Source organism: Streptomyces sp. NPDC044044, from assembly GCF_056434405.1.
In genome coordinates this window covers 1-110,596 of record NZ_JBWKFG010000005.1, presented here as the reverse complement: position 1 = coordinate 110,596, position 110,596 = coordinate 1, and the positions used below count along the sequence as shown (strand labels likewise).

Here is a 110,596-nt window from a genome sequence, read left to right as displayed (position 1 = left end):
CTTCTTGTACGTCCCCTTCTGCACGGCCTTGCCGAACTCGGCGCCCCGAAGACCGTCCACCTTGTCGGCGATCTTCAGCAAGAAGGCGGGCGTGTAGGCGTCCTCGGTCTCGGTCTCCGGCTGGTTGGCGAAGACAGCGGCGTGGAACTGCGGGAACTTGCCCGCGTCCACCGACGCCCGCAGCGCGTTAGCCGCGTTCACCGAACCGCTGCCGCCGAGGTTCTTGTCGAGGAACGAGGCGAGCGTGTACTCGACCTTCACCTTGCCCTCGGCCACCGGCTTCACCAGGGCCTGCGCGCCGGACTCCTCGAACTTCTTGCAGATCGGGCAGCGCGCGTCCTCGTACAGCTTGACCGTGTGCCCGGCCTTCGGGTCGCCGACCGTGATCACGCCGCCCTTCACCGTGGCGGGCGTCTTCGCGAGCGCGTCGGTGCCGGCCGGCGGCGCCTTCGCCTCGGGACCACCCGCGGACGCGGACTCCGAGGCCGACGCCCCCTTGTCGCCGCCCCCGCCCGTGAGGTCCTCGGGACCGCAGGCGGCTGCGCCCCCGGCGACGAGTGCGGTGGCGGCCACCGCGGCGACGATGCGCCCGGACTTGCGTGCGGCCTTGCGTACGGCCATCTGAACAGTCCTCCATGATCTCGGCACGTGACGCTTCGACATCGCCACGCACCGGATCAACGTATCGGAATGCCCTCCCCTGTACCCCTCCCCAAAGCCCCCACCAGCGCAGTAACGTCCGGCTCATGAGCAGCACGATCAATGGCGGCATCTCGTACTGGTACGCGGACCACGGCACCCCGGCCCCCCGCGAACCCCTGCCGGGCGACGAGAGTGCCGACGTCTGCATAGTCGGCGGCGGCTACACGGGCCTGTGGACCGCGTACTACCTGAAGAAGGCCGCCCCCTTCCTCCGCATCACCGTCCTGGAGCAGAAGTTCTGCGGCTACGGAGCCTCCGGCCGCAACGGCGGCTGGCTCTACAACGGCATCGCGGGCCGCGACCGCTACGCCCGCCTGCACGGCAGGGACGCGGCGGTCCGCCTCCAGGAGGCGATGAACGACACGGTCGACGAGGTGATCCGCGCCGCCGCCGAGGAGCAGATCGAAGCGGACATCCACCACGGCGGCGTACTCGAAGTGGCCTACACCCCAGCGCAGTTGGCGCGCCTGAAAGAGTTCCACGCCACGGAACTGGCCTACGGCGAGAAGGACCGCACCCTGCACGGCGCCCGGGAGACCGCCGACCGGATCCGCGTCGCGGGCGCCGTCGGCTCCACCTGGACCCCGCACGGCGCGCGCCTGCACCCGGTGAAGCTGGTGAAGGGCCTGGCGGCGGCGGTCGAGGCACTCGGCGTCACGATCCACGAATCAACACCGGTCACGGAGATCAAGCCGAAGCACGCCATCACTCCCTACGGCACGGTCCGCGCGCCGTACATCCTGCGCTGCACGGAGGGCTTCACGGCGTCCCTCAAGGGCCAGCGCCGCACCTGGCTCCCCATGAACTCCTCAATGATCGCGACGGAACCTCTCACCGACGCCCAATGGGAGTCGATCGGCTGGGAGGGCCGCGAGACGCTCGGCGACATGGCGCACGCCTACATGTACGCCCAGCGCACGGCGGACGGCCGCATCGCGCTCGGAGGCCGCGGCGTCCCGTACCGCTACGGCTCGAAGACGGACAACGACGGCCGCACGCAACCGGCCACCATCGAGGCCCTCCACGAGATCCTGACCCGCTTCTTCCCCCAACTGGCCGGAGTGCGGGTGGCCCACGCCTGGTCCGGCGTGCTCGGCGTCCCCCGCGACTGGTGCGCCACGGTCACCCTGGACCGCGCGACGGGCCTGGGCTGGGCGGGCGGCTACGTCGGCTCGGGCGTGGCCACCGCCAACCTCGCGGCCCGCACCCTGCGCGACCTGGTCCAGCAGGACTCGGGCCAGGCAGGCACCACGGACCTCACCACGCTCCCCTGGGTCAACCACAAGGTCCGCAAGTGGGAGCCGGAGCCGTTCCGCTGGATCGGCGTCCAGGGCATGTACGCGACATACCGCAACGCGGACCGCCACGAACTGACCACCCCAACCACCAAGGCCCCCCGCCTGGCCCGCCTCGCGGACCGCTTGTCGGGGCGCCACTGACGTACGCACGAGAACGCACGAAGGCCCGGGACACCTTGTCGGCGTCCCGGGCCTTCGCCCGCTCTGAGCCCCCTGTCGGATTCGAACCGACGACCTACGCATTACAAGTGCGTTGCTCTGGCCATCTGAGCTAAGGAGGCATGCGCTGCACTGACGTGCCCGAGCAGTGTAACCAAACACCGCCCGTGCGCCTGTCGAAAATTTCCTCGAAGGTCGCCGGTGCAGGACTACTGACAGACCCGGCCCCCCCGGGGTACCGTCCGAGCAGTTCACTCAGGTGGACTACACCACTCCTCTCTTTACAACGGATCGTCCGGCACGTTCCTGCCGGTGAAGGGGGCCTTCACCATGGCCACTGTTTCGTTCGACAAGGCGACCCGCATCTACCCGGGTGGCGACAAGCCCGCCGTCGACCAGCTCGAGCTCGACGTAGCGGACGGCGAATTCCTCGTCCTCGTCGGTCCCTCCGGCTGCGGAAAGTCCACCTCGCTCCGCATGCTCGCGGGCCTGGAGGACGTGAACGCCGGCGCCATCCGCATCGGTGACCGCGACGTCACGCACCTGCCGCCCAAGGACCGGGACATCGCCATGGTGTTCCAGAACTACGCGCTCTACCCGCACATGACGGTCGCCGACAACATGGGCTTCGCCCTGAAGATCGCGGGCGTCAACAAGGCCGAGATCCGCCAGAAGGTCGAGGACGCGGCGAAGATCCTCGACCTCACGGACTACCTGGCCCGCAAGCCGAAGGCCCTCTCCGGCGGTCAGCGCCAGCGTGTCGCCATGGGCCGCGCCATCGTGCGTGAGCCCCAGGTGTTCCTCATGGACGAGCCGCTGTCGAACCTCGACGCCAAGCTGCGTGTCTCCACCCGTACGCAGATCGCCTCGCTGCAGCGCCGCCTCGGCATCACCACCGTGTACGTCACCCACGACCAGGTCGAGGCCATGACCATGGGCGACCGCGTGGCCGTCCTGAAGGACGGTCTGCTCCAGCAGGTCGACTCGCCGCGCAACATGTACGACCGCCCGGCCAACCTCTTCGTCGCGGGCTTCATCGGCTCCCCCGCCATGAACCTCGTCGAGGTCCCGATCACCGACGGCGGCGTGAAGTTCGGCAACTCCGTCGTGCCGGTGAACCGCGAGGCACTGTCCGCCGCGGCCGACAAGGGCGACCGCACGGTCACGGTCGGCGTCCGTCCGGAGCACTTCGACATCGTCGAGCAGGACGGCTCCACCGCCAAGTCCCTCTCCAAGGAGACCGAGGACGCCCCGGCGGGCCTCGCCGTCTCCGTGAACGTCGTCGAGGAGCTCGGCGCCGACGGCTACGTCTACGGCTCCGCCGAGGTCGGCGGCGAGCACAAGGACCTCGTGGTCCGCGTGAACGGCCGCAAGGTCCCGGAGAAGGGCACGCAGCTGCACGTCGTGCCGCGTCCGGGCGAGATCCACGTGTTCTCGACGTCGACGGGCGAGCGCCTCACCGACTGACGACCCCGCTCACCAGCCATGACAGGGCCCCGCACTTCGGTGCGGGGCCCTGTTCGTTCGCCCACCGTGTCGACAAATACCCCGGCAGACCGGTCATTTCGCCAGGCGCCCGTCAACACTGCTCCAGAGAAACCTCATTCTCCGTCGCTCGACCGAGTGACGTAATGTCGCCAAATCATCACCGACCGCTACGCTCACTCGCGTGACGCACTCCGCCAACTACACCCAGAAGCCGCGCCGAGCCCACCGAGGCCCCGCCCGACGCATCGGCCGCACGCTCGCCCTCGTCCTGCCCGTGATGCTGGTGCTCTCCGGGACCCTCGCGGTCACCAGCGTCAACTGGTCCGGGAACTCGTCGGATTCGATGCTCACCGCATCCGCCGACAACCTCTCCGTACCGGCCAAGTCCCGCGCGCCGCAGGACGTCCTGCGCGACCGGCTGCTCCTGGAGCTCCAGGACAAGAACCCGGGCGTCGCGCTCACCCACCTCCAGCAGGAGGTGAACCGCCACCCGTCCCTCGCCCGGCACTGCGTCTCCGTCGCCCGTGCCCTCGGCCGCGCCGCAGTCCAGAAGTACGGCCCGAGCCGTGCCCAGTCGTATGCGCGCCCGGTCTGCGACACGTCCTTCGCGTCGGGCGTCGCCGCCCACCAGAACGGCTGACGGGGTCGGCACGTAGGGTTTCCGGCATGACCGGCGACCCTCACGCTCACAGACCCACGCAGGCCGTCATCCTGGCCGGAGGCCAAGGTTCGCGCCTCCGCCCTTACACCGACGACCGGCCCAAGCCGATGGTCGAGATCCCTGGCACAGGGACCCCGATCATCGGCCATCAGCTTTCCTGGCTGGCCGCCGAAGGCGTGACGGACGCGGTCGTCTCGTGCGGCCATCTCGCCGAAGTGCTCCAGGAGTGGCTGGAGTCGGCGGACCTCCCCCTGAACGTCACCACGGTCGTCGAGACCGAACCCCTGGGCCGTGGCGGCGGCCTCAAGTACGCCGCCCGCCACCTCCCGCACGCGGACCGCCCCTGGTACGCGACGAACGGCGACATCTGGACCCGCTTCTCGCTGCGCGACATGGCGGCCTTCCACGCCGAGCGCGACGCCACCGCGACCCTCGCCCTGGCCCGCCCCCGCATCCCGTGGGGCGCCGTCGAGACGGACGCGTTCGGCCACATCACGGACTTCATCGAGTCCCCGCCGTCCCCGTACCTGATCAACGCGGGCGTGTACGTCTTCTCCGCCTCCTTCACCGGACTCCTGCCGGACCGCGGCGACCACGAGCGCACCACGTTCCCGCGCCTCGCCCGCGAGAAGAGCCTGGCGGGCTTCCCGCTGCCGCAGGGCGCCTACTGGCGGGCCATCGACACGGCCAAGGACCTGACGGAAGCGGCCAAGGAGCTCGCGGCACAGACCGGTTGAGGGTCACCTCACCCCTCACCCGCCTTCTCTCCACGTACGCCGATGGGGCCCCGCACAGTGTCTGTGCGGGGCCCCATCGGCGTACTGCCCGGGACTGCTCAGCCGCCGCCGAGCAGTCCTCCCACGAGCCGGTCGTTGCCGCCGCCGCCCGTGCTGCCGCCGCTCGCGCCGCCCTCGGGCGCTCCGCCGCCGCTGCCGCCGCTGGACGTGGGTCCGGCGGTGGCCGACGACGGAGGCTGCTGGGGGGACGACTGCTGGGGCGGGGCCTGCCCTGTGGTGCCCTGCGTCTGGCTCGGCTGCCCCTGGCCCGCGCCCGTGGTGGCGGACTCGCGTGCCGCGCCCGGAGTGGTCGCCGCGCCGCCCTGCGTGGGGCTCGCGGAACTGCCCTGCGTCGGCGAACCGGAGGCCGTCGGGCTCTGCGACTGGCCCTGGCGCTGCTGCTGCTGCTTCTTCTTCCCGGGCTCCCCCGGAAGCGGCGAGCCCGGCAGTTCGTTGCGCGGGGCCTCGCCGGGCCCCGGCACGGTCACGCGGTCGGCGTCGCGCACCGCGCCGCCGAGCATCGAACCGATGAGGAGCGTGAGCCCGACGACGATCGAGCCGATGAGCGCGCCGCGCCGCAGCACACGGCGCCGCAGCTCCCAGATGTCCACGCGCGGCCCGAGCGTCCGCCAGGCCTCGCCCGCGAGGCGTCCGTCGACGGAGTAGACGGGCGCGCCCGCGATGATCAGCGGCGACCATGCGGCCAGATAGATGATGTCCGGCGCGTCGTAGGCGGGGACGGTCTTCCAGCTGACGGTGACGATGAGCGCGGCGGACAGGAGCACGCCGATGCTGGCCGCGACCCGCTGCCAGAGCCCGAGCACCGTGAGCACGCCCACGATGATCTGCAGGAAGGCGATGCAGAGTCCCGCACCCACCGGGTGCGAGAGCGCGAAGTCCCGCAGCGGCTCGGCGAGCGCCCAGGGGTGCAGCGAGTTGAGCCACTTGACCATGGAGCCGCGGTCGCCGCCGTCGAAGTACACGGGGTCGCAGAGCTTGCCCATGCCGGCGTAGATGGAGATGAACCCGAGGAAGACGCGCAGCGGAAGCAGCACGACGCCGAGGTTCATGCGGCGACCGGGGTAATAGGCGTGCCGCACGGGATCGGCCCCGTGCCGCCTGACGACCTGGCGCGCGTCGTCGTCGCCGTCGTCGAACTCGTCGTCCTCGTAGGGGAGCCGCTCGTCGAGGTCGCTCTGGGACATCGGCATGCGCGGGATGAGCCGGGTCTCGGGATCGGGGTGCCGAGGCCCGATGACGGCAGGCGTGGCCTGCGTGCTCTCGAGTTCGTCCTCGTCGATGCGGGGGATGACCTGCGTGGCACCTCCGTCGTCGTAGGAGGAGCCGCCGGCTTCGGCCGAATGGCGCACGCCGGTGCCGCGCACCGCCTGCAGCAGTCCGGTGGCTCCGGGGTCACCCGGCTCGGACTTCCCGCTCCAGACGACGGGCGAGCGGCGCCGTGCGGCGGAGCCGACTGCGGGGATGCGCACGGTGTCGTCGGCAGTGCTCAAGTGCCGTGCGATACGCGGGGATTGGGTCCGCTGCGCGGTGGGGAGCTGCACGCGGAAGCTCGCGTGATTCACGATGACCTGCGCCGGGTCGCTCGGCACCTTCACCATGCTCAGCGCGGGAGCTTCGTCGAACCCTGACGAGCTTCCCCCCGTGGGATTGCGGGGCGTTCTGGTGTCCACACTCATCTAACCGAGTGATGTGTGTTTAGGACACTGCCTTGACCGCGCGGAAATGTCCGGACCGCGTCAAGATCTCCCACGAACGCCCGCCGGCCCGGGGAATCCGGGCCGACGGGCGTCGGGGGTGACGGGCGTCGGGGGTGCTGATTAGCTCCGGCGCCGGGACGCCTCGTAGAGCACGACTCCCGCCGCCACACCGGCGTTCAGGGACTCCGTGCCGCCCGGCATGGGGATGCGCACGCGGTAGTCGCAGGTCTCGCCGACGAGCCGCGAGAGGCCCTTGCCCTCGCTGCCGATGACGATGACGACGGGACCGGACAGCGCCTCCAGGTCGCCGACCTCGTGGTCGCCGTCCGCGGCGAGCCCGACGATCGCGAGCCCGGCCTTCTTGTAGGCCTCCAGGACGCGGGTCAGGTTCGTCGCGCGCGCCACGGGCGTACGCGCCGCGGCACCGGCGGCCGTCTTCCAGGCACCGGCGGTCATCCCGGCGGCACGCCGCTCGGGGACGACCACGCCGTGACCGCCGAAGGCGGAGGCGGAACGCACCACGGCGCCGAGGTTCCGCGGGTCCGTCACGCCGTCGAGGGCGACGATCAGCGGGTCCTCGCCCTGGTCGAACGCGGCGGCCGCGAGCTCCTCGGGGTGCGCGTACTCGTACGGCGGCACCTGGAGCACGAGACCCTGGTGGTTGAGGCCGTTCGTCATGCGGTCCAGCTCGGGGCGGGGGGCCTCCATGAGGTGGATGCCGCCGCGCTCACCGGCGAGCTGCAGCGCCTCGCGCACGCGCTCGTCGTTGTCGATGAACTGCTGGACGTAGAGCGTCGAGGCCGGCACGCCCTCGCGCAGCGCCTCGACGACGGAGTTGCGCCCCACGACCATCTCGGAGGTGCCCTTGCCGCGGCCCTTCACGGCACTGGGACGACGGCCGCCGCCGGGGCCGCCGGAGGCCTTCTTGGCGGCGGCGTTGGCGATGCGGTTCTTCTTGTGTCCCTTGCGCGCCTCGGCGGGCGGCGTCGGGCCCTTGCCCTCAAGGCCGCGGCGTCGATTTCCGCCGCTGCCGACCTGCGCGCCCTTCTTGCCGGACATGCGGCGGTTGTTAGCGGCCATGACCTACCTGTCTCTGTGATGCGTGTGGCTGCCCGCGAACTGCGCGGCGGCCCACTGCGTGACTGCGTACGTATATGAAGTGTGCCGCCCGGGTCGCCGGGCGGCACATCGCGAGGTCAGACGCTCAGCGCGGGCCGAGAGTCCACCGCGGTCCGTTCGGGCCGTCCTCGATGACGAGGCCGGACTGGTTGAGCTGATCGCGGATGGCGTCGGCGGTGGCCCAGTCCTTGCGGCCGCGCGCGGCCTCCCGCTGCTGGAGCACGAGGCGTACGAGGGTGTCGACGACCCCGTGGAGGTCCTCCCCGCGGTCGCCCTCACCGGCCCAGTGCGGGTCGAGCGGGTCGAGGCCGAGCACGCCCAGCATGGCCCGCACTTCGGCGAGCCGCTCCACCGCGGCTTCCTTGTCGTCGGCGGCCAGGGCGGAATTGCCCTGCCGGACCGTCGTGTGGACGATGGCCAGCGCCTGCGGGACGCCCAGGTCGTCGTCCATCGCGTCGGCGAAGGCGGGCGGCACCTGGGCCGCGGGCTCGACGGTGCCCCCGGCCTTCTCGACCACGCGCTGCACGAAGCCCTCGATCCGCGCGAACGCGGACTCGGCCTCGCGCAGGGCCTCCTCGCTGTACTCGATCATCGAGCGGTAGTGCGGGGTGCCCAGGTAGTAGCGCAGGACGATCGGGCGCCACTTCTTGACCATCTCGGACACGAGGACGGAGTTGCCGAGCGACTTGGACATCTTCTCGCCGCTCATGGTGACCCAGCCGTTGTGCACCCAGTACCGCGCGAACGCGTCGCCGAAGGCCTTGGCCTGCGCGATCTCGTTCTCGTGGTGCGGGAAGATCAGGTCGATGCCACCGCCGTGGATGTCGAACTCACGGCCGAGGTACTTGTGGGCCATCGCCGAGCACTCCAGGTGCCAGCCCGGACGGCCGCGGCCCCAGGGGGTCTCCCAGCTGGGCTCCCCCTCCTTGGCGGTCTTCCACATGGCGAAGTCACGCGGGTCGCGCTTGCCGGTCTCGCCCTCGCCGGACGGCTGCAGGAGGTTGTCCAGCTCCTGGTTGGACAGCTCCAGATAGCCGGGGAAGGACTTCACGTCGAAGTAGACGTTGCCGTCCGACTCGTAGGCGTGGCCGCGCTCGATCAAGCCGCGCATCATCTCGACCATCTCGGTGATGTGGCCGGTGGCGCGCGGTTCGTACGTGGGCGGCAGGCAGCCGAGGACGTCGTAGCCGTCGTTGAAGGCGCGCTCGTTCTCGTACCCGATCGACCACCACGGGCGGCCCTGGTCGGCCGACTTCCGGATGATCTTGTCGTCGATGTCCGTGACGTTGCGGATGAAGGTGACGTCGTAGCCGCGGTAGTCGAACCAGCGGCGCATGATGTCGAAGTTGAGACCCGACCGGATGTGCCCGATGTGCGGGGCCGCCTGCACCGTCGCGCCACACAGGTAGATCGAGACACAACCGTCGATGAGCGGGCTGAAGTCTCGGATCTGCCGGGCGCTGGTGTCGTACAGGCGAATCGTCACCACTCCAGGGTAGTGGTCGCAGGACAGTGCCCTGCGACCTCCTGGGTCAACAGGGCACGGAACTGTGACATGCGCGGGTGTGCGAAGGCCTCAGAGGCGGCCGACGACCTTGCGCGGAGTGACGCGGACGACGACGCGGGGGTCGTCGTTCACGGAGGACGGATTGAACTCCACGTACTTCAGGCCGGTGTACTTCAGGGCCAGCTCGTCGATGAGCTCCTGCCCGCCCTCGGTGGTCATCGTCACCTCGCCGCGGATCTCGGCGTACGTGTACGGCGAGTCGAAGGGCTGGAGCAGCACCGTCACGCGCGGGTCGCGGCGCAGGTTCTTCTCCTTGCGGCGGCCGAGGGTGGTGGAGAAGAGCAGGTCGTCCCCGTCGCGCTTCACCCAGACCGGTGAGACCTGAGGGCTGCCGTCGGGCTGGATGGTCGCGACGGAGATGAAGACGGGGGTGTCGAGAAGGGCCTTGAGCTTGTCGGACAGTTCGGCTGCCATGGGGGTGCCTCTCTCTCGTACGACGACGGATGCCGTGCGGCTGTGCGGGGCGTGCTTTCCCGATACTGCTCCAACACGCCCCGCCGCAGCGGCATTTCACCCTCGCAGGTACGTGCCCCGGCACGGGCCCCGGTCAGTCCGTCCGCACGACCAGTGCGGTCGCGATCGCGGCCAGGCCCTCGGCGCGGCCGGTGAGGCCGAGGCCGTCCGTCGTCGTGCCGGACACGGCGACCGGGGCGCCCGCGGCGGCGCTCAGCGTCTTCTGCGCCTCGTCGCGCCGCTTGCCGACCTTGGGCCGTACGCCGATGACCTGGACGGCGATGTTGCCGATCTCGAAGCCTTCGGCGCGCACGATCCTGGCCGCCTCGGCGAGCAGCGTCACACCGGATGCGCCGGACCACTCGGGCCTGCTGGTGCCGAAGTGCGCGCCGAGGTCGCCGATGCCGGCCGCGGAGAACAGGGCGTCGCAGGCGGCGTGCGCGGCGACGTCACCGTCCGAGTGCCCGGCGAGGCCCGCGCTCTCGCCCTCCCAGAGGAGCCCGGCACACCACAGCTCGCGCCCTTCCTCGAAGGCGTGCACGTCGGTGCCGATGCCCACCTGCGGCAGCGAGAGACGGGCCGGGGTCTCAGAAGCCATCGTTGGCCCTCCTGCGGGCGAGTACGGCCTCGGCCAGGACGAGGTCGAGGGGCCGCGTCACCTTGAAGGCCTCTTCGTGGCCGGGCACGACGACGACCTGGAGGCCCAGCTGCTCGACCATGCTGGCGTCGTCCGTGACGTTCTCGGTGACCGTCGCGTGGGCGCGCACGAGGGTGTCGCGGTCGAAGCCCTGCGGGGTCTGCACGGCGCGCAGACGGGCCCGCTCGGGCGTGGCCACCACGGGCTCGGGCGCGCCCGGCTGCTCGGGGTCCGCCGGCTCGACCTGCTTGACGGTGTCGGTGAGCGGCAGCGCGGGGACGACGGCCGGTGCGCCGTCGCGTACGGCCTCGATGACGCCGTCGACGGTGTCCACGGGCACGAGCGGGCGGGCCGCGTCGTGCACCAGGACGACGCCGATGCCCTCGGGCAGAGCGTCGAGGCCGAGCTTCACGGACTCCTGGCGGGTCTCGCCGCCGGGGACCACCACGAAGTCGGTGCGCTCGGGCAGTGCGTGGTCGGCCAGGAGTGACTTGACCTCGGCCGCGCCCTCCGGCGGGGCCACGACGACGACGAGCGACACGGCGCGGGATGCGGCCATGGCTCGTACGGCGTGGATGAGCATGGGCGTGCCGTTCAGCGCGCGGAGCGCCTTGGGGGCGCCCGGGCCGAGCCGTACGCCGCGTCCGGCGGCGGGGATCACGACCGCGGTGCGGGATTCCTCAGACATCGCTTCCGTTCAGGTTTGTGGGCTCGGGCGAGGTGGGTATGGCCTCAGCGAGCCGGGCGCGAACGCCTTGACCGGACCCTTCCGTGACATCTGGTCGAGTCAGCTGCCCGAGCCCGGCTCGCACACCGAGCAGAACCGAGTACGTGACGAGTACGTGACGTAGTGCTGGGTAGTACGAGGTAGGAATTCAAAGACAAAAAAACAAAGACTGTGCCTGGGCATGAAGTCCGGGTACGAACATGCCGCAGCGCCCGGCGACACCATTGAGGGTCAGCGGGCACCGCGGCATTCATGGCGCCAAGACGTATGCGTATGTCAGGACGCGATCAGGACGCGAGGACCTCGTCAAGCAGGGCCTCGGCCTTGTCCTCGTTCGTGTTCTCCGCGAGGGCGAGCTCGCTCACCAGGATCTGGCGAGCCTTGGCGAGCATGCGCTTCTCACCCGCGGACAGTCCGCGCTCACGCTCACGACGCCACAGGTCACGCACGACTTCCGCGACCTTGATGACATCGCCCGATGCGAGCTTCTCGAGATTTGCCTTGTAGCGACGGGACCAGTTCGTCGGCTCTTCGGCGTACGGCGCGCGCAGTACTTCGAAGACCCGGTCGAGCCCGTCCTGACCGACCACATCACGTACGCCGACGAACTCCGCATTGTCCGCAGGCACACGTACCGTCAGGTCGCCCTGGGCGACCTTCAGCACCAAGTAGGTCTTGTCCACGCCTTTGATCTGGCGAGTCTCAATGGCCTCGATCAGCGCGGCCCCGTGATGGGGATAGACCACGGTGTCGCCAACCTTGAACGTCATGTGACAGGTACCCCTTCCGTGGCTATCCATCCTAACACGAGAACCGCCTCTTCTGAATGGCGTTTTCGCAGGTCAGGGCATATCTCGGGGCTTGACAACAGCAACAGGAACGTGCTGCGAAGGGCTTCCGGAGCGAGGTATTCGCAGGTGGGAGCGGCTCTTCGGGGAAGCGGAAACGCGCCCGTCACACGCCCTCCGAGAGCGCTCCACGAGGCTGAACGTCCCGGTTTGCCGGGTTCCAAGCGGTGAACTTCCGCTACTCCGTTCGGCGACCGGAGACACGTGCCCGTCGGCGTTCGACGTGAATCCGGAATTGATCAAGAGCCCTCCGGTGATCAATTTCCGGGACTTCCCCGGACTTCCCCGGACCGCCATGCATTCCTTACCGGAAATCCGCAGGACGGGGCGCGGCGACTCTTGACGGCTCTTATGTGAATGGTGAACGAGAGGTCAATGGCGTCAGAGTGACGGAAGTGGCTTGTACGGCCGGAACGGAAGCGGCGAGTGCGGTGGGACCGGAGTGCCGCGAGAGAGGCTCACGGGCCGTAGGGGCGGGTCGGGTGCGGTGGCGCGGGAACGGCTCGGTAACCTAAGCCCGCTGACACACACTTAGGACGGCTTTACGGCCGCCCGCCCCTCCCGTACCGCCCTCGTTCAAGGAGTTGCCGCCGCCGTGAGCCGCAGCCTTCGACGTGGCGCCATCGCCGCCACCGCCATCGCGTTCTCGCTCGCGTCGCTCGCCGCGTGCGGCGCCGGTAACAACGCTCAGACGCACGAGATCAAGCCGGACAACGCCGCGACAGCCGTCGGCGACATCAAGATCCAGAACGCCATGGTGATCACCCAGCCCGACCTGAAGTCGACGGGACCCGCCGTGGTCGCCGCCACGATCTTCAACAACGGCAGCACCGATCAGACCCTGGACGAGATCAAGGTCAACGGCACCGGCAAGACGGCCAAGATCACGCCGGCCAAGGACGACAAGGCCTCCAAGCGCGGCGGTCCGCTGACCATCCCCGCCGGTGGCTCCGTCATCATCGGCGGCAAGGACAACGCTTCGGCCGTCCTGCCCAGCAGCCGCGAGGCCGTCAAGGACGGCAACGCGCAGGCGGTCACCTTCGCCTTCAGCAAGACCGGCGACGTGAAGATGAAGACCTTCGTCGTGCCGGCCGAGAGCTACTTCAAGAAGTGGGGCCCGACCGAGGTTCCCGAGGCCCCGGACGCGAAGCCGTCGACGAAGCCCTCGGGCTCCGCGAGCGGTGAGCCCGCCGAGGGCGCGTCCACGGGCGCGAGCGGCAACCCTTCGGGTCAGCCGTCCGGACAGCCGTCGGGCAGCGCGTCCGGTGCGGCGAACACGGACCCGTCCGGCGCCGCGTCGCACGACGCTGGTGCGGGTGCCGGTACCGAGCACTGATCGACGTACGTACGAGCGAGAGGGCGGGAACCCGGTGCCGGGTTCCCGCCCTCTCGTGTGTCCGCGTGCGCCCGTCTGCTGAGGGGCCGGCTACTGAGGGGCCGGCTACTGAGGGGCCGGCTACTGAGGGGCCGGCTACGGCTCGAACTTGTAGCCCAGGCCCCGCACCGTCACCAGGTAGCGCGGCGCGCCCGGGTCGGGCTCGATCTTGGCGCGCAGGCGCTTGACGTGGACGTCGAGGGTCTTGGTGTCCCCCACGTAGTCCGCGCCCCAGACGCGGTCGATGAGCTGCATGCGGGTCAGGACGCGGCCCGCGTTGCGCAGGAGCATCTCCAGGAGGTCGAACTCCTTGAGGGGCAGGTCGACCTTGGAGCCGGAGACCGTCACCACGTGGCGGTCCACGTCCATGCGGACCGGGCCCGCCTCCAGGGCCTGCGGCGCTACCTCCTCGGGCTCGCCGCGGCGGCGCAGGACCGCGCGGATGCGGGCCACGAGCTCGCGGGACGAGAAGGGCTTCGTGACGTAGTCGTCGGCTCCTATTTCAAGGCCGACCACCTTGTCGATCTCGCTGTCCTTGGCGGTGACCATGATCACCGGGACGTTGGAACGGCTGCGCAGCTGGCGGCAGACCTCCGTGCCGGGCAGGCCCGGCAGCATCAGGTCGAGCAGGACGAGGTCGGCGCCGTTGCGCTCGAACTCGTCGAGTCCGTCCGGGCCGGTGGCCGCGATGGCGACCTCGAAGCCCTCTTTGCGGAGCATGTAGGACAGGGCGTCGCTGAAGGATTCCTCGTCCTCGACGACGAGCACTCGGGTCACGGAAGGACCTCCGGGGCAGGAATGGGTTCGTACGCAGTGGTCTCGTCGGGCCGTGCGGTGTCGGCTTCGCTGCCGACCCCGCCGTGACCGGATCCGCGGTCGCGGTTCGCGGCTGCTTCGGGCAGCCGCAGGGTGAAGGTGGAGCCCTGTCCCTCGGAGCTCCACACGGTGACCTCCCCGCCGTGCGAGGCGGCCACATGCTTGACGATGGCGAGGCCTAGGCCGGTGCCGCCGGTGGCGCGGGAGCGCGCCGGGTCCACTCGGTAGAAGCGCTCGAAGATGCGCTCCTTGTCCTTGTCGGAGATGCCGATCCCCTGGTCGGTGACGGCCACCTCGATGAGATCTCCGCCCGGTGCGGTGACCCTGCGGGCTGCGACGCCCACGCGGGTGCGTGCGGGCGAGTAGTTCACGGCGTTCTCGACGAGGTTGCCGAGTGCCGCGGCGAGCTGGCCGCGGTTGCCCCATATCTGCAGGTCGGCGGTGCCGCCCGCGGCCATGGTGATCTGTTTGTGGGAGGCCTGGTGACGGCTGCGGTCGATCGCCTCCGCCACCAGTTCATCGACACGGACGGGTTCGGCGTCCTCCAAGGGGTCGTCGTTCTGGACCCGGGAGAGGTCGATGAGTTCCTGGACGAGGTTGGTCAGGCGCGTGGCCTCGATCTGCATGCGGCCCGCGAAGCGCTCGACGGCCTCGGGGTCGTCAGAGGCGTCCATGACGGCCTCGGAGAGGAGGGAGAGCGCCCCTACCGGGGTCTTGAGCTCATGGCTCACGTTCGCGACGAAGTCGCGTCGTACGGCCTCGATGCGGCGGGCCTCGGTGAGGTCCTCCACCAGGAGCAGGACCAGGCGGGAGCCGAGGGGGGCGACGCGCGCGGAGACGGCGAGGGCCTCGCCCCAGCCGGTGCCGCGGCGTGGCAGGTCGAGCTCGACCTGGCGTATCTCGCCGTCGCGGCGGGTGTCGCGCGCCATCTGGAGCATGGGTTCCACGGCGAGCTTGCCGCCGCGGACCAGGCCGAGGGCGTACGCGGCCGAGCTGGCCTTGACGACGCTGTCCGCCTCGTCGAGGACGACGGCGGACGAGCGGAGCACGGAGAGAACCGTGTCGACGCCCGGCGGCAGTACGGCGTCTGTGTGCAGGGAGGTCCGGGTGGGGCGTTTCAGGTCGCGCTCGCTCCAGCGGAACGCCAGCATGGCGATGACACCGGTGCACACCCCGGCGATCGCTGCCGCTGCGGCGACCGCCGCGTTCACGTCCATGCCTCCAGGTTATGCGCCCTTTACGCACGGACCACAGCCATACGGGTGCGCACTCGAACACTCGTCGCCCAGAGTTCACCGAGGGGACGGTGGTGGTTCACTTCCGCTGAACGGGTTACTCCGGTCCTCGTCGGCGCGGCTCCCGGGAGCGTGCCACGCGTCGCCCACAGTTCACCTCGGTGACAGGGGTGGTTCATTCGGGATGTCGGAAACGGACGCGTCCGACCCGCACCGTGGGAGCGTGGGGGTCACCCCCCGGGACGTACTAGAGAGGGACATCCACATGCGGGACGCGTACCACGAGGAACTTGACTCGATCGGCGAAGGCCTGGTCGAGATGGCCCGCCTTGTCGGGTCCGCGATCGGGCGCGCCACCACGGCCATGCTCGACGCCGATCTGAAGATGGCCGAGAGCGTGATCGCCGCTGACCAGAAGGTCGACGATCTGCAGCACGACCTGGAGGCGCGCGCGATAGCCCTGCTCGCGCGGCAGCAGCCGGTCGCCACCGACCTGCGCATCGTCGTCACCTCGCTGCGGATGAGCGCCGACCTGGAGCGCTCGGGCGACCTCGCCCAGCACGTCGCGAAGCTGACCCGCCTGCGCTTCCCGACGTCGGCCGTTCCGCAGGATCTGCACGCGACGATCCTGGAGATGGGGCAGCTGGCGCAGCGCCTCATGGCCAAGGCGGCGGAGGTCATCATCACGAAGGACGTCGACCTGGCGCTCCAGCTGGAGCAGGACGACGACGAGATGGACCTGCTGCACCGGACGCTCTTCCAGCACCTGATGGACGACCGCTGGAAGCACGGCATCGAGACGGCCGTGGACGTGACGCTCCTGGGCCGCTACTACGAGCGCTTCGCGGACCACGCGGTCTCGGTGGCGAAGAGGGTCGTCTACCTGGTCACCGGCGAGCACGCGGACGAGATCCAGACGACGGGGACGCCGGTGGAGGGCGCCTGAGCCCCGCGTCGCCCGGCAAGCTCGCCACGACGGGATGTGCCCCGCGCCATCGGTGCGGGGCACATCCCGTCGTACGCGATGCCTCAGCCGCAGCAGCCGCCGCACTGGCACGGTCCGCCCGACTGGCAGCCGCAACCGCAGCCCGCGCCGCAGCCGCAGGCGCCGAGGAGCACGAGGGCGGGCAGACCTGGAGTATCGGCCGGCTGCTCGGGGACGGGTTCGGTCATCGGGGACTCAGCCATGGGTCTCCTCCTCGAAGGCGTACTCGGCGTACTGCCTGATGCCCGTTCCATGCCCACTGGGGAGGGGCGCACCAACGGCGCACGCGCGCGTTCGGCGGGCCCGCAGCACCGGCCCGGCGCCGACCCGGCACCGACCCGGGACCCCACAACTCACTCGCGAAACTCTCTCCACAACCTTCACAGCTATGCCTTACTGTGATGGCGCTGTAACAGGGGGTCGAGGCCCAGGTCGGCTGACCTGGGTTCTTCATATGTGGGGGGTCACATACCGTGCGCACAAGCACTCGCACACGCACACGCACCATTTCGACCGCGACAGCGCTCGCGGTCCTCTTCAGTTCCGCTGCCCTGGTCGCCGTGACGGCAGGACCCGCGGCAGCCGACTCGGCGCATCTCCTGGGCGTGAAGTCCGCGGCCGACATCCTCGTGGACGGCGCCCACCAGCGCGTCTACGTCTCCGACCCGGTCGAGGGCAAGATCGTCGTCACGGACTACGCGGGCGCGGTCAAGGCGACCTTGGACGGGCTGCCGGACGTCGACGGCCTGGCCCTCTCGCCCGACTCCGGGCAGGTGTACGCGGCGGTGGCCGGGCTCAACCGCATCGTCGCCGTGGACACGTCCACGTACGCCCTGAGCGCGAGCCACAAGCTCGACGGTGCCGAGAAGCCGCGCACCCTGGCGATGGCGAGCGGCAAGCTGTGGTTCGGCTACGGGCCCGATGCCGAAGGCAACATCGGCTCGCTCGACCTGTCCGGCGGCGAGCCGGTCGTCGCGCTCGGCCAGGACGGCGACGCGAGCTTCTACGCCGCTCCCGAACTCGGCTCCGACCCCGACTCGGGGGTACTGGTCGCCGGTGAGAAGGAGACGAGCAGCGACTCCCTGACGGTGTACGACGTCTCGGGCCCGAAGCCGGAGCTGCGCGTCACCAAGTCGGTGGAGGGCGGCTTCTTCGACGACATCGCGGTCTCCCCGGACGGCACCCAGATCGTCACGGCGAGCGGCTCCCCGTACTACCACCCGGTGTACTCCACGGAGGACCTCTCTCCCCTGGGCCGCTACAACTCGGGGAGCTACGGCTCCGCCGTGGACATCGCCCCGGACGGCACCGTGGCGGCGGGCACCTTCTCCTGGTACGGGCCCGACGTGCACATCTACCAGCAGGGCAAGTGGTCCAAGGTCCGGGAGTACGAGTTCCCGAACACCGGCAGCAGCAGCGGCGGCGACACCCTGACCGAGGGCGGCCTCGCCTGGGCGCCGGACGGCAGCCGGCTCTTCGCGGTCTCCGAGAACAGCGCCGGGGTCTTCTCGCTGCGGGTCCTGACCGAGCCGGACAAGTCGCTGCCGGAGCTCACGGTCGCGGCCCCCGAGAAGGGGACGCGCGCCAAGTCCCTCACCGTCACCGGCAAGATCACCGACGCGGCGGCGCCGCTGCCCGCCGGGACCGAACTGACCGTCACGCGCTCGGACATCGAGACCCCGGACGGCAAGAAGCTGCCCGCGGTGAAGGCCAAGGCTGACGGCTCCTTCTCCTTCGACGACACCCCGCCCGCGGGCGGCAAGGTGACGTACAAGGTCGCGTACGCGGGTGACGCCACGCACGCAGCGGCCTCCGGGTCGGACGCGGTGGAGGTCTCGCGGAGCGCGACCAAGCTGACGCTGAACAAGAACGGCGACGTCTACTCCTACGGCGCCGACGTCTCCTTCACCGCGCACCTCGGCACCACGCACAAGAACCGCACGGTCGAGATCTGGGCCGACCCCTACGGCTCCGACAAGCCCAACAAGCTGATCAAGAAGGGCGTCGTGAACGCCCGCGGCGACCTGTCGGCGACCGTCGACATGAAGCGCGACACGAAGGTCACCGCGGTCTTCGCCGGTGACGCCCGTTACGCGTCCAAGAAGGCCACGTCCACGGCGTACGCCAAGGTCAAGGTCTCCGCGTCGGTCGCCGGGCACTACAAGACGGGGAAGATCGGCTCGACGACGTACCACTACTTCCACAAGAACTCCGACCCGGTCCTGAAGACGACGATGTCGTACTACAAGGGCCGCAAGCACCGCTTCGAGATGCAGGTGCGTGTGGACGGCCGGTGGCGCTCGGCGGGCGCGTCCGAGTACTTCAGGCTCGGCACCGACGGCACGTCCGCCGTCCGCGTCGAGGCTCCCGGCGAGTCGGGCATCCGCGCCCGGATGCGCGCTTCGTACATCAACGGGACGTCGGGCGACAACGTGAACTCGACGACGCACGGGTCCTGGAAGTACCTCAACTTCACCCGGTGACGCCGGTGTTCACCCGGTGACAGCCTTCACCCGGTGACGCCAGGTACGCGGTCGGCGACGCCGTCGGGTGCGGGGACGGTGGGCGTGGGCACCACGCCCACCGGCTCGCCCGCCGTCCCGCCCTCCGCGGGAAGCGCCCTCATCAGCGACCAGTAGCCGACGGCGGCGACCGTCCCGATGACCGCGCAGATGCCCCAGAGCCACTGGGCCCCGAAGCGGTCGATGACGAAGCCGGACATCAGCGGGGCGACGAGCGCGGCGACGGCCCAGGACAGGGTGTACATGCCCTGGTAGCGACCCCGGCCGTGGGTCGGCGAGAGCTGGACGACGAGGCCGGTCTGCGTGGGGGCGTTGATGATCTCGGCCAGGGTCCAGACGCACACGGTGAGGGCGAAGACGCCGATGGACCCGGCGAAGGCGGTGAGCCCGAAGCCGTAGCCGGCGAGCAGCGCGGAGATGACCAACAGGCGCTGCGGGTCGCGGTGCTCGATGAAGCGCGTGACCGGGATCTGGAGGGCGACGATCAGTACGCCGTTGACGGCGATGGCCATGCCGTAGTCGGCGGGCGTGAACCCCGCCTCTCCCATGGCGACGGGCAGTCCCACGGCGCCCTGCTGAAAGATCAGGGCGAGGAGGAAGGAGAGCCCGACCACACCCATGAATCGCCCGTCGCGCAGGACGGTCCCCAGGCCCACGTCAGGGTCCGACGCCTTCTCCAGGGCGGTGCGCACGGGCCGCGACTCCGGCAGCTTCGCGAAGACGACGATGGCGCAGACCATGGTCATCACGGCTTCGATGAGGAACCCGGCGAGGTAGCTGAACTCGGCGATGAATCCGGCTCCGGCGGACGAGACGGCGAAGCCGAGGTTGATGGCCCAGTAGTTGAGCGAGAAGGCCCGCACCCGGTCCTCGGGGCGGACGATGTCGGCCATCATCGCCTGGACCGCGGGCCGGGACGCGTTGCTCGCCATGCCGACGAGGAAGGCGACGGCCGCGATGGCCAGGGGGTCCTTCATGAAGCCGAGCAGGGCGACGGAGAGCGCGGTGGAGGACTGGGCGATGAGGAGGGTGGGCCGCCGCCCGAGCCGGTCCGTCATGACACCGGCGCCGAGCGAGGAGATGACGCCGCCGAGGCCGTGCAGGGCGGCGACGAGACCGGCGTACGTCGCGGAGTAGCCGCGGTCCAGGGTCAGATAGAGCGCCATGAAGGTGGCGACGAAGGCGCCGAGGCGGTTGACGAGGGTGCTGGTCCACAGCCACCAGAACTCGCGGGGAAGGCCGGAGACGGACTCCTTGGCGGCACGTCTCAGAGCGGCGAGTGGCATCGGGGTCCCCCACAGGATCAGGCAGATGTGTAAGCGTCACCAGCGATATGTAAGTGTCTCTAGCGATGAATGAACATTACGATCCCGAGCCCCGGAAGAGCCAGTGGATTAGCAGAAACCGTCAACTGTCGCCCTGCCCGCGGCCACTGTGTCCGGGGTCCGGGCGGACGCGCGGGGCACCCGGCGGTTCGATTACGCTCAGGGGCATGGCCGACGCACCGTACAAGCTGATCCTCCTCCGCCACGGCGAGAGCGAGTGGAACGAGAAGAACCTGTTCACCGGCTGGGTGGACGTCAACCTCACCGCGAAGGGCGAGAAGGAGGCGACGCGCGGCGGCGAGCTGCTCAAGGACGCCGGCCTGCTCCCCGACGTGGTCCACACGTCCCTCCAGAAGCGCGCGATCCGCACCGCGCAGCTCTCGCTGGAGTCCGCCGACCGCCTCTGGATCCCGGTCCACCGCAGCTGGCGCCTGAACGAGCGCCACTACGGCGCCCTGCAGGGCAAGGACAAGGCGCAGACGCTCGCCGAGTTCGGCGAGGAGCAGTTCATGCTCTGGCGCCGCTCGTACGACACCCCGCCGCCGGCGCTCGACCGCGACGCGGAGTACTCGCAGTTCTCCGACCCCCGCTACGCGATGCTCCCGCCCGAGCTGCGCCCCCAGACGGAGTGCCTCAAGGACGTCGTCGTGCGCATGCTCCCGTACTGGTTCGACGGCATCGTCCCGGACCTCCTGGCGGGCAAGACGGTCCTGGTCGCGGCCCACGGCAACTCGCTGCGCGCCCTGGTCAAGCACCTGGACGGCGTCTCGGACGAGGACATCGCGGGCCTGAACATCCCGACGGGCATCCCGCTGGCCTACGAGCTGGACGCGGACTTCAAGCCCGTGAAGGCCGGGGGCACGTACCTCGACCCGGACGCGGCGAAGGCGGCCATCGAGGCGGTCAAGAACCAGGGCAAGAAGAAGTAACCCACTCATGTGCTGGGTGCGCTGAGCCCCCTGCCCGCGGATTCTCCGCGGGCAGGGGGCTTTTTGCAGGGCGTGGCGGCGGTCGGGTGAGGGGGTGGCCTCAGCTGTCGCGCCTGCGGGCGACGTAGACCGTGTTCGTCGCCGTCCCGCCCTGGAGCGGGTTGTCGAAGTCGACCACGTGCGCGGCCGTCTCCGTGAAGACCTCTGCGAGCACCGCGCCGAACTCCTCGTCCGGCGGGTCGTTCGACCACAGGGCGAACACTCCCCCGGGGTGGAGCAGTTCGGCCAGGGCCGTCAGACCCGCCGGGCGGTACAGCGCCGCGTGGCCCGGGTGCAGCACGTGGCGTGGTGAGTGGTCGACGTCCAGCAGGATCGCGTGGAAGCGGCGGCCGGGGGTCTCCGGGTCCAGGCCGTGCGGGACCTCGCCGGAGCCGTCGGCCGCGGGGACCGGGCCGCCCGCAGCCGCGCCCCCCGCGGCCATCGCGAAGAAGTCCCCGCGGACGAGTCGGCAGCGGGGGTCCGACGCCAGACCAGCGCCCAGCGGCACGAGCCCGCGCCGGTGCCAGTCGATCACCTCGGCCAGGGCGTCGACCACGATCAGCGAGCGCACCCGCGGATCGTCGAGCGCGGCCCTGGCCGTGTACCCGAGGCCGAGTCCGCCCACGGCGACGTCGAGCGGGCCATCGGGCAGCACCGCGAGGCCGAGCCGGGTCAGCTCGATCTCTCCCGCGGTGAAGAGGCTGGACATCAGGTACTCGTCGCCCAGCTTCACCTCGTAGACGTCCTCCCCCGATGCCGGGTCCCGCCGGCGCCGAAGGCTGATCTCGCCCATGGGAGTCGCCCGCCAGTCGATCTCTTCGAAACGTGCGCTCATCCGGTGTTCTTCTCCGCGTCCTGTCGGCGTCCGCGGGCGGGTTCAGCTGCGCCGCAGAGAAGCACCGTACTGGGCGGGACCGGAGCTCATGGACTACCCGCGTCGGAGATCCCCTGCGCGACTTCGCCCACGGTGCCCAGGATCCAGTGCCCGAAGGCCGTCGGAGCGATCAGCACCCCGAAGACCAGGACCACGGCCATGGTCATTCCCGTGTCGAGGCGGCTCCGGGCCTGCACGCGTCTGCGCCACAGCAAGAAGACGATGACGGCCAGCAGAACCGCGAGATCGATCGTCAGCACCACTTGGCGAGCCCCCTCTTAAGGTCCCCCCGTCAGGCAAGAACGTCCCAGCTCCCCTGTGTAGCTCGAACTGCCTGCTGCAGACACCTAGTTGGACGGGTTTGGCGGCAAAGCACCCGTCCGGGGCTCAATCGGCGGACTTGCCAGGGCTGCAGCTCCTTCTCCTGCTCCTTCTCCTGCTCCTGCTACAGCTCCCTCTGCGCCTCGTACAGATTCCGCGGCCGCACCACACCCGTCGTCCCGTAGAGCTCGATGCGGGAGTGCAGGTCTCCGGAGAAGTCCGGTACGTCGGTCTGGTCGAACTCCCTGACCTCGTTGATACCGACCGTGGCGCTGTACGGCGCCAGGCCGTCGATCTTCATCAGGCCCGCCCGCTCGTTGGTGACGCGGATGTTCCAGTGCGTGAAGCGGGCGCCGAAGAGAGGGCCCGCGGACGCGTCTCCGCCGTGGCGGCCGTTGTTGTTCACCGTGATGTCCGTGCGGACGTTCGCGAAGGGCATGCCCCGGTGGCTGTCGAACGTGCCCATCTCCATCTCGCCCCGGGACCAGACGTTGTAGGAGGACAGGCCCTCTACGTTGATGCCGTGGAGTTGGGTGCCCGACGGGGCCGGGGTCGTGCGCTCGTCGATCCTGAAGTCCTCGACGAGGTTGTCGTGCGAGCCCTCCCGGCAGAAGTACGGGTGGTGCGCGCCCCTGCCCGTCACCCGCGTGCGCCGCAGGGTGCAGGCCGAGGCCGCCACCAGGCCGAAGCCGTTGTCCACGTGCCGGACCACGACGTCGTCCGCCCAGCAGTCGTACGCGCACTGGAACGTGACCCCGTTGTAGCCCTTGTCCAGGAGGTGGGGGGACTGTGGGGTCTCCACCGCTTCCAGGGTCAGTGCCTCGACTCCCGCGCCCGTCAGTGCCTTTGCGTGTGTCGTCAGGCGCGGGTCCCACTCCTCGCGTACGTCGAGAGGGAGCGGGCGTTCCAGGGTGACCGTGTTCTTCCTCAGCGACGTGATGCGCACCGGCCACTCGTACGGGACGTACGACGTGAGCTTCGTCTTGTCGTCCCATACGTACGCCTCCGGGCCCTCGCCCCCGCCCGCCATGTGCTCCAGAAGCGTGTGGTCCGCGTCGTCCGCCAGGCGCAGCAGCACCAGGTCGCCCTGGTGGAGGCGGGAGGTGTCCGTGACCCTCAGGGTGCGGTCGCCCCGTCTCGCGGGGGCAGTCGTGGTGAGGGTCCGCCACTCGTCCCTCTTGTTGCCCGTCCAGCCCTCGAAGGGCCAGGCCTTCGCCTTGATCGCCGCCGTCAGCGTCTCCCAACGGGACTGCGGGCAGAGCCAGATGAGGCCTCCCGCCCAGGACCAGCTCGACTTGTCCCCGCCGTAGCGGGAGCCGTACGGGCCGATCAGTTCCGTGAGGTTCTTCGTCGCGTGGAGCGTGGTGCGGCCGCTGCCCGCCCCGCGGAGCACCACGTTGTCGTGGGCGATGCGGATGACGTCGTCGATGCGGTACCTGCCGGGCGGGACGACGACCGTGCCGCCGCCCCTCGCCCCCGCTTCGGCCAGGGCCCGGTTGATCGCGGGGGCCGCGTCGGTCGTGCCGTCCGGCCGCGCTCCGTAGTCCCTTACGTTCGCGGCCACCTTGGGCCGGGGCAGGCGGCGGGCGCCGGAGCGGGCGCCTGCTCGGGCTACGTAGGGGATCTGGGGGTGCGTGTACGGGGTTGCCTTGAACTCCCGCCAGAGGGTGGGGGTTTCAGCCTGGGGTCCAGCCGCCCCCGCGAATGCCGTCCCCGCGTGTGCCGTCCCCGCGTGTGCCGTCCCGCCGGTCACGGCGACCGCCGCCACGGCTATCGCACCGCCGAGTACGCCCCGTCTACTGGGGTGCTCCATTCCCCTGCCCGTGCCCATGCCCGCCGCCACCTTCCATGGATGTGAACGCCATTCATGTCTGCGATGGGCGCGAGCATGCCACGAGGCCTGGCGTGTTGGAAGATGTCCTACCGGAGCTTGTTCGGAGCGGCTCGGGTCCGGACCGTCAGCCCTGCGGCCGAGTCAGGTGAGTGAACGCGTCCAGGTTGCGCGTGGACTCGCCGCGCGACACCCGCCACGCGTACTCCTTGCGGATCGCCGAAGCGAAACCCAGCTCCAGAAGCGTGTTGAAGGAGCCGTCCGCGTTCTCCAGGACCGAGCCCAGGAGCCGGTCGAGCTCGTCCGGGGTGACCGCCGAGAGCGGGAGCTTGGCGGTGAGGTAGATGTCGCCGAGGGAGTCGATCGCGTAACTCACGCCGTACAGCCGGAGGTTCCGCTCCAGGAGCCAGCGGTGGACCGCGGCATCGTTCTCGTCGGGGTGCCGGATCACGAACGCCATCAGCGTCAGGGCGTGCTTGCCGACCTTCAGGGAGAGCGTCGTCGACAGCTTGCGCGTGCCGGGCAGCGTCACCACGTACGAGCCCGGCTCCGGGTTCTCCCACTCCAGGTCCGCCTCCGTCAGCGTCCCCTCGATGATCTCCGCCGCGCGCGCCTCATCAGCCATGATGCGAGCGTACGCGACGCCTGTGCTCATGCACGGCCGCCGTGTACACGTCCGCCGTGGCGGACGCGGCCGTGTCCCAGCCGAAGGATTCCGCGTGCCGCGCGGCGGCCCCGCCCATGCGGTCCACGAGGTGGGGGTTCTCGGCGAAGTCGCGCAGCACGCGCGCGTAGTGGGCCGGTTCGTGGCCGTCGATCAGGAAGCCCGTCTCCCCGTCGCGTACGGCGACCGGCAGACCGCCCACCGACGCCGCGAGGACGGGAGTGCCCGCCGCCTGCGCCTCTATGGCCACCAGGCCGAAGGACTCGCTGTACGAGGGCATCACCAGGACCGAGGCCGCCCTGAACCAGTCCGCGAGCTGCTCCTGGCCCACCGGCGGCTGGAAGCGGACCACGTCCGCGATGCCCAGCCTGGCGGCCAGCTTCTGCAGGCCCTCGGGCTTCGCGAGGCCGCTGCCGCTCGGACCGCCCACCACGGGGACGACGATGTTCGAGCGGAGCTCGGGGCGCTGGTCCAGGAGGACCGCGACCGCGCGCAGCAGGACGTCCGGGGCCTTCAGGGGCTGGATGCGGCCCGCGAAGAGCGGGACGAGGGCGTCCTGCGGGAGGCCCAGACGGTGCCGGGCCGCCGCGCGGCCGTCGGCGGGGCGGAAGCGGTCGAGGTTCACGCCGGGGTGGACGACGGCGACCTTGCCCGCCTCCGCTTCGTAGTGCCGTACGAGCTCGTCGGCCTCTTCGGAGGTGTTGGCGATCAGGCGGTCGGCCGCGCGGACGATCTGCGTCTCGCCGATCACGCGCGCCGCGGGCTCCGGGGTGTCGCCGACCGCGAGCGCCGCGTTCTTGACCTTGGCCATCGTGTGCATGGCGTGCACCAGCGGCACGCCCCAGCGCTCGGCGGCCAGCCAGCCGACGTGGCCGCTGAGCCAGTAGTGCGAGTGGACCAGGTCGTAGTGGCCGGGGCGGTGGCCCGCCCACGCCTGCATCACGCCGTGCGTGAAGGCGCAGAGCTGGGCGGGCAGCTCCTCCTTCGCCAGGCCTTCGTACGGTCCCGCGTCCACATGACGTACGAGGACGCCCGGGGCCAGTTCGACGGCGGGCGGCAGCGCGCCCGTCGTCGAGCGCGTGAAGATCTCGACCTCGATGTTGATCGCGGCGAGGCGCTTGGCCAGCTCCACGATGTAGACGTTCATGCCGCCGGCGTCGCCCGTCCCCGGCTGGTGCAGCGGGGACGTGTGCACGCTGAGCATGGCCACCCGGCGTGGCCGCCGGTGCGTGCCGGGGAGCCGGAGCCTGCTGGGAGCCGCCGGTGAGCGGCGACCGAGCCTGGTCACGTACTGGCTCACGTGGCGGTCCTCCTTGTGCGCGCGCGGGCATGGCTTAAGGGAGGGCGTGCACGGTCCTCCAGAAGCGAGAACATCGGAAGGCGCGACTCCATTTCCTCTTTGCCAAATGATTACTGGATGCGGCTCAACCGATGACCGCGCGAAGATCGACGAGTACCCACGCGTCCGCGGCGCATACCCTTTCCCCCATGGCCTCCCGCACCCCTTCCCGCCCCGTGGGAACGGTGACGCGCGGGACCACCAACCCCAACCGTCTGCGCCGCATGGACCGCTGGATCGCCGCCGCGCACGGAGCCGAGCTGCGCCGCTCCCCCGACCCCGTCGCCGTCGACCTCGGCTACGGAGCCGCACCCTGGACCGCCGTCGAGCTGCTCGTCCGGCTCAGGACCGCCGCACCGCACGCGCGCGTGGTCGGCGTCGAGATCGATCCGGCGCGGGTCGCGGCCGCGAAGCCGTACGAAAGGGAAGGGCTCTCCTTCCGGCACGGCGGCTTCGAGGTCCCGCTGCCGGGCAGGCCCGCCCTGATCCGGGCCGCGAACGTGCTCAGGCAGTACGACGAGGAGCAGGTCGCCGCCGTGTGGGAGCGGCTGTGCGGGCGGCTCGCGCCCGGCGGTCTGCTCGTCGAGGGGACGTGCGACGAGATCGGGCGACGGCACGTCTGGGTCGCGCTCGGGCCCGAAGGGCCGCGCACGGTGACCTTCGCGACCCGGCTCGGATCGCTCGACCGCCCTTCCGACCTCGCCGAACGCCTGCCCAAGGCGCTGATCCACCGGAACGTGCCGGGCGAACCGGTGCACGCGTTCCTGCGCGACTTCGACCGCGCCTGGGCCGCCGCCGCGCCCTACGCCTCGTACGGCGCCCGGCAGCGGTGGATCAGGACGGTGCGGGACCTGGCCGCGGACTGGCCGGTGGCGGACCGTCCCGCGCGGTGGCGGCAGGGCGAAGTGACGGTGCGGTGGGAGGCATTGGCGCCGCGTCAGGCGGGCCAGGCGGGTCAGGCGGGTCAGACCCCTCAGCCCCCTCGGACCCCTCAGGGGTGAACGCGCGGGGTGCCTGCGGGTGAACTCACGAGGCGACGGCGGGTGAACTCCGCGTGCGGCGCCCCGCGGAGGGAACGATCTCCGCGTGCCGTTCGTCACATGGGGCGGTTGGGGTGGGGAGTTGCCCGCGCGCTCTGTCGAATTGCGCGCCGACGTGGCACCATCCCGGGATCAACCGGAAGTTACTGACGGTAAATCAGCTTTGGGGGAGGCGGACGTGACCGGCAAGCGGAGTTCGACAGTGGCTGGCCTGGCGCTGATCTGCGCGGCAGCGGTCCTTGGCGCACCGGGCGCGGCCCACGCGAGTCCGGCGAAGCCAACGCCCGGCAAGACCAAGTCGCTTGAGGACCTGCGCAAGGAGATCGAGAAGCTCTACCACGACGCGGGCGTCGCCACGGACGCGTACAACGCGGCGGAGGAGAAGAGCGAGAAGCAGTCCAAGCAGATCGTGAAGCTCGCCCGCTCCATCACCAAGGGCCAGCAGAAGCTGGAGAAGCTCAAGTCGCGCGCGGGCGCGGCGGCCCGCGAGCAGTACCGCAGCGGCGGGGTGTCGTCCGAGGCCCGGTTGATGCTGAGCGACGACCCCCAGGAGTTCCTGGACAGCGCCGGGCGCATGCGGCAGGGCCACAAGGCCACCAAGGGCATGCTGACCGACATGGAGCGGACGCAGGAAGACCTGCGGATCTACGCCAAGGACGCCACGGCCCAGTGGAAGAAGCTGGAGGCCAACCGCAAGGCGAAGGCCGAGTCGAAGAAGAAGATCAAGAAGAAGATCGCGGACGCCGAGGAGATGGAGTCCAAGCTCGAGAAGAAGGAGCTGGAGCGGCTCCGGAAGCTCGAGGAGGAGGCCCAGCTCAAGAAGCAGTCGGCGTGGGTGAGTTCGGGTGTCCTGAAGGACATCAAGGGCAAGGCGACCGGGCCGGGCAAGAAGGCCGTCGAGTTCGCCACCGCGCAGCTCGGCAAGCCGTACGTCTGGGGCGCCGAGGGCCCGTCCTCGTACGACTGCTCCGGCCTCACGTCCAAGGCCTGGGCCGCCGCGGGCAAGGGAATTCCGCGTACGTCACAGGAGCAGTGGAAGCAGCTCCCGCGCATCGACATCAAGAACATGCGCCCCGGCGACCTGATCATTTATCACGCGGACGCCAGCCATGTCGGGATGTACGTGGGTGACGGCGCGATCGTGCACGCACCGCGCCCCGGCCGCGATGTCACCGTCGCGGGCGCGGGGTCGATGAAGATTCTCGGCGTCGTGCGGCCCGACAAGTAGTCGTCGCCCTCGAGACGTAGCGTCGCCCTCGAGACGTAGTCCTCACCCTCGAACCACAGGCGCCGTGCCCGAAATGTGGGCACCACGCCCCGAAAACCTAGGGCGTCGCGCCCGGCGAGTGGCCGCATCGGGGGCGGTGTGTCAGGTGAACGGCCGGTCTGTGCCGTACGTCATGTGACCCACCGCACCCCGTTCTCGTCCTTCGGGCGCCTCTCAACCCTTCAGGCGTGATGTTCGTCATCCCGGTCAGGACCTGTCGTGCCCAATTGCGGTCCTTGATGCGGCATATGACGGTGGCTGTTTTCTGCGCGCCATTCCAATCGGGGCGCGGCTAACGCTATGGTCCCCGTCGGTGGAGCGTTCGACCGTCGACCCACCGTGCCCTCGGGGGGAGGGAAGGAAACCCAAGCGATGCCCGTACCCATACCGCGGCAGAGAGCGATCCCGGCCGTGGAAAGCGGTCAGGCTGACACTCTGCCGACGCCGGCCCCTGCGCCGGCGCCCACAGCCGGACCCGCAGCCGTGGGTCCCATGCCCACGTTCCCGCCCTCGTCCCCGTCCCCGTCCGTGGACATCGGCCAGCAGGCGAGCAGCACCGGCCTCAGCCTCCTGGTGATCGAGGACGACCCGGTGGGCTCCCTCACCGTTCCCCAGATGCTGGACTCCGCAGGCAAGCCCATCAGGGTCCGCACCGCCCGCAACCTCACCGAGGCCGAGCGGCTGCTCACCGACGACGTGCACTGCATCCTGCTCGACCTGGCCCTGGCGGGCCCCACCTCCCCGGAGGGCGACGAGGACGAGCTGGCCACGCTCAAGCACGTCCTGCGCCTGGCACCCCGGCACGCCGTCCTCGCGCTCACCGCGAGCGGCGACACCGAGGGCGGCGCGGAGGCCGTGCGGGTCGGCGCCCAGGACTATCTCTTCCGTGACGAGCTGGACGGGCGGCTGCTGAGCCGCGCCATCCGGTACGCCGTGGAGCGCAAGCGCGCCGACGCCGCCCAGCGCCAGCTGACGGAGTCGCGGCTTCGGGCCCAGGAGAACGCCCGTCTGGAGCGCGGTCTGCTGCCGACGCCGCTGCTCGACGGTTCACCGCTGCGGTTCGCCGCGCGCTACCGCCCGGGACGTTCGCGGGCGCTGCTCGGCGGCGACTTCTACGACACGGTGCGCACCCCCGACGGCTCCGTGCACGTCATGATCGGCGATGTCTGCGGCCACGGGCCCGACGAGGCCGCGCTCGGCGTCGAGCTGCGCATCGCCTGGCGGACGCTGACCTTCGCGGGCCTGTGCGGCGACGAGCTGCTCGGCACGCTGCAGAAGGTCCTGGAGCACGAGCGCGCCGACGACGAGATCTTCGCGACGCTCTGCACGGTCGACATCGCCCCGGACGGCCGCAGGGCCGGACTCTGCCTGGCGGGACACCCGTCCCCGCTGATCGCCCGCGACGGCCGCCTCGCCGAGCTGCTTCCGTACGAGAACAACGGCCCCGCGCTCGGACTCCTGCCGAACGCGCGCTGGCCGCGCCGCCAGGTGGAACTCGGCGGCAAGTGGAGCCTGATGCTCTACACGGACGGCCTGATCGAGGGCCGCATCGGCGAGGGCAACCAGCGCCTGGGGCAGGAGGGCATGGTCGAGATGGTGCGCCGCCAGATCGCCGCGGGCCTGCGGGGCGACGAGCTGCTTGAGGCCGCGGTGAACGAGGTGCGCGAGCTGAACGGCGGCGACCTGACCGATGACGTGGCCGTGCTGCTGCTCGACCGGGACCGGGACCGCTAGCCGAGGGGCGGGCGGCCGGGGCCCCGGGAGCCGGGCCGGGAGCCAGGAGCCGGGGCCGGGATCCGGAGCCGGGGAGCCAGGGGTCAGCGACCGCCGTTGTACGGCCCGTACGGACCGTCGCTGCTGGAACCGCCGCGGCGTCCGCCGCCCCCGCCGGTGATCTGCCGCAGCGCGGGCCGCACGTCGACCATGTAGACGATGGTCGCGATGAGCCCGATGATCGGCAGGAACGACAGGATGTTGAAGATCAGGTTCACGATGAAGGCGAGCCCGAGGATGATCAGCCAGAACGGCTTGGTCTTCTTGTCCGCGGCGCGATAGGCGTCCTCACGCCGGATGGCCGCGTCGACGAGCGCGAAGCCGCTGAAGACGATCAGCGCCAACGACAGCAGCCACATGAAGTTCGCGAACCCCTGCATCAGCACAACGTCCACCACCAGTCTCGGCTCTTGAGTACGCGGACACCGTACCCGCTACCCGGAGAACGGGCCGGGCACTTCTGGAGTGCCCGGCCCCTCCCCACGGGTTACTTGGCGGGCGGCGTGGTCTTCTTCGCCGCAGGCTTGCGGGCGGCCGGGGCCTTCTTGGCGGCGGGCTTCTTCGCCGGTGCGGCGGCCTTCGGCTCGGAGGACGCGGACGTCCCCGCACCGGCGGACGCCGGCTTCTCGTCGGCGTCCGGCTCGACGGCCACGGCAAGCTCGGTGATCTCCTCGGCGGCCTCGCCGCGCCAGGTCTTCACGGCCTGCTCGCCGTGCTCGGCGACCTCTTCGTACTTCTCGCGCGCCTTCACGGCGTACTCGGCGGCGACGCCGACCGAGCTGAGGGCGAGGCCCTGAGCGCTCTCGCCCAGCTTCTTCAGGTCCGTGTCGAGCGTGCCGAGCAGCTCGGTGACCCTGGCCTGAAGGGTCTCCTGCGCCTCCTTGGCGCGGGCGACGGCCTTGTCCTGGACGGCCTTGGTGTCGGTGTTGCGCACGGCGTCGATACGGGCGGGCGCCTCGGCGATCAGCTGCTCGATGGCGCCCGGCACCTTCTTCGCCTGCTGGAACGCCAGGTCGGCGGTGCCGACGACGAAGTAGGCGGGGGTGGTGTCGGTGAGGGTGTTGCGCAGGTCGTCCTTGATGGCCATGGCGATGGTCCTCCCGGATTCGCGTTCAGCTTGAGGGATGGTCCTTGGGGCTGGCATCACTGCCGTCGGCCGTGCGGGGGCCGTCAGCGGTGGCGTCCACGTCGTCCGCGTACGAAGCCTCGTCGGCGTACGACGCGTCATCCGCGTACCCAGAGACCTCGAAGCCGTTCTCTTTTCTGAACGACTCGTAGATCTGCAACAGGACCTGCTTCTGCCGCTCGTTGATGGAGGGGTCGGCGAGGATGACGGCGCGCGTCTCCAGCTCGTCCCGCTCCTTCTCGTCGAGGATCCCGGCCCTGACATACAGCGTCTCGGCGGAGATCCGCAGCGCCTTGGCCACCTGTTGCAGCACTTCGGCACTCGGCTTGCGCAGGCCGCGTTCGATCTGGCTCAGATACGGATTGGACACCCCGGCGGCGTCGGCGAGCTGCCTGAGCGAGAGCTGCGCGCTGCGCCGCTGCTCACGCAGATACTCACCGAGATTGCCGACGTTGAGTGATGCCATGCCTCGATACTGCACGCCCCTTGCTAACTATTGCAAGCACCTGCTTGCAAAAGTGCGCTACGCCACTGGACTGTGGAGCGCGGCCGTGCGATCGACGAGTCCGTTCCCCACCCCACCTGCAGCTAATCCAAGTGACGTCGAACGGGCTGCCGACCTAGCGTTCCGCCCATGACCACACAAGACGTCGGCACCGACGCTGAGGCCGGCGTGACCATTCGCTGCCAGGACAGCGCGTCCGTCGCGGTGACATTCCGCGACCGGTTCAGCTTCCACGCAGACTCCGTGCACTATGCCGTTGAGCTGCGGGCCCCCGGTCTGACCGCTCGCGTCGACGAGGTCGTCGCCGGGATCTGGGGCAGCGATCTCACCGCGTTCCTCGAAGAGCTTGCCGCCGACTACCGGGGATGGGACGGCGAACGGAGCTGGCAGACCAACGACCAAGACCTGACGGTGTCGGCGGTCTTCCGGTCCGGCGGCCACGTCGGGGTGACCTGGGCCTTGCGGCCGTGGCCGCAGGCCGCCGGCGGCTGGGGCGCCTCGGTGACCACCTGGCTGGAGGCCGGCGAGCAGATGACTTCCTTGGCGGCCGATGTCCGGGCCTTCCTCGCCGAGGAGCACCAGTGACGCCGAGGAGCACCAGTGACAAGGTCGAGCTCACCGCGTCCTCCATCACCAATGCGCCCGAGGAGTTCCCGGAAGGGCTGTTGACCGTCGAGGACGCGCTTGTCTCCCGCGGGTACCCCCACGACGCCGTCGCCGCGATTCTGGGCGGCAACTTCCGCCGCGTCGCCGCGCTGGTGTGGCAGTAGCCCGAGCGGCGTCCCCGTTCACCGGCGGTCGGTAACGTTGCCGGTGTGTCTGTGTCTCTCTCCGACCTCGTCCGGCTGCGCCAGGCCCGTGACCGCATGGACCGCGACTACGCGGAGCCCCTGGACGTCCCGGCCCTGGCACGGGCTGCCCTCATGTCGCCGGGGCACTTCTCGCGCAGCTTCCGCGCCGCCTACGACGAGACGCCGTACAGCTATCTCATGACCCGCCGGATCGAGCGGGCCAAGGCTCTGCTGCGGCGCGGCGACCTGTCGGTGACGGAGGTCTGCATGGCGGTGGGGTGTACCTCGCTGGGATCGTTCAGCTCGCGGTTCACCGAGCTGGTCGGCGAGAGCCCCAGCGCGTACCGGGCCCGCGACCACGGCGACAGCGCCGCCATCCCGGCCTGCATCGCCAAGATCCGCACCCGCCCGATCAGGAACGGAGAAGCGAAACCCCCGGCCACTCCGTAGCGTGAAACGCATGGAAATCAACCTCGCACAGTGTTTCATCGCCGTCGACGACCACGACAAGGCGCTCGCCTTCTACCGTGACGCGCTGGGCCTCGAAGTACGCAATGACGTCGGCTTCGAGGGGATGCGCTGGGTGACGCTCGGCTCGCCGTCGCAGCCGGACGTCGAGATCGTGATCGAGCCGCCGCTCGCGGACCCGAACGCCACCGACGCCGACCGGCAGGCCGTGGCCGAGCTGATGGCCAAGGGCCTGCTGCGCGGCGTCATCTTCCGGACCGACGACGTCGACGCCACGTTCGAGCAGGTCCGTGCCGCGGGCGGCGAGGTGCTTCAGGAGCCGATGGACCAGCCGTACGGCGTCCGCGACTGCGCCTTCCGCGACCCCGCGGGGAACATGCTGCGGATCAACCAGCCGAGCAAGAAGTAGAAGTAGAAGTAGCAAGTAGGGGCTCTCACAGGCTTCGGCCGGGCTACGCCACCCATTCCCCGTCACGCATGAGGACCCTGCCGGTCAGCTCGTGCTCGCCGCGCCAGGCGCGCACCGTTCTCGGCGTCACGCGCAGGTACAGGAAAGGGCCCTCCTCCTTGCGCGGGTCCCAGCCGAACTTGCCCGCGAACCCGTCCGCGGCGTCCCGCGGGACGTCACGGGCCGGGAAGCACTCCGCCTCGCCCTGTACGAGCACCACGTCGGCGGTGTCCGGCAGCGCGAGGCGTACGCGTGGCTCCTGGCGCGCGTTGCGGGCCGTCGCGGAGTTCGCGCCGGTGCACATCCACAGCGCCCTGCCGTCCCACCAGAACCACAGGGGCACCTGGTGCGGGCCGTGCTGCGGGTGAGACGTCGACAACCAGATGTCCCGTTCCCGGTCGAGGCGCTCCAGCGTCTCGCGCCTGCGCTCCGGGCCTTCGCGTCGAGCGAGCTTCGAGTTCTGCATGATCACCGACCCTAGTGAGCGTCCTCGCACCGCGCATGGGGCGCTGGTCCTACACCCGAGGACCGACACCACCGGCACCGACATCCCCGGCACCGACCCCCGCACCGAACGCCCGCCGGTAGTCCCCCGGTGACACCCCCACCTGCTTGAGGAAGTGGTGCCGGAGGTTGTTCGCCGTGCCGAGGCCGCTCAGTTCGGCGATCTTGTCGATCGGGGCGGCCGTCGATTCGAGGAGGCCCTGCGCGCGGGCCAGGCGCTGGTTGAGCAGCCACTGGAGCGGGGTCGTGCCGGTGGCGGCCTGGAGGCGGCGGTAGAGCGTGCGCGGGCTCATCGCCGCGCGGCGCGCCAGGTCCTCGACCGTCAGGGGGCGGTCGAGGCGGGCGCGCGCCCAGTCGAGTACGGGGCCAAGGCCCTCGTCGTCCGTCGGCGGGACGGAGAGGTCGATGAACTGGGCCTGGCCGCCGGGGCGGTGAGCGGGTACGACCATGCGGCGGGCCAGCTGGTTGGCGACGTGCGCGCCCAGGTCGCGGCGGACCAGATGCAGGCACAGGTCGAGGCCCGCGCTGACGCCCGCGCTGGTCAGGACGTCGCCGTCGTCCACGTAGAGCACGGAGTCGTCGACCTCCACCTTCGGGTAGCGGGCGGCGAGCTGGGCGGTGTGCATCCAGTGCGCGGTGGCCCTGCGGCCGTCGAGCAGCCCCGCCTCGGCAAGCGCGAAGGCGCCGGTGCACAGGGAGACCATGCGGGAGCCCGCGTCGTAAGCGCGCCGCAGCGTCGAGGCCAGGCCGTCCGGCAGCGGGCGGCCCTCCTCCACGCAGGCGTCCGGCACGGACGTGACGATGACCGTGTCCGCCCCGACGATGCCGTCCAGGCCGTACGGCGTGCGCACCGAGAGGCCGAAGTCGGATGCTCCCGAACCCGCGCCCTCGCCCGAGCCCGCTCCCGAGCCCTCCCCCTCGTACGCGCTGCAGAGCCGGAAGTCGTACCAGTGGTCCGACAGATCCGGCTGCGGCTTCCCGAACACCGTGCAGGGGATGCTCAGTTCGTACAGATCCCACGACGGGATCGCTATCTCCTCGGTCACGACCAGTGCGACGGAACCAGCGCTCATACGGCGAGACTAGGCCGCCTTCGGGGCACACGGGGCACGCCGGGCACGCCGTGACGTGGCAGGAATTTGGTGGGCGCCGTCATCCCTGTCACTGTCCGGCGGAGCGGCCCGCTGCGAGCGTGGTCCGCATGAGCACAGAACGCATGAGCACAGAGAACACCGTCACCGCGGGGAAGACCCCCGTCACCGTCATCGGCCTCGGCAACATGGGCTCCGCCCTCGCCGCCACCCTCCTGGAGAACGGCCACCCCACCACCGTCTGGAACCGTTCCGCGGCCAAGGCCAAGCCCCTTGTCGACCGGGGCGCACGCCTCGCCTCGACCCCCGAAGAGGCCGTCGCGGCAAGCCCGTTGATCCTCGCCTGCGTCCTCGACCACGACGCCCTGCACACCGTCCTGGACCCCGTCGCCGGATCCGTCACCGGATCCCTCGCCGGCAAGGCCCTGGTCAACGTCACCTCCGGCTCACCGGAGCAGGCCGACGAGGCGGCGGCGTGGGCGGAGCCGCTCGGGCTCGGCTATCTCGACGGAGCGATCATGACCACGCCGCCGGGCGTCGGGAACCCGGAGATGATGTTCCTCTACAGCGGCTCGGCCGAGGTCTTCGAAGAGCACCGCGCGGCGCTCGCCGTGCTCGGCGACCCGCTCTATCTGGGCCAGGAGCCGGGCCGGGCCTCCCTCTACGACGTGGCCCTGCTCGGCCTGATGTGGTCGACGTTCACCGGCTGGCTGCACGGAACGGCCCTCGTCGGCGCGGACGCGACCAAGGCCGCCGACTTCACGCCCGTCGCCATCCGCTGGATGACGCACGCCGTCGCCGGATTCCTCGCCACGTACGCCCCTCAGGTGGACGCGGGGCGCTATCCGGGCGACGACGCCACCGTCGACGTACAGATCGCGACGATCGGCCACCTCATCCACGCGGCGGCCGACCGCGGCATCGACAACGCGCTGCCGGAGCTCCTGAAGGCCACCATGGAGCGGGCGAGCGCCACCGGGCACGGCTCCGACAGCTACGCGAGCGTGATCGAGGTGCTTCGCGGACAACGGCAGGACGACGGCACTCGCGTGTGACCATTCGGCAACAACCCGGGTAAGACCCGTACATCCGTGTGCATGATGAAGCCTCATCCTGTCCTGGTGTCACGGGTCTTGGGGGGACCGTATGAACAGGCCGCTGCGCCACATAGCCGTCTTCTGCGGGGTGCTCACGCTCGCCTTGCTCCTGCGCGCGACCTGGGTGCAGTTCGCCGAGGGCGAGTCGCTGGCCAAGCACGACAAGAACCGGCGCGTGCAGATCGAGGCGTTCTCGCACCCCCGTGGCGACATCATCGTCGGCGGCAAGCCGATCACCGGCTCGAAGGAAGTCAGCGGCACCGACTTCAAGTACCAGCGGGTCTTCAAGAACGGCCCCATGTACGCGCCGGTCACCGGCTATTTCTCGCAGGCCCAGGGAGCGACCTTCCTGGAGGGCGTCGAGAACGACGTGCTCAGCGGCGACGACGACCGCCTCTTCATCCGCAACACCCTGGACATGCTGACCGGCGAGAAGCGCCAGGGCGGCGACGTCATCACCACCATCGACCCCAAGGCCCAACAGGCCGCCTACAAGGGTCTCGTGGACCTGAACGCCCGGGGCGCGGTCGTCGCGCTCGACCCGCGCTCCGGGAAGGTCCTCGCGATGGCGAGCACCCCCTCGTACGACCCCTCCGTCTTCGCCGGGATCTCGCAGAAGGAGGGCAAGGAGTTCACGCGGCTCAGCAAGAACAAGGACAAGCCGCTCTCCAACCGCGCGCTCCGCGAGATCTACCCGCCCGGATCCACCTTCAAGATCCTCACCGCGGCGGCCGCCCTGGAGCACGGCGTGATCGACGACATCGACGAGCCCACCGGCGCCAAGGCCCCCTACAAACTGCCGCTCAGCTCGACGACGATCGGCAACGACGTGGCCGGCGCCCCCTGCGACAAGGCCTCGCTGAAGGTCGGCATGCAGTGGTCCTGCAACAACGTCTTCCTCGACACCGCGCTCAAGGTCGGCGAGGACGACATGCGCGAGACGGCGGAGAAGTTCGGCTTCAACAAGCAGCAGTTCATCCCCGTCCGCTCGTCCGCGAGCAGTTACCCCGACGGCCTCGACAAGCCGCAGACCGCACTGACCGGCATGGGCCAGGGCAGCCTGACCAGCACGCCGCTGCAGATGGCGATGGTCGCAGCGGGACTCGCCAACGACGGCAAGCTGATGAAGCCGTACCTGGTCGAGGAGCTGCGCGGACCCGACCTCTCGACGATCGAGAAGGGCAGCCCGGAGGTCCTCGAACAGGCGGTCTCCGAGGACACCGCGGGCAAGGTGCAGGAAATGATGGAGCACACCGTCGAGGAGGGCACGGCGAACAAGGCGAAGATCGACGGCGTCACGGTCGGCGGCAAGACCGGCACCGCCCAGCACGGCTCGGACGTCAACGACGAGCGTCCGTACGCCTGGTTCGTCTCCTACGCCAAGAACGAGGACGACTCGTCGCCGGTCGCGGTCGCGGTGTTCGTCGACCCGAAGGACATGAACATCCCGCGCGAGGAGATCGCGGGCGGGAAGCTGGGGGCGCCGATCGCGAAGGCGGTGATGGAGGCGGTCCTGGACGACTAGTACCGGCACTCGGCATGGCCCGGTCAGCCCTCCAGGAGCCGCCCCGCGAGCCGCTCGATGCGGGCGTGCCAGGCGGCGAGCGCCTCGTCCGTGGCCGCCGCGCCGCCGAAGGGCCCGGTCTGCGTCAGGACGAGCCGGGTGCCGTAGCCCGTGCCCTCGCCGAGCTCCCAGCGCACCTCGCCCTTGGGATGCACGGCGTACGTGAGCGACACCGGGGCCCGCAGCGCGGTGACAGGCCCCGCGGACACGCCGTCCGCCAGGAACCCGTCGGGTGCCGTGTCACCCTCCAACGGCTCCTCGCCCGAGCAGAGTTCGGCCCACACCGCGTCCGCCGACCGCACCAGCTGACGCTCGAATCGGATGCCCTCGCCGGTCACCGCCCCGTGCCCCAGGTCGAACTGCTCCAGATACGCCTCGTGCAGCTCGCCCGCGTCCCGGCTCACCTCGGCCTGCCCGCCGTCCAGGAACTGGCCGAGCGCCGAGATGCACAGCTGCCAGCCCGCGGCGAAGCTCGGGGCGCCGAAGCGGTCGCCGAAGGTGTGGACGAGGGTCAGGAGCGAGCCCCGGCCGTCGGGGCCGTCCGGGGCGATCTCCCAGCGCAGGTGGTCGTCGCCCCAGCTGAAGGCGAAGAGGCGGGGCTCGTCGGCGTCGGTGACCTCGCCGGTCATGCCGGGGCCCTCGTCGCCGGGGAAGTGGAAGCCCATCGCGCCGCCGGGCCGCAGCTCAAGGGTCACCTCGGAGGGGAACCACTGGGCGAGGTGCGCGGGCTGCGTGATCGCGGCCCAGACCTTGGCGGGCGGGTGCGCGAGGCGGCGCTCCATCCGCAGGACGTTCCGGCCGCCGTCGTCGCCTGCGGGGGTGAGGGTGTCGGAGTGCGGGTTCATGAGGAGTCACCGTCCATGTTCATCGTTCATCAGGACTCACCGTCCATGACGTCGAGGTGTCGTTCGAGGGCGTCGAGCCGGTCCGACCAGAGGTGCCGGTAGTGCGCGAGCCACGCGTCGAGCTCGGCGAGGGGCTCGGGCCGCAGCTCGTACCACCGGCGCTGCGCGTCCTGCCGCACCCGCACGAGCCCCGCGTCGCGCAGGACCCGCAGATGCTTGGACGTGCCGGGCTGGCTCAGACCGAGCCGCTCGGTGATCTCACCGACCAGATGGGGACGCTCGAGGAGCAGATCGAGGATCTTCCGCCGGCTCGGCTCGGCAAGGACGTCGAACGGTATGGGCATACACCGAACATACCCTGACAGCTATATAACCGCAAAGGAATGTTCGCTCATGCCTCCCAGGGCAGCGGCCTGCTGTGCAGGACGTCGAGCCGGGACACCGCCCTGGTCAGGACCACGTAGAGGCGGTGGTGCCCGCGGCTCTCCGCCTCCGCGATGGCGGCGGGCTCGACGGCCACGACATGGTCGTACTCCAGGCCCTTCGCCACGGACGCGGGCAGCACCGTCACCCGCGCGCCCAGGTCGTCCGGGCCCGCGCTGTCGATGCCCGCCGTGGCGAGGGCCTCGCGCAGGCGGGCAGTGTCGGCGTCGGCGGCGATGACGCCGACCGAGCCCTCGCGGGAGAGCGCGGCCCGCACCGCGTCGACGGCGGCGACGCCCACGTCCCGCACCTCCCGGATCCTCAACTCACCGTCCGTACGCAGGGATCGAGCGGGCGGTACGTCGACGTCGAGCGAGGCGAGGACGCGGTTGGCGAGCCCCACGACCGCCTTCGGCACGCGGAAACCGATGGTGAGAGGGGTGACGGAGGCGTCGGGCTTCCCGAGGTGGGCGAGGAGTTCGGGCCAGTCGCGGGCGGCCCACGGGGTGGTGCCCTGGGCGAGGTCGCCGAGCACGGTGAGCGAGCCGAACCCGGCGCGGCGGGCGATCACCCGGGCCTCCATCGCGGAGAGGTCCTGCGCCTCGTCGACGACGATGTGGCCGTAGCCCTCGGGCCGTTCGAGCAGCCCGGCGATCTCGTCGAGCAGCACGAGATCGGCGGCGGACCACTTCGCCGACTTGTACGAACGCGGGGGCTTGGCCCAGCGGATCGCCCGCTGCTCCGCCGCGTCGAGAACACCGTCCGCCGCCGCGGCGAGTGCCTCCGGGTCGGCCAGCAGGGCGGCGAGCACCTCCTCCGGCTTGACCTTGGGCCAGGCCGCGTCGACGAAGGCCGAGACGGAGCGGGCGCGGGAGATCTTCTGCAGCCAGACGTTGTTCACGGTGCCGGCCCGGCGTTCGGCCTGCTCCCGGATGTGCCTGACGGCACGTGTGCGCACGCGCTCGCGCCCGACGGCGTACGGAGGTTCCTCGGCGCGCACGTCCGCGATGATCCGCTCCAGGTCGTCGAGCGCGACCCGCCAGGTGTACGAACCGTCCGGCACCGCGATGGGGTCGGTGGGCGCCGCGACGCGCGAGTAGAGCGCGCGGCGCAGGACGGCAGCCATCCGGGCGTCGTGCTTGACGCGCGCCGCGGCCTCGTCGTCCTGGGCCCGGACGGGGGCCGCGGCCCTGGCGATCTCGTCCGCGACGGTGGACTGGCGCACGCCGGTCTCGCCGAGCGAGGGGAGCACCTCGGCGATGTAGCGCAGGAAGGTGCGGTTGGGGCCGAGGATGAGGAGTCCGGCGCGCTGCACGCGCTGGGGGTGGGTGTAGAGCAGATACGCGGCGCGGTGCAGGCCGACGGCGGTCTTGCCGGTGCCGGGGGCGCCCTGCACGCAGACGGACGCGGTGAGTTCACCGCGGACGAGGTCGTCCTGCTCGGGCTGGATGGTGGCGGCGATGTCGCGCATGGGGCCGACGCGGGGGCGCTCGATCTCTCCGGCGAGGATGCGGCCGCCCTGGAGGGTGGGCGCGGCCGGGGCGCCGCTGACCAGCGGCTCGTCCTCCAGCCCTGTGAGGTCGGCGGAAGCACCCTTGCTGCCGGGCGCCCAGCCGAAGCGGCGGCGGACGGCGACGCCTTGGGGGTCGCGGGCTCCGGCCTGGTAGAAGGCGCGGGACACGGGGGCGCGCCAGTCGACGACGAGGGGCGGGGCGGAGGGATGTTCCGTGATGCGGAGACGGCCGACGTGGTAGCTCTGCCCGCGGTGATCACCGGCTCGGGCGGCTTCGGGACCGTCGGCGGCGAAGTCGAGACGGCCGAAGAAGAGCGGCGCCTCGGGGAGTTCGCGCATCGCTTTGGCGTGGCTGCGGAACTGGTAGCCGAGGACTTCGGCGTCGGCACCGGACGCGGAGACGTCCGCTCCCCTGACGACCTGCTCCTCCGCGCCGTCGACCATGCCGGTGAGAGCGGTGCGGCAGGTGTCGTGGTAGCGGCGTTCGGCGGCGAGGGCAGCTTCGATGGGGTCGCTTGGCGTCATGCCGCCAAGGGTAACGAAAAATGTAACCGAGTTAAATTTATTACCGAGAATCACAAATGCGATAGGCTCCCCCCATGGCCATGAAGGACGAACAGCCAGACACCCCCACCGACCCCGAAACCGCGACCGACCCCGGCGGCCCCGGCCTGCGCGAGCGCAAGAGGCAACGGATGTACCAGGCGGTCTCCGACGCGGCGATCGCGCTCTTCCTGGAGAAGGGGTTCGAGAAGGTGCCGGTCGCGGAGGTGGCGGCGGCCGCCGAGATCTCCAAGCCGACCCTGTTCCGGTACTTCCCGGCCAAGGAGGACCTCGTACTCCACCGGTTCGCCGACCACGTGGACGAGGCGGCACGCGTGGTCGCCGAGCGCCCCGCGAAACGCTCCCCCCTGGACGCCTTGCAGCGCCGCTTCCTCGACGGCCTGGAGCAACAGGACCCGGTGACCGGCCTGTGCGACAACGTCCACGTACTCGCCTTCCACCGACTCCTGTACGGAACGCCGTCGCTGGTGGCACGGCTGTACGGCTACCAGGAGCGGTCGGAGGCGGCGCTGGGCGAGGCGTTGAGCGACAGCAAGTCGGACAGGTCACCGGACACCGACGCACTGGCCGCACGGCTGGCCGCCGGCCAGATCATCGCCGTACAACGCATCCTCGCCCTGGAGAACTGGCGCCGGATCGACGCGGGCGAGAGCGCGGAAGCGGTGTGGCCACAGGCGGTGGTGGCGGCGAACCGGGCATTCGGGCAACTGCGTTCGGGACTGACGCCATACGCGTGACGAGGGCTCAGGCCTCGACAGCCCGGCCGGACCCACGCGCCCGCAGTCGGCGACGAGACGCGAGGGGACGTGCCGGTATGTCCGCACGGAGCACGGTACGAATCAACTCCCCCGCCGAAGCACCCATGCGCTCGGACCGAGATAGCGAGTACGGACATACCGGCACGGCCCCGCCGCCGCCCGCGAACCGACTCCGCACCCGCAACCCCCACCCGCCGCCGCTGCGCCGCAGGCCTCCCACCCACATCCCGCACCCCAACGACCCACGGCCGACGACCCACCACCCACGGCCTACGACCCACGGCCTACGACCCACGGCCAACGGCCAACGACCTACCGATCCCCCACCAACACAGCCACCCCATCCAGCACCCGCCCGATCCCGAACTCGAACTCCATGGGCTCGGCGTCCGCGACGTCGAGGACCCCCGCCGCGAGGGTCCGCCGCAACGCCGGAAACCGTTCGGGGTCGGTCGAGGTCAGCGCGTCGATCGTGCGCGCGTACTGCCGCATCACCTCGTCGGGCTCCTGGCCCCCCGCCCTCATGGCCCCGTCCAGATCGGCCATCAGCGTGACCTCGTTGCGCACGAACCCGCCCACCAGCATGAGCACGGACAGCTTCCAGCCCTCCTCGAGACCGCTGTCGTCGAGCGCCGCGAGCCCCTGCTCCATCCACTCCAGATAGTGGGGTGAAGCGGGCGGCGAGGTGATGGGGATGCGCACGAGCCACAGATTGCGCCGGAAGACCTCGCGCTGGGCCCGCGCCCACCACTCCAGGCGCGCACGCCACCCCGCGACCTCCGGGGGCATCTCGGGCGGAGCCCCGGTAGCGGCGTCCTGCATCAGGACGTACAGCTCGTCCCGGGAGGAGACGTACCGGTAGAGGGACATCGGCGAGGCGCCGAGCGCCTTGGCCACCCGCCCCATCGTGACCGCGCCGATCCCCTCCGATGCGGCGATGGCGATGCCCGCGTCGACGATGCGGTCAAGACTCAGGCCGGGCTTGGGCCCCTTGGACGGCCGCTCACGCAACCCCCATGCGGTCTCAAGGCTCACGGACAGCCCCGTGCCACCTTCACCCTGCGCACCTTCACTCCGCGCACCTTCGCCCTGCGCACCTTCACTCCGCGCACCTTCGCCCTGCGCACCTTCACTCCGCGCACCTTCACTCCGCGCGCCTTCGCCCCGCGCACCTTCGCCACCTACCGCCATAGCCCGCCGCCGCCTCCTCCTGAGCTGCCGTGCTTGACGCACATCGTAGTTCTGCGTAACCATTACTCAGTAATGCGTAGGTCATACGCAATAGACGATGACGCGGCGAGAGCGAGAGCGCCACACCCTCCAGGAGCACACATGCAACCCACCGCCATCGAGGCCAAAGCCCTCACCAAGACGTACGGCGACCCCGGCGACCGCAAGGCAGTCCCCGTCCTGCGCGGCATCGACCTCCACGTCCCGCCCGGCACCGTCTTCGCCCTCCTCGGCCCGAACGGCGCAGGCAAGACGACGGCCGTCCGCATCCTCACCACGCTCACCACCCCCGACGCGGGTACGGCGCGGGTGGCGGGCCACGACATCCGTACGGGGCGGCGCGAGGTCCGCCGCGCGATCAGCCTCACCGGCCAGTTCGCGGCGGTCGACGAGACACAGACCGGCGCGGAGAACCTCCGCATGATGGCGAGGCTCGCGGGCCTGCCCCGCCCGGCGGCCCGCGCCAGGGCAGCCGAACTCCTGGCCCGCTTCGGCCTCACGGAGGCGGGCGACCGCCTGGTCCGCACGTACTCGGGAGGCATGCGCCGCCGCGTGGACCTGGCGGCGGGCCTCGTGGGCGACCCGGAGGTCATCTTCCTGGACGAGCCGACGACGGGCCTGGACCCGCGCAGCCGCCAGGAGATGTGGGAGGTGGTGCGGGACCTCACGGCGCAGGGCACGACGGTCTTCCTGACCACCCAATACCTGGAGGAGGCGGACCAACTGGCGGACCACATAGCGGTGCTGCACGAGGGAGTGATCGCGGCGGAAGGCTCACCGTCGACGCTGAAATCCCTGGTGTCGGGCCACCGCCTGGACGCAACGGTCACCACCAAGGAGGCCTACCTGCGCCTCGCCCCCAGGGCGACACACCACTCCCCCGAGACGCTGACGCTCGGCTTCCCGACGGACGGCACAGCGAACGACGCACGAAAACTACTGACGGAACTCGACCCGCACCACACCGACTTGGCAACGTTCACCATCCGCACGGCAACGCTGGACGAGGTCTTCCTGTCCCTCACAACCCCGTCAACCCCACCGAACCCACCGAACCCACCGCTGCCGAAAGGGCTGACCCATGCCTGAGGCCCTGATCATGACCGGCCGGGCGATCCGCATCAGCCGCCGCAACGTGGACGCCCTGATCACATCCATGGCGCTCCCGGTGATGCTCCTGCTGATCTTCGTCTACTTCTTCGGCGGCGCCATCAAGACGGACACGCAGTCGTACGTCACGTACGTGGTCCCGGGAGTCCTCCTCCTCTGCGCCGGCTTCGGCTCCTCGAACACGGCGACAGCGGTGACGGAGGACCTGAAGGGCGGCATCATCGACCGCTTCCGCTCCCTGGACATCGGCGGCACACACATCCTGACGGGCCATGTCATCGCCTCGGTGGCCCGCAACCTCATCGCCACGACCCTGGTCCTGGCGCTGGCCTTCGCCATCGGCTTCCGCCCCTCGGCGACGCCGGCGGCCTGGCTCGCGGCGACAGCGATCCTCCTGGCCTTCATCCTGGCCCTGTCCTGGCTCTCGGCAACGGTGGGCCTCCTGGCCAAGTCCCCGGAGGCGGCGGGAGGCTTCACCTTCTTCGTGAGCTTCCTCCCCTACCCGAGCAGCGCCTTCGTGGAGACCTCGACCATGCCGGACTGGCTCCGCCCCTTCGCCGACAACCAACCGGTGACGCAGGTCATCGACTCCCTGCGGGGCCTGCTCCTCAACCAGCAGGTGGGTCATACACCTTGGGTGGCCCTGGCCTGGTGCGCGGGGATCCTCGCCGTCTCGGTGGGGGCTTCGGGGGTGTTGTTCAGGAGGCGGACGGCGTGAACCTGAAGCGGGAAACCCCGGCTCACTGGCGCCACGAAGGCGTGGCCGCCAGCTTCCACACCCCCTCGAAGTGACTGATCTGCGTCGCGACCGCCGTCTCGGCGGCAGCCGTCCCCTCCTTCCGGGAGCGGACGGCAAGATCCGTGTTGTATCCCTTGGGGTCGTAGACCTCGCAGTCGGGATCCTGCAGGGGCATGGTGGCGACCACGTCGTAGGGGCCGCAGAGCACCAACTCCTTGTTGAAGATGCAGACTTTGTCCCGCGGATCTCCGTTGTAGAGCCGGTACTCGCACTGGGCCGTCACCCTGCCGTCAGCGGTCAGCCGGTCAGCGAGCCGGGAAAGAATCTGGTCGTACTCCCTGCACTTGGCCTCCAACCGCGCCCGGAACTCCGGGTAGTCGACGGGCTTGCCGTCGGGGCCGACGCGCGAGGGAACCGCCATCTCACGCCCGAAGTCCGGTATCAGCATCCTGATCGACACCCGCTTTGTGGGCCCAGGGTCGTCCAGCAGGCTCTCGAGCCGGTGATACAGCTCGTTGTAAAGCGTCTCTCCCGTGTAGCCGAGGAAGCAGATCTCCACTTTCCTGGATTCGAATGCCTCGCCCACAAGACTGCCCAGGTCACGGGAGTTGACCAGCCCGCGGTCCGGAGGGCGAGAGGAGACAGCGAGCTCCTGGACCGCGTTGTACAGCACATATCCGACCAGGCTGAGCAGCGCTCCCCCCAGAAACGCCTGGCCCTCCAGAGCGTCACCGACCGGCTTCACGAACTGCGCGGTCAGCCCGGTGACAAAGATGCCGAGCAGCAGGACACGCGTAGCCGCCGACTCGTACCGAGCCCTGTATCTACGAAACCACGCGCCTAAGCCACTGCCCGCTGCCCCGTTCACCGTTCCTGCCACGCGAGCCCTCCCCCGAGCATGCCTCTACGGCATCGACCTCAACACTCCATGCTGACCGTGCGGAAGAGCACGGGCAAGGTAGGGATTGGCCGTTGGGCTGGCCCGGAGCCCCCGGAGCCCCAGGGACGCCTTCGCCGCGGCCAAGGTCATCGCGTACGAGTCGACGGCACGCTGCACATTGGGGGCGTCCAGATCGGCGCCGGTCACCAGTCTGTCGAGGTCCACGTAGGCCGACCGGACCCCCTCGATCCAGCGGTAGACCGGCCAGTCGTCCTTCCACCCCTCCGTGCACTCCGGCGGAAGGCAGCCGACCCAGCGGGCGAACATGCGCTGCCTGATCTCAGGACGGGTCGGGGTCAGATGCATGTGGCGGACCAGGTCGTAGAGCGGGTCACCGACCATCGCCATCTCCCAGTCGATGACGGTGAGTGGTCCGCTGGCACCGTCATGCCGTACGAGATTCCAGGGGTTGAGATCTCCGTGCAGCAGCGAGGGCCGGCGCGGCGTGAGCTGGTGACGGCTCAAGAGCTCCCACAGCCGGTAGCTGTCCGGCAGACCTAGCTCCCTGGCCAGCTTCTGCGACTCCTTGGGCAACTCACGTACCAGTCGCGCCAGTTCGTCGCAGAGCCACGGGTAGAAGTCCGTCCTGCCGACCGTGGGGTCCAGCTGTTCGGTCCCGATGCGGGCCAACGCGCCCAGCTGGTCGACCAGATGGTCGGCCTCGGCGGGGCGCAGACCGTCCACGGGGTGCTCCGGGGGCAGGTCTCCGGCACCCGGCCCTTCGTAGGAGTGGATCGCGAACTGATCGTGCAAATGACTGGCGCCCAGGGCCAGTACGCGGGGCGCCCGAACCGGCTCTCCCGATTCCTCGATGACCTTCAGCACCGCGTGCTCGCTGAGGATGCTGCGCTCACGGCGCTCCGCGGAGCTCAGTTTGCGCCGGACCACGACCGGAAAATCGATCGCGCGCACCCTGACCACCGTATTGAGGTGGGCCGTCCCCTTGAAGACCTGGGAGGCCGGGGCAGCGCCCTCCTCGATCAGCGCTTCGAGTACGGCGGACCGGGGGAACGCGCGGTGCTCCGGCACGCGTTCGTTCGGCTCCCAGCAGATCGGAGTCGCCTGCCGCACGCCATCGGCCCGTCCACCGAACCGGGCGGCCTGCCAGCGGAAAAGGACCCCCCGAATCTCTTCCTCGTCCGGCACGTTCGGCAGCTGAAGCGGAACAGCCGCGACTTCCAGCGCCTCGCGCACCGCACGGGTCGCCCCGTCGAGGCTCTTGCGGTCGGACGACCCACCCAGCGACTTGGCGGCGCGCATGACGTCCGGGTAGACGGACTGGCCGTGCTCGAAGGCGACGTAGTGATCCAGGTCCCGGGACAGTCCGTTGACCGCCCTTGGTCTGACCTCCTCCATCGCCGCTGCCCAGGCCTCGATCACTTCGCTCCACTGATCTTCCGGGTACCGCATACGGACGAGGTGCGTCGCCAGGTCGTGCAGCGGATCGCCGAAGGTGGCGAGCTCCCAGTCCACGCAGATCAGCGGTGGATCACCGCCGTAGGAGAAGATCACGTTGTCGCGGTGCAGGTCCGTGTGGAGGAGGCTGTAGGGGCGGCGGGCCATGCTGGGCACGCGCTCCGCCAGCCTGAGCAGCGCGTCGTCGGGAATGCCGAGCGCGGCGAAGAGGCCACCGAACTCAGCCCAGTTGGGCTGCCGGATCTGGCGCTCGGCGAGCTCGGCGAGTGTCCGCAGGAACGTCGGCCCGCCCTTGTCTATACGGGGCCAGTCCGCCGGCAGTGGAGGCAGCGCCTCCCTGCGCACCCGGGCCATCTGCGCGAGCAGTCCGGCCAGGGCCTTGATCAGCAGGGAGTCGACCGGTTTGCCGTTCTGGCAGATGCTGGAGAACGGCACGCCCTCCACATAGCTGTGCACCGCGGAGTCGCCTCGCTTGGCCAGGAACTCCGGCACGTGGGGCAGCACGCCCTTGATGGCCCGCAGGATCTCCGACTCGTCCTGCCAGGTCCGGATGACGACCGGCAGCGCGTCCCGCATCCGCATCCGCACGGTGACGGGCCGCCCGGGATAGCGGTCGACCAACCGGGCCATGGATTCCGTCAGGGGAAGCACATAGTTCAGGTTGTGGTGGCCACGGGTCATCGTCCCGTGCCGCAAGGCGTGCTCGACGAATCCGTCGTAAGGGTCGGGAGTTGCATGCTCCTCCGCGGATACCTGGGGCGGGGGACAGGGCACAGATGACACGCCCACGGGCCGCTCCTGGATAGTCACGCGATAGAGGCGAAAGTGATGCACACCCTAGTGGTGCATGAGGACACTCACGACGCGTGAGCGGTAAACGATGGGCTCAACGAGGTAAGCGCCACTCCTAGGGGGCGTGACGTTCGAAGAGCTTCCGCCGCGTGCCGTATCGCTTACGGCTTGGCCAGCAGTTCCCAGCAGGAATCGAACCAGCTCTGCATGCTGTCGACGAAGAGGGACCCCTGCGATTCCGGCCTCTCGTCCCGCACATAGTGGGTGAGGGCCGAGCCGAGTCCGAGCACGTCCAGGGCGTCGATCTCCTCGCCGTCGTCCAGCTGGATGCGGCGCTCGATCACCTCGTACGGACCGTGCAGCGCCTCGGCGCCATTGAGCAGGTAGAGCTTGAACGCGGGGGTCAGGGGCACGTGGCGCACCGCTACGTTCACCTCCGGCACCAGTCCTTCGGTGTGCAGGTCCCGCAGTGCGTTGCTCAGCGATGCCGTGTGCCGCCGTGTGATGTCGCGCAGGCGCTGCTGTGGACGCGGGTCGGCGGGGTCGTCCTTGACGCGGGGGTACGGAAGTTGGACGGAAAGTTGATCGCTTCGCTGGTTCGACCGGCGAACCAAGAGGGGTGGGGACCCATGATCTTCTTCCAGCTGCTCTCGGCCGTCATCGGCTTCGGGATGGAACAGCTGCTTCAGTCGCGCTACGGCAGCCTGGGGATCCTCGCCCTGGTGCTGCTCGGCATCGGTATACGGGCGGAGAACAAGACCTGCCTGTCCGCATCGGCCATGATCTTCTTGCTCCTGATGGCTCAGGCCTGACTCCGCAACACCTGCAGCACCGGCTCCAGCGAACTCACCACACAGGCTGCCCCCGCATTCTTCAGCAGCTTCGCCTTGCGCTCGTTACGCGCGTAGCCCAAGAAGTCCACTCCCGCCGCCAGCGCCGCTTCGTAGTCCGTGGGGGCGTCGCCGATCATCAGTGCCGCCGCGGGTTTTGCGCCCATCGCGCTGAGGGCCCGGTGGAGGCAGTGCGGGTGGGGCTTGAGGAGGTGGAGGTCCTGGGTGCGGCCGTAGATGTGCGGGTCGAAGCAGCGCTGGAGGCTTCGGCCCTCGAGGTAACGATTCACCGCCCGCGGCGAGTTGTTCGTGGTGACGGCCAGGCGCGAGCCCATCGCGTGCCACGTCATGATGAGCGGATCCGCGTACTGCGTGGGCCACGCCGATGCCACCGCCGTCAGCTCCTGCTGGGTGAGACGTTCCTCCAGCTCGGCCACCAGATCGCTGCCGGGGTGCCTGCGGTCGACCGCGCGCAGGACCGCGTGCGGGTCCGGCTCCGCACGCTCCTCCTCGGTCAGCAACCCCCGCAGCCCCCGCTCCTCGAGCCAGCGGACCTGATCACTCGCGATCCGCTCGGCCGAGTGCCCGGCGAACAGCCGGCAGATGGGTCCGTCGAAGTCGAAGAGTACGAAGCGGGCGCGCTTGATCAGTTCCCGCAGTTTTTCTGTCTCTTCTGCCATCCGCTCAGTCTGCGTCGTATCAGGAGTCACTAAGAGAGTGTCAGCTCCGTCGCGATGGTTGCCCAGAGCGCGTCGAACCATTTCTGGGACTCTTCCACGAACGCGGCATCCCGCGGCGCCGCGTCCTTCTCGAAGGAGAAGAGCGGGGATCTCAGCCCCGAGACGTCGAACGCCTCCACCTCCGCGCTGTCCACGTCCAGCATGCTGCGCTCGATCGTGTAGTAGGCGAGGAGCGCCTCCCGCTGGTTGAGGAGGTACAGCTTCACCGGCGGCGTGAACGGCAGCGCGCGGAACGAGACGTCCACGTCGATGCCGTGCGAGGACCGCAGCGCGCGCAGGTTGTGGCGCAGGACCTGGCCCTGGGTGTTGCGCAGCGCCAGCCACCGCCCATGGACCTTGCCGCCCTCGTCCTTGCCGCTGGTCGGGCGGGGGAAGGCCAGGTCGATGTCGCTGCTGGGGAGCATGATCCGCACGCTGATCGACTTGGGGTGGATGAGTCCCTCGTGGATGTGCCGCACCGGCTCCCCCAGCGCGATCATCAGCGTCTCCGCCGTGTACGAGACCACGTCTATGCGCACCTGGGGCTCCGAGAACGCCGCCGCGAGCCTCGGCGCGAGGCCGACCATCGACGCCTGCGGTTCCACGCCTGCCGACGGCGCCGCCCCCGGTGGCTCCGCCGCGATCCGCGGCGGGCTGCCCTTGCTCACGTTGGCAAGGAGGCCGTCGCTCTGCAGCGTCTTCAGCGCCTGGCGCACCGTCCCCCGTTCCACGCCGAACTCCTCCGCGAGCACTGCTTGCGTGGGGAGGCGGTCGCCCGGTTTGAGGTCGCCGGAGCGGATGCGGTCGCGGAGGGTGTCGGCGATGTCCTGGGGGGTGAGTTTTCTGCTGCCGTTCACTGCAACGTTCTCCTGGGTCACGACCAGACGATACAACTCCGCACCATCTCAGGGCAGTTGTCTTGAAGTTGTTTATGTTGTGGGACCAAGTGGGGACAACTTAAGTGAAGTTGGTTGCCAACTCATCCGAGATGGCAGAAGGGGGAACCATCATGGCCGTCCTTGCCCTCCTCGCAGCCGCGTTCGCCATCACCATCGAGCAGTTCGTGCAGTGGCAGTACGGGGCCACCGGCCTCATCGGACTTCTGCTGCTGACCATCGGGATCAAGGCGAAGAGCCCCACCTGCAGCTCCATCGGCGCCGTCGTTCTGGCACTGATGATGACCGGCCCCGCGATCTAGCCCCGCGATCCAACCCCGCGATCCAGCCGCGCGCCAGCTCTAGCCGCGCGCCAGCTCCAGGTCCTGGCTGATCGTGCCCCACAGCGCGTTGAACCACAGATGCGACTGCTCCACGAACGTCGTGTCCCGCAACCCGTCGCCCTGGTGGAAGGGGAAGAGCATCGACTGCGCGCCCTGGGCGTCGTACATCTCCAGCGGCTCGTGGTCGATCTGCTCGCTCTGTTTGGCGAGGGTGTAGTACGCGAAGAGTGCCTCGGAGCCGTTCAGGAGATACAGCTTCACCGGCGGCGTGAACGGCAGCGCGCGGAACGAGACGTCCACGTCGATGCCGTGCGACGACCGCAGCGCCTGGAGGTTGTGGCGGAGCACCTGCCCCTGTGCGTTGCGCTGGTCGAGCCACCGCCTGTGCACCTGCCCGCCCTCGTCGTCCCCGCTGACCACCGGCGCGGGGAAGGCGAGGTCGATGCTGCGGCTCGGCAGCAGGACGCGGACGGAGACCTTGGCCGGTTTCCGCTGCCCGGCGTGAATCTGACGGAGCGGTTCGCCGATCGCCATCGTGAGCGAGATGGACGTCAGGCAGAGCGCGTCGATCTCCACGTGGTCGGCCTCGAACGCGGCCGCGATGCGCGGGGCAAGACCGACCATGGTGGGCTGCGGCTTGACGCCGCCGGGCCCGGACAGCGCGTGCTTCGAGTTCTCGGCGACCGTGGCCGGGCTCCCCTTGGACACGTTCGCCAGCAGGTTCTCTCCCTGCAGCGTGCGCAGCGCCTCACGTATCGCGCCGCGCTCGACACCGAACTCGTCGGCCAACTCGGCCTGCGTAGGCATGCGTTGGCCCGGTCGAAGCAACCCGGACCTGATCCGGTCGCGCAACTCGTCGGCCACCTCGCGGTGAGACCTGTGCGGCCTCTTCAACCCATTGACTGGTGCAGGATCCGGGCTCACAACCAAACAGTACAACTTCGCGCCATCTTTGGGGAGTTGCTCGGAAGGTGGTTATGAATCGAGCCATCGCGGAGATAACTCAGGTGAAGTTGGTAGCCAACTTAGGCAACCTGGCAGGAACCCTCAGGGGTTGGCCGCCAGCCACTGCCCACCGGAAGGCCGCCAACCTGATGGGCCGGGGCCCGACAGCCCCGTCCCGAAAGGGGGAACGTCATGCCGCTCATCGCCATCGTCATCGCCGCCCTCGCCATCGGATTCGAGCAGCTCATCCAGTGGAAGTACGGACCGATGGGCATCGTCGCCTTCGTCCTGCTGACCGTGGGCATCAAGGCCAACAACATCAAAATCAGCGGCGTCGGGGCTGCGATCCTCGTCCTGCTGCTCGCCCAGTCGGGCTGACAGAGCTGGCTGACCGGGCTCCCATCCGGAGGGGAGCCGGGAGTCCGGTCAGCCACCAACCGAAGAGATCCAAGAGATCCGCGCTAGAACGCCGCGCGGATCTCCCCCACCTCGGCGGCGCCGCCCAGCAGGGGCGCGCGGCCGACCCGGGCGAGAACGTCCGCCTCCACGCCCGCCAGCCGCAGCGCACGGGCCAGGACGGGGCCAAGGGCCCGTATCCCCCCGTCGTCCACCTTGAAGGCCAGCGCACGGCCGTCCGGCAGCGCGAACGCCTGGACCGCCTCGGCGCCCATCTTGGAGAGCGCACCGGGGATCTCCCGCATGAGCCAGGTGTCGGGGCGGCGCGTGCCCGCGACGTACTCGGGGTGGGCCCGCATCGCGTCCGCGACCCGGCGCTCGGCCGAGCCCTCGGGGGCGAGGACGAAGTGACGGAAGGCGCGGGCGAGGCCGGTCAGGGAGATCGCCATCAGGGGCGCGCCGCAGCCGTCCGTGCCGACGGCCGCCACCTTCTCCCCCGCCGCTTCCTCGACCACCTGGAGGATCAGCTGCTGGAGGGGGTGGGCCGGGTCCAGGTACGAATCCGTGGGCCAGCCGTTGAGCTCGCACACCGCCAGCATCGACGCGTGCTTGCCGGAGCAGTTCATCGTGACCCGGTCACGAACGGCACCCGCTGCCAGATAGGTCTCGGCCTCGACCGCGTCCAGCGGGAGGTCCGGCGGGCACTGCAGGTCCGCCGCCGTCAGGCTGTGCTCGGCCAGCATCTTCTGGACGAGGTCCCGGTGGAAGGTCTCCCCGGAGTGGCTCGCCGCGGTCAGCGCGAGCCGCTCGCCCGCCAGGTCGAGCCCCGCCCGCAGCACCGCCGCCGCCTGCATCGGCTTGTTGGCGGACCTCGGGAAGACGGGGGCCGTGACGTCCCCCATCGCAAGATCCACGCTGCCGTCCGCAGCGAGCAGCACCAGGCTTCCCCTGTGACGGCCCTCCACGAAGCCGGAACGTACGACCTCGGCGAGGACCGGGGATATGACAGGGGTGGCGGTGGACTCGGCGGACGTCGAGGTCATCTTCGGCCTTCCGGGGCGGGGGGTGGCGCGACGGCCGCCCGCGAAAGGCCGGGATCACCGGGTCACGAGAGCAGGTCGTCTACTTGTGCTTCACCTTCACGGTACCTGCGGGCGATCTCCGCGCTGCAATCGTCCGCCGTGCGCTGCAGCTGCTGGCGGCGCCGGGAAACCTGCTGTTCGTAGCGGATGAGCCGCCCCATGGCCGTGTGCAGCTCGTCGTCCGTACGCGCGTCCAGGTCGGAGAGCTCGACCTCGGCGAGCATCTCCGTGGCCAGGAGGCCGTACTCCGCGCTGTGCGGCGTGCCCAGCGTCACGTGCCGGGCCGACGAGCGGTGCCGGGCGGGCCCGTCCGTGAGGATCTCCGAGAGCCGGTGCACCAGCGGCCCCTCGGGCCCCGGCGCCGACGGGTCCTTGCGGCGCGCGACCTCCGCCCGCAGGATGTCGATCCGCCCCTGGAGCAGGCGCCGGACATAGCTCAGGTCCGCCTCGTTCTGCTGCGCGTCCCTGCGCAGCTCACGCAGCTCGCGCAGGAGCAGCGTGGCCAGGTCGTGCTCGGGCTGTTCGGAAAGGACCGCACTGCCCGTGCGCTGCATGGGCGGCCGCGGCACGTTCGTACGTCGCGCAGCGCTCATGCGGGTCAGCGACACAGGTCCGGGCGGCTGCCCCGTACTGGATGTGCTCATGTGGCTCTACCGTCCCCTCGACCGGCGCGGTACACCGCGTGTGAGCATGGTGCCACCACCAGTGGCCGCTATGTGAGCGAGTGGCCCCATTCGGCCCCAGATGGGGGGTTCAGGCCAACCTCTCGGGCGGCGCATCCGGCGTCATCGCCGCCGTACGGAGCACGGCATGATGGGCCATATGCGTGCTGTGGTGCAGAGGGTGGACGGAGCGAGCGTCGTCGTCGAGGGCGAGAACGGCCCCGAGACGGTCGGCGAGATCAACGGCGAGGGACTGTGCGTCCTGGTGGGCGTGACCCACGAGGACACCAAGGAGAAGGCGGCCCAACTGGCCCGCAAACTCTGGTCCGTTCGCATGCTGACCGACGAGAAGTCCTGCTCGGACATCGACGCCCCGCTGCTGGTCATCAGCCAGTTCACGCTGTACGGCGACGCGCGCAAGGGCCGCAGGCCCACCTGGAACGCGGCCGCGCCCGGCGATGTCGCCGAGCCCCTCGTCGACGAGGTGGTGGCCCAACTCCGTTCGCTGGGCGCGACGGTGGCCTGCGGCCGCTTCGGCGCGCAGATGCGGGTCTCGCTGACCAATGACGGGCCGTTCACGGTGCTCCTGGAGATGTGACCGCCCGCCCACCCGATTGCCCCGCAGCGCTACGGCTCGACCACGACCTCCTGCGCCGCGGCCGTCGTCCCCGCCAGCAGCCCCGCGTCCAGCGGCACGTTCCGCTTCACCAGGGCAAGGGCGATCGGGCCCAGCTCGTGGTGGCGTACGGCGGTCGTGATGAAGCCCAGCTTCCGGCCCTCCTCGCCCTCCGAGGCGAGGCGCAGCTCCGTCCCCGCCACCGGCAGGTGCACCTCGCTGCCGTCCAGGTGCAGGAAGACCAGGCGGCGCGGCGGCTTGCCCAGGTTCTGGACGCGGGCCACCGTCTCCTGGCCGCGGTAGCAGCCCTTCTGCAGATGCACCGCCGTACCGATCCAGCCCAGCTCGTGCGGGATCGTGCGGTGGTCCGTCTCGAAGCCGAGCCGCGGCCTGTGCGCCTCCACGCGCAGCGCCTCGTAGGCGAGGATGCCGATCGCGGGGCCGTTCTCGGCGGCGTACGACTCCAGGGAGGCACGCGGCAGGAACAGGTCGCGCCCGTGCGCGGTCTCCCGTACGACGACACCGTCCCCCACCGGCGCGATCGAACCGGCCGGCAGATACACGACCGCGAACTCGTCCGTGCGGTCGGCGACTTCGACCCGGTTGAAGAACTTCATGCTCTCCAGATACGCGACAAGCGCGTCCTGCGTGCCGGGCTCGACGTGCGCCCAGACGGTCTCGCCGTCGTCGACGAGATAGAGGGCGTGCTCGATGTGGCCGTGCGCGGAGAGGATCAGGGCTTCGGTGGCCCGGCCGACGGGCAGCTCGGTCACGTGCTGCGTGAGCAGCAGGTGCAGCCAGCTCAGCCGGTCGGGGCCGGAGACGGAGACGACACCGCGGTGCGACAGGTCGACGAGACCGGTGCCGTCGGCGAGGGCGCGCTGCTCACGGAACAGGTCGCCGTAGTGGGCGGCGACGCCTTCGTCCACGCCCTCGGCGGGGACGGCGCCGGGCAAGGACAGGAGGGGGCTCTTCATGTTCACCCACACTACGACCCGGTGGCGGCCGTTCTTATTCCTCGACGCCGTCGGCGGCCTTGGCGCCCCTGCCGGAGCAGTTCTCGCAGCGGCCGAAGATCGCGAAGTGCTTCAGATCCGTGTCGAAGCCGAACGTGTCCCGCAGTTTCGCGGTGAACTCGGCGGCCACCGAGACATCCGCCTCGATGACGTTCGTGCAGTCCCGGCACACCAGGTGCATGTGGTGGTGGCGGTCCGCGAGGTGGTACGTCGGAGCCCCGTGCCCCAGGTGGGCGTGGCTGACGAGGCCGAGCTCCTCCAGGAGCTCCAGGGTCCGGTACACCGTGGAGATGTTGACCCCCGACGCCGTCTTGCGCACTTCGCAGAGGATGTCGTCGGGGGTCGCGTGCTCAAGGGTGTCGACGGCTTCGAGGACCAGCTGACGCTGCGGCGTCAGGCGGTAGCCGCGCTGTCGCAGGTCGCTCTTCCAGTCGGAATCGGTGCTCGCCACACAGGCAGTCTAGGCCCACCGGCCCCAGGACCTGCTGGGAGAAGCCGACGGCCTGCTTGAAGAAACCGACGGCCTACTTGAAGAAGGCGATGCCGTCGTCCGGCAGATCGCCCAGGCCCCTGGCCATCTCGGCGACGTCCTCGGGCGAGACGACCTTCTTCAGCTGCGCCGACATGTACGGACGGAGCGGCACCTCGGGGGTCTGCTTCTCGCCGACCCACATCAGGTCGCCCTTCACGTACCCGTACAGACGCTTGCCGCCGGTGTACGGGCCGGAGGCGGCCGTACGGGCGACCGCGTCCGTGACCAGGTCGATCTGCGGCTTCTGGTCGGCGAGCTCGCCGTACCAGACCTCGACGACGCCGTCGTCGCGCACCATCACGGTCTCGACCTTGCGGTCCTTGTCGATGCGCCAGAAGCCCGACTCGGACTCCAGCGGCTTGACCTTGTTGCCGTCGGCGTCGAGCACCCACGTGTGCGAGTGGTACTCGATGAAGTCCCGCCCGTCATGGGAGAAGGACACTTCCTGGCCGAAATTCGCCTTCTCGGCGCCGGGGAAGTCGGTGACGCCCGCGCCGGCCCAGTTGCCGAGGAGCCAAACGAGGGGCACGAGGTCGGGGTGCAGGTCGGACGGAATCTCGATCATGGGAAGCTCAGGCGATCTCTAGGTGACGTACGGGGCGTACGAGCGTACGGGGCTCAGCGCTGACCCTGGTACAGCTTCTTCACGGACAGTCCGGCGAACGCGATGACGCCGACGCAGACCAGAACCAGCAGGGCGGAGAAGAAGGCCTCAAGCACGGGGTGCTCCTCGGTGAGCTATTGGGGCAGGTATCAGAGCCGCTCCCACTCTAGTCGTGCGCGGCCCGCCCCTCTCTGCGAGGTGGCCTTACGGGTGGTGGCGCAGGGGGTGACAGGGCGTGGCCTTACGATGCCGCCATGGCGAAGAAGCTCGTGATCAAGGTGACCGCCGGGGCCGACGCACCCGAGCGCTGCTCGCAGGCGTTCACGGTGGCGGCCGTGGCCGTGGCCAGCGGCGTGGAGGTCTCCCTCTGGCTGACCGGTGAGTCCGCGTGGTTCGCGCTGCCGGGGCGCGCGGCGGAGTTCGAACTGCCGCACGCGGCACCGCTCCCCGACCTGATCGACTCGATCGTGGCCGCCGGACGGATCACGCTCTGCACCCAGTGCGCGGCGCGCCGCGAGATCACCGAGAAGGACGTGATCGACGGGGTGCGGATCGCGGGCGCGCAGGTGTTCGTGCAGGAGGCCATGGCGGACGGGACCCAGGCGCTCGTCTACTGAGTTCTCCGCCGCTGGGTGGTCCGCTGTCGGTCTACTGACGCGGCGGCCGCCGCTTCCCGTCCAGCTCGTCCCACCACTCGTCGGACTTCGAGTCCCCCGAGGGGTCGTCCCACCAGCGGTCGTCGGGACCGCGCCGGTTGGCGACCATGGCCGCGACCGGCGGGATCACCATCGCCACGACGCACATGGCGACCGCGGCGGGAATCGACCAGAGCCGTACGACACCCCACGCCAGGACGAAGAGGGCGATGCACGTCCCCATCATGGCGAAGTAGGCGTGCCGCCTTCGCGCGTACATGGATCCAGCGTAAGCCGAAGAGCCGCACCCCGTTCCAAGTGGCGTCCAACCCCCTGGGGTGCGGCTCTCCGGCCGTCAGTGATCCGCGGTCGTCAGACCGCGATCGCGACCTCCGCGAGGCCGCCCGTCTGCGCCACGACCGTACGGTCGGCCGTGCCGCCCGGGATCAGGGCGCGCAGCGTCCACGTGCCCTCGGCCGCGTAGAAGCGGAACTGGCCGGTCGCCGAGGTCGGGACCTCGGCGGTGAACTCGCCGGTCGAGTCGAGCAGGCGCACGTAGCCGCTGACGGGTTCGCCGTCGCGGGTCACCTGGCCCTGGATGGTGGTCTCGCCGGGCTTGATCGTCGAGGCGTCGGGTCCGCCGGCCTTCGCTCCACACATATGCGTTCGTCCTTAGCTGGTCACTGCGGGGGTTCGGGGAGGGTGTGGTGACTTACTTGTTGGCGCCGAGCTCGATCGGGACGCCGACGAGGGAGCCGTACTCGGTCCAGGAGCCGTCGTAGTTCTTGACGTTGGTCTGGCCGAGCAGCTCGTGCAGGACGAACCAGGTGAGCGCCGAGCGCTCACCGATGCGGCAGTACGCGATGGTGTCCTTGGCCAGGTCGACCTGCTCGTCCTCGTAGAGGGCCTTGAGCTCGTCGTCCGACTTGAAGGTGCCGTCGTCGTTGGCGTTCTTCGACCACGGGATGTTGCGCGCGGACGGGACGTGGCCCGGACGCTGCGACTGCTCCTGCGGAAGGTGCGCCGGGGCGAGCAGCTTGCCGCTGAACTCGTCGGGCGAGCGCACGTCGACCAGGTTCTGGGCGCCGATCGCGGAGACGACGTCGTCGCGGAAGGCGCGGATCGAGGTGTCCTGCGGCTTGGCCTTGTACGAGGTGGCCGGGCGGCTGGGAACCTGGTCGCCGTCGACGAGGTCGCGGGAGTCGAGCTCCCACTTCTTGCGGCCGCCGTCGAGGAGCTTCACGTCCTGGTGGCCGTAGAGCTTGAAGTACCAGAAGGCGTAGGACGCGAACCAGTTGTTGTTGCCGCCGTAGAGGACGACGGTCGTGTCGTTCGCGATGCCCTTGCCGGACAGGAGCTTCTCGAAGCCCTCCTGGTCGACGAAGTCGCGGCGGACCGGGTCCTGGAGGTCGTCGGTCCAGTCGATGCGGATCGCGTTCTTGATGTGGTTCTTGTCGTACGCGGAGGTGTCTTCGTCGACCTCGACGATGGCGACCTTCGGGTCGTCGATGTGGGCCTCGACCCAGTCGGCGTCTACCAGGACGTCGCTGCGGCTCATACTTCTTCTCCTCCGGGGCAGTTGCGGCGGGGCTGCGGTGCTGTGCGAGGGGGTGCCGGGTACGGAACGAAATGCACGGATGCGTCGAGTCGCGCTGTACGGCGGCACGGGGTGGCCCTGACGTGGTCAACGGGCCGGGGGATACGGGAGTCGGAGCTCCCGCTCAGAAGGTGCGACAGAGCATGGCGGCGACGCGGCACAGGTCTACTGCCCGCCGCTTCGTGAGGTCCGCCTGTCGCTGCATGCGTCCGATCGTAAGGACGCAAGGGCTGCCGTGTCACCGGCGTGTCGGATGATGAGACGGGATCATCCACGATGTGGGATTGATTGAACGACGAAGCCGTCCGCGCGGGGGCGGAGGGCTCCGTTCACCCGCGCCGCATCCATCGCGCGGACGGCTCTGTCTCGTACTGCGGAACGGCCGCTGTTCACGGCCCCGCCGGGGGATCAGCCCGCGAGCTTCACGTTCGTGCCCTTGACGGAGATGTCCACGCCGTCCTCGGCCGGCGTCACCTCGTCGATCTTGATGCCGCCCGGCAGGCCGCTGACCTTCTCCTCGAAGTCGGTCACATCGCGGACCAGACCCTCGGGGAGGGGGATCGAGACGCCCATGACCTCGAACTTCTTCGGGATCTCGTCGGCGTTCACCTTGATCGTGTCGTCCTCGACCCGGACCGAGCTCAGCACGTGCACCGGCTTGGGCAGCTTCGTGCCGCCCTTGCTCACCTCGACCTCGACCTTGATCTTGCCGTCGCCGCCGTCCGAGAGCCCGACCACCTTGCCGGTGGCGCCGAGGGGCAGTTTGACCGGCGGCTCGCCCTGCGCCTCCTTGAGCAGCTCGTCGTACGAGATCCGGGCCGTGCCGGTGGCCTTGTCGGCGGTGGCGGAGCTGTAGTCGCCGGAGAACTCGACGCCCTGCATGCGGGCGTTCAGATCGGCGATGCGGATCTTGTCGGAGCCGGAGGTGGCGTCGTAGTCCTGGATGCCGATCTCGACGTCGTCGAGCGTGCCGCCCGCGACCTGCGTCAGGAAGGGAAAGCCCTTGATGGAGACGTCGGGTGTCTCGCTCAGCCCCTCGCTGGTCCGCAGCTTCTCCGCCGCCTCGTCCTCCGCGAAGCCCACCGCGAGACGGTCGGCGCCCACGAAGAGGCCCCCCAGGATCACGACGACGGTCAGAGATATTCGTACGGCGCGCTTGCTCATGTCCGGTGTTCCCCCACCTTGTGCCCCCGACTCAACTGTCTTTTGCCGCGAGCCTAAAGGACAGGTCCCCGGCGGGAGAGCCCGACCGGGGACCTGTCGATCAGCTGTGACGATCAGCCGTGACGATCGGCTTCCGCCGTCAGCCGTCAGCCGATGGCACGTCCCAGGACGTAGACGGCCGGGGCGGCCGCCGCGAGCGGCAGGGCGACACCCGCCGTCATGTGCACGAAGCGCGACGGATAGTCGTAGCTGGCCACGCGGTGGCCGATCAGCGCGCAGACACCGGCACCGAGGCCGAGCAGTGCACCCTTGCTGCCGAAGTCCGTCGTACCGCCGACGGCGATGCCCGCTCCGGCGGCGGCGAGCAGCGCGACGACCACGGAGGCGGGCGTCGGCAGGGGCAGCGCGCGGGCGATCACGGCGACCGCGACGGCGATGCCGCCCACCGTCACGGCGTCGTCCGACGCCGCGAGATGCCCGGTCGCGATGATCGCGAGGGCGGCGGACACGACGGTCGCCATCAGCCCGTACATCCGCTCGTCGGCGGATGCGCGGCTGCGCAGCTGCAGGACGAGCACGAGCAGCACCCACACGCCCAGGGTGCCCAGGATCGCGGCGGGCGCGTGCGCCTTGCCGGTGACGAGCAGCGCGATGTCGGCGACGACACCGCCCATGAAGGCGAGCGCGATGCCCTGCCGCGCGGGCCACATCCCGTTGAGCCGGAACCATCCGGCGGCGGTGACGGCCTGCAGCAGGATGAGGGGGACGAGGAGTGCGTACTGCCCGATGGCGGCCGTAACCGCCAGCAGAAGCCCGAGGACGGCGGTCAGCGCGGCGGGCTGGATCCCCGGCTCTATGACCGGCGACCGCCCTTCGGCACGGGCGCGCTGGGCGTCGGTGACGCGGGGGTTGCCGGTGGTGGTGGCGGGGCCGTAGGTGGTGGGGTCGGCTTCGGGCTCGGGCTCCGCCCCGGCCATGGGCAGGTGGGCATGGCCACCAAGGCTGCCGGGTTCGGCGTGAGCAGCGGCGGGCTCCGAAGGCAACGGCTGCCCATAGGCCTGCGGGGGCAGATAGGCCGTATCCGTCACGTCCACCACGGGAGAGGGCTGGACCTGCGTGTCCCAGGTCTGCCCCTCCCACTGCTGGGTGTACGAGTCCTGGGCGTACGGCTGCTGCTGCGGGGGGTACTGGTACTGCTGCTGAGCGGCGTACTGCTGCTGCTGCTCGGAGGGATAGCCCTGCTGCTCAGGAGCGTAAGGCTGCTGCTGCTGCTCAGGAGCGTAAGGCTGCTGCTGCTGCTCGGGGGCAGGGGGATATTCCTGGCGGTAGGGGTCGTAGTCCACGTACCCCTCGTACCCCTGATATCGCGGATCGCTCATGTCGCTGCTCACCCTCCTGCGAACGGCGGGAGCACCTCGACCGTGCCGCCCTCGGCCAGCCGTACCGTCTCATGCCCACGGGTACCCACGGGGTCGCCGTCGATGAGGAACGAGCATCGCCGCAGTACACGGACCAGCTCACCGGGGTGTCGCTCGCGTGCCGCGTCCAGCGCCTCGGCGAGCGTCGTCGCGGCGTACGGCTCCTCCGCGACGCCTGCGGCTGCTTTGGCCGCGGCCCAGTAACGAATGGTGCCGTTCACCATGGCAGCTCCTCTCGGTCGGCGGTTGCCGACGTCCATGATGCCGTGGCCCACTCGGCGATCCGACCGAGCAGGGCGTCGTCCGCCGCGTTCTCCGCGTGCCCCATGCCCTCCTCCAGCCACAGCTCCGCCCCGCCCCGCGCGGCGGCGGCCAGCATCCGGGGGTGGTCCACGGGGAAGTACGGGTCCCGGTCGCCGTGCACGATCAGGAGCGGCGTGGGCGCGATCAGCGGGACCGATTCCACCGGCGAGAGGGGAACGGGGTCCCACTCGTGCGGGTGGATCCGCGTGCGCAGACCGAGGCGGCCCACCACGCGCCCCAGGGGACGCGTGACGACCCAGTGCAGCCGCCGCATCGGCGCCGTCCCCCGGTAGAACCAACGTGCCGGAGCGCTCACGGCGATCACCGCGTCAACCCGCGCTTCCGTGCGCCCCCCGTGCTCGGCCCCGGCGAGCGCCGCGTGCCGGAGCACCACGGAACCGCCCATCGAGAAACCCACGGTCACCACGCGCGCGTGGCCCAGCGAGCGCGCCCACTCCACCGCGGCCGCCAGATCGAACACCTCGCGGTCGCCGACCGTGGAGAGCCCGCCGGACGCCCCGTGCCCCCGGAAAGAGAACGTGATCACGGCCGCACGCTGGGCGAAGACCCCCGCGGCGCGGCGCACGTGCGGCCGGTCGAGGCCGCCGGTGAAGCCGTGCGCGAGCACGATCGCGAGCTCTCCCGCGGGGTCGGGCCCGGGGTCGTACGCGGCCTCGATGCCGACCCCGTCCTGTGTACGGAGCGTTGCGCTCCGTTGAACGCGGGAAGGAGGGCGAGTGATCGGCGGCACAGAAGATCCCGCCGCTTGGCCTGCCGGACCGGAAGTCATGTGGGCTATTCTCCTTGGCAGAGGATCCGGGCAGCGAAGCCCCCGGGTCCTTTCGTGCTTTCCGAAGCTTTGTATACGGCCGGTCGCATCGGTCGTCACGAAGTGGGGAAACCGCACGTGGGGATCCCAGGGCGCGGGCTCCCCGCCGCAGTACTCAGTACGAAGCAGTGCCGTAAACGTCCTCGCAGGGACCGAGGAGGAACCGACGTTATGGGCGAGCGAACCGTGCACAACCGTAGGACGACCCAGGCAGGTGGGCGGCGATGAGTTCTCTGCTGCTCCTTACCAATGCCCTTCAGCCGTCGACGGAGGTGCTTCCCGCCCTCGGCCTGCTGCTGCACAACGTGCGGGTGGCCCCCGCCGAAGGCCCGGCCCTCGTCGACACCCCTGGTGCCGACGTCATCCTGATCGACGGCCGCCGTGACCTCCCGCAGGTCCGCAGCCTCTGCCAGCTCCTCCGCTCCACGGGACCCGGCTGTCCACTCGTCCTCGTCGTCACGGAGGGCGGCCTCGCGGCCGTCACCGCCGACTGGGGCATCGACGACGTACTCCTCGACACGGCAGGTCCTGCCGAGGTCGAGGCGCGTCTGCGGCTCGCGATGGGCCGCCAGTCGATCACCGCCGACGACTCCCCCATGGAGATCCGCAACGGCGATCTCTCCGTGGACGAGGCGACGTACAGCGCGAAGCTCAAGGGCCGGGTCCTGGACCTGACCTTCAAGGAGTTCGAGCTGCTCAAGTACCTGGCGCAGCACCCGGGGCGCGTCTTCACGCGGGCCCAGCTGCTCCAGGAGGTCTGGGGCTACGACTACTTCGGCGGCACGCGGACGGTCGACGTCCACGTACGGCGCCTTCGCGCGAAGCTCGGTGTCGAGCACGAGTCGCTCATCGGCACCGTCCGGAATGTCGGCTATCGCTTCGTGACGCCGGAGAAGGTCGAACGTGCGGCCGACGAAGCCAAGAAGAAGGCGGCCACTCCGCCGGCCGAGGGCGAGCACAGGGAGCAGCACAGGGAGATCCCGAAGCGGGACGCGGCACCCGCCGCGTCCGCGCCGAAGGAAGCTGCCGTACGCCCTGCCCAGCGGTAGTTCCATCCGCGTAGACTCCGCGCGTGGCCAAGGTGACTCGGGATGACGTAGCGCGACTTGCGGGTACTTCCACCGCCGTCGTCAGCTATGTCATCAACAACGGACCCCGGCCGGTTGCCCCGGCCACGCGCGAGCGTGTACTCGCCGCGATCAAAGAGCTGGGGTACCGCCCTGACCGGGTCGCCCAGGCCATGGCGTCGCGGCGTACCGACCTCATAGGCATGATCGTGCCGGACGCGCGCCAGCCGTTCTTCGCGGAGATGACGCACGCCGTGGAGCAGGCGGCATCCGAGCGCGGAAAAATGGTGCTCGTCGGCAACACGGACTACGTGGACGAGCGCGAGGCCCACTACCTGCGGGCCTTCCTCGGTATGCGGGTCTCCGGCCTCATCCTCGTCAGCCACGGCCTGACCGATTCGGCCGCCGCGGAGATCGACGCGTGGGACGCGCGGGTCGTGCTGCTTCACGAGCGGCCCGAGGCGATCGACGACGTCGCCGTCGTCACGGACGACCTGGGCGGCGCGCAGCTGGCCACGCGGCACCTCCTTGAGCACGGGCACGAGTACGTCGCCTGTGTCGGCGGCACGGCCGAGACCCCGACGGTGGGTGACCCCGTCTCCGACCATGTCGAGGGGTGGCGGCGGGCCATGCGGGAGGCCGGGCGGTCGGTGGAGGGGCGGCTCTTCGAGGCGCCGTACAACCGCTATGACGCGTATCAGATGGCGCTGGAGCTGCTTGCCCGGCCGGATCGGCCGAGCGCCATCTTCTGCTCCACCGACGACCAGGCGATCGGCATTCTGCGCGCCGCGCGGGAGCTTCGGATCGACGTGCCGGGGCAGTTGGCCGTCGCCGGGTTCGACGACGTGAAGGAGGCGGGGCTCACGGACCCGCCGCTGACGACGGTGGCTTCGGACCGGCCCGCCATGGCGCGGGCGGCGGTCGATCTTGTCCTGGACGACGGGCTTCGGGTCGCCGGTTCGCGCCGGGAGCGGTTGAAGCTGTTCCCCTCGCGACTGGTGGTCCGGCAGTCCTGCGGCTGCAGCTGACCCTCGGTCCGGCAGCGGTGGGCCCGGCGGGAGCCGCGAAGCGGCGGCCTTGAGCACCTTTATATGGGGCATACGAGGTTCTACCGGTGTTCTCAGGGCGTACTCAGCCGCCTCTCATGAACGCCCCGCAGCCTGGGTTCCATGACAAACAGCGGTGAGTACCCCCAGCAGCAGCAGTCGTCAGCGCCTGTTCACCATGGCGGTACGCAGGGCGCGTACCCGCCCCCGCCCGCTTACTCCCCCGAAGAGCCGCCGAAGCACCGGCGCCGGGCACGGGGCCCCCTGGCCCTGCTCGCCGCCGTCGCCATCGCGGCAGCGGCAGTCGGCGGCGGCACCGCCTACGCCTTCCAGGAGCTGACCGGCAAGGACGGCTCGTCGAGCAGCGCCACCAACACGAACGTCGTGCCCACCAGCCAGAAGGGCACCGTCGCCGGCGTCGCCGAGGCGGTCAGCCCCAGCATCGTGGAGATCAGCGCGAAGTCCAGCTCGGGCGAGGCCACCGGATCCGGCGTGATCATCACGGACGACGGCGAGATCATCACCAACAACCACGTGATCTCCGGCGCCTCGTCGGTCAAGGTGAAGACGAACGACGGCAAGTCGTACGACGCCAAGGTCGTCGGCACCGACAGCAAGAAGGACCTGGCGCTGATCAAGGTCGAGGGCGCCTCCGGCCTCAAGGCCGCGAGCCTCGGCAACTCCGACAACGTGAAGATCGGCGACGACGTCGTGGCGATCGGCTCCCCCGAGGGCCTGACCGGCACCGTCACCAGCGGCATCATCTCCGCCCTCGACCGGGACGTCACCGTATCGACGGACGAGGACCAGGGGCAGCAGCAACAGCAGGGCGGTGGCGGCTGGCCGTTCGAGTACGGCGGCGAGCAGTTCAACGGCGACACCGGGTCGTCGAAGACCACGTACAAGGCCCTGCAGACCGACGCCTCGCTCAACCCGGGCAACTCCGGCGGCGCCCTCATCGACATGAACGGCAACATCATCGGCATCAACTCCGCGATGTACTCGCCCAGTTCGTCCTCGCAGAGCGGCGCGCAGTCCGGCTCGGGCAGCGTCGGCCTCGGCTTCTCCATCCCGATCAACACGGTCAAGGCCGACCTCGACACCCTGCGCGCCGGCTCCACCGACTGACCCGTCCACCCCTCTGGAGGCCCTCATGTCCGGACCGACCATCACCGTCAACCGCGCCCGGCACGCGCTCGCCGTCACCATCGGCTGGGGGCAGCCCGACACCGATCCGGCGGGACTCGGCCTCCCGCTCGCCGTGGCCGGGGAGCTGCACGGCGCCACCGCGGCCCGCGCCCCGGAAGTGGCCGCCTCCCAGGTGTCGTCCCGCCCCGCCGCACGCCGCAAGCCCCGCGCGCGCGTGCGAGGCTGATACCGGCCCCGTCCGACCCGTGCCCGGACCCGTACTCAAGGAAGTCACAAGCCGATGAGCCCCGCCGAAGGCGAGCAGCAGCAGCGCATCCTGATCGTCGACGACGAGCCCGCCGTGCGGGAGGCGCTGCAGCGCAGCCTCGCCTTCGAGGGGTACGGCACGGAGGTCGCCGTCGACGGCGCCGACGCGCTGGAGAAGGCGGCGGCCTACCGCCCCGACCTCGTCGTCCTCGACATCCAGATGCCCCGCATGGACGGCCTCACCGCCGCGCGCCGGCTCCGCGCCACCGGATCCCTGACGCCCATCCTGATGCTCACCGCGCGCGACACCGTGGGCGACCGCGTCACGGGGCTCGACGCGGGCGCCGACGACTACCTGGTCAAGCCGTTCGAGCTCGACGAGCTCTTCGCCCGGATCCGGGCACTCCTGCGCCGCAGTTCGTACGCGGCCGCGGCGGGCCAGGCCGAGGAGGGCGACATGCTCGCCTTCGGCGACCTGCGGATGGACCTCGCGACGCGTGAGGTCACTCGCGGGGCGCGGACGGTGGAGCTGACCCGCACGGAGTTCACCTTGCTGGAGATGTTCCTCGCGCATCCGCGCCAGGTCCTCACGCGGGAGCAGATCCTGAAGGCCGTCTGGGGCTTCGACTTCGAGCCCTCGTCCAACTCCCTGGACGTGTACGTCATGTACCTGCGCCGCAAGACCGAGGCGGGGGGCGAGCCTCGCCTTGTTCATACGGTGCGGGGTGTGGGGTATGTGTTGCGGCCGGGTTCCGGGGGCGGCGAGTGAAGGGGCTCGTCCGGCGCTTCCGGGCGCTGCCGCTCCGGTCACGCCTTGCCATGCTGGTGGCCACGGCGGTCGCGTTGGCGGTCGCGGCGGCCGCCGTCGTGTGCTGGTTCGTGGTGCGCACCGCGCTGATCAACTCGCTGGACGAGGCGCTGAGTTCCAACCGGGTGCCGGATCAGCTGGTGCTCAGCCTGATCGACGGCAGCGGACAGTGCCGCCATGCGTCGGTCATCAGCAACCAGGAGAACGATCCGAACCCGTTCAAGTCGACGGTCCAGGTCGTCGACCGCAAGGGCAACAGCTGCGTCATCTCCGGCAAGCAGTCCATCGAGGTCTCCCCCGGGGACGTCGATGTCGCCGACCGCACGTCCACCCAGGTGATCCACACCGCCACGGCGTCGAACGGCGCCAAGTACCGCGTCCTCACCTACCCCCTGGACGGACAGCCTCTCGCGGTCTCCGTGGCCCGGCCCCTCAGCGAGGTCGACGACACCCTGGGCAACCTCGTCCTGGTCCTCGTCCTCGTCGCCGGAATCGGCGTACTCGGCGCAGGCGCCGCCGGCCTCTGGGTGGCCCGCACCGGGCTCCGCCCGGTGGACGAGCTCACCGCGGCCGTGGAGCACGTGGCCCGCACGGAGGATCTGGATCTGAGGATCCCCGCCGAAGGCGACGACGAGATCGCCCGCCTCTCGCGCTCCTTCAACTCCATGACCGCATCCCTCGCCTCATCGCGCGACCTGCAGCAACAGCTCATCGCCGACGCGGGGCACGAGCTGCGCACCCCCCTCACCTCGCTCCGTACGAACATCGAGCTGCTCGCCCGCAGCGAGGACACCGGGCGGGCCATCCCGCCCGACGACCGCAAGGCCCTGCTCGCCTCCGTGACGGCGCAGATGACCGAACTCGCCTCGCTGATCGGCGACTTGCAGGAGCTGTCGCGCACGGACACCGGGCAGGGCGGCAAGGTGCAGGTCATCGCCCTGCACGAGGTCGTGGAGAACGCACTGGAGCGGGCGCGGCTGCGCGGGCCCGAGCTGACGTTCGCCGCGGACCTCGCCCCCTGGTACGTACGCGCGGAGCCCGCGGCCCTTGAGCGGGCCATCGTGAACATCCTGGACAACGCGGTGAAATTCGGGCCCCCCGGCTCGACCGTCGAGGTGGCCCTGAAGCACGGCGCGCTGACCGTCCGCGATCACGGCCCCGGCATCCCCGACGACGAACTCCCGCACGTCTTCGACCGCTTCTGGCGCTCCCCGTCGGCCCGCAGTCTCCCCGGATCGGGCCTCGGCCTGTCCATCGTGGCCCGCACCGTGCACCAGTCGGGCGGCGAGGTGGCGCTCCAGCACGCGGAGGGCGGCGGGACGGAGGCGACGGTCCGCCTGCCGGGCGCGCCCACCCCGCCCCCGACCGGCTAGACCCCTGCCGCTACTTGCCGATGCTCAGGCCCGTGCCCGTGAGCCGCACCCGGATCCCCTCGTCCTGCACGCTGACGTCCTTCAGCCACACGTGCCCGTCCCCCGGCAGCTTCGGCAGCTGGAAGGCGAGGGTGAGGCGGTCGGCGAGCACGGGGCGGGTGAGCTGGGAGAGGCCCTTGAGGAGCGCCGGGTCGAGGCCCAGCTTCTTCAGGAGCTCGGGGTGGCCCATGGCGACGTCGATGAGGTTCAGGCCCATCACGTCGTTGATGAAGCGCGGCGAGCCCACCAGGTCGTGGAGCTTGGTGTCGCTCTTGAGGGCGCCGCTGACCACCGAGTCCGGCACCCCGAGCCGCTTGACGATCGACGGGACGGAGAGCAGCGCCTTCGCCTTGGCGGTCTCTTCGGCGAGACGGTCCGCGGACTTCTTGCTGAGGTGCAGGCCCTCGGACTCGCGGGTGCCGGGCCGGTAGGTCGCCAGGTCGCCGATCTGCAGGCTCATCCTGCCGATGTCGGTGGAGATGCCGCGGTCGCCGTTGCGCTGGATGCGGGCGTCGGCGCGCAGCTTCAGGTCGTGGCCCGCGACGGGCAGCGTGCCGCGGGCGAGCACCTGGTCGCGGCCGTGGCCGGTGAACGTGACCTGGGATGCGCCCAGTTCACGGTTCAGGTCGTCGAAGGAGAGCAGCACCTCGCCGTTCATCTCGGAGATGAGGGCGCCCTTGATGTCGGTGGCGCCGTCGCCGGTGATCTTCACGTCGTTGGCGGTGGCGGAGACCTGGGCGAGCGAGATCCGGTCGGCCGCGACGTCCGGGACGGTGACCTTGACCTTGTCCACGCGCTTGTCGACGACCTGGGTGAGGAAGGGGAAGCCCTCGATGTCGACCTCGGGCGTGGCGCTCAGGTGCATGGAGTCCTTGAGCTTCTCCGCGGCCTCGTGCTCGGCGTAGAGCAGGGCCCAGCGGTCACCGAGCCCGAGGAAGGCGGTGGCGACCAGGAGGGCGACGAGGGCCTTCGCGGCGAGCGGGAGCCCGGCGAACCGGTTGCTGCGGCGGCGGCTGCGGCTGCCGCGGCGGTGGTTCGGCGGCTGCCAGGGAGCGTCGGACCTGTCGGCCTCGTCGTCGTCCGCCTCGCGGAGGAAGTCCTCCAGCGGGTTCGGCGACGCGAGGGCGCCGAGCTCGTCGTACGGATTCAGGGGAGCGGTGGTCTCTACCGCCTCTGAGGTTGCTTCTGGGGGAACCGATTCGGCGTGCCAACCATCAGACGGATAGGCCTGGTTGTGATCGGGCGGAAGCGTGGCTATGCGGTGGGGGGAACGCATCAGCTGATTTCACCATACGTTCACACCCCACCCCAAGCCTTACGCCCAGTAACCGCCGATTTGGGCCACCTTCTGAGCGCGTCTGTTAACGCGTCATTCACTTCACGATGGTGATCCTGTCCGCCTTGGGCGGTGCGATCGGCTTGTCCGCCGAGGAGTTGGCGGTCAGGTAGTCGTTGAACGCCTTCAGGTCATCGCTGCCGACCAGCGGCTTCTGGCCCTTGCCGAGCTCGGCGAAGCCGTCGCCGCCGCCCGCGAGGAAGGAGTTCATCGCCACACGGTACGTGGTGGCCGGATCGATCGCCTTGCCGCCCAGCTTGATCGAGTCCGTCACGACACGATCGGCGCCTGACTTGGTCATGTCGAGCGTGTACGTCAGGCCGTCCGAGATCTGCAGAATCTTCGGGGATGCCTCGTTCGACCCGCTCACCTGCTGCTTCAGGCCGGTGATCAGCTGGGCGCCGGTCAGGTCGACGAGATTGACCGTGTTGCTGAACGGCTGCACGGTGAAGCCCTCGCCGTAGGTCACCACGCCGTCACCCTCGCTCCCGCTCGCCTTGTGGACGAGGTCGGAGCGGATGCCGCCGGGGTTCATCAGGGCCAGGTCCGTCTCCGGGTCGAGCGACTTGCCGTGCGCGAGCTGCGCGTCCGCGATCAGGTCGCCGAGCGGCGCCTCCGGGGTGGTGGCGCCACGGCCCGGAATGTCGGCGGAGAGGAAACCGACCGGCTTGTCGGCGACCGGTGCGGCCAGCTTGTCCCAGCGCTGGATGAGCGAGGTCATGTCACGGGCCTTGGGCTGCTCCCGGCTGACGACGTGGTTCGCCGACTTCGCGGACTTCACGCTCGTACGGACGATGTCCTTGGTCCTGCGGTCGTACGTGAGCGTCGTGTCCGTGTAGAGCTTCCCGAAGGACGAGGCGGACGTGACCATGCGGGGCTTGCCCGCCGGGTCGGGGATCGTGCAGACGTACGCGGCGTGCGTGTGTCCGGTGACCATGGCGTCGACCTTGGGCGTGATGCCCTTGGCGATCGTGGTGATCGGTCCTGAGATGCCGTCGCCCGCGCCCGGGGAGTCGCAGTCGTAGTTGTAGCTCTGCGACGCCGGGGACCCGCCCTCGTGGATCAGCGTGACGATCGACTTCACGCCCTGCTTGTCGAGGATCTTGGCGTACTTGTTGACCGTCTCGATCTCGTCGTGGAACTTGAGCCCCTTGACGCCGTCGGCCGAGACGATGTCGGGCGTGCCCTCCAGGGTCACGCCGATGAAGCCGACCTTCACGCCCTTGTGCTTCCACACCCAGTACGGCTTGAGGATGGGCTTGTCCGTCTTCTCGTCGGTCACGTTGGCCGCGAGGTAGGGGTAGTCGGCCCCCTTGAACTTCTTGCCCTTCTCGAAGCAGCCGTCCTTGGGGTGACAGCCGCCCTTCTGCATGCGGGCCAGCTCCTTGGCCCCCTCGTCGAACTCGTGGTTCCCGACGCTGGTGACGTCGAGGTCCAGCTTGTTCATCGCCTCGATCGTCGGCTCGTCGTGGAACAGGCCGGACAGGAGCGGGCTCGCGCCGATGAGGTCACCGGCCGCGGCCGTGACGCTGTAGGGGTTCCCCTTGCGGGCCGTACGAAGAGACGTGGCGAGGTACTCGGCACCGCCGGCGTCGATCTTCTTCTCGGTCCCGTCGGGCTGCTTCTCCGTGACCTGGCCCGACGATCCGGCCGGCGGCTGCAAGTTGCCGTGGAAGTCGTTGAAGGACAGCAGCTGCACGTCGACGGTGCGCTTCTTGCCTGCCGCGCCCGCAGCATCCCCTCCGGCTGACTGCCCCGCGCTCGCGGGCAGTGCGGCGACCAGCGCGCCGAGCGTGGCGAGACCGGCCGCGGCGGCGAGCACACGGGTGGCGCGGCGTCTGGGCCGACGTGGCTGAGGAGTGGCTGGCACGAGTCCCCCTGGGAGAGGTATGAGACGGCTGAGGGTGTGAAACTCCGCGCAGCCTAAAGTCAACGCGCGTAGCGCGACAGGGGGTTACGGGTTACGAGGTGGTTGCCGTCGGGGGCGTTGCGGACACTTGGGACAAGCGTGACGGCGTACCGGGGACGAGCGGGACGGCGTACCGGGGACGTGCGGGAGTCGAGCGAGCGCGAGGGCGAATACGTCCGTGATCTGCTGCTCGACCTGCCGTCGCCGTACCCTCGACTCCATGACTGACGAGCAGCAGCCTCCCGCCCCCCTGCGGCAGATCGACACGGTCGCCGCCCTCACCTCCGACCAGGCCGACGCCGTGCTCGGGCTCATCGCGGAAGCAGCCCGCGCGGACGGCCAGCAGGCCGTGTCCGAGCAGGGGCGGCTGCAGCTGCGGGGAGGCGCGCGGACCGGCGTGCGGCACCTGCTGCTCGGCGTCGGCGACGAGCTCGTCGGGTACGCGCAGCTGGAGGACACCGATCCCATCGAGGCCCCCGCCGCCGAGCTCGTCGTGCACCCCGCGCACCGCGGCCGCGGGCACGGCCGCGCGCTCGGCACCGCACTGCTCGCCGAGTCCGGCCGGCGGCTGCGGATCTGGGCGCACGGCGGGCACTCGGCCGCGCGGCACCTCGCGCAGGTGCTCGGGCTCACCCTCTTCCGTGAACTGCGGCAGATGCGGCGCTCGTTGGGCGATCTGGACCTGCCCGATCCCGTCCTGCCCGACGGCGTGTCCGTCCGCGCCTTCGTCCCCGGCCAGGACGACGCGGCCTGGCTCGCGGTGAACGCCGACGCCTTCGCCCACCACCCCGAGCAGGGCTCCCTCACCCAGCTCGACCTGGACGACCGCAAGGCCGAGCCGTGGTTCGACCCGGCGGGCTTCTTCCTGGCCGAGAAGGACGGCGAGCTCGTCGGCTTCCACTGGACCAAGGTGCACGCGGACGAGGGCCTCGGCGAGGTGTACGTCCTCGGGGTGCGGTCCGGCGCGCAGGGCGGCGGCCTCGGCAAGGCGCTGACCACCATCGGCCTGAACCACCTGGCGGGGGCGGGCCTGCCCACCGCGATGCTGTACGTGGACGCGGACAACAAGGCGGCGGTGAGCGTCTACGAACGGCTCGGGTTCATCACGCACGAGACGGACCTGATGTACCGGACGGAGTCGTGAGCCACTGAGGGCGGACGGCAGGAAGGCGCGGCCTTCCTGCCATCCGGTCACGCTACTTCGGCGTGATCGGCTTCAGGCACATGCTGTACTGCACCCGGCCGCGCCGCGTCTGCTCGTAGCGGGACTCACCCGGCTCGCACTCGACTTCGTGCGTGCTCGTGACCTTGTACTGCGCCGTGGCGCCGGAGCAGTCGACGGTCTCCATGTCCGGGCTGCTGTCGGACCCCTTGTTCCGTACGCAGTCGCCGACCTCGGTGGCCGCGGGCTCCTTGGCGGCCTCGCTGCCGGGGCCTGTGGTGTTGCCCCGGCTGCTGTACCACCAGACGCCCGCGATGACGGCGGCGATGAGCAGGGTCACCACCTTCATCAGCGGTGACTGCCGGCTGAACGAGCCGCCGCCACCACCGCGCGGGCGCTGGGGCTGGGGCGGCTGGGGCTGCTGTGGTGCGAACTGCTGCTGGCCGTAGGGCTGTTGACCGTACGGCTGCTGACCATAGGGCTGCTGACCGTACTGCGGTTGCTGCTGCTGACCGTACGGCTGCTGGTAGCCGCCTTGAGGCGGCGGAGGCATGGACAAGGTAAGTCCCCCGACTTTCCAAACGTGTTCACGTCAATGCTGAGCGGCAGACGTTACAAGGTCATCGACCCCTTGACGGAACGCACCCCCTTGCACCACCCTTTCACTACTCAATTAGTGAAAGGGTGGTGCAGGGCATGGTCGAGTTCCGCATCGACCGGCGCAGCGGCGTCGCCACCTATCTCCAGATCGTCCAGCAGACCCAACAGGCCCTGCGCCTGGGCCTGTTGGAACCGGGGGACAAGCTGCCCACGGCCCGTGAGGTCGTCGAGGCGACGGCCATCAACCCGAACACGGTCCTGAAGGCCTACCGCGAACTGGAGCGCGAGGGCCTGGTCGAGGCCCGCCGCGGGCTCGGCACCTTCGTGCGGAAGTCGCTGGGCTCCACGCCCGCCGACTCCCCGCTGCGGGGCGAGTTGAGCAAGTGGGCCGCCCGCGCCCGCGCCTCCGGCCTGGAGAGGGACGACGTCGCGGCACTGTTCAGCGCCGTACTCGAAGAACAGTTCACGCAGTCAGGGCACTCGGACGACTCCGAGCACGCACAGCACGTGACCAAGGGGGACCACGCATGACCGACACCGCCATCGAGGCGGCCGCGCTTGCCAAGAGCTATGGGCGGCGGGGCCATGCCCTGCGCGACTGCTCCTTCCGGCTGCCCGCCGGAAGGATATGCGCGGTCGTGGGGCCCAACGGCGCGGGCAAGTCGACGCTGCTCACCCTCGCGGCCGGACTCCTGAGGCCCACCGCGGGCACGCTCACCGTGCTCGGCACCGACCCGGCCGCCGCGCGCGAGCACGTCGCGTACGTCGCCCAGGACAAGCCCCTCTATCCGCAGCTCAGCATCGCCGACACCCTGCGGCTCGGCGCCGAGCTGAACCCCGGGCGCTGGGATGCCGCCATCGCCGAACGGGTCGTACGCGAAGGGGACTTGGACCCGAAGCTGCGCGTGCGCACCCTCTCCGGCGGTCAGCGCACCCGCGTGGCGCTCGCCCTCGCCCTTGGCAAGCGGGCCGACCTCCTGCTCCTGGACGAGCCGATGGCCGACCTCGACCCGCTCGCCCGCCACCAGCTGATGGGGACGCTGATGGCACAGGCCGCCGAGCACGGCACCACCGTGGTGATGTCCTCGCACATCGTCGGCGAACTGGCCGAGTCCTGCGACCACTTGCTCCTGGTGTCCGGCGGCCGGGTCCGGCTCGGCGGCGGCATCGACGACCTCGTCTCCGCGCACGCCCTGGTCACCGGGCGCCGCCCCGTCGAGGAGCTCGCCCCGCACACCGTCGTCGAGTCCCGCGCCACCGGGCGCGGCCTGACCGCGCTGATCCGGCCGGAGGGCCCGGTCGGCGACGGCTGGGAGGTCGAGGAGCCGTCCCTGGAGGAACTGTTGCTGGCCCACCTGCGCTCCCCCGAAGCACCGGCACTCCTGACGCCGGGCACGGCGCCCGCCGAGCACGAGGTGACGGCATGAGCGCCCCTCTTCTGCGCGGTCCGCGCTGGGCCGATGTCCGGGTGCACCGCAGCGCGCTGCGTGCGGGGCTCGGTCTCGTCGTACTCGCCGCCGTGGCGACGGGCTCCCTCCGCTGGGCTGCCCACGCCTACCCCGAGCCCACAGGCCCCTGCACCTCCAACGGCTCCTGCGACACGTTCCTCGGCTTCTCCAGCGCCCGGGCGCTGCTGTACGAGTTCATGAAGAACTACTCCCAGGGGATGCTCCTGATCCCCATCCTGATCGGTGCCTTCGTCGCGGGCCCGGTCATCGCCCGCGAGATGGAGTCGGGAACCCACAAGCTCGCCTGGACCCAGTCGGTGACGCCCACGCGCTGGCTGCTGTCGAAGCTGACGGTGTTCGCCGTGACGAGCGTGGCCGGCGGCCTCGCGCTGATGGCGGTCTTCTGGCTCGGCCGATCCGGCACCGGAGCCGTCTGGAACCTGGGATGGGCCGACCGCGGCGTCTACGAGTCCATCGGCCCCGCCCTCGTCGCGTACTGCCTTCTCGGCCTCATGGCCGGCGCACTCGTCGGTCTCCTCGTGCGCCGCACGCTCGTGGCGCTGGCCGCCGGGGGCCTGGTCACCGGACTCGTCCTGCTGGTCATGGGCAACGTGCGGTGGCAGCTGTTCCCGGTGAAGACGATCTCCGGGCCCGCATCCGGCACGTCCACGAGCTACACCATGCACGACGTCCCCGTGGACTCCCTCATCGTGGACATGGGTGTCCACAACGCCGCCGGTGAACGCTTCGTCGAGAGCCAGTGCTCCGCCGATCAGATGGCCGACTTCCCTTGCCCGTCCGACACCCGCATCACCGGCTGGTACGCCGACGTCCACCCCCATTCCCACTTCTGGTACGTCCAGTTCATCGAGACCGGCATCGTCCTTGCCCTCACCGCGGCAGCCGCGTACGCCGCGTTCCGCGTGCTCAAGCGCCATGCGGCCTGACACGACGACGAGCCGCTGACAGCCCCCCGGACGTGTAGACGTCCGGGGGACTCCGGCACATGTCCCGCACGTCATGTCGCCGTAACCAGTGATTCAGACTGGCTTGCGACCCTCGCTCAATGCAGCCCGCCGTGCCCGACCCTCCCCCCATGAACGGGAAGCTCGTCTTCACCCCGGCACTCTCCGACGCGCCCATCGGGGTCCCCGCGCGGAAGAATGGGGCCATGAGCCAGCCCAGCACGCAAGGTCAGGTCCAGCACGCCCAGCCCTCCGTCGGCTCCATCGCCGCGCACCGCCCGCACACGCTGTCGGCGGCGGTGTCGGATCTCGACCCCGACATCGACGCGGATCTCGACGCGTACGACGAGGACGGTCAGGTAGGACACGACGGCCAGGAGCTTCCGCAGGGCCGTTTCCTGGACCGGGAGCGCAGCTGGCTCGCCTTCAACGAGCGCGTCCTGGAGCTCGCCGAGGACGCGAACACGCCGCTACTCGAACGGGCTAATTTCCTGGCGATCTTCGCCTCGAACCTGGACGAGTTCTTCATGGTCCGGGTGGCCGGTCTCAAGCGCCGCATCGCGACCGGCGTCGCCACCCGTTCGGCCTCGGGTCTGCAGCCCCGCGAGGTCCTGGAGCTGATCTGGAACCGCTCCCGCGAGCTCATGGCCCGGCACGCCGCCTGCTACCAGGAGGACGTCGCCTCCGGCCTCGCCGACGAGGGCATCCACCTGGTCCGCTGGAACGAGCTGACCGAGAAGGAGCAGTCCCGCCTCTTCACGCTCTTCCGCCAGCAGATCTTCCCCGTCCTGACCCCGCTGGCCGTGGACCCCGCGCACCCCTTCCCGTACATCTCGGGGCTCTCGCTCAACCTCGCCGTGGTCGTGCGCAACCCGGTGTCGGGCCACACGCACTTCGCCCGCGTGAAGGTGCCGCCGCTGCTCTCCCGCTTCCTTGAGGCCTCGCCCCAGCGGTACGTCCCCATCGAGGACGTCATCGCCGCTCCCGCGCACCTCGCGGAGCTGTTCCCGGGCATGGAGATCCAGGAGCACCACATGTTCCGGCTCACCCGGAACGAGGACCTGGAGGTGGAGGAGGACGACGCCGAGAACCTCCTGCAGGCCCTGGAGAAGGAGCTCATGCGGCGCCGCTTCGGGCCGCCCGTGCGCCTTGAGGTCGAGGAGTCCATCGACCGGAACGTCCTGGACCTCCTCGTGCGCGAACTGAAGATCAGCGAGGCCGAGGTCTATCCGCTGCCGGGCCCGCTCGACCTGACCGGGCTCTTCGGCATCGCGGCCCTGGACCGGCCCGAGCTGAAGTACCCGAAGTTCATCGCGGGCACGCACCGCGACCTCGCCGAGGTGGAGTCGGCGTCCGCGCCCGACATCTTCGCCGCCCTGCGCGAACGCGACGTCCTTCTGCACCACCCGTACGACTCGTTCTCCACGTCCGTCCAGGCCTTCCTGGAGCAGGCGGCCGCCGACCCGGACGTCCTCGCGATCAAGCAGACGCTGTACCGGACGTCGGGCGACTCCCCCATAGTCGACGCGCTGATCGACGCCGCCGAGTCGGGCAAGCAGGTGCTCGTCCTGGTCGAGATCAAGGCGCGCTTCGACGAGCAGGCGAACATCAAGTGGGCGCGGAAGCTGGAGGAGGCGGGCTGCCACGTCGTCTACGGCCTGGTCGGCCTGAAGACGCACTGCAAGCTCTCGCTCGTCGTCCGCCAGGAGGGCGAGTCGCTGGTCCGCTACTCGCACGTGGGCACCGGCAACTACCACCCCAAGACGGCCCGTCTCTACGAGGACCTGGGTCTTCTCACCGCCAAGCAGGAGGTGGGCGCGGACCTGTCCGACCTCTTCAACCGGCTCTCTGGATACTCGCGCCGCGAGACCTACCGCCGTCTTCTCGTCGCCCCCAAGTCCCTGCGCGACGGACTCATTTCACGCATCGACAAGGAAATACAGCACCACCGCGCGGGCCGCCCCGCCTACGTACGCATCAAGTGCAACTCGATGGTCGACGAGGCGGTCGTGGACTCCCTCTACCGCGCGTCGCAGGCGGGCGTGCCGGTGGACGTGTGGGTGCGCGGGATCTGCGCGGTGCGGCCGGGCGTCGCGGGGCTCTCGGAGACGATCCGGGTGCGTTCCGTGCTCGGCCGCTTCCTGGAGCACTCCCGCGTCTTCGCCTTCGGCAACGCGGGCGAGCCCGAGGTGTGGATCGGCAGCGCCGACATGATGCACCGCAACCTCGACCGACGTATCGAGGCACTGGTCAGGGTCACCGACCCGGCACACCGGGCGGCCCTGAACCGGCTCCTGGAGACCGGCATGTCGGACACCACCGCCTCCTGGCACCTCGGCGCGGACGGCAACTGGACCCGGCACGCGCTGGATCCGGAGGGCCAGCCCCTGCGGAACGTACAGGAGATGCTCATAGACGCCCGGAGGCGCCGGCGTGGCACAGCTAAACCATGAGACGACGACAGGCGATGTCCTGTCGGCCTATCTGCAGGGCCAGGCCACGGAGTTCCTGCGCTCGCTGCGGCTGCACCGCGAGTCGACGACGGACGCGCAGGGCGCCGAGGTGTCCCTGGAGGCCGCCATGGCCCTGCGCCGCGCGGCCCGCCGCATCGGCGGCACACTGCACACGTTCCGCCCGCTCCTGGACCAGGAGTGGGCGGCGGCTCTACGTCCCGAACTGGCCTGGCTCTCCGGCACATTGGCGAGCGAACACGCGTACGCGGCCCGCCTGGAGCGGCTCCTTGACGCACTGCACCGCTTGTCGGGCACACCGACGGTTCCGGCACCGGTGGTCCACGCCTCACCGCTGGGCAGCACCCGCGCGGGCGCACAGCCCACCCAGGCAGCCGCTCCCGCTGTGGGCAGGCGTTCCGCAGGGCGGAACAGGTGGGCACAGCCTTCACTGCAGGGCGCCGATGAACAGGGCGGGACTCCAAGGGGCCTCACGGTGGGCGCAGCCAAGGCAGCAGCACTCCTGGAGCGCCAGCTGACCCTGGCGCGAACCAGGGCCCACTCAGCCGCGCTGCAAGCGTTCGGCTCCTCCCGCTTCCACGCAGTGGCGGACAACGTCGCCGTACTGGCGAGCGAGGTCCCGCTGACCCGAGCTGCCAAGGACCTGAAGCCGCTGGCGGCAACCGCCGAGGAGAACCTCACGGAGGCCGTCGCCGCGCTCCCCCTGGGCCAGGCGGGCCACCCGTACAACGCGGAAGCGCTGACGCACGGCCTCGCCGCGAGCGAGGCCCCCGAGGCCCAGGACGCCCCCTGGCTGAAGACCCGCGCCCTCCTGCGCCTGCACAGGTACGCCCAGGAAGTCCTCACCGGAGGCGCGGGCGACCCCTGCGGGGACCTGCGCCTCGCGGAAGCGGGCCACGCCCTGGACCGCCACCGCGAGGCCGCGGACGCCGCATCGGCAGCGGCATCGGCCGCCCGCACCCCCCGCATCGCCCCGGCGACGGCGTACGCCCTGGGCGTCCTGCACGCCGACCAGCGCCACGAGGTGGAAGCGGCCCGCTTCGCCTTCCACCAGGCCTGGCTCCGCGAGACCGAGGTGGTGAGCACCCCATGACGCTCGACGAGCGCGGAGTCGTCCTGGCCGCGGGCTGCGTCCTGTGGCGTCACTCCCCGCACGACGGCCGCCTGGAGATCTGCCTGGTGCACCGGCCGAAGTACGACGACTGGTCGCACCCCAAGGGCAAGCTGAAGCGGACCGAGGACGCCCTCGCCGGCGCCCTGCGCGAGGTCGAGGAGGAAACCGGCCACCGCTGCACCCCCGGCGCCCGCCTCCCCACCGTCCGCTACGCGGCCCAGGGCCGCCCCAAAGAGGTCCGCTACTGGGCGGCGGAGGTGGCCGGCGGCCGCTTCATACCCAACGACGAGGTCGACCGCATCCTCTGGCTCTCGCCGACCGCGGCCCGCAACCGGCTCACGCAACCCCGTGACCAGCACCTCGTCGACGCCCTGCTCGGCGTCCTCAACCCGGCGTAACAGATCCGCTACGTTCCGTAGCACATTGCCGAACCAGGCCGACCGCCGAGGTTCACCCTCCGTTCACTCATGCCCTTTGGCCGCTTCACCTGCCCTGCCTAATTTCAGCCTTACAACACAACGTAAGACCGCAGAACAGCAACGAAGACCTCGCACGCCGCCAGCAAAGGGCCGGCGGCTCCCGGAAGGAAGACCCGAAAAGTGAAGCTTCAGCGCAAGAACCGGCTCCGCGCCCTCTCCCTCGGCGCCATCGCCGTCTCCGGCGCCCTGGCCCTCACGGCGTGCGGCTCCGACGACACGAGCGGCGGCGACGGTGGCACCGGCAAGGAGACCAACGCCAACGCCAACATCAAGTGTGATGACGCCAAGGGCCAGCTCGCGGCCTCCGGTTCGTCCGCGCAGAAGAACGCGATCGACGCCTGGCGCAAGGTCTACTCGACCACCTGCAAGGATGTTCAGCTGAACTACAACCCGACGGGTTCCGGGGCCGGCATCACCGCCTTCATGCAGGGCCAGACCGCGTTCGCGGGCTCCGACTCGGCGCTGAAGCCCGAGGAGATCGCGGCCTCGAAGAAGGTCTGCAAGAACAGCCAGGCCATCGACCTTCCGATGGTCGGCGGCCCGATCGCCGTCGGTTACAACGTGCCCGGCGTGGACAACCTCGTCCTGGACGCCGAGACCCTCGCCAAGATCTTCGACGACAAGATCAAGACCTGGGACGACAAGGCGATCGAGAAGCTGAACCCCGACGCCAAGCTGCCCAGCACCAAGATCCAGGCGTTCCACCGCTCGGACGAGTCCGGCACCACGGACAACTTCACCAAGTACCTCAAGGGCGCGGCCCCGTCCGCCTGGTCGCACGAGCCCGGCAAGTCCTGGGAGGCCAAGGGCGGCCAGTCCGCCAACGGCTCCTCCGGTGTCGCGGGCCAGGTCAAGCAGACCGCCGGCGCCATCTCGTACTTCGAGCTCTCGTACGCCTCCGACGGCATCAGCACGGTCGACCTGAAGACCGACGCCAAGGAGCCGGTGAAGGCCACCGTCGACAACGCCTCCAAGGCGATCTCCGAGGCCAAGGTCGTCGGCAAGGGCAACGACCTCGCCCTGGAGCTCAACTACAAGCCCACCGCCGAAGGCGCGTACCCGATCACCCTGGTGACGTACGAGGTCCTCTGCGAGAAGGGCAACAAGGCCGAGACCCTGGCCGCGACCAAGTCCTTCCTGACCTACATCGCGAGCGAGGACGGCCAGAACGTCCTCAAGGAGAACGACTACGCGCCGATCCCGGCCGAGATCATCTCCAAGGTCCGCACGACCGTCGCGGGCCTGAGCTAGCTGAACCGCGTGCGGCCGGCCCCGTGAGTCAGGGCCGGCCGCACCGTCCGGTGCACCGCCGCCAGGAGCAACTCCCGCCGAAAATGCGGTGATTGGCTCCGCAGACCGGAGAATCCCATGGACATAGCCAGTAGTACGACCGCACCTCCACCCCTCGACGACGTGAAGCCATCGGGCATCACCCCGAAGCGTCCACGCCGCAGCGCGACCCGCCCCGGAGACCGGATCTTCCTCGGCCTCTCGCGCGGCTCCGGTATCGCGCTGCTCGTGATCATGGCCGCCATCGCGGCCTTCCTGACCTACCGTGCGGCCCTCGCGCTCTCGGACAACACGGGCAACTTCCTCACCACCTTCGAGTGGGACCCGGCCGGCGGCACCACCGGCGGCAAGCCGTACTTCGGCATCGCGGTCCTGGTCTTCGGCACGGTGGTGAGCTCGGTGATCGCCCTGGTGATCGCCGTCCCCGTCGCCATCGGCATCGCGCTGTTCATCTCGCACTACGCGCCGCGCAAGCTGGCGACCCCCATCGCCTTCGTGATCGACCTGCTGGCCGCCGTGCCGTCGATCGTCTACGGCCTCTGGGGCGCCCTCGTGGTCGCACCCAACCTGACCGGCCTCTACAGCTGGCTCGACGACTACTTCGGCTGGACCGGCGTCTTCGAGTACCAGGGCGGCGCCCCGCGCTCCCTGATGACGGTCGGCATCCTGCTCGCCATCATGATCCTGCCGATCATCACGAACGTAAGCCGTGAGGTCTTCCTGCAGGTCCCGAAGATGCACGAGGAGGCCGCGCTCGCGCTCGGCGCCACGCGCTGGGAGACCATCCGCATGTCGGTGCTCCCCTTCGCCCGCTCCGGCGTGATCTCCGCCTCGATGCTGGGCCTGGGCCGCGCGCTCGGCGAGACCATCGCCGTCGCCACCGTGCTCTCCCCGACCTTCCTCATCAGCGCGTCCGTGCTCGACCCCGGCGGCGGCACCTTCGCGCAGAACATCGCCAGCAAGTTCAACGAGGCGACCGAGTACGGCCGTGACGCGCTCATCGCATCCGGCCTGGTCCTCTTCATCATCACGCTGCTGGTCAACGGCGCGGCCCGCATGATCATCGCGCGCCGCAAGGAGTACTCGGGGGCCAACGCATGAGCGCCACCATCGTCAAGCCCGCGAGCCTGCAGGGCGCCCGCCTCCCGCGCTGGACACCGGCCGTCGTCGCGCTCGGCTCCGCGGCCGTCGCCATCGGCATCGGCGTGGGCGCGGACCTGCACAGCCGCATCCAGTGGGGCCTGATCGCGGCCATCCTCTACATCGTCGCCTCGTACGTCCTCGCGGTCGCCGTCGAGGGCACCCGCCAGGCCAAGGACCGCCTCGCCACCTCGATGGTGTGGGTGATGTTCCTGCTCGCGGTCGTCCCGCTGGCCTCGCTGATCTACGAGACCGTCGAGCGCGGCACGACCGTCTTCAACGGCTACTTCCTGACCCACTCCATGGGCGTGGTCGCGGACGACGAGCCCGGCGGCGGCATCTACCACGCGATCATCGGCACCCTGGAGCAGGTGCTCCTGGCCTCCGTCATCGCCGTGCCGATCGGCCTGCTCACCGCGATCTACCTCGTCGAGTACGGGCGCGGGAAGCTCTCCAAGGTCGTCACGTTCTTCGTGGACGTCATGACCGGCATCCCCTCGATCGTCGCGGGCCTGTTCGTCCTCAGCTTCTGGATCCTGATCCTGGGCTTCGACTTCTCCGGCTGGGCCGGCGCCATGGCGCTCGCCATCCTGATGATGCCGGTGATCGTGCGCTCCACGGAGGAGATGCTCAAGCTCGTCCCGAACGAGCTGCGGGAGGCGTCACTCGCCCTCGGCATCCCGAAGTGGCGGACCATCCTGAAGGTGGTCCTGCCCACCGCGATCGGCGGCATCACGACGGGCGTCATGCTCGCGGTCGCCCGCATCGCGGGCGAGACCGCACCGGTCCTGCTCCTGGTCTGGGTCAACCCCATGATCAACACGAACCCGTTCGAAGGCTCGCAGGCCTCGCTGCCGCTGTACATCTACCAGCAGTACGCGGCGGGCAACCAGGCCGGTTACGACCGCGCCTGGGCGGCGGCCCTGGCCCTCATCGGCTTCATCATGATCCTCAACCTGGCGGCCCGCGGCGTAGCCCGCTGGAAGGCCCCCAAGACGGGCCGCTGACGCGGCCACTCAGCGACCCTCTCGTACCCCCTTAAGGCAGTGATCCCCATGGCCAAGCGAATCGACGTATCGGGCCTGACCGCTTACTACAGCGCCCACAAGGCCATCGAGGACATCTCGATGACCGTGGAGCCCCGCTCCGTGACGGCCTTCATCGGCCCCTCCGGCTGCGGCAAGTCCACCTTCCTGCGCACCCTCAACCGCATGCACGAGGTCACCACCGGTGGCCGCGTCGAGGGCAAGGTGCTCCTGGACGACGAGGACCTCTACGGTCCCGGTGTCGACCCGGTCGCCGTGCGCCGCACGATCGGCATGGTGTTCCAGCGCCCCAACCCGTTCCCGACGATGTCGATCTTCGACAACGTCGCCGCGGGCCTGCGGCTCAACGGCTCGTACAAGAAGAGCGAGCTGAACGCCATCGTCGAGAAGTCCCTCAAGGGCGCCAACCTCTGGAACGAGGTCAAGGACCGCCTGAACAAGCCCGGCTCCGGCCTCTCCGGCGGTCAGCAGCAGCGTCTGTGCATCGCGCGGGCGATCGCCGTCGAGCCCCAGGTCCTGCTCATGGACGAGCCCTGCTCGGCCCTGGACCCGATATCGACGCTCGCGATCGAGGACCTGATCGGCGAGCTGAAGGAGCGCTTCACGATCGTCATCGTGACGCACAACATGCAGCAGGCGGCGCGCGTCTCGGACCGTACGGCCTTCTTCAACCTCGCGGCGGTCGGCCAGCCCGGCAAGCTCGTCGAGATCGACGAGACGGAGCGGATCTTCTCCAACCCGTCCGTGCAAGCCACCGAGGACTACATCTCGGGCCGTTTCGGCTAGGCCCCGCCCCGGGTATCCCCCGACTCCTTGCGGTGCTGCATGGCGGTGCCACCGCAGGGGCAACAAAGAAAGGCCCGCCCCCTGGCTCCCGGGGGGCGGGCCTTTCCGTTTACTTGTACGGCCGTTGCTCTTACGGCCGTTTGTTTTTACGGCCGGTTACAGGAACGCGAGATTCACGATCCAGAAACTCACCGCGGCGACAATGGCGGCGGCAGGCATCGTGATGAACCACCCGAGGATGATGTTCTTGGCGACACCCCAGCGCACGGCATTCACACGCTTCGTGGCGCCCACACCCATGATCGCGGAAGTGATCACGTGCGTGGTCGAGATCGGCGCGTGGAACATGAACGCGGTGGTGAACATGATGCCCGCGCCGGTGGTCTCGGCGGCGAATCCCTGCGGCGGGTCCAGCTCGATGATCTTGCGGCCGAGCGTACGCATGATGCGCCAGCCACCGGCGTACGTACCGGCGGAGAGCATCAGCGCACACGCGATCTTGACCCAGATCGGGATGGGCGCGTCGGCGTCCTGCACATCGGAGATGACCAGGGCCATCACCACGATGCCCATCGTCTTCTGCGCGTCCTGAAGACCGTGTCCGAGCGCCATGCCGGCCGCGGAGACCGTCTGCGCGATGCGGAATCCGCGCTTGGCCTTGTGCGGGTTGGACTTCCGGAACATCCACATGATCGCGCACATCACCAGATAGCCGGCGACGAGGCCGACAACGGGCGAGATGAACATCGGAATGACGACCTTGTCGAGCACTCCGGACCAGATCACCCCGATCCCACCGGCGAGCGCGGCTCCGACCATTCCACCGAACAGTGCGTGCGATGAGGAGGAAGGAAGCCCGAAATACCAGGTGATGAGGTTCCAGACGATGGCGCCCACCAAGGCGGCAAAGAGGATCCACATTCCCTTGTTGCCTTCGGGCGTCTCGATCAGGCCCTTACTGACCGTCTTGGCGACGCCGCTGCCCATGAAGGCACCGGCGAGGTTCATGACGGCGGCCATCGCGAGTGCCGCACGAGGCGTCAGCGCACGGGTGGAGACGGAAGTGGCAATGGCATTCGCAGAGTCGTGAAAGCCATTCGTATACGTAAATCCGAGCGCGACGCCAATGGTCACGATCAAAGCAAAGGTGTCCATGGAGAGGCCTCAGGACTCCTTGACCGCGATGGTCTCCACCGTGTTCGCGACGTGCTCGAACGCGTCGGCCGCCTCTTCAAGCACGTCGACGATCTGCTTGAGCTTCAGCACCTCTATGGCGTCGTACTTGCCGTTGAAGAGCTGAGCGAGAAGCTTGCGGTGGATCTGGTCGGCCTGGTTCTCCAGACGGTTGACCTCGATCCAGTACTCGGTGAGGTTGTCCATCGTCCGCAGATTCGGCATGGCCTCGGCCGTGAGCTCGGCGGCTCGCGACAGGACCTCGATCTGCTGCTCGACTCCCTTGGGGAGTTCCTCGACCTGGTAAAGGACGACCAGGTCGACGGCCTCCTCCATGAAGTCCATGATGTCGTCCAGGCAGGACGCCAGGTTGTAGATGTCCTCGCGGTCGAACGGCGTGATGAAGGAGGAGTTCAGCTGGTGGAAGATCGCATGTGTCGCGTCATCTCCAGCGTGCTCCGCGGCCCGCATACGCTCTGCGATCTCGGCTCGGGCGGAGGCGTCAGCCCCGAGCAGTTCCATCAGGAGCTTCGAGCCCGTGACAATGTTGTCCGCGGATGCGGCGAACATGTCGTAGAAGCTCGTCTCCCTGGGGGTCAGACGAAAGCGCACGTGGGGTCCTCGGGGTGCTTTGGATTCGGTCAGGCTGATGCTAGGCGCATCATCCGGCCACGGCTAACCGGCCAGACCCCAGTGTCGCCCATCAGGCACAGTGATCAGCACGCCCCCCGAGCAATCGAGTATTCTATACCCACTAGGGGTATAGGAAGCCAGTTGAGCCAGCGGCTTTTCTATCACTGCCCAGAAGAATGACTGTCCAAGCAGTCCGAGCAGGAGGACGCGATGACGACCACTGATGCGGCCGGTGTGGCCATGAACACCGAAGCGCCCTCCGAGCCCGGCGGCCACGACCAGGGTGTCCACGGCTACCACAAGCAGAAGGACGAGCACCTCAAGCGCCTGCGGCGCATCGAGGGGCAGATCCGTGGCCTGCAGCGGATGGTCGAGGAAGACGTCTACTGCATCGACATACTCACCCAGGTCTCGGCGGGCACGAAGGCGCTGCAGTCCTTCGCCCTCCAGCTCCTCGAGGAACACCTGCGCCACTGCGTGGCGGACGCGGCGGTCAAGGGCGGTGACGAGATCGACGCGAAGGTCGAGGAAGCGACGAAGGCGATCGCGCGCATGATGCGTACGTAAGGCTCCCGCCTCGGGCAACCACGCCCCGCCCCTCGGCCCGGCCCCACCTCACCCCGGGGCTGGCCCTCAGCCCGACCCCGGCTCGCCCTGCGGCGGGCCCTCAGCCCGGCCCCCGCTCGCCCCGCGGCGGGCCCGGCCCCGGCTCGCCCGCGGCGGGCCCACCCACGGCCACGCCGCGCCCGCGACGAGCCGGTCCGGCCCGCCGCTGCGCGACGGATGTCTCCCACCCACCCACCCGATCACCCCGCAGCGCACCCATCCCGCCCACCGCCCGATGAGCCTGCTGGGTAACGGACGGCCAGACGTCCCCCAACCACGACCACCCGACAGCCCTGCCGAGTAACGGATGGGCAGACGCTCGCACGCACCCCCCCGCCTCCCCCCAATTGCCCTGCCGAGTAACGGGTGGGCGGGTGGGGAAGATCCGCCGCGGAGCGGCGGGCCCGGCAGGTGGCGAGGCGACACGACAGCCTCAGCCCACCCCGCCCCGCGTCACGTCGCCCCGCGTCACCGCAGCGCAACGGCGGACCGCCGCTCGGGAGCCATCCCCGCGAAGCGGCAAGCGCAGCAGGACCCGGGGCGCACACACCCCCCGGGGGGAAGCAGGGCCCGGGACGGACTAGTCCCGGCTCTCGCCCAGGTGACGCTCCACGTCAGTGGAGACGTTCAGGACCTCGTCGATCCGGTCGGCGCTCAACCGCTCCTCACCCGCCGCACTCGCCGCAATGATCAGCTCGCCGCAGAGTTCGATCTCGGCGAGGGCAACGTGGTCCTGAACAGTCGTACCGCGCACCAGAGCCACGTCCATCACCTCTTCCTGACCTTGCTTCCTGCCGCCGCCGACTTCCTAGAGTAGGGAGCGGCCTACACACCGCGCATGGCACGGACGGACCATTTCCACACCCCCGGGCGCGACTAGCCGGGTACCCCCACTTCCCGGCGATTACCGCTCCGCGGCACTCACTTCTCGGCGATCTTCCCCGCGAAGATGTCCTCGCTCGCCGGCAACCGCACGTCCACCCGCACACCGAAGTCGTACAGCAGCGTGGTCGACGCCACCTCCGCGTTCGCGACACTGAAGTGCTGCCGCAGCTTCCGCAGCCGCCCCTGCTCGTCGAGGTACGCGTCGAACGGCACCCCACCCTTGCTGAACCCTTTCGCCGCCGCCCCCAGGGCCCGCCGCTGCCCCTCGGAAGCGGACTTCGCGGCGCTCGGCAGGTCCGCGGTCCCGCGGTAGTGCCGCACCTTCACGCCCGCCACCGCCGTCTCCCCGACGTACGACGCCTTGCTCACGCCCCGCAGCAGTTCCGCCGCGGCCAGCGGATCGGTCGCCCCGCCCGTGACCAGGTTGCCGTCGGAGAGCGACGCCGTGTCGATCCGCACCCACTTGTCGGCGGGCACCCCGGCGCCCCGGTTCTTCATGTAGAGCGCGCCGCTCGCCATCAGCTCGGTGATGGGGCGGTGCTCCTCGTCCCCGGCGGGATCCTTCGGCAGCACCACCACGAACCGCCCCACCTGCCGCCGGAAGTCGTACGAGCCGTGCCCGCGGATGGTCACGCGGGTACCGCCGCTCGCCATCTCCATGGACGTACGCGCCTTGGAACTCCCCGCGCGGACAAGGGCGTCCGCGGAGTCCCGCACGACGTCGACGGCGTCCTCGGAGGCGCTGCGCCCGTCGTCCGCCGCGGCCCCGCCTCCCGAGCACCCCGTGGCGACGGCCATGAGACCCACCGCCGCGGCCGTGACGACCGCCCCGCCTGTGCGCCTGTGCTGCTGACCCATCGCCCGACTACCCCCAAGCCTTCCCGCGAGGTGCTGTAGCCCCCTGTCGTTCCGTGTAACGACCGGTACGTTGACCCGTCACGCGTAAGAGCGTTCACCCGGCGTGGGTACGGTGGAGACGTGGCCGAGGAGCAACAGGACGAACCCCACCGCACGACGACGGTCGAGCAGGGCCGATTCTGCGCGGCACGGTGCAGCTGCGGCTGGCGCGGCCCGGCCCGCAGAGCGCGCAGCAAGGCCCGGACGGACGCCGAATCCCACATGCCGGACAGATAGCCCAACACCCCTTTCCGCTCACCGGAACCCATGGGTCCCGCAGCCCGTCTCGTACTCCGGGAAGCAATGGGAGGCGGGTCATGGAGCGACGTACGTTCATCGGCACGACGGCGGCGGCCACGGCGGCGTTCGCGGTCGCGGGCTGCACCGGTTCGGGCGGGGGCAGCGGGAGCGGCGGCGGCGCCACCTCCCGCAGCGCGAGCGGCCCGCGCTCCGGCACTCCCATCCGCACGTCGAGCGCCGCCGCGTCCGCCGCGGCGAACCTCACCGCCCTCGCCAAGGACCTGGACGGCACCCTGGTCAAGCCGGGCGAGGCGAAGTGGGCGGCAGCGCGTCAGCTCTACAACACGCGCTACGACAGCCTGAAGCCGACGGCGGTCGCGTACGTGGCGCACCCGGACGACATCCGCACGACCCTGGCCTACGCCCGCGCGCACGGCGTCCCGGTCTCCATACGCAACGGCGGCCACTCCTACGGGGGTTGGTCGTCCGGCACGGGCCGTCTCGTCGTCGACGTGTCGAAACTGAACAAGACGCGGGCCAGTGGCTCGACGGCGACGGTCGGCGCGGGAGCGAAGCTGATCGACGTCTACCGCGCGCTCGCCGCGAAGGGCGTGACGATCCCGGCGGGCTCCTGCCCGACGGTCGGCGTCTCCGGCCTCACCCTGGGCGGCGGCCATGGAGTGGTGTCACGGGCGTACGGCCTGACCTGCGACAGCCTGACGTCGGCGACGCTCATCACGGCGGACGGCAAGCAGCTGACGGCGAGCAGGAGCGAGAACAAGGACCTGTTCTGGGCGCTGCGCGGCGCGGGGAACGGGAACTTCGGCGTGGTGACGGAGCTGCGGTTCCGCACGCACGCGGCCCCGCAGGGGGTCTCGGCCTACATGTCCTGGCCCTGGTCGAAGGCGGCCGCGGTCATCAAGGCGTGGCAGGAGTGGGGGCCCGACCAGCCGGACGAGATCTGGTCGTCGGCACACCTGGCGAATTCGCCCGGCGGCACCCCCACGGTCTCGGTCGCGTGCTTCTCCCTCGGGACGTACGGGGAGCTGCAGAACGCGGTGGACCGCCTCGCGGACAAGATCGGCGCCCCCGCGCGCAGCGTCTCGCTGAAGCGGCGCTCGTACGAGGAGTCGATGGAGGTGTACGCGGGCTGCTCGTCCTTCTCGGCGGACGCCCAGTGCCACCTGCCCGGCGCGACGCCGGGCAGGAGCCCGCAGGGTGCCCTGAACCGCGAGACGTACGCGGCGAGTTCGGACTTCTTCGACCGTTCGCTGTCGGCGGCGGGCATCCGCGCGCTGCTCTCCCAGGTGGAGAACGTGACGGGCGCGAGCGCGGGCAGCATCGCGCTGACCGCGCTCGGCGGCGCGATCAACCGGGTCGACCCGACGGCCACGGCCTTCGTGCACCGCCGCTCGCGGATGCTGGCGCAGTACATCGCGTCCTGGCGCCCCGGCACGTCCGGCAAGCCGGCCCAGGCATGGCTGAAAACCGCTCATGGGGCGATGGGACGGTACGCGTCCGGGGCGGCGTACCAGAACTACGCGGACCCGACGCTGAGCAACTGGCGTGAGGCTTACTACGGTTCGGCCGCGGGCCGCTTGAAGCAGCTGAAGAAGCAGTACGACCCGAAGCGCTTCTTCGACTTCCCCCAGGCGGTGTGACCGGCCGGATCTCCCCCGTCCCCCGGACGGCCGCCCCCGCAACCCGAACAGCTCACCCGACACGCCCTCAGGTGGCCCACTCAGCAGGACCCCGCTGCCCTGGGGGTATGAGACCACGAATAGCCACCACCGCGGCGGCCACCGCCGCCCTCCTGGCCCTGGCGGCCCCCGCCGCCCACGCCGCCGAACCCGAGCACCCGGCCGCAGGCCCCCTGACCGCCGCGTCCGCAGGAGTCACCGCTGCCGCGGCCGGCGCGGGCTGGTGGCTCCTGAAGCGGCGCCGCGAGGACGCTACGCGGCAAGATCCCGCTCGTCCGGAACGGAGGCCGACGCAGGGGACGCCGCCGAGGGCGAAGGCTGAGGAAGCTCCGCCACAGCCTCTCCCGGCTGCGGCGACCACACCAACCGCCCGCCCCACCCCGTCCGCCCGACAGCCTTGGCCACAGGCGTGAGCGCGGCCATCGCCAGCGGCGAGAGCAGCAGCGCGACAGCCGTCCCGAGCGCGAATCCGCCCACGACGTCCGTCGGATAGTGCACGCCCATGAACACCCGGCAGAACCCTTCGAGCAAGGCGAGGGCGATGCCGACAAGACCGAACTTCCGGTTGGCCACGAAAAGGGCGACGCCAAGAGCCATCGCGAGCGTCGCGTGATCGCTCACGAAGGAGAAGTCGGTCTTTCCGTGCACAAGGAGCTCAAGGCCGTCGTGATCCTTGAAAGGGCGACGACGTTCGACAAATCCACGGATCGGCACATTCACCAGGACGGCGATCCCGGCCGCCAACGGCGCCCAGACAACAGCGGCGACAGAGGAAGCCGCGTCATCGAGCGCCCCGCGCTTTCGCTGGCCCCACCAGCACCAGAGCACGAGCAGAACGAGTGCGAGCAGCAGTCCGTACTCGCCGACGAATGCCACCGACTTTGCCAGCCAGTCCGGAGAATCCTCAGCCAGGCCGTTGATGTCGTAGAGCAGGCTGACGTCGGGGTTCGACCCGGTTGTATCGAGTCCAGCCATGGTGCTGCGGCCCCTTGTCTTCTCGCCTCGGACGCACCTTGCCGTGCGCCCTGCCATCAACCCCCGTGTTTTCGTGCCGCTTGCTGCGTGGTCAATGCCGCTCGCTACTGGGTGGTCGCGCTCTTCCAGTCAAGGGAACGCGCAGTCCCCTTCACTACGTTCCACTCTCCACTGAATGATCACGCAGACGTTACCGAAGAGAGACTCATCGCCGCAGCTCAGAGAAGTGTACTGACGGAGAGTTCAAGCCACATCACGCCCCGCGCACACGCTCCGTGAGGGCCGCTCACGCGGGCTCGCGGGGCGCTCGCACGGCGTTCTCAAGCCGCCGACAACTTGTCCGGCACGGCATTCGCCCCGTCCTCGGTGACGCGAGTCGCGCCAAAATAGTCCGGTGTGTCGATCGGGTCGAAGCGGATCACCGCACCGGCCCGCGGGGCGTTAATCATGTAGCCACCGCCCACATAGATCCCGACATGCCGGATGGCGCGGGAATTGGTGAGGTCGTCGGAGAAGAACACCAGGTCGCCGGGGAGCAGTTCGTCCCGTTTCGGATGTGGTCCCGCGTTGTACTGGTCGTTCGCCACACGCGGCAGATCGATATCCACGCTGCGATAGGCGGCCAGAGTGAGGCCGGAGCAGTCGAAGCGGCCGCCCTGTTCGGGGGTTCCATTGCCGCCCCACAGATACAGCGTGCCGAGCTTCTTCTGCGCGTAGTAGATGGCTCCCGCCGCCTGCTGCGACGGCTGCACCCTGCCGGTGGGCCGGGCGAAGCTCTTCTCCAGGTCCGTGATGGTCTTCACGTAATTCTGGGTCTCGCTGTAAGGCGGTACGCCGCCGTACTTGATGACGGCGTAGGCGCCCGCGTTGTACGCCGCGAGCATGTTCTTCGTCGGGCTTCCCGGGGCGTCCTTCACGTAACTGGCGAGTTTGCAGTCGTACGAGGCGGCGGACGGGATGGCGTCCTGCGGGTCCCAGACGTCGCGATCGCCGTCACCGTCACCGTCGACCCCGTGCGTGGCCCAGGTGCCCGGGATGAATTGCGCTATCCCCTGGGCCTTGGCCGGGCTCTTGGCGTTCGGATTGAAGCCGCTCTCCTGGTACAGCTGCGCGGCGAGCAGGGCGGGGTTGATCGCCTTGCAGAGGTTGCCCCACTTCTGGACGAGGGGCTGATAGGTGCTGGGGACGGCGCCCTTGGCGAGGCCCACGTTCCCCCCGCCCGAGCCGTTGGCCATGCTTCCTGCGGCCATGTACGTCCCCACGACGAGCAGGGCGATGAAGCTCATCGCCCCGCTGATGCCGACGGCTGCGACCAGCCACGTCTTACGCACCGTCAACCACCCCTCACCGCGCGGGAGTCCACCGCGCCTCAGTGTAGAGGCGGCACCTGTGCCCGCGGGGGATCACCGCCGACCTCCGTCGGCCACTTCGTGGAGGGCGTCACGCGGCGGGGCTCATCGCTGGACGAACTCGTCCGTCAGCACGCACCCGTCGACCGACGCGGGAGCCGTCGAGACATCTCCCTGCGGCTGGAAGTTCGGGTTGCAGTTGAGGACGAGCAGCCCGGAGGCCGACAGGTCCCGGATCGTGTCGTCATCCGGCGCGATCACGGCGAAGTCCTTGCCGACGGCGAACCCACCCCTCACTCCGGCGAGTTCGTTCGTCTTCGTCTCCTCGGCGATCTCCGCCCGGTACGCCGTCTGGAACTGCTTCATGTCGCTGGTCTTGAAGACCCGGATCCAGCCGTCCCCACTGTCGTCGCACGTGCCACGGAACTGCACGCCCCAGGACATGTCGAACTTCTCGTCCATGGGGTAGTAGCGCTCGTCGGACGGATCGATGCTGTACCGCTCGCACGTGGTGAAGCGCTGGAGGTACTCACCCGCGGCCATGACGGTGTCCGCCTGGGGCAGGTTCTCCAGCATCCACTTCTGGCGGACTTCGGGGCCACCGCTGGTACCGCCGTTACGAGCGGGAGCCTCATCCGAGCCCACGTCGGCACCGGCGGCACCGGCGGCACCGGCGGCACCGGAGGTGGGGGTGGAGCTGGAATCGGAACTGGAACCGGAGCCGGAGCTGACACCGGAGCTGGAGCTGGAACTGGAGCTGGAGCTGGCAGCAGCCCCGTCGCTCTCCCCCTCACACCCAGTCACCGTCAGAGCAAGAGCCGCCGCCCCGACAACCACGGCCGGCCTGAAGCGCGTACGCATGATGCGTGTATCCGTTCCCCCGTCGAGCAATGACGCCGGGACCCTAGATCACCAGCATGTCCATGATCAAACCCCTCCCCCGCCCGTCCCACTCCACCATCCCAAGCAGGGCACGTTCACGCAGGTCAGCCCCCTGAAACCATCCCAGCGTCCCGGATGACCCGGCACTCCTTGCCGCCGCCGGACCCCGCCCCCTTAGCTGTGATCACCACACAACAGCAGCACCACTACGGGGGACCCCATGAAGCACACCCGCAAGGCCGTCGCCGCAGTCATCGGCATCGTCGCCGCCCTCTCGCTCACCGCCTGCAACGGCGACGACACCGGGGCGGCGGACAGCAAGACCACCGCGCCGCCCTCGTCGGCGGACAAGGGCGGCAACGAGGACACCGGCACGGGCACCGGCTCCGGCTCCGGAGAGACGTCCGGCACCGGAGAGGCGTCCGGCGGCGACGAAGCCGCCCAGGGCACGGCCGCGGGCACCGGCGACAACAGCGACGGCGAGGTCGGCATCTGCCGTACCGACGAGCTCGAAGTGAATGCCACGGACAACACCACGGACAAGACGGAAGGCGTCGTCACCGTCGCCTTCAAGAACGGCGGTGGCCGCGACTGCACCATCAAGGGCTTCGCCGGAGTCGACCTGACGGCGTCCACGGGCGACACCCTCTCCGTGAACCGCAACGGCGAGCAGGCCGCGCCCGGGGTCCTGAAGGACGGCGAGTCCGCCGCCTTCAACATCACGTTCCCGTACAACAACACGGGCGGCTCCGGCATCCGCATCACCAGCCTCGTGGTCACGCCCCCGAACGAAACCAAGCACGTCACCCTCGACTGGCCCGCGGGCACGCTCCCGGTCACCGACGGCGAGGGCGCGGTCAAGCTGGAGATCAGCCCGGTGAACAAGGTCAGCGACTCCCCGGCAGGCTGAACCGCGTGCGGGGGCCGCCGGACGACTCCGGCGGCCCGCACAGACGGAGACGGGGACGGTGTCAGCAGGGCTTGACGTAGTAGGTGCCGCCGGGGCTCCTGACCTTGCCCTTGCTGTAGGCCCCTCCGGTCTTCTGGATCGTGTTCTTGTTCTTGTCCTTGAACTTCGCGACGGTGCCGCGCGTCTGGTTGTTGATGTAGTAGGTCGGGTGGAACTTCGTCCACGGCCCGTGGTTGACGCAGGAGTAGTACGGCTGCGCCCAGTAGTACTTCTTGTGGCCGTTCACCCACTTGTAGCCGTGCACGCAGATCGCCCCGGAGTTGCAGCGGTAGGCGGCGACCGACGCCTCCGCGGACGTCTGCGCCTGCGCCTGCATCGGCGCCCGTGCCTGTGCCGACGCCGTGGCGCCGCCCACAGCGAGGACCGCGGCACAGGCCACGGCCGCCCCCGCGATGCGCCGCCTGGTCCCGGCGCTTCCGTTGAATTCGACGCTTCCGTTGGTTCCGATGTTCATGTCTCCCCCGTACTGGCACTGTCTGGGATGACGCATCGGCGGTGTCTTGCCCGCCGTGCACACGTCACTGTGCCCGGACTGTCCCGGTACGGGCCATACAGTTCGGCGGAGCCCGAAAGGACCACCTCAGGCCCATTCAGCCGCCCAACTCCTGCTCCCCAACCCCCGACGCTCAACCGGTCCGCGGCCGCACCACCTTGAAGCCGAAGCCGTACGTACCGATCGCGTCCCCCACCCCGATGAACAGCAGCGCGGCATGCTCCTGACCGCGCGCGGTCCCGATGCCCCCCAGATCCAGCTGAGCGGCATCGGGCCAACCCAGGTCGCCGAGCAACTGCCGAGTCGTCCGCTTGGCGGCGGCGTCGTCACCGGAGAGGAAGACCATGCCCGTCTCCTCCAGGCTCCCCGGATTCGTCATCACGACCGAGTCCATGGTGACGAGCGTCTTGACGACCGGCGTCTCGGGGAACGCCGCCTGAATCTCTTCACTGAGGCTGTAGTTGGGGTGGGAGAGCTCCATGTTCTCGGTGAACCCGACACCGACGTCGACCAGCGCCTTCCCCGCCAGGGCAGCCGCGCCGATCCCCCTGAGAAGCGCCACCGACTCCGTGCCGGGCGTGGCATTGACCAGCACCTCCCCATGCGCGGCGGCCTCCCCGAGCCCCACGACGACAAACCCGCCCAACTCCTCCGCGACTCCCCGCTCCTTGGGAGACCGAGACCCCAGTACGACATCGTGCCCGGCCGCCTGCCATCCAGCGGCCAGCGCGCGAGCGACATTCCCTGTTCCAAGCAGTCCGATTCGCATGAGTACGACGCTAAGTGCCGCCCCGCGCAAGGAAATCGGGCAGAAGTTGCGGGCCCACTGGTCCCGTCGACGTACCCCACAAGCCCGATGGGATGCTCAGGCCGCGGCCGAGGTGAAAATCTTGGCCAGGTGGTAATCGAGCGTGCCGCGTACGTCGTCCAGCGTGCGGCGGCCATGCAGGACGTCCCCGCCAAGCCCGACCGCCGCGGCCACGAGCAGGTCGGCCTCGCGCTGGGCGTCCAGGCCTGGGGCCGTCTGCCCGCTCTCCTGGGCCGTGGCGATGAAACCGGCGACGAGTTCCTCCAGAGGGTGGTCGTCGCTCAGGAAGACCGCCGCGATGGCGGGGTCGGTGAGGCTGCGGGCGTAGTACGCGGAGAACACCCGCAGAGCCATGGTCCGTTGGGCGTCCAGGGGCAGGAACTCGTCGAGCATCGCGCTCAGTACGCCGCGCAGGTTCGCGGGGTCGAAGTGGACGCGGGTCCTGGCGAGGCGTTCGTTCTCGCGGTGGAGCATGTGCAGGGCGGCGACCAGGAGTTGGTGCTTGCTGCCGAAGTGGTACTGGACCATCCGCAGCGACACCCCCGCCTCCGCCGCGATCTCCCGCATGCTCGCCGCGTCCAGGCCCCGCTCGGCGGCGATGCGCCACACCGCCTCGGCGATCTGCCCGCGCCTGCGCGACCGGGCGTCGGACGAGGGCGCGGGGCGCTCGGGCGCCGGAACGGGCGGCCGCTTCCGCCGCCGGTAGGCCCTCGCCTGGCAACTGCGGGAGCAGTAGAGAGCGGGGCGTCCACGCTTGCCCGGGGTGCTCATTCCGGCACGGCAGACCGTGCAGCGGGCCTTCTTTTCATCACGCATGACTCTCATTCTAGAACCTGGAATGTGTGACGTAATAGCGAGAATTCCCTTGGTGGGGAGCGGTATTTGAAGAACCCGCTGATACGTTCGTAACGTGAAGTACGACATCCTGCAGATCCTCGGCGCAGTCCTGATGTGTTTCTCCGCCCAAGGTCTCATCCGACTACTCATCGACCACGACAACACCGGCTTCATGGGCTGGCTCCCCGGCGGCTTCGCGGCCCTCCTCGCCGCCTACGTCGTGGCCCTCACCACCGGCGTACTCCTGACCGTCTGGTCCCACACCCGGGCGAAGGCGCTCGGCCGCCGGAACTGACCGGAGCTCACCGGAGCTGACCGGAACTGACGGAACTGGAGGGCGCGCGGGCGGTTGACGGGTGTCCAACTTTCCCCGATCGTTGGGGAATTGGGCGCAAATCAAAGCGCTGTGTTGTGACGGCTGGGGGGAGCCGAAATGCAACCTGGGGACGAGCACGCCGCGGAGCCGAGCGATGCGGTGCCACCGAGGCAGGGCGATCAGTTCGGACCACCGCCCCCGATGACACCGCCACCCTCCGCCTCACCACCACCCCCCGCGTCGCCGCCGCCACCGCCTTCCGCGCCACCGCCTTCCGCGTCACCGCCTCCCTCCTCACCTCCGCCCCTGCCCCCGCCTCCCGCGGCCCCGCCCACCGTCGGCCCACCCGCACCTCCGCCCGCACCCCCGCCCGCACCCCGGGCTGCCCCGGACGCCCTGCGCGCCCTCTCCGCGGCCCTCCTCAACCTCACCGGCCTCGGCCTCGGCTACGTCCTCCTGAAGCACTGGCTCCTGGCAGCCGTCTGCTGGGCCGCGACCGCCGCGCTCCTCTTCGTGGCGTTTCCCGCCGAGGTCGACGGCGTCCCCGGCGGCGTACTCATCGGCTTCGTGGCCTTCCTGCTCCTCGCGGCGGCCGACGGGGCCCGCCGCGCCCTCCGCACGCACCGGACCTGGCCGCTGCGCGCGCCGCTCGCCGTCGGACTCGGGCTCGTCCTGCTCGCCGTCCCCGCAGGCGGGGTCATCGCGTACGACGCCGCGCGCGACGACGCGGTCGAGGAGATGCTGCTCGACCGGCTCGACAAGGCCGACAGGATCGTCACGGCCGCCGACGGCCGCACCTTCGACTCCGCCAAGGACGACTACCGCTCCGCCCTCGCCATCTACCGCGACCTCGGCGACGACCACCCGGACTCGAAGGCCGCCAAGCGCGTGCCGGACAGCCTCAGCGCGTACTACAAGTCCGTCGCCGCGCCCTACGACGAGCGCAAGTACTGCGACGCCCTCGAACCCCTGAAGTACCTCCGCACCCTCCCCGACACCCTCGGCAAGGACCGCGTCGGCACCCTCGCCACCTGGCCCGACGACCGCCTCGCCACCTCCCTCTACGAGTGCGGCAGCCAGGGCCTCGGCACGGCGGCAGGCGCGACGGCCGGCACGGGCACCGGCGGCGAGTTCGGCGAGCTCCTGCGGACGTTCCCCGAATCCGACCAGGCCGGGAAGGTCGAGCCCGCGATCCGCGAGGCCATCGACGCGCGCTCGTCGGACCTGAAGGGCTCCGACCCCTGCAAGGCCACCGAGGAACTCCGCGGCATCGGCACCACCGCCAAGGCGCTCCCCGCCGACGCGGGCGGCGACCTCTCCGGCGACGCAGCGAGCGCGGTGGAGTCCGGGGTGTACGCGTGCGGCGTGGACGAGTTCAAGGACGGGAAGTTCGGGGCGGCCGCCAAGACGCTCAACGACTTCACGGGGACCTACAAGAGCAACGGCAAGCGCGACCGCGCCAAGGACATCGCCATCGCCGCCGAGATCGCCGAAGTCCGCCCTTCGGCCGGAAGCAGCCTCCCGCCCGCCAAGTCGCCCGGCGGCGCGAAGCTCACGTACGTCGTCGAGAACGGCGGCCCAGGACCGCTCGAAGTCCTCTACACCGGCCCCACCACCGGCAGCCTCAAGCTCGCGTCGTGCGGCGGCTGCAAGACGTACACCAGCAAGGCCCAGGGCAAGAAGGCCTGCCTGGCGGGCAAGGGCCACCCGCAGAAGACGCTCAGCCTGCCCCCGGGCGACTACCACTTCCTCTACAAGCGCGACGCGAGCAGCGTGGGAAGCGTCCGCAACAACGCCGAGGGCAGCAAGGTCCAGCCCGGCTACCGCTACACCGACTGCTCGTACGTCGTGACGGGCGGCGGCCTCGGCGGCCTCGATGGCCTGGACGGGCTCGACGGGCTCGACGGGCTCGACGGACTCGATGACGTCAGCGACCTCGATGGCCCCGACGGGCCTGCATGACCCATGATGTGAGTCTCCGTCACCGGACCAGGTCAGAATGAGACCTGGTCAGAGGGCACGCCGGGCCGTCATTGCCCGGCGTCACTCACCGTGATACACAGAGTGACCATACGTTTCAGCCAACGAATGACGCCAAGTCGACATGCACTGGCCCATTTGTCGGCGAGAATGAGCCTGTCCTCTGTACTGCGGTAGGCAGAGGTGACGGAACAACCCACTAGGGGCGGTGAGTTACACATGCTTATGGCAGCCGAAAAGGGCGACATCACCACCATCATCGGCGGGATCGCCCCCGACTGGGGTCCCTTCGGGAGCCTGGGCAACGAGGCGCGGGTGATGATCGAGGTCGTGATGGCGATCGCCATCCTCCTCTGTCTCGGCATTGCGATCTGGGGCGCGGCGAAGCAGCGCATCGGCGCGACGGCGCTGCGCGACACCTTCAGCGCCGAGCAGGGCAAGGGCCTGATCATCGCGGGCCTGACCGGCGTCTTCATCATCGGATCGCTCGGCACGGTCTTCACCATCGTGTACGGCATGGCGGTATAGCCCCGCCACTTTCTTATGTCCCCGTCCCCCTGTCCCCCCTCCCCCTGTCCCCCTCCCCCTGTCCCCCTCCGACCCACCCATCCGTCGTGCCCACCGGCTGAGGTTGCAACTCCCTGATGTCGAGTCACCACACCGCGCCCGCGCGGGAACCAGCACGGCTACCGTCGTACGTGGCGGTTCACCGAGAGGTTGAGGGGGCGTACGCGGCATGAGTCTCGACGACGAGCGGAACGACGGCCTCTACGGCGGCTCGGGCGAGACCCGGACGCGTCTCCCCGAGGGCGAGGGGGGCGGCCAGGACGGGTACGGAGGACCGCGCAGATCCGGCCGTTCTTCGTCACGGAGTCTCGTGACGGTGGTCGGTGTGGTGGTGCTGCTGATCGCGGCCATCGCCTTCGCGAACCGTGGCGGCGATGAGGGCTCCTCCGGAGGGGGAGGCGGGGACGGCAAGAAGGCGGGGGCGGATCCCACGGCCGCCTCCGGCGAGAAGCCGGTCGACGGCAAGACGTCGGGGATTCCTTCCGGGTTCGCGAAGAGCGAGCAGGGCGTACAGTCCGCTGCCGCGAACTATGCGGTGGCACTGGGATCGGCGGACATGTTCAAGCCCGCCCTTCGCCACAGCATCGTCAACACCGTCTACACCCCGGCGGCGGCCGCCGACCGCCAGGGTTCACTGGACAAGGTGTACTCCGGCAAGGAGTTTCTGACGGGCATCGGCCTTAACCCCGACGGTAGCGCGCCGAACGGCACGACCTTCGTATCGCGCATCATCCCCGTGGGCACGAAGGCCAAGAGTCTGAGCGGCAACTCCGCGACCGTGGAGATCTGGTACTCGTCGCTCTTCGGCCTCGCCGGAGAGAACACCAAGAACCCCGTCTCCGAGAGCTGGTTCACGAACACGTACGAGATGCGGTGGGTCGGTGGCGACTGGAAGGTCGCCGACTTCAAGCAGAAGGACGGCCCCGTCCCCGTCGGGCGCGACCAAAGGGCCTCGACAGCCGACGACATGGCGAAGGCTGTGGAGGAGTACGGAGGGTTCACTTATGCCCGGTAGCAACCGCCGTCGGACCCTCACGCTTGCCGCCGCAGTCACCACGGTGCAGACCGCGGTGGTCCTCTTCTCGACGCGTGCCTTCGCCGCGCCCGAGCCCGACGACGACCCCTGCGACCTCATCCGGGGCCCTGCCAAGGAGTACTGCGAAAAGGGCAACGACAACGGCAGCGGCGGAGGCAGCGGCAAATACCCCACAGACGCCCCCATCGACTCCACCGCCGACCCCCTCTCCTCCCTGGCAAAGGGCTGCGCCGAAGCCGCCTCCTGGACTGTCGACAAGCTCTCCGACGCCGTGAAGGAGACCGCCGAGGTCGACTTCACGAACCCCAGCTTCCTCAAGCAGTACGCGGTCGTCTTCGCCGCGTCGACCATCCTGACCCTGCTCCTGTGGCTCCTCGCAGTGGCCAAGCGCGCAGTGCGAGGCGTCCCCCTCACCACCGCGCTCAGCGAAGCCATCGGATTCCTCTGGCTCACGGTCCTCGCCTCCGCCTTCACGCCGCTGATCCTCTACACGGTCGTCTCGGCGGCCGACGGCGTGAGCGACGTCATCGCGAAAGCGACGGGCGGTCAGACGGACACGTTCTTCGGGACGTTCTCGGCCGCGCTGAAGAAGGGCGACGACATCGGCGGCGGGCCGATCATGCTGATCGTCGTCTCGCTCGTCTCGATCCTCGCCGCCGGCATCCTCTGGCTCGAGCTCGTCATCCGGGCCGCCCTGCTCTACGTCGGCGCGCTGCTCGGCACCGTCGTGTACGCCGGTCTGGTCGACAAGAACCTGTGGACGCACGTCCGCCGCTGGGCCGGGATCATGATCGCGGTGGTCCTGGTGAAACCCATCATCGTCATCGTGCTCGGCCTGGCCGGAGCGCTCTCCGCGGGCGACGGCCCCGACTCCTTCTCCGCGGTCGTCTCCGGGCTCTCGATCATCCTGCTCGCCATCTTCGCGAGCGCCATGATCTACCGCTTCGTCCCCGGCTTCGGCGACGAGATCGCCAACTCCCGGAACAACCGCATCTCCCAGGGCGCCGAGAATCGCGCCGCGGCCGTCATCACCTCCCCCGCGTCCCTCGTCTCCCAGGGCATCAAGACCCACAGCTCCCGTGGAGGCGGCGGAGGCGGCGGCAACAACCAGCCGCGGCCCGCCAACCCCGTCGGCGGCGGCGTAGCCGCCCACAGCAGCCGCCCCAGCGGCGGCGGAGGCGGCTCATCGAACGGCGGCGGATCTGTCCCCTCCGCCGCACCCCCGCCCCGGGGCAGCGCGACCAGCACACCGCACGCGCGCAACCGCGGCGGGGCAGGAAACGGTTCCACTGGAAGTACCAAACGCACGGGAGGTGAAGGGCGTTGACGACTCAGTCCCACGTGTCGCAACCGATCGCGCCCCGCCGCACATATCTGATCGGCCGCGCGCGGCCGAACGCCATCGTCGGAAAGAACCGGGAGACCGGCGAGATCGCACTGATCATCGCGGGAGCCTTCCTCGGGATGATGTGCGGGCTCCTCGTCCCTGTCCTCTCCCTGCGCATCGTGCTGCTCATGGGCTTCCCGATGCTCGCGATCGCCGCGGTCTACGTCCCCTACAAGGGCCGCACGTTCTACAAGTGGTTCGAGATCAACCGCAGCTACAAGCGCTCCCTCAAGCGCGGCACCGCCTACCGCTCGGCCACCCCCGAGGCGGGCGTCCGCTTCGACGGCCGGGAGATCGAGGTCGGCCCGCCACCCGGCATCGGCCGCATCAGCTGGCTCGCCGCGCCCTTCGGTCCCGACGAGATCGCCGTGCTCCTGCACGCCGACCGGCGGACCGTCACCGCCGCCATCGAGATCGAGGGCCCGGGTGTGGGTCTTCGCGACTCCGAGGACCAGGAGGCGCTGGTCGACCGGTTCGGGACGCTGCTCAAGCACGTCGCCAATGGCGACGGCTTCGTGACGCGGCTCCAGATGCTCGCCCGCACCCTCCCCGCCGACCCGGACGCCCACGCCAAGGACGTCAGCGTACGAGGCGACGACCGGGCACTGCCCTGGCTGCAGCAGTCGTACGAGCAGCTCCAGTCGATGGTCTCCACCAGCAGCGAGCAGCACCGCGCCTATCTGGTGGCCTGCATGCACTACTCGCGCGACCTGGCCGCCGAGGCCCAGGCGATGGCCCGCGCCAGCCGCCCGCACGGCGGCCGGAAGCTCGACAAGGACGGCGGTCTCGCCGTCGTCATGGCGCGCGAGCTGACCGACATCTGCTCGCGGCTCCAGGAAGCCGACATCCGCGTACGGCAGCCGCTCGGACAAGGGCGGCTCTCGTCTCTCGTGCACTCCATGTACGACCCGGACCACCCCATCGACCACATCCAGGCGATGACGAAGCGCAACGCCTGGCCGGCCGAGCTCGACGCCATGGAGCCCACCTACCTCCAGGCCAAGACCCGCGAGTCCTCCACCCGCGCGCCCTGGTGCCACGCCACGGCCTGGGTGAAGGAGTGGCCGATGACGCCCGTCGGCGTCAACTTCCTCGCCCCGCTGCTCGTCCACACCCCGGACGTGATCCGCACGGTCGCGGTGACCATGGACCTCGAACCCACCGAGGTCGCCATCGAGCGCATGCTGACGGAGAAGACGAACGACGAGGCCGAGGCGAGCCGCCAGGCCAAGCTGAACCGCACGGTCGACCCCCGCGACATCGCATCGAACTCCCGTCTGGACCAGCGCGGCGAGGACCTCGCGAGCGGCGCGGCAGGCGTCAACATCGTCGGCTACATCACCGTCTCCTCCCGTTCCCCCGAAGCCCTCGCGCGCGACAAGCGCACCATCCGGGCCTCGGCCGGGAAGTCGTATCTGAAGCTGGAGTGGTGCGACCGCGAGCACCACAGGGCCTTCGTCAATACGCTGCCGTTCGCGACCGGCATCCGACGCTAGAGGCGAGGGCTGCCAACATGCGGGATCCGCTGACCATCCTCACGGACGCCTTCACGTCCTTCCTGTTCGGGAAGGTGGAGACGACCCGACTCCCGGTGCGTACGTCGACGGGGCAGGCCCAGGCGGTCTATCTGCCGACGGCCGCCCCCGGCCTCGGCGACTCGGGCGTGATCATCGGGCGCGAGGTGTACTCCGGCAAGGGATACATCTACGACCCCTTCCAGCTCTACGGCCAGCAGCTCCCCGCCCCGCACTGGCTGGTGCTCGGCGAGTCGGGCAACGGCAAGTCGGCGCTCGAGAAGACGTACGTCCTGCGGCAGTTGAGGTTCAAGGACCGGCAGGTCGTCGTGCTCGACGCGCAGGGCGAGGACGGCGTGGGCGAATGGAACCTCATCGCCCAGGAGCTGGGAATAACTCCCATCCGCCTCGACCCGACGGCCGCCCTGGACATGGGGATCCGCCTCAACCCCCTCGACCCCGCGATCACGACGACGGGTCAGCTCGCGCTGCTCAGAACGATCATCGAGGTCGCGATGGGGCACGGGCTCGACGAGCGCTCGGGCTTCGCGCTCAAGGTCGCCCACGCGTACGTGAACGAGACGATCGTCGAGCGCCAGCCCGTCCTGACGGACATCGTGGAGCAGCTCAGGCACCCGGAGCCGGAGTCGGCCGAGGCCATGAACGTCGCCATAGACGACGTACGGGCGTGGGGTCTGGACGTCGCGCTCGTCCTGGACCGTCTGGTCGACGGTGACCTGCGGGGCATGTTCGACGGCCCGACCACGGTCGGCATCGACCTGGACGCCCCGCTGATCGTCTTCGACCTCTCGCACATCGACCGCAACTCGATCGCGATGCCGATCCTGATGGCGATCGTCGGCGTCTGGCTGGAACACACCTGGATCCGCCCGGACCGCAAGAAGCGCATCTTCCTGGTGGAGGAGGCGTGGCACATCATCAACTCCCCCTTCGTCGCGCAGCTCTTCCAGCGCCTGCTGAAGTTCGGCCGACGGCTCGGCCTCTCCTTCGTGGCGGTGGTCCACCACCTGAGCGACGTGGTGGACGGGGCGGCGGCCAAGGAAGCCGCAGCGATCCTGAAGATGGCATCGACACGGACGATCTACGCCCAGAAGGCCGACGAGGCGAGAGCGACGGGCCGGGTCCTCGGCCTGCCACGCTGGGCGGTGGAGATCATCCCCACCCTCACGCCCGGCATCGCGGTGTGGGACGTGAACGGCAACGTCCAGGTGGTCAAACACCTGATCACGGAGACCGAACGACCCCTGGTCTTCACCGACCGCGCCATGACGGAGTCGTCGGCGGACCAACTGCTCGGCGACGACGCGCTGCGGGCCGCGGACCTGGAGGCGGAGGAGCGTGCGGCATACATGGAGCAACAGATGAACGGTCCGTCGTCGTCGCGTTCCGGGGTGGCATGACCGATGGGATACCGGCAGCCTGAGCCCGAGTACCGCGACCGGGGCGGGCGCCGCGAGTCACGGGAACGGGGCATCCCCGACGGCCTCCTGGTGGGCGGCCTCGCCTTCGTGCTCGGCCTGACGGTCCTCGTCTGGTCGGCGACGGGCCTGGCCGGCCTGTTCTCGCACGGGTCCTGGCCCAAGAACGTCACCTTCGGCAATACGCCGGTGGCGATGCGGCACCTGGTCCAGCAGCCGCACGACATCACGGGCGCGTGGCCGGCCACCCCGGCGACGCAGCTCACCGGCTACGGCCTGTTCTGGGGCCTGCTCATCGGCCAGCTGATGGTGCTCGTGGTGCTCACGATCTTCGTCATGGGCACGGTGACGCGCTGGCGCGCGGTACGCAGGGCGAGACGCGAGGCTCCAGAGCCCCACGCTCCGGCGGAGGCGGCCCCGACACCGACTCAAACCGAGGCGCTTCCGGCTCCGGCTCCGCTTCCGGCTCCGGCTCCGGCTCCGGCTCCGGCTCCGGCTCCGGCCGAGCCAGCTCCCGTCGAGGCCGCCCCCGCCACCCCCGCCGCGGTGTACAGCACCGAGCCGCCGGGCGCAGAAACAGCCACTGTCCCCACCCCCCGCACACCCCTCGTACTAGGCCCCCAGGAAACCCGCAGACCCCTCGCAGCAGAGGCAATCAGAGACGCAGAGGGCGCAGCCCTGGTCCTCACCTCGGACCCCACCTTGTGGGAAGAGACCAAGGACGCCAGAGCGAAGCTCGGCCCAGTCCTGGTCTACGACCCCTCCCACCTCTGCGACACCCCCGCGAGAATGCACTGGTCCCCCACGGCCAACTGCGAGGACAAGGCAACAGCGGCCCAACGAGCCACCGCCCTGCTGGCCGCCATAAGGCCGAGCGCCAAGCTGGACAGCACCGTCGCCGACACCGCGGAAACCCTCCTCCGCAGCTTCCTGCACGCCGCCGCGGTGGACGGCCGCCCCGTCAAGCACGTACACCGCTGGGCCCAGGGAACCGGCGTCCAGGACGCCGTCCGCATCCTCCGCACCCACCAGAAGGCCGCATCGGGAGCCGCGGGCGAACTGGAGGCGGCCCTCACCGCGTACCCGGAACGCCGCGACATGGCCCAGGAGTTGACGGCACGCGCGCTCTCCGCCCTTTTCACTCTCAACGTACGTGAATCGTGCACCCCAAACAGAACCGATGCCCTCACCCTGGATTCCTTCATCGATGAAGGGGGCACGCTTTTTGTGGTGGGTGAAGCCATCGAGGACCCCAAATCGCCCAAGGGGCCGGGCGCGATGCCCCTCCTCACGGCCCTCGCCTCAAGCGTGGTCGAGCACGGCCGGCGCATGGCCGAACGGTCATCCTCCGGTCGGCTCGACCCACCAATGACGCTGGTCCTGGACGACGTGGCCGCCGTGGCCCCGCTCCCCCAGCTCCCGGAGCTCCTGTCCACCGGCGCGGACCGCGGCCTGCCCACCCTGGCCCTCCTCCGCTCGCGCGAACAGGCCCGCACCCGCTGGCCGCACGCGGAGCTCCCCGGCTAGACACGACCCGAGGACGGACTCAGGGTCCCCGTCCTACCGCGGTACTACCCCTGCCCGCCCACGTCCCGCCCCTGGTCCGACGCCCCGCGCCCCCGCACGCACCAGCATCGGAACCATGATTCGGGCATACGAACTCACCAAGCGCTACGGCGACAAGACCGTCGTGGAGGACCTGACCTTCACCGTCCACCCGGGCACCGTCACCGGCTTCCTCGGCCCCAACGGCGCGGGCAAGTCCACCACCATGCGGATGCTCCTCGGCCTTGACGCCCCGACCCGCGGCCGCTCCACCGTCGGCGGCCGGGCGTACGCGACGCATGCCGCGCCCCTGCACGAGGTGGGCGCGCTCCTCGAGGCCCGGTCCATCCATCCGGGCCGCACCGCCTTCCACCACCTGATGGCCCTGGCCCACACGCACGGCATCCCGCGCCGCCGCGTCGACGAGGTCCTGGACCTCGTGGGCATCCACGAGGTCGCCCGCAAGCGCGTGAAGGGCTTCTCCCTCGGCATGGGCCAGCGCCTGGGCATCGCGGCCGCGCTCCTCGGCGACCCGGCCGCGATCATCCTCGACGAGCCGGTCAACGGCCTCGACCCCGAGGGCGTCCTGTGGATCCGCAACCTCCTCAAGTCCCTTGCCGCGGAAGGCCGTACGGTCCTCGTCTCCTCGCACCTCATGAGCGAGATGGCGCTGACCGCCGAGCACCTGATCATCATCGGCCGCGGCAGGCTCCTCGCGGACACGACGGTCGAGGCGTTCGTACGCGACTCGGGCACCGGCTCCGTCAAGGTCGTCACCCCCGAGGCGGGCCTGCTCGGCGAACTGCTCGCCGCGCCCGGCGTACAGATCACGGGTGAGGGGCCCGGCGTCCTCGACGTACGCGGCACGGACGGCGAGCACATCGGCCGCACGGCGGCGCAGCACGGCATCCCGGTCTTCGAACTCACCCCGCACACCGCCTCGCTGGAGCAGGCCTTCATGGACCTGACGCGGGACTCGGTCGAGTACGTCGCGTCGGTCTCCACCAGCGTGCCGGAAGGAGCAGCGGCATGAGCACCTCCACAGCAACCGTCCCCCGCACAACCGCCCCCTACCGCCTCACCACCCCCGGAATCCTCCGCTCCGAGTGGCACAAGCTGTGGACGCTCCGCTCGACCTGGATCATGCTCGGCCTCGCGAGCGTCTTCACCGTCATCCTCGGCATGATCCTCGCCGCGACCTACACACCCAGCCCCGACGACGAGATCGACCCGGTCACCTACGCCCTGCTCGGCACCCAGATCGGCCAGGTCGCGATCGCGGTCCTCGGCATCCTCATCACCGCGGGCGAGTACTCGACGGGCATGGTGCGGGCCACGATGGCCGCGGTGCCGCGCCGCCTGCCGGTGCTCTGGGCGAAGAGCGCCATGTTCTCCGCGGTCGCGCTCGGCACGCTCCTGGTCACCAATTTCCTCACGTTCCCGCTGGCCCAGATGTTCCTCGGCGGCACGGACCTGGAGGCCTCGCTCGGCGACCCCGGCATCGCACGCGCCCTGGCGGGCTCCGCCGCGGGCACCGCCCTCATCGGCGTCATCGTGCTCGGCCTCGGCTCGGCCCTGCGCAGCGTCCCCGGGACGATCGGCGCGTACGTCGGCGGCCTGATCCTGCTGCCCCAGCTCGCCACGATGATCCCGAACGACACGGTGCGGGACGCCCTCGGCTACTTCCCGCTCCCTGCCTCCGAGTCCCTCGCGGCCCTGCACACCTCGTCCGGCGACCTCTCGCCCGGCGCGGGCCTCCTGACCCTGTGCGTGTGGGCGGTGGCATCCCTGGCAGCGGCGGCGTATCTGCTGAAGCGACGGGACGTATGAGCGGATCGCGTACGAGGATGAGGCCGTGACCCCCCGGATCTCCCCGCACCCGGCCGACGACGGCGCCCCGGACCACGACTGGTCCGAGGGCGCCCAGCCGCTGACCCGGTACGTCGAACGCGGCGTCCAGTGGGTGCGCTCCTTCGACCGGCGCCGTCCCCTGGTCTGGGACATCCTGCTGACCGGCTTCTTCGTGGTCGCCGCCTTCATCGACGTCGCGGGCGACGGCTGGCTCAACATCACCGAGAACAAGGACGTCCCGCTCTGGCTGGTGTACACGTTGACGGCCGTGTTCTCGGTGCCGCTGCTGTGGCGCCGCCGCCATCCCCTCGCCGTCTACGCCGTGATGGCCGTGGCCACGCTGGTCAACGACTGGTCAGGCGCGTCCCTCCAGGCCTCGCTCACCCTGCTCATCGTGGTCTTCAACATCGCGATGCGGCTGCCGGCGCGCACACTGGCCTGGACGTACTGCCTGACCGTGGTGCCGAGCGTGGTCGGCCACATCCGCTATCCACAGGGCAGTTGGGACCAGCAGGTCGTCCCGACGATGATGAGCTTCGCGATCGTCGCCCTGATGGGCATCGCGTTCCGCACCCGCCAGGAGTACATGGCATCGCTCGTGCAGCGAGCCAAGCAGCTCGAAGTCGAACGCGACCAGCAGGCGCGGCTCGCCACGAACGCCGAACGCACGCGCATCGCCCGCGAGATGCACGACATCATCGGCCACAACCTCTCGGTCATCACGACGCTCGCGGACGGCGGTTCGTACGCGGCCGCCAAATCCCCGGAGCGAGCCGCCCAGGCCCTGACGGCCATCGGCACCACAAGCCGCCAGGCCCTGACGGAACTGCGCCGCCTCCTGGACGTACTGCGCGAGGAAGCCCCGCAGACCGCGGCCCTCGCTCCCCAGCCCGCACTCACGGACCTGGACCAACTCATCGACGGGGTACGGTCCGCGGGCCTTCCGGTACGCAGCACGGTGCGCGGCCGCCCCGACTCGCTCCCGGCGGGCCGGCAGCTCACGGTCTACCGCGTGGTGCAGGAGGCCCTCACGAACACGCTCAAGCACGGGGGCCCGGAGGCGACGGCCTATGTGGACGTCGCGTACGGCGACGACGGGGTGCGGGCGACAGTGACGGACACGGGGGTGGGCGGACAGCCGTCCGCGGACTCCGGCGGCAGAGGCATCACGGGAATGCGCGAGCGAACGGCCCTGTACGACGGGACACTTGAGGCAGGCCCGCGGCGAAAGCCGCCGGGCGGCTGGCAAGTAGAACTCCACATCCCCAAGGAATCCGCCCAGTGACGACCGTGCTCATCGTCGACGACCAACCGATGCAACGCTTCGGCTTCCGCATGCTCCTGGAGAGCCAGGACGACATGGAGGTGGTGGGAGAGGCCGGCAACGGCAGCGAGGCGGTCCGCATGACGGCCGAACTCCACCCGGACGTGGCCCTGATGGACATCCGCATGCCGGGCCTCGACGGCATCGAGGCCACACGCCGCATCGTGGCCGCGGGCGACCGCACCCGGGTTCTGATCCTCACCACGTTCGACCTGGACGAGTACGCGTACGCGGGCCTGCGCGCGGGGGCATCGGGCTTCCTCATCAAGGACGCGCTCCCGGAGGAGCTCCTCTCCGGCATCCGCGCGGTCGCCACGGGAGACGCGGTCGTGGCCCCCAGCCTGACCCGCCGCCTCCTCGACGCATACGCCGATCACTTGCCGACGCGTACGGGTGCGGACGCCGACGACCCCGCACGGGACCCGCGCCTGGCGTCACTGACGGACCGGGAGCGCGAGATCCTGACGGTCATCGGTCAGGGATGGACGAATGCGGAGATCGCGGGACGGCTGCACGTCGCGGAGTCGACGGTGAAGACGCATGTGGGACGCATTCTCGCGAAGACGGGGGCGAGGGACCGGGTACAGGCGGTGATTCTGGCGTACGACACGAAATTGGTGAGCCCGGAGTAGGCAATGGCTGGTGAACGCAGAAAACCCCCGCACCCAGAGGGTGCGGGGGTTTCCCGTTAATAATAGTTCGGCGGCGTCCTACTCTCCCACAGGGTCCCCCCTGC

General features: G+C 69.8%; 116 protein-coding genes and 1 tRNA gene (1 of these 117 cut by a window edge). 58 read left to right on the top strand and 59 right to left on the bottom strand.

Annotation, left to right across the window (positions count from 1 at the left end; translation table 11 throughout):
- A protein-coding gene (locus AC07AG_RS20115; protein WP_478756416.1) for a DsbA family protein crosses the window boundary here: on the bottom strand, positions 1–621 show its 5' portion. The gene continues 147 nt to the left of window position 1, outside the view; only the first 621 of its 768 coding nucleotides appear in the window; its start codon is at positions 619–621; its stop codon lies beyond the left edge, outside the window.
- Positions 622–746: 125 nt separating this feature from the next.
- Here AC07AG_RS20115 and AC07AG_RS20110 point away from each other — a divergent pair, with 125 nt between their 5' ends.
- Entirely contained in the window at positions 747–2,141 is a 1,395-nt protein-coding gene (locus AC07AG_RS20110; protein ID WP_478756415.1) for an NAD(P)/FAD-dependent oxidoreductase, read from the top strand.
- A 66-nt stretch (positions 2,142–2,207) separates the two neighbouring features.
- On the opposite strand, the gene AC07AG_RS20105 is transcribed toward AC07AG_RS20110, so the two are convergent.
- Positions 2,208–2,281, bottom strand: a tRNA-Thr gene (locus AC07AG_RS20105).
- A gap of 208 nt (positions 2,282–2,489) precedes the next feature.
- Here AC07AG_RS20105 and AC07AG_RS20100 point away from each other — a divergent pair.
- From AC07AG_RS20100 to AC07AG_RS20090, 3 genes are all read left to right on the top strand, one after another.
- The gene (locus AC07AG_RS20100; RefSeq protein ID WP_361048949.1) at positions 2,490–3,626 is read left to right on the top strand and encodes an ABC transporter ATP-binding protein; all 1,137 of its coding nucleotides are present in this window, start codon (positions 2,490–2,492) and stop codon (positions 3,624–3,626) included.
- Positions 3,627–3,828: 202 nt separating this feature from the next.
- Complete coding sequence (locus tag AC07AG_RS20095; protein ID WP_478756414.1) at positions 3,829–4,287, top strand: hypothetical protein; 459 nt, start codon at positions 3,829–3,831, stop codon at positions 4,285–4,287.
- A 26-nt stretch (positions 4,288–4,313) separates the two neighbouring features.
- Positions 4,314–5,045, top strand: coding sequence for a nucleotidyltransferase family protein (locus tag AC07AG_RS20090; protein ID WP_249589168.1), 732 nt, complete (start codon positions 4,314–4,316; stop codon positions 5,043–5,045).
- A gap of 98 nt (positions 5,046–5,143) precedes the next feature.
- Here AC07AG_RS20090 and AC07AG_RS20085 read toward each other — a convergent pair whose 3' ends face one another.
- The 7 genes from AC07AG_RS20085 to AC07AG_RS20055 all read right to left on the bottom strand — a co-directional run bounded on the left by AC07AG_RS20085 (position 5,144) and on the right by AC07AG_RS20055 (position 12,075).
- On the bottom strand, positions 5,144–6,781 hold the full coding sequence (locus AC07AG_RS20085; RefSeq protein ID WP_478756413.1) for a DoxX family protein: 1,638 nt from the start codon (positions 6,779–6,781) through the stop codon (positions 5,144–5,146).
- A 141-nt stretch (positions 6,782–6,922) separates the two neighbouring features.
- Entirely contained in the window at positions 6,923–7,882 is a 960-nt protein-coding gene (gene rlmB, locus AC07AG_RS20080) for a 23S rRNA (guanosine(2251)-2'-O)-methyltransferase RlmB (protein WP_249589166.1), read from the bottom strand.
- A gap of 124 nt (positions 7,883–8,006) precedes the next feature.
- Positions 8,007–9,407, bottom strand: coding sequence for a cysteine--tRNA ligase (gene cysS, locus AC07AG_RS20075; RefSeq protein WP_478756412.1), 1,401 nt, complete (start codon positions 9,405–9,407; stop codon positions 8,007–8,009).
- Positions 9,408–9,497: 90 nt separating this feature from the next.
- Positions 9,498–9,902, bottom strand: coding sequence for a PPOX class F420-dependent oxidoreductase (locus AC07AG_RS20070; RefSeq protein ID WP_478756411.1), 405 nt, complete (start codon positions 9,900–9,902; stop codon positions 9,498–9,500).
- 133 nt (positions 9,903–10,035) lie between these two features.
- The gene (gene ispF / locus AC07AG_RS20065; protein ID WP_478756410.1) at positions 10,036–10,539 is read right to left on the bottom strand and encodes a 2-C-methyl-D-erythritol 2,4-cyclodiphosphate synthase; all 504 of its coding nucleotides are present in this window, start codon (positions 10,537–10,539) and stop codon (positions 10,036–10,038) included.
- Positions 10,529–11,266, bottom strand: coding sequence for a 2-C-methyl-D-erythritol 4-phosphate cytidylyltransferase (gene ispD / locus AC07AG_RS20060; protein WP_478756409.1), 738 nt, complete (start codon positions 11,264–11,266; stop codon positions 10,529–10,531). The genes ispF and ispD overlap by 11 nt, the downstream gene beginning before the upstream one ends.
- A gap of 326 nt (positions 11,267–11,592) precedes the next feature.
- Positions 11,593–12,075: a CarD family transcriptional regulator gene (locus AC07AG_RS20055; protein ID WP_003953493.1), complete on the bottom strand. Its 483-nt coding sequence runs from the start codon at positions 12,073–12,075 to the stop codon at positions 11,593–11,595.
- A 673-nt stretch (positions 12,076–12,748) separates the two neighbouring features.
- Between AC07AG_RS20055 and AC07AG_RS20050 the strand changes: the two genes are divergently transcribed.
- Entirely contained in the window at positions 12,749–13,489 is a 741-nt protein-coding gene (locus AC07AG_RS20050) for a copper chaperone PCu(A)C domain-containing protein (protein ID WP_478756408.1), read from the top strand.
- Between the two features lie 135 nt (positions 13,490–13,624).
- Here AC07AG_RS20050 and phoP read toward each other — a convergent pair whose 3' ends face one another.
- Both phoP and phoR read right to left on the bottom strand, forming a co-directional pair.
- The gene (gene phoP, locus AC07AG_RS20045; protein WP_030362171.1) at positions 13,625–14,305 is read right to left on the bottom strand and encodes a two-component system response regulator PhoP; all 681 of its coding nucleotides are present in this window, start codon (positions 14,303–14,305) and stop codon (positions 13,625–13,627) included.
- On the bottom strand, positions 14,302–15,561 hold the full coding sequence (gene phoR / locus AC07AG_RS20040) for a two-component system sensor histidine kinase PhoR (RefSeq protein ID WP_478756407.1): 1,260 nt from the start codon (positions 15,559–15,561) through the stop codon (positions 14,302–14,304). The genes phoP and phoR overlap by 4 nt, the downstream gene beginning before the upstream one ends.
- A 283-nt stretch (positions 15,562–15,844) precedes the next feature.
- Here phoR and phoU point away from each other — a divergent pair, with 283 nt between their 5' ends.
- Complete coding sequence (gene phoU / locus AC07AG_RS20035; RefSeq protein WP_478757032.1) at positions 15,845–16,525, top strand: phosphate signaling complex protein PhoU; 681 nt, start codon at positions 15,845–15,847, stop codon at positions 16,523–16,525.
- Positions 16,526–16,608: 83 nt separating this feature from the next.
- On the opposite strand, the gene AC07AG_RS20030 is transcribed toward phoU, so the two are convergent.
- Complete coding sequence (locus AC07AG_RS20030; RefSeq protein ID WP_478756406.1) at positions 16,609–16,767, bottom strand: hypothetical protein; 159 nt, start codon at positions 16,765–16,767, stop codon at positions 16,609–16,611.
- A 357-nt stretch (positions 16,768–17,124) separates the two neighbouring features.
- On the opposite strand from AC07AG_RS20030, the gene AC07AG_RS20025 reads away from it, so the two are divergent.
- Entirely contained in the window at positions 17,125–19,047 is a 1,923-nt protein-coding gene (locus AC07AG_RS20025) for an Ig-like domain repeat protein (RefSeq protein WP_478756405.1), read from the top strand.
- A 26-nt stretch (positions 19,048–19,073) separates the two neighbouring features.
- Here the strand turns inward: AC07AG_RS20025 and AC07AG_RS20020 are convergent, their stop codons facing one another.
- Entirely contained in the window at positions 19,074–20,372 is a 1,299-nt protein-coding gene (locus AC07AG_RS20020; RefSeq protein ID WP_478756404.1) for an MDR family MFS transporter, read from the bottom strand.
- A gap of 206 nt (positions 20,373–20,578) precedes the next feature.
- Here AC07AG_RS20020 and AC07AG_RS20015 point away from each other — a divergent pair, with 206 nt between their 5' ends.
- Complete coding sequence (locus tag AC07AG_RS20015) at positions 20,579–21,340, top strand: phosphoglyceromutase (RefSeq protein ID WP_478756403.1); 762 nt, start codon at positions 20,579–20,581, stop codon at positions 21,338–21,340.
- 100 nt (positions 21,341–21,440) lie between these two features.
- On the opposite strand, the gene AC07AG_RS20010 is transcribed toward AC07AG_RS20015, so the two are convergent.
- The 5 genes from AC07AG_RS20010 to mshA all read right to left on the bottom strand — a co-directional run bounded on the left by AC07AG_RS20010 (position 21,441) and on the right by mshA (position 26,369).
- Complete coding sequence (locus AC07AG_RS20010; RefSeq protein WP_478756402.1) at positions 21,441–22,214, bottom strand: polyamine aminopropyltransferase; 774 nt, start codon at positions 22,212–22,214, stop codon at positions 21,441–21,443.
- Between the two features lie 86 nt (positions 22,215–22,300).
- Positions 22,301–22,513, bottom strand: coding sequence for a hypothetical protein (locus tag AC07AG_RS20005; protein ID WP_249592944.1), 213 nt, complete (start codon positions 22,511–22,513; stop codon positions 22,301–22,303).
- Positions 22,514–22,698: 185 nt separating this feature from the next.
- A complete protein-coding gene (locus AC07AG_RS20000; RefSeq protein ID WP_478756401.1) occupies positions 22,699–24,405 on the bottom strand; it encodes a glycoside hydrolase family 55 protein in 1,707 nt (568 codons plus the stop codon).
- Positions 24,406–24,532: 127 nt separating this feature from the next.
- Positions 24,533–25,030, bottom strand: a complete 498-nt coding sequence (locus tag AC07AG_RS19995; RefSeq protein ID WP_478756400.1) for a type III secretion system chaperone family protein — start codon at positions 25,028–25,030, stop codon at positions 24,533–24,535.
- Positions 25,023–26,369 carry a D-inositol-3-phosphate glycosyltransferase gene (gene mshA, locus AC07AG_RS19990; protein ID WP_361048920.1) on the bottom strand — a complete coding sequence of 449 codons (1,347 nt, stop codon included), beginning with the start codon at positions 26,367–26,369 and terminating at the stop codon, positions 25,023–25,025. The genes AC07AG_RS19995 and mshA overlap by 8 nt, the downstream gene beginning before the upstream one ends.
- A 188-nt stretch (positions 26,370–26,557) precedes the next feature.
- On the opposite strand from mshA, the gene AC07AG_RS19985 reads away from it, so the two are divergent.
- The 3 genes from AC07AG_RS19985 to AC07AG_RS19975 all read left to right on the top strand — a co-directional run bounded on the left by AC07AG_RS19985 (position 26,558) and on the right by AC07AG_RS19975 (position 30,449).
- Positions 26,558–27,409, top strand: coding sequence for a class I SAM-dependent methyltransferase (locus AC07AG_RS19985; RefSeq protein WP_478756399.1), 852 nt, complete (start codon positions 26,558–26,560; stop codon positions 27,407–27,409).
- A 217-nt stretch (positions 27,410–27,626) separates the two neighbouring features.
- Complete coding sequence (locus AC07AG_RS19980) at positions 27,627–28,676, top strand: C40 family peptidase (RefSeq protein ID WP_478756398.1); 1,050 nt, start codon at positions 27,627–27,629, stop codon at positions 28,674–28,676.
- Between the two features lie 411 nt (positions 28,677–29,087).
- A complete protein-coding gene (locus AC07AG_RS19975; RefSeq protein ID WP_478756397.1) occupies positions 29,088–30,449 on the top strand; it encodes a PP2C family protein-serine/threonine phosphatase in 1,362 nt (453 codons plus the stop codon).
- A gap of 83 nt (positions 30,450–30,532) precedes the next feature.
- On the opposite strand, the gene AC07AG_RS19970 is transcribed toward AC07AG_RS19975, so the two are convergent.
- The 3 genes from AC07AG_RS19970 to AC07AG_RS19960 form a co-directional block, all read right to left on the bottom strand.
- Entirely contained in the window at positions 30,533–30,886 is a 354-nt protein-coding gene (locus AC07AG_RS19970) for a DUF2516 family protein (RefSeq protein WP_351168457.1), read from the bottom strand.
- An 89-nt stretch (positions 30,887–30,975) separates the two neighbouring features.
- Positions 30,976–31,575: a hypothetical protein gene (locus AC07AG_RS19965; RefSeq protein WP_478756396.1), complete on the bottom strand. Its 600-nt coding sequence runs from the start codon at positions 31,573–31,575 to the stop codon at positions 30,976–30,978.
- Positions 31,576–31,600: 25 nt separating this feature from the next.
- Positions 31,601–32,080: a helix-turn-helix domain-containing protein gene (locus tag AC07AG_RS19960; RefSeq protein WP_478756395.1), complete on the bottom strand. Its 480-nt coding sequence runs from the start codon at positions 32,078–32,080 to the stop codon at positions 31,601–31,603.
- Positions 32,081–32,248: 168 nt separating this feature from the next.
- Between AC07AG_RS19960 and AC07AG_RS19955 the strand changes: the two genes are divergently transcribed.
- Genes AC07AG_RS19955 through AC07AG_RS19940 form a run of 4 tightly spaced genes read left to right on the top strand, consistent with a single transcriptional unit; the run spans position 32,249 to position 33,787 of the window.
- Positions 32,249–32,704: a DUF6228 family protein gene (locus AC07AG_RS19955; RefSeq protein WP_478756394.1), complete on the top strand. Its 456-nt coding sequence runs from the start codon at positions 32,249–32,251 to the stop codon at positions 32,702–32,704.
- Positions 32,701–32,889, top strand: coding sequence for a hypothetical protein (locus tag AC07AG_RS19950; RefSeq protein ID WP_478756393.1), 189 nt, complete (start codon positions 32,701–32,703; stop codon positions 32,887–32,889). The genes AC07AG_RS19955 and AC07AG_RS19950 overlap by 4 nt, the downstream gene beginning before the upstream one ends.
- 51 nt (positions 32,890–32,940) lie before the next feature.
- Complete coding sequence (locus AC07AG_RS19945; RefSeq protein ID WP_478757030.1) at positions 32,941–33,360, top strand: helix-turn-helix transcriptional regulator; 420 nt, start codon at positions 32,941–32,943, stop codon at positions 33,358–33,360.
- Between the two features lie 10 nt (positions 33,361–33,370).
- On the top strand, positions 33,371–33,787 hold the full coding sequence (locus tag AC07AG_RS19940) for a VOC family protein (RefSeq protein ID WP_249589144.1): 417 nt from the start codon (positions 33,371–33,373) through the stop codon (positions 33,785–33,787).
- 43 nt (positions 33,788–33,830) lie between these two features.
- On the opposite strand, the gene AC07AG_RS19935 is transcribed toward AC07AG_RS19940, so the two are convergent.
- Both AC07AG_RS19935 and AC07AG_RS19930 read right to left on the bottom strand, forming a co-directional pair.
- Positions 33,831–34,292 (bottom strand): pyridoxamine 5'-phosphate oxidase family protein, encoded by a 462-nt coding sequence (locus tag AC07AG_RS19935; RefSeq protein WP_478756392.1) that lies wholly within the window; start codon positions 34,290–34,292, stop codon positions 33,831–33,833.
- A 49-nt stretch (positions 34,293–34,341) separates the two neighbouring features.
- Positions 34,342–35,382, bottom strand: coding sequence for a GlxA family transcriptional regulator (locus AC07AG_RS19930; RefSeq protein WP_478757029.1), 1,041 nt, complete (start codon positions 35,380–35,382; stop codon positions 34,342–34,344).
- Positions 35,383–35,546: 164 nt separating this feature from the next.
- On the opposite strand from AC07AG_RS19930, the gene AC07AG_RS19925 reads away from it, so the two are divergent.
- Positions 35,547–36,476, top strand: a complete 930-nt coding sequence (locus AC07AG_RS19925; protein WP_478756391.1) for an NAD(P)-dependent oxidoreductase — start codon at positions 35,547–35,549, stop codon at positions 36,474–36,476.
- 91 nt (positions 36,477–36,567) lie between these two features.
- Positions 36,568–38,043, top strand: coding sequence for a peptidoglycan D,D-transpeptidase FtsI family protein (locus tag AC07AG_RS19920; RefSeq protein ID WP_478756390.1), 1,476 nt, complete (start codon positions 36,568–36,570; stop codon positions 38,041–38,043).
- A gap of 23 nt (positions 38,044–38,066) precedes the next feature.
- On the opposite strand, the gene AC07AG_RS19915 is transcribed toward AC07AG_RS19920, so the two are convergent.
- The 3 genes from AC07AG_RS19915 to AC07AG_RS19905 are packed head-to-tail and all read right to left on the bottom strand — an operon-like array spanning position 38,067 to position 41,388.
- On the bottom strand, positions 38,067–38,927 hold the full coding sequence (locus tag AC07AG_RS19915) for an SRPBCC family protein (RefSeq protein ID WP_478756389.1): 861 nt from the start codon (positions 38,925–38,927) through the stop codon (positions 38,067–38,069).
- A 29-nt stretch (positions 38,928–38,956) separates the two neighbouring features.
- Positions 38,957–39,271: an ArsR/SmtB family transcription factor gene (locus AC07AG_RS19910; RefSeq protein ID WP_361048894.1), complete on the bottom strand. Its 315-nt coding sequence runs from the start codon at positions 39,269–39,271 to the stop codon at positions 38,957–38,959.
- A 47-nt stretch (positions 39,272–39,318) separates the two neighbouring features.
- Positions 39,319–41,388 (bottom strand): HelD family protein, encoded by a 2,070-nt coding sequence (locus AC07AG_RS19905; RefSeq protein ID WP_478756388.1) that lies wholly within the window; start codon positions 41,386–41,388, stop codon positions 39,319–39,321.
- Between the two features lie 80 nt (positions 41,389–41,468).
- On the opposite strand from AC07AG_RS19905, the gene AC07AG_RS19900 reads away from it, so the two are divergent.
- The gene (locus AC07AG_RS19900; RefSeq protein WP_478757027.1) at positions 41,469–42,164 is read left to right on the top strand and encodes a TetR/AcrR family transcriptional regulator; all 696 of its coding nucleotides are present in this window, start codon (positions 41,469–41,471) and stop codon (positions 42,162–42,164) included.
- Positions 42,165–42,497: 333 nt separating this feature from the next.
- Here AC07AG_RS19900 and AC07AG_RS19895 read toward each other — a convergent pair whose 3' ends face one another.
- Entirely contained in the window at positions 42,498–43,220 is a 723-nt protein-coding gene (locus AC07AG_RS19895; protein WP_478756387.1) for a TetR/AcrR family transcriptional regulator, read from the bottom strand.
- 297 nt (positions 43,221–43,517) lie between these two features.
- Between AC07AG_RS19895 and AC07AG_RS19890 the strand changes: the two genes are divergently transcribed.
- Together AC07AG_RS19890 and AC07AG_RS19885 are read left to right on the top strand one after the other, a co-directional pair.
- On the top strand, positions 43,518–44,504 hold the full coding sequence (locus tag AC07AG_RS19890; protein ID WP_478756386.1) for an ABC transporter ATP-binding protein: 987 nt from the start codon (positions 43,518–43,520) through the stop codon (positions 44,502–44,504).
- Positions 44,497–45,243, top strand: a complete 747-nt coding sequence (locus AC07AG_RS19885) for an ABC transporter permease (RefSeq protein WP_478756385.1) — start codon at positions 44,497–44,499, stop codon at positions 45,241–45,243. The genes AC07AG_RS19890 and AC07AG_RS19885 overlap by 8 nt, the downstream gene beginning before the upstream one ends.
- A gap of 22 nt (positions 45,244–45,265) precedes the next feature.
- Here the strand turns inward: AC07AG_RS19885 and AC07AG_RS19880 are convergent, their stop codons facing one another.
- From AC07AG_RS19880 to AC07AG_RS19870, 3 genes are all read right to left on the bottom strand, one after another.
- A complete protein-coding gene (locus AC07AG_RS19880; RefSeq protein ID WP_478756384.1) occupies positions 45,266–46,144 on the bottom strand; it encodes a hypothetical protein in 879 nt (292 codons plus the stop codon).
- 24 nt (positions 46,145–46,168) lie between these two features.
- Positions 46,169–48,409 (bottom strand): phosphotransferase, encoded by a 2,241-nt coding sequence (locus tag AC07AG_RS19875; RefSeq protein ID WP_478756383.1) that lies wholly within the window; start codon positions 48,407–48,409, stop codon positions 46,169–46,171.
- 164 nt (positions 48,410–48,573) lie between these two features.
- Positions 48,574–49,026 carry a hypothetical protein gene (locus tag AC07AG_RS19870; protein WP_478756382.1) on the bottom strand — a complete coding sequence of 151 codons (453 nt, stop codon included), beginning with the start codon at positions 49,024–49,026 and terminating at the stop codon, positions 48,574–48,576.
- Between the two features lie 15 nt (positions 49,027–49,041).
- On the opposite strand from AC07AG_RS19870, the gene AC07AG_RS19865 reads away from it, so the two are divergent.
- Positions 49,042–49,224, top strand: coding sequence for a hypothetical protein (locus AC07AG_RS19865; RefSeq protein ID WP_478756381.1), 183 nt, complete (start codon positions 49,042–49,044; stop codon positions 49,222–49,224).
- Here the strand turns inward: AC07AG_RS19865 and AC07AG_RS19860 are convergent.
- Both AC07AG_RS19860 and AC07AG_RS19855 read right to left on the bottom strand, forming a co-directional pair.
- Positions 49,215–50,003 (bottom strand): HAD family hydrolase, encoded by a 789-nt coding sequence (locus AC07AG_RS19860; protein WP_478756380.1) that lies wholly within the window; start codon positions 50,001–50,003, stop codon positions 49,215–49,217. The two genes, AC07AG_RS19865 and AC07AG_RS19860, sit on opposite strands and share 10 nt — an antisense overlap.
- Positions 49,952–50,845, bottom strand: coding sequence for a GntR family transcriptional regulator (locus AC07AG_RS19855; RefSeq protein ID WP_478757026.1), 894 nt, complete (start codon positions 50,843–50,845; stop codon positions 49,952–49,954). Before AC07AG_RS19855 ends, AC07AG_RS19860 begins: the two co-directional genes overlap by 52 nt.
- A gap of 125 nt (positions 50,846–50,970) precedes the next feature.
- Here AC07AG_RS19855 and AC07AG_RS19850 point away from each other — a divergent pair, with 125 nt between their 5' ends.
- Entirely contained in the window at positions 50,971–51,159 is a 189-nt protein-coding gene (locus AC07AG_RS19850; protein ID WP_478756379.1) for a hypothetical protein, read from the top strand.
- Positions 51,160–51,198: 39 nt separating this feature from the next.
- On the opposite strand, the gene AC07AG_RS19845 is transcribed toward AC07AG_RS19850, so the two are convergent.
- A complete protein-coding gene (locus AC07AG_RS19845; protein ID WP_478756378.1) occupies positions 51,199–52,110 on the bottom strand; it encodes a FadR/GntR family transcriptional regulator in 912 nt (303 codons plus the stop codon).
- Between the two features lie 207 nt (positions 52,111–52,317).
- Here AC07AG_RS19845 and AC07AG_RS19840 point away from each other — a divergent pair, with 207 nt between their 5' ends.
- Complete coding sequence (locus AC07AG_RS19840; protein ID WP_478756377.1) at positions 52,318–52,503, top strand: hypothetical protein; 186 nt, start codon at positions 52,318–52,320, stop codon at positions 52,501–52,503.
- An 83-nt stretch (positions 52,504–52,586) separates the two neighbouring features.
- Here the strand turns inward: AC07AG_RS19840 and AC07AG_RS19835 are convergent, their stop codons facing one another.
- Entirely contained in the window at positions 52,587–53,564 is a 978-nt protein-coding gene (locus tag AC07AG_RS19835) for an asparaginase (protein WP_478756376.1), read from the bottom strand.
- Positions 53,565–53,626: 62 nt separating this feature from the next.
- Positions 53,627–54,247 carry an RsiG family protein gene (locus AC07AG_RS19830; RefSeq protein WP_478756375.1) on the bottom strand — a complete coding sequence of 207 codons (621 nt, stop codon included), beginning with the start codon at positions 54,245–54,247 and terminating at the stop codon, positions 53,627–53,629.
- Between the two features lie 178 nt (positions 54,248–54,425).
- Between AC07AG_RS19830 and dtd the strand changes: the two genes are divergently transcribed.
- The gene (dtd, locus tag AC07AG_RS19825; RefSeq protein WP_478756374.1) at positions 54,426–54,863 is read left to right on the top strand and encodes a D-aminoacyl-tRNA deacylase; all 438 of its coding nucleotides are present in this window, start codon (positions 54,426–54,428) and stop codon (positions 54,861–54,863) included.
- Between the two features lie 29 nt (positions 54,864–54,892).
- On the opposite strand, the gene ygfZ is transcribed toward dtd, so the two are convergent.
- The 3 genes from ygfZ to AC07AG_RS19810 form a co-directional block, all read right to left on the bottom strand.
- Positions 54,893–55,858, bottom strand: coding sequence for a CAF17-like 4Fe-4S cluster assembly/insertion protein YgfZ (gene ygfZ / locus AC07AG_RS19820; RefSeq protein ID WP_478756373.1), 966 nt, complete (start codon positions 55,856–55,858; stop codon positions 54,893–54,895).
- 34 nt (positions 55,859–55,892) lie between these two features.
- Positions 55,893–56,348 carry a Fur family transcriptional regulator gene (locus AC07AG_RS19815; RefSeq protein ID WP_478756372.1) on the bottom strand — a complete coding sequence of 152 codons (456 nt, stop codon included), beginning with the start codon at positions 56,346–56,348 and terminating at the stop codon, positions 55,893–55,895.
- A 73-nt stretch (positions 56,349–56,421) separates the two neighbouring features.
- On the bottom strand, positions 56,422–56,994 hold the full coding sequence (locus AC07AG_RS19810; RefSeq protein ID WP_478756371.1) for a heme-binding beta-barrel domain-containing protein: 573 nt from the start codon (positions 56,992–56,994) through the stop codon (positions 56,422–56,424).
- A gap of 293 nt (positions 56,995–57,287) precedes the next feature.
- Between AC07AG_RS19810 and AC07AG_RS19805 the strand changes: the two genes are divergently transcribed.
- Positions 57,288–57,650 (top strand): DsrE family protein, encoded by a 363-nt coding sequence (locus AC07AG_RS19805; RefSeq protein ID WP_478756370.1) that lies wholly within the window; start codon positions 57,288–57,290, stop codon positions 57,648–57,650.
- Positions 57,651–57,681: 31 nt separating this feature from the next.
- Here the strand turns inward: AC07AG_RS19805 and AC07AG_RS19800 are convergent, their stop codons facing one another.
- The 8 genes from AC07AG_RS19800 to AC07AG_RS19765 all read right to left on the bottom strand — a co-directional run bounded on the left by AC07AG_RS19800 (position 57,682) and on the right by AC07AG_RS19765 (position 62,940).
- Positions 57,682–57,948: a DUF3099 domain-containing protein gene (locus AC07AG_RS19800; protein WP_478756369.1), complete on the bottom strand. Its 267-nt coding sequence runs from the start codon at positions 57,946–57,948 to the stop codon at positions 57,682–57,684.
- Between the two features lie 92 nt (positions 57,949–58,040).
- Positions 58,041–58,328: a DUF1416 domain-containing protein gene (locus AC07AG_RS19795; RefSeq protein WP_160505842.1), complete on the bottom strand. Its 288-nt coding sequence runs from the start codon at positions 58,326–58,328 to the stop codon at positions 58,041–58,043.
- Positions 58,329–58,380: 52 nt separating this feature from the next.
- Positions 58,381–59,226 (bottom strand): sulfurtransferase, encoded by an 846-nt coding sequence (locus tag AC07AG_RS19790; RefSeq protein WP_478756368.1) that lies wholly within the window; start codon positions 59,224–59,226, stop codon positions 58,381–58,383.
- A gap of 163 nt (positions 59,227–59,389) precedes the next feature.
- Positions 59,390–59,470, bottom strand: coding sequence for a putative leader peptide (locus tag AC07AG_RS19785; protein ID WP_351007875.1), 81 nt, complete (start codon positions 59,468–59,470; stop codon positions 59,390–59,392).
- Between the two features lie 203 nt (positions 59,471–59,673).
- A complete protein-coding gene (locus tag AC07AG_RS19780; RefSeq protein ID WP_478756367.1) occupies positions 59,674–60,429 on the bottom strand; it encodes an LmeA family phospholipid-binding protein in 756 nt (251 codons plus the stop codon).
- A gap of 146 nt (positions 60,430–60,575) precedes the next feature.
- Positions 60,576–61,808, bottom strand: a complete 1,233-nt coding sequence (locus AC07AG_RS19775) for a hypothetical protein (RefSeq protein WP_478756366.1) — start codon at positions 61,806–61,808, stop codon at positions 60,576–60,578.
- A gap of 8 nt (positions 61,809–61,816) precedes the next feature.
- Positions 61,817–62,071 (bottom strand): MoaD/ThiS family protein, encoded by a 255-nt coding sequence (locus AC07AG_RS19770; RefSeq protein ID WP_160505846.1) that lies wholly within the window; start codon positions 62,069–62,071, stop codon positions 61,817–61,819.
- Positions 62,065–62,940 (bottom strand): alpha/beta hydrolase, encoded by an 876-nt coding sequence (locus AC07AG_RS19765; RefSeq protein ID WP_478756365.1) that lies wholly within the window; start codon positions 62,938–62,940, stop codon positions 62,065–62,067. Before AC07AG_RS19765 ends, AC07AG_RS19770 begins: the two co-directional genes overlap by 7 nt.
- A gap of 263 nt (positions 62,941–63,203) precedes the next feature.
- On the opposite strand from AC07AG_RS19765, the gene AC07AG_RS19760 reads away from it, so the two are divergent.
- The 6 genes from AC07AG_RS19760 (at position 63,204) to AC07AG_RS19735 (ending at position 68,668) form a co-directional block, all read left to right on the top strand.
- A complete protein-coding gene (locus AC07AG_RS19760) occupies positions 63,204–64,028 on the top strand; it encodes a winged helix-turn-helix transcriptional regulator (RefSeq protein ID WP_478756364.1) in 825 nt (274 codons plus the stop codon).
- 23 nt (positions 64,029–64,051) lie between these two features.
- The gene (locus AC07AG_RS19755; protein ID WP_249589113.1) at positions 64,052–65,074 is read left to right on the top strand and encodes a LacI family DNA-binding transcriptional regulator; all 1,023 of its coding nucleotides are present in this window, start codon (positions 64,052–64,054) and stop codon (positions 65,072–65,074) included.
- A 141-nt stretch (positions 65,075–65,215) separates the two neighbouring features.
- A complete protein-coding gene (locus AC07AG_RS19750) occupies positions 65,216–66,220 on the top strand; it encodes a S1C family serine protease (RefSeq protein WP_478756363.1) in 1,005 nt (334 codons plus the stop codon).
- 25 nt (positions 66,221–66,245) lie between these two features.
- Entirely contained in the window at positions 66,246–66,467 is a 222-nt protein-coding gene (locus tag AC07AG_RS19745) for a hypothetical protein (RefSeq protein ID WP_478756362.1), read from the top strand.
- A gap of 54 nt (positions 66,468–66,521) precedes the next feature.
- A complete protein-coding gene (locus AC07AG_RS19740) occupies positions 66,522–67,256 on the top strand; it encodes a response regulator transcription factor (RefSeq protein ID WP_249589110.1) in 735 nt (244 codons plus the stop codon).
- The gene (locus AC07AG_RS19735) at positions 67,253–68,668 is read left to right on the top strand and encodes a sensor histidine kinase (RefSeq protein WP_478756361.1); all 1,416 of its coding nucleotides are present in this window, start codon (positions 67,253–67,255) and stop codon (positions 68,666–68,668) included. The genes AC07AG_RS19740 and AC07AG_RS19735 overlap by 4 nt, the downstream gene beginning before the upstream one ends.
- 10 nt (positions 68,669–68,678) lie before the next feature.
- Here AC07AG_RS19735 and AC07AG_RS19730 read toward each other — a convergent pair whose 3' ends face one another.
- Together AC07AG_RS19730 and AC07AG_RS19725 are read right to left on the bottom strand one after the other, a co-directional pair.
- Positions 68,679–69,983 (bottom strand): LmeA family phospholipid-binding protein, encoded by a 1,305-nt coding sequence (locus tag AC07AG_RS19730; RefSeq protein ID WP_478756360.1) that lies wholly within the window; start codon positions 69,981–69,983, stop codon positions 68,679–68,681.
- Positions 69,984–70,080: 97 nt separating this feature from the next.
- On the bottom strand, positions 70,081–71,913 hold the full coding sequence (locus AC07AG_RS19725; protein ID WP_478756359.1) for a bifunctional metallophosphatase/5'-nucleotidase: 1,833 nt from the start codon (positions 71,911–71,913) through the stop codon (positions 70,081–70,083).
- Positions 71,914–72,172: 259 nt separating this feature from the next.
- Here AC07AG_RS19725 and mshD point away from each other — a divergent pair, with 259 nt between their 5' ends.
- The gene (gene mshD, locus AC07AG_RS19720) at positions 72,173–73,096 is read left to right on the top strand and encodes a mycothiol synthase (RefSeq protein ID WP_478756358.1); all 924 of its coding nucleotides are present in this window, start codon (positions 72,173–72,175) and stop codon (positions 73,094–73,096) included.
- 52 nt (positions 73,097–73,148) lie between these two features.
- Here the strand turns inward: mshD and AC07AG_RS19715 are convergent, their stop codons facing one another.
- Positions 73,149–73,667: an LppU/SCO3897 family protein gene (locus AC07AG_RS19715; RefSeq protein WP_478756357.1), complete on the bottom strand. Its 519-nt coding sequence runs from the start codon at positions 73,665–73,667 to the stop codon at positions 73,149–73,151.
- Positions 73,668–73,810: 143 nt separating this feature from the next.
- On the opposite strand from AC07AG_RS19715, the gene AC07AG_RS19710 reads away from it, so the two are divergent.
- The 10 genes from AC07AG_RS19710 to pstB all read left to right on the top strand — a co-directional run bounded on the left by AC07AG_RS19710 (position 73,811) and on the right by pstB (position 84,453).
- Positions 73,811–74,245 carry a GntR family transcriptional regulator gene (locus AC07AG_RS19710; RefSeq protein WP_478756356.1) on the top strand — a complete coding sequence of 145 codons (435 nt, stop codon included), beginning with the start codon at positions 73,811–73,813 and terminating at the stop codon, positions 74,243–74,245.
- Positions 74,242–75,141, top strand: a complete 900-nt coding sequence (locus AC07AG_RS19705) for an ABC transporter ATP-binding protein (protein WP_478756355.1) — start codon at positions 74,242–74,244, stop codon at positions 75,139–75,141. Before AC07AG_RS19710 ends, AC07AG_RS19705 begins: the two co-directional genes overlap by 4 nt.
- Positions 75,138–76,109, top strand: coding sequence for an ABC transporter permease (locus tag AC07AG_RS19700; protein WP_478756354.1), 972 nt, complete (start codon positions 75,138–75,140; stop codon positions 76,107–76,109). Before AC07AG_RS19705 ends, AC07AG_RS19700 begins: the two co-directional genes overlap by 4 nt.
- Before the next feature lie 224 nt (positions 76,110–76,333).
- On the top strand, positions 76,334–78,580 hold the full coding sequence (locus AC07AG_RS19695) for an RNA degradosome polyphosphate kinase (RefSeq protein WP_478756353.1): 2,247 nt from the start codon (positions 76,334–76,336) through the stop codon (positions 78,578–78,580).
- The gene (locus AC07AG_RS19690) at positions 78,561–79,691 is read left to right on the top strand and encodes a CHAD domain-containing protein (protein ID WP_478756352.1); all 1,131 of its coding nucleotides are present in this window, start codon (positions 78,561–78,563) and stop codon (positions 79,689–79,691) included. Before AC07AG_RS19695 ends, AC07AG_RS19690 begins: the two co-directional genes overlap by 20 nt.
- A complete protein-coding gene (locus tag AC07AG_RS19685) occupies positions 79,688–80,110 on the top strand; it encodes an NUDIX hydrolase (RefSeq protein ID WP_478756351.1) in 423 nt (140 codons plus the stop codon). The genes AC07AG_RS19690 and AC07AG_RS19685 overlap by 4 nt, the downstream gene beginning before the upstream one ends.
- Before the next feature lie 201 nt (positions 80,111–80,311).
- Positions 80,312–81,442: a phosphate ABC transporter substrate-binding protein PstS gene (gene pstS / locus AC07AG_RS19680; RefSeq protein WP_478756350.1), complete on the top strand. Its 1,131-nt coding sequence runs from the start codon at positions 80,312–80,314 to the stop codon at positions 81,440–81,442.
- A gap of 117 nt (positions 81,443–81,559) precedes the next feature.
- Positions 81,560–82,582, top strand: a complete 1,023-nt coding sequence (gene pstC / locus AC07AG_RS19675; protein ID WP_478756349.1) for a phosphate ABC transporter permease subunit PstC — start codon at positions 81,560–81,562, stop codon at positions 82,580–82,582.
- Positions 82,579–83,628, top strand: coding sequence for a phosphate ABC transporter permease PstA (gene pstA, locus AC07AG_RS19670; protein ID WP_249589097.1), 1,050 nt, complete (start codon positions 82,579–82,581; stop codon positions 83,626–83,628). Before pstC ends, pstA begins: the two co-directional genes overlap by 4 nt.
- Before the next feature lie 48 nt (positions 83,629–83,676).
- Entirely contained in the window at positions 83,677–84,453 is a 777-nt protein-coding gene (pstB, locus tag AC07AG_RS19665) for a phosphate ABC transporter ATP-binding protein PstB (RefSeq protein ID WP_361048819.1), read from the top strand.
- Positions 84,454–84,609: 156 nt separating this feature from the next.
- Here pstB and AC07AG_RS19660 read toward each other — a convergent pair whose 3' ends face one another.
- Together AC07AG_RS19660 and AC07AG_RS19655 are read right to left on the bottom strand one after the other, a co-directional pair.
- Positions 84,610–85,608 carry an inorganic phosphate transporter gene (locus AC07AG_RS19660; RefSeq protein ID WP_361048817.1) on the bottom strand — a complete coding sequence of 333 codons (999 nt, stop codon included), beginning with the start codon at positions 85,606–85,608 and terminating at the stop codon, positions 84,610–84,612.
- 9 nt (positions 85,609–85,617) lie between these two features.
- Positions 85,618–86,238, bottom strand: a complete 621-nt coding sequence (locus AC07AG_RS19655; protein ID WP_249589094.1) for a DUF47 domain-containing protein — start codon at positions 86,236–86,238, stop codon at positions 85,618–85,620.
- Between the two features lie 231 nt (positions 86,239–86,469).
- Here AC07AG_RS19655 and AC07AG_RS19650 point away from each other — a divergent pair, with 231 nt between their 5' ends.
- Complete coding sequence (locus AC07AG_RS19650; protein ID WP_283779105.1) at positions 86,470–86,826, top strand: metal-sensitive transcriptional regulator; 357 nt, start codon at positions 86,470–86,472, stop codon at positions 86,824–86,826.
- Positions 86,827–87,445: 619 nt separating this feature from the next.
- Here the strand turns inward: AC07AG_RS19650 and AC07AG_RS19645 are convergent.
- Both AC07AG_RS19645 and AC07AG_RS19640 read right to left on the bottom strand, forming a co-directional pair.
- Positions 87,446–87,634: a hypothetical protein gene (locus AC07AG_RS19645; protein ID WP_478756348.1), complete on the bottom strand. Its 189-nt coding sequence runs from the start codon at positions 87,632–87,634 to the stop codon at positions 87,446–87,448.
- Positions 87,635–87,786: 152 nt separating this feature from the next.
- Positions 87,787–88,608, bottom strand: a complete 822-nt coding sequence (locus AC07AG_RS19640; RefSeq protein WP_361048812.1) for an SCO4651 family lipoprotein — start codon at positions 88,606–88,608, stop codon at positions 87,787–87,789.
- A 120-nt stretch (positions 88,609–88,728) separates the two neighbouring features.
- On the opposite strand from AC07AG_RS19640, the gene AC07AG_RS19635 reads away from it, so the two are divergent.
- On the top strand, positions 88,729–88,884 hold the full coding sequence (locus AC07AG_RS19635; RefSeq protein ID WP_478756347.1) for a hypothetical protein: 156 nt from the start codon (positions 88,729–88,731) through the stop codon (positions 88,882–88,884).
- 80 nt (positions 88,885–88,964) lie between these two features.
- Complete coding sequence (locus AC07AG_RS19630; protein WP_478756346.1) at positions 88,965–90,548, top strand: FAD-binding oxidoreductase; 1,584 nt, start codon at positions 88,965–88,967, stop codon at positions 90,546–90,548.
- A gap of 291 nt (positions 90,549–90,839) precedes the next feature.
- On the opposite strand, the gene AC07AG_RS19625 is transcribed toward AC07AG_RS19630, so the two are convergent.
- The 3 genes from AC07AG_RS19625 to AC07AG_RS19615 all read right to left on the bottom strand — a co-directional run bounded on the left by AC07AG_RS19625 (position 90,840) and on the right by AC07AG_RS19615 (position 93,556).
- Positions 90,840–91,562: a phosphatase PAP2 family protein gene (locus AC07AG_RS19625; RefSeq protein WP_478756345.1), complete on the bottom strand. Its 723-nt coding sequence runs from the start codon at positions 91,560–91,562 to the stop codon at positions 90,840–90,842.
- A gap of 320 nt (positions 91,563–91,882) precedes the next feature.
- Positions 91,883–92,893: a C40 family peptidase gene (locus AC07AG_RS19620; protein WP_478756344.1), complete on the bottom strand. Its 1,011-nt coding sequence runs from the start codon at positions 92,891–92,893 to the stop codon at positions 91,883–91,885.
- A 123-nt stretch (positions 92,894–93,016) separates the two neighbouring features.
- A complete protein-coding gene (locus AC07AG_RS19615; protein ID WP_478756343.1) occupies positions 93,017–93,556 on the bottom strand; it encodes a hypothetical protein in 540 nt (179 codons plus the stop codon).
- Positions 93,557–94,013: 457 nt separating this feature from the next.
- Between AC07AG_RS19615 and AC07AG_RS19610 the strand changes: the two genes are divergently transcribed.
- On the top strand, positions 94,014–94,703 hold the full coding sequence (locus tag AC07AG_RS19610) for a DUF4232 domain-containing protein (protein WP_478756342.1): 690 nt from the start codon (positions 94,014–94,016) through the stop codon (positions 94,701–94,703).
- A gap of 61 nt (positions 94,704–94,764) precedes the next feature.
- Here AC07AG_RS19610 and AC07AG_RS19605 read toward each other — a convergent pair whose 3' ends face one another.
- The 3 genes from AC07AG_RS19605 to AC07AG_RS19595 all read right to left on the bottom strand — a co-directional run bounded on the left by AC07AG_RS19605 (position 94,765) and on the right by AC07AG_RS19595 (position 96,880).
- A complete protein-coding gene (locus AC07AG_RS19605) occupies positions 94,765–95,217 on the bottom strand; it encodes a hypothetical protein (RefSeq protein WP_478756341.1) in 453 nt (150 codons plus the stop codon).
- Between the two features lie 172 nt (positions 95,218–95,389).
- Positions 95,390–96,025: an NADPH-dependent F420 reductase gene (locus AC07AG_RS19600; protein ID WP_478756340.1), complete on the bottom strand. Its 636-nt coding sequence runs from the start codon at positions 96,023–96,025 to the stop codon at positions 95,390–95,392.
- A 96-nt stretch (positions 96,026–96,121) separates the two neighbouring features.
- Positions 96,122–96,880 carry a TetR/AcrR family transcriptional regulator gene (locus AC07AG_RS19595; RefSeq protein WP_478756339.1) on the bottom strand — a complete coding sequence of 253 codons (759 nt, stop codon included), beginning with the start codon at positions 96,878–96,880 and terminating at the stop codon, positions 96,122–96,124.
- Positions 96,881–96,974: 94 nt separating this feature from the next.
- Between AC07AG_RS19595 and AC07AG_RS19590 the strand changes: the two genes are divergently transcribed.
- From AC07AG_RS19590 to AC07AG_RS19535, 12 genes are all read left to right on the top strand, one after another.
- On the top strand, positions 96,975–97,196 hold the full coding sequence (locus AC07AG_RS19590; protein ID WP_478756338.1) for a hypothetical protein: 222 nt from the start codon (positions 96,975–96,977) through the stop codon (positions 97,194–97,196).
- A gap of 138 nt (positions 97,197–97,334) precedes the next feature.
- Positions 97,335–99,179 (top strand): hypothetical protein, encoded by a 1,845-nt coding sequence (locus tag AC07AG_RS19585; RefSeq protein ID WP_478756337.1) that lies wholly within the window; start codon positions 97,335–97,337, stop codon positions 99,177–99,179.
- Positions 99,180–99,416: 237 nt separating this feature from the next.
- Positions 99,417–99,725, top strand: coding sequence for a hypothetical protein (locus tag AC07AG_RS19580; RefSeq protein ID WP_160505898.1), 309 nt, complete (start codon positions 99,417–99,419; stop codon positions 99,723–99,725).
- Between the two features lie 208 nt (positions 99,726–99,933).
- Complete coding sequence (locus AC07AG_RS19575; protein WP_478756336.1) at positions 99,934–100,779, top strand: hypothetical protein; 846 nt, start codon at positions 99,934–99,936, stop codon at positions 100,777–100,779.
- The gene (locus AC07AG_RS19570) at positions 100,769–102,127 is read left to right on the top strand and encodes a hypothetical protein (RefSeq protein ID WP_478756335.1); all 1,359 of its coding nucleotides are present in this window, start codon (positions 100,769–100,771) and stop codon (positions 102,125–102,127) included. Before AC07AG_RS19575 ends, AC07AG_RS19570 begins: the two co-directional genes overlap by 11 nt.
- The gene (locus AC07AG_RS19565; RefSeq protein ID WP_478756334.1) at positions 102,124–103,683 is read left to right on the top strand and encodes an SCO6880 family protein; all 1,560 of its coding nucleotides are present in this window, start codon (positions 102,124–102,126) and stop codon (positions 103,681–103,683) included. Before AC07AG_RS19570 ends, AC07AG_RS19565 begins: the two co-directional genes overlap by 4 nt.
- A gap of 17 nt (positions 103,684–103,700) precedes the next feature.
- Positions 103,701–105,122: an ATP-binding protein gene (locus AC07AG_RS19560; RefSeq protein WP_249589079.1), complete on the top strand. Its 1,422-nt coding sequence runs from the start codon at positions 103,701–103,703 to the stop codon at positions 105,120–105,122.
- A gap of 3 nt (positions 105,123–105,125) precedes the next feature.
- Positions 105,126–106,667, top strand: coding sequence for a type IV secretory system conjugative DNA transfer family protein (locus tag AC07AG_RS19555; protein WP_478756333.1), 1,542 nt, complete (start codon positions 105,126–105,128; stop codon positions 106,665–106,667).
- Positions 106,668–106,782: 115 nt separating this feature from the next.
- Entirely contained in the window at positions 106,783–107,718 is a 936-nt protein-coding gene (locus AC07AG_RS19550; protein WP_478756332.1) for an ATP-binding cassette domain-containing protein, read from the top strand.
- The gene (locus AC07AG_RS19545; RefSeq protein WP_478756331.1) at positions 107,715–108,515 is read left to right on the top strand and encodes an ABC transporter permease; all 801 of its coding nucleotides are present in this window, start codon (positions 107,715–107,717) and stop codon (positions 108,513–108,515) included. The genes AC07AG_RS19550 and AC07AG_RS19545 overlap by 4 nt, the downstream gene beginning before the upstream one ends.
- 25 nt (positions 108,516–108,540) lie before the next feature.
- A complete protein-coding gene (locus tag AC07AG_RS19540) occupies positions 108,541–109,821 on the top strand; it encodes a sensor histidine kinase (protein ID WP_478756330.1) in 1,281 nt (426 codons plus the stop codon).
- A complete protein-coding gene (locus tag AC07AG_RS19535) occupies positions 109,818–110,492 on the top strand; it encodes a response regulator (protein ID WP_478756329.1) in 675 nt (224 codons plus the stop codon). Before AC07AG_RS19540 ends, AC07AG_RS19535 begins: the two co-directional genes overlap by 4 nt.
- Positions 110,493–110,596 lie beyond the last annotated feature (104 nt).

Excerpts from the sequence above, each read along its gene's own strand:
- AC07AG_RS19840 (WP_478756377.1), top strand. The coding sequence starts at position 52,318 with ATGCCGCTCATCGCCATCGTCATCGCCGCCCTCGCCATCGGATTCGAG.
- AC07AG_RS20020 (WP_478756404.1), bottom strand. The coding sequence starts at position 20,372 with ATGCCACTCGCCGCTCTGAGACGTGCCGCCAAGGAGTCCGTCTCCGGC.
- AC07AG_RS19640 (WP_361048812.1), bottom strand. The coding sequence starts at position 88,608 with ATGGGTCAGCAGCACAGGCGCACAGGCGGGGCGGTCGTCACGGCCGCG.
- AC07AG_RS20090 (WP_249589168.1), top strand. The coding sequence starts at position 4,314 with ATGACCGGCGACCCTCACGCTCACAGACCCACGCAGGCCGTCATCCTG.
- AC07AG_RS19920 (WP_478756390.1), top strand. The coding sequence starts at position 36,568 with ATGAACAGGCCGCTGCGCCACATAGCCGTCTTCTGCGGGGTGCTCACG.
- AC07AG_RS19850 (WP_478756379.1), top strand. The coding sequence starts at position 50,971 with ATGGCCGTCCTTGCCCTCCTCGCAGCCGCGTTCGCCATCACCATCGAG.
- AC07AG_RS19955 (WP_478756394.1), top strand. The coding sequence starts at position 32,249 with ATGACCACACAAGACGTCGGCACCGACGCTGAGGCCGGCGTGACCATT.
- AC07AG_RS19910 (WP_361048894.1), bottom strand. The coding sequence starts at position 39,271 with ATGCCCATACCGTTCGACGTCCTTGCCGAGCCGAGCCGGCGGAAGATC.
- AC07AG_RS19650 (WP_283779105.1), top strand. The coding sequence starts at position 86,470 with ATGACGACCACTGATGCGGCCGGTGTGGCCATGAACACCGAAGCGCCC.
- AC07AG_RS19605 (WP_478756341.1), bottom strand. The coding sequence starts at position 95,217 with ATGAACATCGGAACCAACGGAAGCGTCGAATTCAACGGAAGCGCCGGG.
- pstC (WP_478756349.1), top strand. The coding sequence starts at position 81,560 with ATGGACATAGCCAGTAGTACGACCGCACCTCCACCCCTCGACGACGTG.
- phoR (WP_478756407.1), bottom strand. The coding sequence starts at position 15,561 with ATGGACGTGAACGCGGCGGTCGCCGCAGCGGCAGCGATCGCCGGGGTG.
- AC07AG_RS19785 (WP_351007875.1), bottom strand. The coding sequence starts at position 59,470 with ATGCAGCGACAGGCGGACCTCACGAAGCGGCGGGCAGTAGACCTGTGC.
- AC07AG_RS19570 (WP_478756335.1), top strand. The coding sequence starts at position 100,769 with ATGCCCGGTAGCAACCGCCGTCGGACCCTCACGCTTGCCGCCGCAGTC.
- AC07AG_RS19795 (WP_160505842.1), bottom strand. The coding sequence starts at position 58,328 with ATGTGTGGAGCGAAGGCCGGCGGACCCGACGCCTCGACGATCAAGCCC.
- AC07AG_RS19740 (WP_249589110.1), top strand. The coding sequence starts at position 66,522 with ATGAGCCCCGCCGAAGGCGAGCAGCAGCAGCGCATCCTGATCGTCGAC.
- AC07AG_RS19925 (WP_478756391.1), top strand. The coding sequence starts at position 35,547 with ATGAGCACAGAGAACACCGTCACCGCGGGGAAGACCCCCGTCACCGTC.
- AC07AG_RS19890 (WP_478756386.1), top strand. The coding sequence starts at position 43,518 with ATGCAACCCACCGCCATCGAGGCCAAAGCCCTCACCAAGACGTACGGC.
- AC07AG_RS19545 (WP_478756331.1), top strand. The coding sequence starts at position 107,715 with ATGAGCACCTCCACAGCAACCGTCCCCCGCACAACCGCCCCCTACCGC.
- AC07AG_RS19800 (WP_478756369.1), bottom strand. The coding sequence starts at position 57,948 with ATGTACGCGCGAAGGCGGCACGCCTACTTCGCCATGATGGGGACGTGC.
- AC07AG_RS19750 (WP_478756363.1), top strand. The coding sequence starts at position 65,216 with ATGACAAACAGCGGTGAGTACCCCCAGCAGCAGCAGTCGTCAGCGCCT.
- AC07AG_RS19560 (WP_249589079.1), top strand. The coding sequence starts at position 103,701 with ATGCGGGATCCGCTGACCATCCTCACGGACGCCTTCACGTCCTTCCTG.
- AC07AG_RS20055 (WP_003953493.1), bottom strand. The coding sequence starts at position 12,075 with ATGACGTTCAAGGTTGGCGACACCGTGGTCTATCCCCATCACGGGGCC.
- pstB (WP_361048819.1), top strand. The coding sequence starts at position 83,677 with ATGGCCAAGCGAATCGACGTATCGGGCCTGACCGCTTACTACAGCGCC.
- AC07AG_RS20010 (WP_478756402.1), bottom strand. The coding sequence starts at position 22,214 with ATGAGCGCACGTTTCGAAGAGATCGACTGGCGGGCGACTCCCATGGGC.
- AC07AG_RS19865 (WP_478756381.1), top strand. The coding sequence starts at position 49,042 with ATGATCTTCTTCCAGCTGCTCTCGGCCGTCATCGGCTTCGGGATGGAA.
- AC07AG_RS19600 (WP_478756340.1), bottom strand. The coding sequence starts at position 96,025 with ATGCGAATCGGACTGCTTGGAACAGGGAATGTCGCTCGCGCGCTGGCC.
- ispF (WP_478756410.1), bottom strand. The coding sequence starts at position 10,539 with ATGGCTTCTGAGACCCCGGCCCGTCTCTCGCTGCCGCAGGTGGGCATC.
- AC07AG_RS19625 (WP_478756345.1), bottom strand. The coding sequence starts at position 91,562 with ATGGCTGGACTCGATACAACCGGGTCGAACCCCGACGTCAGCCTGCTC.
- AC07AG_RS19770 (WP_160505846.1), bottom strand. The coding sequence starts at position 62,071 with ATGGTGAACGGCACCATTCGTTACTGGGCCGCGGCCAAAGCAGCCGCA.
- rlmB (WP_249589166.1), bottom strand. The coding sequence starts at position 7,882 with ATGGCCGCTAACAACCGCCGCATGTCCGGCAAGAAGGGCGCGCAGGTC.
- AC07AG_RS19575 (WP_478756336.1), top strand. The coding sequence starts at position 99,934 with ATGAGTCTCGACGACGAGCGGAACGACGGCCTCTACGGCGGCTCGGGC.
- AC07AG_RS19585 (WP_478756337.1), top strand. The coding sequence starts at position 97,335 with ATGCAACCTGGGGACGAGCACGCCGCGGAGCCGAGCGATGCGGTGCCA.
- AC07AG_RS19900 (WP_478757027.1), top strand. The coding sequence starts at position 41,469 with ATGAAGGACGAACAGCCAGACACCCCCACCGACCCCGAAACCGCGACC.
- AC07AG_RS19610 (WP_478756342.1), top strand. The coding sequence starts at position 94,014 with ATGAAGCACACCCGCAAGGCCGTCGCCGCAGTCATCGGCATCGTCGCC.
- AC07AG_RS19860 (WP_478756380.1), bottom strand. The coding sequence starts at position 50,003 with ATGGTTCGACGCGCTCTGGGCAACCATCGCGACGGAGCTGACACTCTC.
- AC07AG_RS20015 (WP_478756403.1), top strand. The coding sequence starts at position 20,579 with ATGGCCGACGCACCGTACAAGCTGATCCTCCTCCGCCACGGCGAGAGC.
- ygfZ (WP_478756373.1), bottom strand. The coding sequence starts at position 55,858 with ATGAAGAGCCCCCTCCTGTCCTTGCCCGGCGCCGTCCCCGCCGAGGGC.
- AC07AG_RS19905 (WP_478756388.1), bottom strand. The coding sequence starts at position 41,388 with ATGACGCCAAGCGACCCCATCGAAGCTGCCCTCGCCGCCGAACGCCGC.
- AC07AG_RS19765 (WP_478756365.1), bottom strand. The coding sequence starts at position 62,940 with ATGACTTCCGGTCCGGCAGGCCAAGCGGCGGGATCTTCTGTGCCGCCG.
- AC07AG_RS19965 (WP_478756396.1), bottom strand. The coding sequence starts at position 31,575 with ATGGCCATCAAGGACGACCTGCGCAACACCCTCACCGACACCACCCCC.
- AC07AG_RS19780 (WP_478756367.1), bottom strand. The coding sequence starts at position 60,429 with ATGAGCAAGCGCGCCGTACGAATATCTCTGACCGTCGTCGTGATCCTG.
- AC07AG_RS20085 (WP_478756413.1), bottom strand. The coding sequence starts at position 6,781 with ATGAGTGTGGACACCAGAACGCCCCGCAATCCCACGGGGGGAAGCTCG.
- AC07AG_RS19885 (WP_478756385.1), top strand. The coding sequence starts at position 44,497 with ATGCCTGAGGCCCTGATCATGACCGGCCGGGCGATCCGCATCAGCCGC.
- AC07AG_RS19630 (WP_478756346.1), top strand. The coding sequence starts at position 88,965 with ATGGAGCGACGTACGTTCATCGGCACGACGGCGGCGGCCACGGCGGCG.
- AC07AG_RS20100 (WP_361048949.1), top strand. The coding sequence starts at position 2,490 with ATGGCCACTGTTTCGTTCGACAAGGCGACCCGCATCTACCCGGGTGGC.
- dtd (WP_478756374.1), top strand. The coding sequence starts at position 54,426 with ATGCGTGCTGTGGTGCAGAGGGTGGACGGAGCGAGCGTCGTCGTCGAG.
- pstA (WP_249589097.1), top strand. The coding sequence starts at position 82,579 with ATGAGCGCCACCATCGTCAAGCCCGCGAGCCTGCAGGGCGCCCGCCTC.
- AC07AG_RS19660 (WP_361048817.1), bottom strand. The coding sequence starts at position 85,608 with ATGGACACCTTTGCTTTGATCGTGACCATTGGCGTCGCGCTCGGATTT.
- mshD (WP_478756358.1), top strand. The coding sequence starts at position 72,173 with ATGACTGACGAGCAGCAGCCTCCCGCCCCCCTGCGGCAGATCGACACG.
- AC07AG_RS19685 (WP_478756351.1), top strand. The coding sequence starts at position 79,688 with ATGACGCTCGACGAGCGCGGAGTCGTCCTGGCCGCGGGCTGCGTCCTG.
- AC07AG_RS19995 (WP_478756400.1), bottom strand. The coding sequence starts at position 25,030 with ATGGCTGATGAGGCGCGCGCGGCGGAGATCATCGAGGGGACGCTGACG.
- AC07AG_RS19705 (WP_478756355.1), top strand. The coding sequence starts at position 74,242 with ATGACCGACACCGCCATCGAGGCGGCCGCGCTTGCCAAGAGCTATGGG.
- AC07AG_RS20110 (WP_478756415.1), top strand. The coding sequence starts at position 747 with ATGAGCAGCACGATCAATGGCGGCATCTCGTACTGGTACGCGGACCAC.
- AC07AG_RS19715 (WP_478756357.1), bottom strand. The coding sequence starts at position 73,667 with ATGCCTCCGCCGCCTCAAGGCGGCTACCAGCAGCCGTACGGTCAGCAG.
- AC07AG_RS19940 (WP_249589144.1), top strand. The coding sequence starts at position 33,371 with ATGGAAATCAACCTCGCACAGTGTTTCATCGCCGTCGACGACCACGAC.
- AC07AG_RS19835 (WP_478756376.1), bottom strand. The coding sequence starts at position 53,564 with ATGACCTCGACGTCCGCCGAGTCCACCGCCACCCCTGTCATATCCCCG.
- AC07AG_RS19790 (WP_478756368.1), bottom strand. The coding sequence starts at position 59,226 with ATGAGCCGCAGCGACGTCCTGGTAGACGCCGACTGGGTCGAGGCCCAC.
- AC07AG_RS19700 (WP_478756354.1), top strand. The coding sequence starts at position 75,138 with ATGAGCGCCCCTCTTCTGCGCGGTCCGCGCTGGGCCGATGTCCGGGTG.
- AC07AG_RS19550 (WP_478756332.1), top strand. The coding sequence starts at position 106,783 with ATGATTCGGGCATACGAACTCACCAAGCGCTACGGCGACAAGACCGTC.
- AC07AG_RS19760 (WP_478756364.1), top strand. The coding sequence starts at position 63,204 with ATGAGTTCTCTGCTGCTCCTTACCAATGCCCTTCAGCCGTCGACGGAG.
- AC07AG_RS19555 (WP_478756333.1), top strand. The coding sequence starts at position 105,126 with ATGGGATACCGGCAGCCTGAGCCCGAGTACCGCGACCGGGGCGGGCGC.
- AC07AG_RS19975 (WP_478756397.1), top strand. The coding sequence starts at position 29,088 with ATGCCCGTACCCATACCGCGGCAGAGAGCGATCCCGGCCGTGGAAAGC.
- AC07AG_RS19810 (WP_478756371.1), bottom strand. The coding sequence starts at position 56,994 with ATGATCGAGATTCCGTCCGACCTGCACCCCGACCTCGTGCCCCTCGTT.
- AC07AG_RS19935 (WP_478756392.1), bottom strand. The coding sequence starts at position 34,292 with ATGCAGAACTCGAAGCTCGCTCGACGCGAAGGCCCGGAGCGCAGGCGC.
- AC07AG_RS19595 (WP_478756339.1), bottom strand. The coding sequence starts at position 96,880 with ATGCGTGATGAAAAGAAGGCCCGCTGCACGGTCTGCCGTGCCGGAATG.
- AC07AG_RS19645 (WP_478756348.1), bottom strand. The coding sequence starts at position 87,634 with ATGGACGTGGCTCTGGTGCGCGGTACGACTGTTCAGGACCACGTTGCC.
- ispD (WP_478756409.1), bottom strand. The coding sequence starts at position 11,266 with ATGTCTGAGGAATCCCGCACCGCGGTCGTGATCCCCGCCGCCGGACGC.
- AC07AG_RS19830 (WP_478756375.1), bottom strand. The coding sequence starts at position 54,247 with ATGAGCACATCCAGTACGGGGCAGCCGCCCGGACCTGTGTCGCTGACC.
- AC07AG_RS19710 (WP_478756356.1), top strand. The coding sequence starts at position 73,811 with ATGGTCGAGTTCCGCATCGACCGGCGCAGCGGCGTCGCCACCTATCTC.
- AC07AG_RS19695 (WP_478756353.1), top strand. The coding sequence starts at position 76,334 with ATGAGCCAGCCCAGCACGCAAGGTCAGGTCCAGCACGCCCAGCCCTCC.
- AC07AG_RS20000 (WP_478756401.1), bottom strand. The coding sequence starts at position 24,405 with ATGGGCACGGGCAGGGGAATGGAGCACCCCAGTAGACGGGGCGTACTC.
- AC07AG_RS20070 (WP_478756411.1), bottom strand. The coding sequence starts at position 9,902 with ATGGCAGCCGAACTGTCCGACAAGCTCAAGGCCCTTCTCGACACCCCC.
- AC07AG_RS19730 (WP_478756360.1), bottom strand. The coding sequence starts at position 69,983 with ATGCGTTCCCCCCACCGCATAGCCACGCTTCCGCCCGATCACAACCAG.
- phoU (WP_478757032.1), top strand. The coding sequence starts at position 15,845 with ATGCGGGACGCGTACCACGAGGAACTTGACTCGATCGGCGAAGGCCTG.
- AC07AG_RS20030 (WP_478756406.1), bottom strand. The coding sequence starts at position 16,767 with ATGGCTGAGTCCCCGATGACCGAACCCGTCCCCGAGCAGCCGGCCGAT.
- AC07AG_RS19805 (WP_478756370.1), top strand. The coding sequence starts at position 57,288 with ATGGCGAAGAAGCTCGTGATCAAGGTGACCGCCGGGGCCGACGCACCC.
- AC07AG_RS19580 (WP_160505898.1), top strand. The coding sequence starts at position 99,417 with ATGCTTATGGCAGCCGAAAAGGGCGACATCACCACCATCATCGGCGGG.
- AC07AG_RS19960 (WP_478756395.1), bottom strand. The coding sequence starts at position 32,080 with ATGGCATCACTCAACGTCGGCAATCTCGGTGAGTATCTGCGTGAGCAG.
- AC07AG_RS19745 (WP_478756362.1), top strand. The coding sequence starts at position 66,246 with ATGTCCGGACCGACCATCACCGTCAACCGCGCCCGGCACGCGCTCGCC.
- AC07AG_RS19985 (WP_478756399.1), top strand. The coding sequence starts at position 26,558 with ATGGCCTCCCGCACCCCTTCCCGCCCCGTGGGAACGGTGACGCGCGGG.
- AC07AG_RS19915 (WP_478756389.1), bottom strand. The coding sequence starts at position 38,927 with ATGAACCCGCACTCCGACACCCTCACCCCCGCAGGCGACGACGGCGGC.
- AC07AG_RS19775 (WP_478756366.1), bottom strand. The coding sequence starts at position 61,808 with ATGAGCGATCCGCGATATCAGGGGTACGAGGGGTACGTGGACTACGAC.